This window comes from Kitasatospora sp. NPDC051164, assembly GCF_044455625.1.
Taxonomy (GTDB): domain Bacteria; phylum Actinomycetota; class Actinomycetes; order Streptomycetales; family Streptomycetaceae; genus Kitasatospora.
The window spans coordinates 1-110,021 of sequence record NZ_JBITFB010000002.1 but is presented as its reverse complement, the minus strand read 5'-3'; the positions used below and the strand labels follow the sequence as shown (position 1 = coordinate 110,021).

The 110,021-nt window shown below is 73.6% G+C and carries 107 protein-coding genes and 1 riboswitch; of the genes, 48 read left to right on the top strand and 59 right to left on the bottom strand.

Features of this window, described 5'->3' with window-relative positions:
- The first annotated feature begins 56 nt into the window (after nt 1-56).
- Nucleotides 57-659 (top strand): superoxide dismutase, encoded by a 603-nt coding sequence (locus ACIBEC_RS03060; RefSeq protein WP_360491869.1) that lies wholly within the window; start codon nt 57-59, stop codon nt 657-659.
- Between the two features lie 203 nt (nt 660-862).
- Here ACIBEC_RS03060 and ACIBEC_RS03055 read toward each other — a convergent pair whose 3' ends face one another.
- Nucleotides 863-1,459 carry a TetR family transcriptional regulator gene (locus ACIBEC_RS03055; protein ID WP_360491866.1) on the bottom strand — a complete coding sequence of 199 codons (597 nt, stop codon included), beginning with the start codon at nt 1,457-1,459 and terminating at the stop codon, nt 863-865.
- Between the two features lie 122 nt (nt 1,460-1,581).
- On the opposite strand from ACIBEC_RS03055, the gene ACIBEC_RS03050 reads away from it, so the two are divergent.
- Nucleotides 1,582-1,839, top strand: coding sequence for a hypothetical protein (locus ACIBEC_RS03050; protein ID WP_360491863.1), 258 nt, complete (start codon nt 1,582-1,584; stop codon nt 1,837-1,839).
- Nucleotides 1,840-1,853: 14 nt separating this feature from the next.
- Here the strand turns inward: ACIBEC_RS03050 and ACIBEC_RS03045 are convergent, their stop codons facing one another.
- The 4 genes from ACIBEC_RS03045 to ACIBEC_RS03030 form a co-directional block, all read right to left on the bottom strand.
- Nucleotides 1,854-2,705 (bottom strand): biotin-dependent carboxyltransferase family protein, encoded by an 852-nt coding sequence (locus ACIBEC_RS03045; protein ID WP_360491861.1) that lies wholly within the window; start codon nt 2,703-2,705, stop codon nt 1,854-1,856.
- A 94-nt stretch (nt 2,706-2,799) separates the two neighbouring features.
- Nucleotides 2,800-3,423 (bottom strand): allophanate hydrolase subunit 1, encoded by a 624-nt coding sequence (locus ACIBEC_RS03040; protein WP_360492320.1) that lies wholly within the window; start codon nt 3,421-3,423, stop codon nt 2,800-2,802.
- 71 nt (nt 3,424-3,494) lie between these two features.
- Entirely contained in the window at nt 3,495-4,289 is a 795-nt protein-coding gene (locus tag ACIBEC_RS03035; protein ID WP_360491858.1) for a 5-oxoprolinase subunit PxpA, read from the bottom strand.
- Nucleotides 4,286-5,065, bottom strand: a complete 780-nt coding sequence (locus ACIBEC_RS03030) for a GntR family transcriptional regulator (protein WP_360491855.1) — start codon at nt 5,063-5,065, stop codon at nt 4,286-4,288. The genes ACIBEC_RS03035 and ACIBEC_RS03030 overlap by 4 nt, the downstream gene beginning before the upstream one ends.
- 159 nt (nt 5,066-5,224) lie before the next feature.
- Here ACIBEC_RS03030 and ACIBEC_RS03025 point away from each other — a divergent pair, with 159 nt between their 5' ends.
- The 3 genes from ACIBEC_RS03025 to pcp are packed head-to-tail and all read left to right on the top strand — an operon-like array spanning nt 5,225 to nt 7,589.
- Nucleotides 5,225-5,944 carry a DUF969 domain-containing protein gene (locus ACIBEC_RS03025; protein ID WP_360491852.1) on the top strand — a complete coding sequence of 240 codons (720 nt, stop codon included), beginning with the start codon at nt 5,225-5,227 and terminating at the stop codon, nt 5,942-5,944.
- On the top strand, nt 5,941-6,909 hold the full coding sequence (locus ACIBEC_RS03020; RefSeq protein ID WP_360491849.1) for a DUF979 domain-containing protein: 969 nt from the start codon (nt 5,941-5,943) through the stop codon (nt 6,907-6,909). Before ACIBEC_RS03025 ends, ACIBEC_RS03020 begins: the two co-directional genes overlap by 4 nt.
- A gap of 35 nt (nt 6,910-6,944) precedes the next feature.
- Complete coding sequence (pcp, locus tag ACIBEC_RS03015; RefSeq protein WP_360491846.1) at nt 6,945-7,589, top strand: pyroglutamyl-peptidase I; 645 nt, start codon at nt 6,945-6,947, stop codon at nt 7,587-7,589.
- Between the two features lie 75 nt (nt 7,590-7,664).
- Here the strand turns inward: pcp and ACIBEC_RS03010 are convergent, their stop codons facing one another.
- The 4 genes from ACIBEC_RS03010 to ACIBEC_RS02995 all read right to left on the bottom strand — a co-directional run bounded on the left by ACIBEC_RS03010 (nt 7,665) and on the right by ACIBEC_RS02995 (nt 13,445).
- Nucleotides 7,665-8,162 carry a phosphoribosyltransferase gene (locus ACIBEC_RS03010; RefSeq protein WP_188305542.1) on the bottom strand — a complete coding sequence of 166 codons (498 nt, stop codon included), beginning with the start codon at nt 8,160-8,162 and terminating at the stop codon, nt 7,665-7,667.
- A 190-nt stretch (nt 8,163-8,352) separates the two neighbouring features.
- On the bottom strand, nt 8,353-9,339 hold the full coding sequence (gene meaB / locus ACIBEC_RS03005) for a methylmalonyl Co-A mutase-associated GTPase MeaB (RefSeq protein ID WP_360491842.1): 987 nt from the start codon (nt 9,337-9,339) through the stop codon (nt 8,353-8,355).
- Between the two features lie 12 nt (nt 9,340-9,351).
- Entirely contained in the window at nt 9,352-11,553 is a 2,202-nt protein-coding gene (gene scpA / locus ACIBEC_RS03000; protein WP_360491839.1) for a methylmalonyl-CoA mutase, read from the bottom strand.
- Nucleotides 11,550-13,445: a methylmalonyl-CoA mutase subunit beta gene (locus tag ACIBEC_RS02995; protein ID WP_360491836.1), complete on the bottom strand. Its 1,896-nt coding sequence runs from the start codon at nt 13,443-13,445 to the stop codon at nt 11,550-11,552. The genes scpA and ACIBEC_RS02995 overlap by 4 nt, the downstream gene beginning before the upstream one ends.
- Before the next feature lie 420 nt (nt 13,446-13,865).
- On the opposite strand from ACIBEC_RS02995, the gene ACIBEC_RS02990 reads away from it, so the two are divergent.
- The gene (locus tag ACIBEC_RS02990) at nt 13,866-14,966 is read left to right on the top strand and encodes an NlpC/P60 family protein (RefSeq protein WP_360491833.1); all 1,101 of its coding nucleotides are present in this window, start codon (nt 13,866-13,868) and stop codon (nt 14,964-14,966) included.
- Between the two features lie 181 nt (nt 14,967-15,147).
- On the opposite strand, the gene ACIBEC_RS02985 is transcribed toward ACIBEC_RS02990, so the two are convergent.
- From ACIBEC_RS02985 to ACIBEC_RS02975, 3 genes are all read right to left on the bottom strand, one after another.
- Nucleotides 15,148-15,519 (bottom strand): BlaI/MecI/CopY family transcriptional regulator, encoded by a 372-nt coding sequence (locus tag ACIBEC_RS02985; RefSeq protein WP_360491830.1) that lies wholly within the window; start codon nt 15,517-15,519, stop codon nt 15,148-15,150.
- Between the two features lie 271 nt (nt 15,520-15,790).
- Complete coding sequence (locus ACIBEC_RS02980; RefSeq protein WP_360491828.1) at nt 15,791-18,532, bottom strand: FtsX-like permease family protein; 2,742 nt, start codon at nt 18,530-18,532, stop codon at nt 15,791-15,793.
- The gene (locus tag ACIBEC_RS02975; protein WP_396287701.1) at nt 18,529-19,329 is read right to left on the bottom strand and encodes an ABC transporter ATP-binding protein; all 801 of its coding nucleotides are present in this window, start codon (nt 19,327-19,329) and stop codon (nt 18,529-18,531) included. Before ACIBEC_RS02975 ends, ACIBEC_RS02980 begins: the two co-directional genes overlap by 4 nt.
- Nucleotides 19,330-19,854: 525 nt before the next feature.
- Here ACIBEC_RS02975 and ACIBEC_RS02970 point away from each other — a divergent pair.
- Both ACIBEC_RS02970 and ACIBEC_RS02965 read left to right on the top strand, forming a co-directional pair.
- A complete protein-coding gene (locus tag ACIBEC_RS02970; protein WP_360491822.1) occupies nt 19,855-21,033 on the top strand; it encodes an NRAMP family divalent metal transporter in 1,179 nt (392 codons plus the stop codon).
- Between the two features lie 104 nt (nt 21,034-21,137).
- Nucleotides 21,138-21,815, top strand: coding sequence for a YoaK family protein (locus ACIBEC_RS02965; protein WP_360491819.1), 678 nt, complete (start codon nt 21,138-21,140; stop codon nt 21,813-21,815).
- A gap of 13 nt (nt 21,816-21,828) precedes the next feature.
- Here the strand turns inward: ACIBEC_RS02965 and ACIBEC_RS02960 are convergent, their stop codons facing one another.
- The 3 genes from ACIBEC_RS02960 to ACIBEC_RS02950 all read right to left on the bottom strand — a co-directional run bounded on the left by ACIBEC_RS02960 (nt 21,829) and on the right by ACIBEC_RS02950 (nt 24,895).
- Nucleotides 21,829-22,485 carry a hypothetical protein gene (locus ACIBEC_RS02960; protein WP_360491816.1) on the bottom strand — a complete coding sequence of 219 codons (657 nt, stop codon included), beginning with the start codon at nt 22,483-22,485 and terminating at the stop codon, nt 21,829-21,831.
- A 420-nt stretch (nt 22,486-22,905) separates the two neighbouring features.
- Nucleotides 22,906-23,358 (bottom strand): NUDIX domain-containing protein, encoded by a 453-nt coding sequence (locus tag ACIBEC_RS02955; protein ID WP_360491813.1) that lies wholly within the window; start codon nt 23,356-23,358, stop codon nt 22,906-22,908.
- 34 nt (nt 23,359-23,392) lie between these two features.
- On the bottom strand, nt 23,393-24,895 hold the full coding sequence (locus tag ACIBEC_RS02950) for an SDR family NAD(P)-dependent oxidoreductase (RefSeq protein WP_360492317.1): 1,503 nt from the start codon (nt 24,893-24,895) through the stop codon (nt 23,393-23,395).
- A gap of 297 nt (nt 24,896-25,192) precedes the next feature.
- On the opposite strand from ACIBEC_RS02950, the gene ACIBEC_RS02945 reads away from it, so the two are divergent.
- Complete coding sequence (locus tag ACIBEC_RS02945) at nt 25,193-26,632, top strand: GuaB1 family IMP dehydrogenase-related protein (RefSeq protein ID WP_360491810.1); 1,440 nt, start codon at nt 25,193-25,195, stop codon at nt 26,630-26,632.
- Here the strand turns inward: ACIBEC_RS02945 and ACIBEC_RS02940 are convergent.
- The 3 genes from ACIBEC_RS02940 to ACIBEC_RS02930 all read right to left on the bottom strand — a co-directional run bounded on the left by ACIBEC_RS02940 (nt 26,593) and on the right by ACIBEC_RS02930 (nt 29,290).
- Nucleotides 26,593-27,438 (bottom strand): DUF5995 family protein, encoded by an 846-nt coding sequence (locus ACIBEC_RS02940; protein WP_360491807.1) that lies wholly within the window; start codon nt 27,436-27,438, stop codon nt 26,593-26,595. The genes ACIBEC_RS02945 and ACIBEC_RS02940 overlap by 40 nt on opposite strands.
- Before the next feature lie 211 nt (nt 27,439-27,649).
- Nucleotides 27,650-28,054 carry a DUF3224 domain-containing protein gene (locus ACIBEC_RS02935; RefSeq protein WP_360491804.1) on the bottom strand — a complete coding sequence of 135 codons (405 nt, stop codon included), beginning with the start codon at nt 28,052-28,054 and terminating at the stop codon, nt 27,650-27,652.
- Between the two features lie 147 nt (nt 28,055-28,201).
- A complete protein-coding gene (locus tag ACIBEC_RS02930; RefSeq protein WP_360491801.1) occupies nt 28,202-29,290 on the bottom strand; it encodes a PP2C family protein-serine/threonine phosphatase in 1,089 nt (362 codons plus the stop codon).
- A 206-nt stretch (nt 29,291-29,496) separates the two neighbouring features.
- Here ACIBEC_RS02930 and ACIBEC_RS02925 point away from each other — a divergent pair, with 206 nt between their 5' ends.
- The 3 genes from ACIBEC_RS02925 to ACIBEC_RS02915 all read left to right on the top strand — a co-directional run bounded on the left by ACIBEC_RS02925 (nt 29,497) and on the right by ACIBEC_RS02915 (nt 32,470).
- Nucleotides 29,497-30,519: a pseudouridine synthase gene (locus ACIBEC_RS02925; RefSeq protein WP_360491798.1), complete on the top strand. Its 1,023-nt coding sequence runs from the start codon at nt 29,497-29,499 to the stop codon at nt 30,517-30,519.
- Between the two features lie 71 nt (nt 30,520-30,590).
- Nucleotides 30,591-31,376, top strand: a complete 786-nt coding sequence (locus ACIBEC_RS02920; RefSeq protein ID WP_360491795.1) for an SDR family NAD(P)-dependent oxidoreductase — start codon at nt 30,591-30,593, stop codon at nt 31,374-31,376.
- Nucleotides 31,373-32,470, top strand: coding sequence for an S-adenosylmethionine:tRNA ribosyltransferase-isomerase (locus ACIBEC_RS02915; RefSeq protein ID WP_360491792.1), 1,098 nt, complete (start codon nt 31,373-31,375; stop codon nt 32,468-32,470). Before ACIBEC_RS02920 ends, ACIBEC_RS02915 begins: the two co-directional genes overlap by 4 nt.
- Before the next feature lie 96 nt (nt 32,471-32,566).
- On the opposite strand, the gene ACIBEC_RS02910 is transcribed toward ACIBEC_RS02915, so the two are convergent.
- Together ACIBEC_RS02910 and ACIBEC_RS02905 are read right to left on the bottom strand one after the other, a co-directional pair.
- Nucleotides 32,567-36,292, bottom strand: a complete 3,726-nt coding sequence (locus ACIBEC_RS02910; protein ID WP_360491789.1) for a SpoIIE family protein phosphatase — start codon at nt 36,290-36,292, stop codon at nt 32,567-32,569.
- Between the two features lie 302 nt (nt 36,293-36,594).
- Nucleotides 36,595-38,091: an MFS transporter gene (locus ACIBEC_RS02905; RefSeq protein ID WP_360491786.1), complete on the bottom strand. Its 1,497-nt coding sequence runs from the start codon at nt 38,089-38,091 to the stop codon at nt 36,595-36,597.
- Nucleotides 38,092-38,231: 140 nt separating this feature from the next.
- Here ACIBEC_RS02905 and ACIBEC_RS02900 point away from each other — a divergent pair, with 140 nt between their 5' ends.
- Nucleotides 38,232-38,774, top strand: a complete 543-nt coding sequence (locus ACIBEC_RS02900; protein ID WP_360491783.1) for a helix-turn-helix domain-containing protein — start codon at nt 38,232-38,234, stop codon at nt 38,772-38,774.
- A gap of 76 nt (nt 38,775-38,850) precedes the next feature.
- Here the strand turns inward: ACIBEC_RS02900 and ACIBEC_RS02895 are convergent, their stop codons facing one another.
- The 5 genes from ACIBEC_RS02895 to ACIBEC_RS02875 all read right to left on the bottom strand — a co-directional run bounded on the left by ACIBEC_RS02895 (nt 38,851) and on the right by ACIBEC_RS02875 (nt 43,789).
- Nucleotides 38,851-40,032: an alpha/beta hydrolase gene (locus tag ACIBEC_RS02895; protein ID WP_360491780.1), complete on the bottom strand. Its 1,182-nt coding sequence runs from the start codon at nt 40,030-40,032 to the stop codon at nt 38,851-38,853.
- A gap of 85 nt (nt 40,033-40,117) precedes the next feature.
- A complete protein-coding gene (locus ACIBEC_RS02890; protein WP_396287695.1) occupies nt 40,118-40,927 on the bottom strand; it encodes a hypothetical protein in 810 nt (269 codons plus the stop codon).
- A gap of 248 nt (nt 40,928-41,175) precedes the next feature.
- A complete protein-coding gene (locus tag ACIBEC_RS02885) occupies nt 41,176-42,240 on the bottom strand; it encodes a serine hydrolase domain-containing protein (protein WP_360491774.1) in 1,065 nt (354 codons plus the stop codon).
- Between the two features lie 221 nt (nt 42,241-42,461).
- A complete protein-coding gene (locus ACIBEC_RS02880) occupies nt 42,462-42,875 on the bottom strand; it encodes an HIT family protein (protein ID WP_360491771.1) in 414 nt (137 codons plus the stop codon).
- A gap of 218 nt (nt 42,876-43,093) precedes the next feature.
- On the bottom strand, nt 43,094-43,789 hold the full coding sequence (locus tag ACIBEC_RS02875) for an MSMEG_1061 family FMN-dependent PPOX-type flavoprotein (protein ID WP_360491768.1): 696 nt from the start codon (nt 43,787-43,789) through the stop codon (nt 43,094-43,096).
- Between the two features lie 154 nt (nt 43,790-43,943).
- Here ACIBEC_RS02875 and ACIBEC_RS02870 point away from each other — a divergent pair, with 154 nt between their 5' ends.
- Complete coding sequence (locus ACIBEC_RS02870) at nt 43,944-44,261, top strand: antibiotic biosynthesis monooxygenase (RefSeq protein ID WP_360491765.1); 318 nt, start codon at nt 43,944-43,946, stop codon at nt 44,259-44,261.
- Between the two features lie 109 nt (nt 44,262-44,370).
- Here ACIBEC_RS02870 and ACIBEC_RS02865 read toward each other — a convergent pair whose 3' ends face one another.
- Nucleotides 44,371-44,619, bottom strand: coding sequence for an SCO4226 family nickel-binding protein (locus ACIBEC_RS02865; protein WP_360491762.1), 249 nt, complete (start codon nt 44,617-44,619; stop codon nt 44,371-44,373).
- Between the two features lie 214 nt (nt 44,620-44,833).
- A riboswitch (FMN riboswitch) is annotated at nt 44,834-44,961 on the top strand.
- Between the two features lie 218 nt (nt 44,962-45,179).
- Between ACIBEC_RS02865 and ACIBEC_RS02860 the strand changes: the two genes are divergently transcribed.
- The 10 genes from ACIBEC_RS02860 to ACIBEC_RS02815 all read left to right on the top strand — a co-directional run bounded on the left by ACIBEC_RS02860 (nt 45,180) and on the right by ACIBEC_RS02815 (nt 54,040).
- Complete coding sequence (locus tag ACIBEC_RS02860) at nt 45,180-45,917, top strand: riboflavin synthase (RefSeq protein WP_360491759.1); 738 nt, start codon at nt 45,180-45,182, stop codon at nt 45,915-45,917.
- A complete protein-coding gene (locus ACIBEC_RS02855; protein WP_396287693.1) occupies nt 45,914-46,561 on the top strand; it encodes a nicotinamide riboside transporter PnuC in 648 nt (215 codons plus the stop codon). The genes ACIBEC_RS02860 and ACIBEC_RS02855 overlap by 4 nt, the downstream gene beginning before the upstream one ends.
- Nucleotides 46,558-47,838: a bifunctional 3,4-dihydroxy-2-butanone-4-phosphate synthase/GTP cyclohydrolase II gene (locus ACIBEC_RS02850; protein WP_360491756.1), complete on the top strand. Its 1,281-nt coding sequence runs from the start codon at nt 46,558-46,560 to the stop codon at nt 47,836-47,838. The genes ACIBEC_RS02855 and ACIBEC_RS02850 overlap by 4 nt, the downstream gene beginning before the upstream one ends.
- Nucleotides 47,839-47,909: 71 nt before the next feature.
- Entirely contained in the window at nt 47,910-48,383 is a 474-nt protein-coding gene (gene ribH, locus ACIBEC_RS02845) for a 6,7-dimethyl-8-ribityllumazine synthase (RefSeq protein ID WP_360491753.1), read from the top strand.
- A 101-nt stretch (nt 48,384-48,484) separates the two neighbouring features.
- Nucleotides 48,485-48,757 (top strand): phosphoribosyl-ATP diphosphatase, encoded by a 273-nt coding sequence (locus ACIBEC_RS02840; protein WP_097238956.1) that lies wholly within the window; start codon nt 48,485-48,487, stop codon nt 48,755-48,757.
- A gap of 114 nt (nt 48,758-48,871) precedes the next feature.
- Complete coding sequence (gene hisG, locus ACIBEC_RS02835) at nt 48,872-49,720, top strand: ATP phosphoribosyltransferase (RefSeq protein ID WP_360491750.1); 849 nt, start codon at nt 48,872-48,874, stop codon at nt 49,718-49,720.
- Nucleotides 49,721-49,827: 107 nt separating this feature from the next.
- Entirely contained in the window at nt 49,828-50,268 is a 441-nt protein-coding gene (locus ACIBEC_RS02830; protein ID WP_360491747.1) for a PH domain-containing protein, read from the top strand.
- 280 nt (nt 50,269-50,548) lie between these two features.
- Nucleotides 50,549-51,892: a hemolysin family protein gene (locus ACIBEC_RS02825; RefSeq protein ID WP_360491744.1), complete on the top strand. Its 1,344-nt coding sequence runs from the start codon at nt 50,549-50,551 to the stop codon at nt 51,890-51,892.
- The gene (locus ACIBEC_RS02820) at nt 51,889-52,935 is read left to right on the top strand and encodes a hemolysin family protein (protein WP_360491741.1); all 1,047 of its coding nucleotides are present in this window, start codon (nt 51,889-51,891) and stop codon (nt 52,933-52,935) included. The genes ACIBEC_RS02825 and ACIBEC_RS02820 overlap by 4 nt, the downstream gene beginning before the upstream one ends.
- Nucleotides 52,936-53,053: 118 nt before the next feature.
- Nucleotides 53,054-54,040, top strand: coding sequence for an NAD-dependent epimerase/dehydratase family protein (locus tag ACIBEC_RS02815; RefSeq protein WP_360491738.1), 987 nt, complete (start codon nt 53,054-53,056; stop codon nt 54,038-54,040).
- A 63-nt stretch (nt 54,041-54,103) separates the two neighbouring features.
- Here the strand turns inward: ACIBEC_RS02815 and ACIBEC_RS02810 are convergent, their stop codons facing one another.
- Nucleotides 54,104-56,218 carry an AAA family ATPase gene (locus ACIBEC_RS02810; protein ID WP_360492312.1) on the bottom strand — a complete coding sequence of 705 codons (2,115 nt, stop codon included), beginning with the start codon at nt 56,216-56,218 and terminating at the stop codon, nt 54,104-54,106.
- A gap of 404 nt (nt 56,219-56,622) precedes the next feature.
- Nucleotides 56,623-57,270, bottom strand: a complete 648-nt coding sequence (locus ACIBEC_RS02805) for a uridine kinase (RefSeq protein ID WP_396287691.1) — start codon at nt 57,268-57,270, stop codon at nt 56,623-56,625.
- A gap of 210 nt (nt 57,271-57,480) precedes the next feature.
- Here ACIBEC_RS02805 and ACIBEC_RS02800 point away from each other — a divergent pair, with 210 nt between their 5' ends.
- Nucleotides 57,481-58,644 carry an acyl-CoA dehydrogenase family protein gene (locus ACIBEC_RS02800; protein WP_360491735.1) on the top strand — a complete coding sequence of 388 codons (1,164 nt, stop codon included), beginning with the start codon at nt 57,481-57,483 and terminating at the stop codon, nt 58,642-58,644.
- A 167-nt stretch (nt 58,645-58,811) separates the two neighbouring features.
- On the opposite strand, the gene ACIBEC_RS02795 is transcribed toward ACIBEC_RS02800, so the two are convergent.
- A complete protein-coding gene (locus ACIBEC_RS02795) occupies nt 58,812-59,306 on the bottom strand; it encodes a hypothetical protein (RefSeq protein ID WP_360491731.1) in 495 nt (164 codons plus the stop codon).
- A 229-nt stretch (nt 59,307-59,535) separates the two neighbouring features.
- On the opposite strand from ACIBEC_RS02795, the gene ACIBEC_RS02790 reads away from it, so the two are divergent.
- The 5 genes from ACIBEC_RS02790 (at nt 59,536) to fxsA (ending at nt 64,585) form a co-directional block, all read left to right on the top strand.
- A complete protein-coding gene (locus ACIBEC_RS02790; RefSeq protein ID WP_045694655.1) occupies nt 59,536-59,976 on the top strand; it encodes an Lrp/AsnC family transcriptional regulator in 441 nt (146 codons plus the stop codon).
- 31 nt (nt 59,977-60,007) lie between these two features.
- The gene (locus tag ACIBEC_RS02785) at nt 60,008-61,615 is read left to right on the top strand and encodes an amidohydrolase (RefSeq protein ID WP_360491728.1); all 1,608 of its coding nucleotides are present in this window, start codon (nt 60,008-60,010) and stop codon (nt 61,613-61,615) included.
- A gap of 109 nt (nt 61,616-61,724) precedes the next feature.
- The gene (locus tag ACIBEC_RS02780) at nt 61,725-62,183 is read left to right on the top strand and encodes an N-acetyltransferase (protein ID WP_360491726.1); all 459 of its coding nucleotides are present in this window, start codon (nt 61,725-61,727) and stop codon (nt 62,181-62,183) included.
- A gap of 121 nt (nt 62,184-62,304) precedes the next feature.
- Complete coding sequence (lnt, locus tag ACIBEC_RS02775) at nt 62,305-63,951, top strand: apolipoprotein N-acyltransferase (RefSeq protein ID WP_360491723.1); 1,647 nt, start codon at nt 62,305-62,307, stop codon at nt 63,949-63,951.
- Nucleotides 63,952-64,006: 55 nt separating this feature from the next.
- Complete coding sequence (fxsA, locus tag ACIBEC_RS02770; RefSeq protein WP_360491720.1) at nt 64,007-64,585, top strand: FxsA family membrane protein; 579 nt, start codon at nt 64,007-64,009, stop codon at nt 64,583-64,585.
- Between the two features lie 177 nt (nt 64,586-64,762).
- Here fxsA and ACIBEC_RS02765 read toward each other — a convergent pair whose 3' ends face one another.
- From ACIBEC_RS02765 to ACIBEC_RS02755, 3 genes are all read right to left on the bottom strand, one after another.
- Nucleotides 64,763-65,137 (bottom strand): RNA polymerase-binding protein RbpA, encoded by a 375-nt coding sequence (locus ACIBEC_RS02765; protein WP_188300504.1) that lies wholly within the window; start codon nt 65,135-65,137, stop codon nt 64,763-64,765.
- A 294-nt stretch (nt 65,138-65,431) separates the two neighbouring features.
- Nucleotides 65,432-67,048 (bottom strand): hypothetical protein, encoded by a 1,617-nt coding sequence (locus ACIBEC_RS02760; RefSeq protein WP_360491717.1) that lies wholly within the window; start codon nt 67,046-67,048, stop codon nt 65,432-65,434.
- A gap of 131 nt (nt 67,049-67,179) precedes the next feature.
- Nucleotides 67,180-67,374, bottom strand: a complete 195-nt coding sequence (locus tag ACIBEC_RS02755) for a hypothetical protein (RefSeq protein WP_360491714.1) — start codon at nt 67,372-67,374, stop codon at nt 67,180-67,182.
- A gap of 397 nt (nt 67,375-67,771) precedes the next feature.
- On the opposite strand from ACIBEC_RS02755, the gene ACIBEC_RS02750 reads away from it, so the two are divergent.
- Genes ACIBEC_RS02750 through ACIBEC_RS02740 form a run of 3 tightly spaced genes read left to right on the top strand, consistent with a single transcriptional unit; the run spans nt 67,772 to nt 69,862 of the window.
- Nucleotides 67,772-68,188, top strand: a complete 417-nt coding sequence (locus ACIBEC_RS02750) for an ankyrin repeat domain-containing protein (protein ID WP_360491711.1) — start codon at nt 67,772-67,774, stop codon at nt 68,186-68,188.
- A 24-nt stretch (nt 68,189-68,212) separates the two neighbouring features.
- Nucleotides 68,213-68,731, top strand: a complete 519-nt coding sequence (locus ACIBEC_RS02745) for a GNAT family N-acetyltransferase (RefSeq protein ID WP_360491708.1) — start codon at nt 68,213-68,215, stop codon at nt 68,729-68,731.
- A gap of 57 nt (nt 68,732-68,788) precedes the next feature.
- A complete protein-coding gene (locus ACIBEC_RS02740) occupies nt 68,789-69,862 on the top strand; it encodes a serine hydrolase domain-containing protein (RefSeq protein WP_360491705.1) in 1,074 nt (357 codons plus the stop codon).
- 27 nt (nt 69,863-69,889) lie between these two features.
- Here ACIBEC_RS02740 and ACIBEC_RS02735 read toward each other — a convergent pair whose 3' ends face one another.
- The 3 genes from ACIBEC_RS02735 to ACIBEC_RS02725 form a co-directional block, all read right to left on the bottom strand.
- Nucleotides 69,890-70,540 (bottom strand): vitamin K epoxide reductase family protein, encoded by a 651-nt coding sequence (locus tag ACIBEC_RS02735; RefSeq protein WP_360491702.1) that lies wholly within the window; start codon nt 70,538-70,540, stop codon nt 69,890-69,892.
- 121 nt (nt 70,541-70,661) lie between these two features.
- A complete protein-coding gene (locus ACIBEC_RS02730) occupies nt 70,662-71,474 on the bottom strand; it encodes a thioredoxin domain-containing protein (protein WP_360491699.1) in 813 nt (270 codons plus the stop codon).
- Nucleotides 71,475-71,646: 172 nt separating this feature from the next.
- Nucleotides 71,647-72,321 (bottom strand): hypothetical protein, encoded by a 675-nt coding sequence (locus ACIBEC_RS02725; RefSeq protein WP_360491696.1) that lies wholly within the window; start codon nt 72,319-72,321, stop codon nt 71,647-71,649.
- 159 nt (nt 72,322-72,480) lie between these two features.
- Here ACIBEC_RS02725 and ACIBEC_RS02720 point away from each other — a divergent pair, with 159 nt between their 5' ends.
- A complete protein-coding gene (locus tag ACIBEC_RS02720) occupies nt 72,481-73,359 on the top strand; it encodes a CHAD domain-containing protein (RefSeq protein WP_360491693.1) in 879 nt (292 codons plus the stop codon).
- 25 nt (nt 73,360-73,384) lie between these two features.
- Here ACIBEC_RS02720 and ACIBEC_RS02715 read toward each other — a convergent pair whose 3' ends face one another.
- On the bottom strand, nt 73,385-74,173 hold the full coding sequence (locus tag ACIBEC_RS02715; RefSeq protein ID WP_360491690.1) for a uracil-DNA glycosylase: 789 nt from the start codon (nt 74,171-74,173) through the stop codon (nt 73,385-73,387).
- A gap of 228 nt (nt 74,174-74,401) precedes the next feature.
- Here ACIBEC_RS02715 and ACIBEC_RS02710 point away from each other — a divergent pair, with 228 nt between their 5' ends.
- Both ACIBEC_RS02710 and ACIBEC_RS02705 read left to right on the top strand, forming a co-directional pair.
- Nucleotides 74,402-75,394 (top strand): slipin family protein, encoded by a 993-nt coding sequence (locus tag ACIBEC_RS02710; RefSeq protein WP_360491687.1) that lies wholly within the window; start codon nt 74,402-74,404, stop codon nt 75,392-75,394.
- Nucleotides 75,395-75,469: 75 nt separating this feature from the next.
- On the top strand, nt 75,470-75,919 hold the full coding sequence (locus ACIBEC_RS02705; RefSeq protein WP_360491684.1) for a CBS domain-containing protein: 450 nt from the start codon (nt 75,470-75,472) through the stop codon (nt 75,917-75,919).
- 74 nt (nt 75,920-75,993) lie between these two features.
- On the opposite strand, the gene ACIBEC_RS02700 is transcribed toward ACIBEC_RS02705, so the two are convergent.
- The 6 genes from ACIBEC_RS02700 to ACIBEC_RS02675 all read right to left on the bottom strand — a co-directional run bounded on the left by ACIBEC_RS02700 (nt 75,994) and on the right by ACIBEC_RS02675 (nt 83,045).
- Nucleotides 75,994-76,404, bottom strand: a complete 411-nt coding sequence (locus tag ACIBEC_RS02700; protein WP_360491681.1) for a PaaI family thioesterase — start codon at nt 76,402-76,404, stop codon at nt 75,994-75,996.
- Nucleotides 76,405-76,436: 32 nt separating this feature from the next.
- Entirely contained in the window at nt 76,437-76,634 is a 198-nt protein-coding gene (locus tag ACIBEC_RS02695; RefSeq protein ID WP_360491678.1) for a TetR family transcriptional regulator C-terminal domain-containing protein, read from the bottom strand.
- Nucleotides 76,631-79,525, bottom strand: a complete 2,895-nt coding sequence (locus ACIBEC_RS02690; RefSeq protein WP_396287736.1) for an FAD-binding and (Fe-S)-binding domain-containing protein — start codon at nt 79,523-79,525, stop codon at nt 76,631-76,633. The genes ACIBEC_RS02695 and ACIBEC_RS02690 overlap by 4 nt, the downstream gene beginning before the upstream one ends.
- Before the next feature lie 215 nt (nt 79,526-79,740).
- The gene (locus ACIBEC_RS02685; protein WP_360491674.1) at nt 79,741-80,745 is read right to left on the bottom strand and encodes a glycosyltransferase family 2 protein; all 1,005 of its coding nucleotides are present in this window, start codon (nt 80,743-80,745) and stop codon (nt 79,741-79,743) included.
- 228 nt (nt 80,746-80,973) lie between these two features.
- Nucleotides 80,974-81,639, bottom strand: coding sequence for a transglycosylase SLT domain-containing protein (locus ACIBEC_RS02680; protein ID WP_360491671.1), 666 nt, complete (start codon nt 81,637-81,639; stop codon nt 80,974-80,976).
- Nucleotides 81,640-82,178: 539 nt separating this feature from the next.
- Entirely contained in the window at nt 82,179-83,045 is an 867-nt protein-coding gene (locus ACIBEC_RS02675) for an EI24 domain-containing protein (RefSeq protein ID WP_360491668.1), read from the bottom strand.
- Nucleotides 83,046-83,186: 141 nt separating this feature from the next.
- Here ACIBEC_RS02675 and ACIBEC_RS02670 point away from each other — a divergent pair, with 141 nt between their 5' ends.
- On the top strand, nt 83,187-83,975 hold the full coding sequence (locus ACIBEC_RS02670; RefSeq protein WP_360491665.1) for a serine protease: 789 nt from the start codon (nt 83,187-83,189) through the stop codon (nt 83,973-83,975).
- Nucleotides 83,976-84,247: 272 nt separating this feature from the next.
- Here the strand turns inward: ACIBEC_RS02670 and ACIBEC_RS02665 are convergent, their stop codons facing one another.
- Together ACIBEC_RS02665 and ACIBEC_RS02660 are read right to left on the bottom strand one after the other, a co-directional pair.
- Nucleotides 84,248-85,456: a helix-turn-helix transcriptional regulator gene (locus ACIBEC_RS02665; RefSeq protein ID WP_360491662.1), complete on the bottom strand. Its 1,209-nt coding sequence runs from the start codon at nt 85,454-85,456 to the stop codon at nt 84,248-84,250.
- 212 nt (nt 85,457-85,668) lie between these two features.
- On the bottom strand, nt 85,669-87,108 hold the full coding sequence (locus ACIBEC_RS02660; RefSeq protein WP_360491659.1) for an amino acid permease: 1,440 nt from the start codon (nt 87,106-87,108) through the stop codon (nt 85,669-85,671).
- A gap of 457 nt (nt 87,109-87,565) precedes the next feature.
- Between ACIBEC_RS02660 and ACIBEC_RS02655 the strand changes: the two genes are divergently transcribed.
- Both ACIBEC_RS02655 and ACIBEC_RS02650 read left to right on the top strand, forming a co-directional pair.
- Nucleotides 87,566-88,612, top strand: a complete 1,047-nt coding sequence (locus tag ACIBEC_RS02655; protein ID WP_360491656.1) for a Ku protein — start codon at nt 87,566-87,568, stop codon at nt 88,610-88,612.
- 48 nt (nt 88,613-88,660) lie between these two features.
- Nucleotides 88,661-88,942 (top strand): hypothetical protein, encoded by a 282-nt coding sequence (locus ACIBEC_RS02650; RefSeq protein ID WP_360491653.1) that lies wholly within the window; start codon nt 88,661-88,663, stop codon nt 88,940-88,942.
- Nucleotides 88,943-88,984: 42 nt separating this feature from the next.
- On the opposite strand, the gene ACIBEC_RS02645 is transcribed toward ACIBEC_RS02650, so the two are convergent.
- Entirely contained in the window at nt 88,985-90,373 is a 1,389-nt protein-coding gene (locus ACIBEC_RS02645) for an NADP-dependent succinic semialdehyde dehydrogenase (RefSeq protein WP_360491650.1), read from the bottom strand.
- Nucleotides 90,374-90,507: 134 nt separating this feature from the next.
- Complete coding sequence (locus ACIBEC_RS02640) at nt 90,508-90,789, bottom strand: DUF6158 family protein (RefSeq protein ID WP_360491647.1); 282 nt, start codon at nt 90,787-90,789, stop codon at nt 90,508-90,510.
- A gap of 195 nt (nt 90,790-90,984) precedes the next feature.
- Here ACIBEC_RS02640 and ACIBEC_RS02635 point away from each other — a divergent pair, with 195 nt between their 5' ends.
- The gene (locus ACIBEC_RS02635; RefSeq protein WP_360491644.1) at nt 90,985-91,983 is read left to right on the top strand and encodes an adenosine deaminase; all 999 of its coding nucleotides are present in this window, start codon (nt 90,985-90,987) and stop codon (nt 91,981-91,983) included.
- A 127-nt stretch (nt 91,984-92,110) separates the two neighbouring features.
- On the opposite strand, the gene ACIBEC_RS02630 is transcribed toward ACIBEC_RS02635, so the two are convergent.
- From ACIBEC_RS02630 to ACIBEC_RS02610, 5 genes are all read right to left on the bottom strand, one after another.
- Nucleotides 92,111-92,698 carry a dihydrofolate reductase family protein gene (locus ACIBEC_RS02630; protein WP_360491641.1) on the bottom strand — a complete coding sequence of 196 codons (588 nt, stop codon included), beginning with the start codon at nt 92,696-92,698 and terminating at the stop codon, nt 92,111-92,113.
- A 72-nt stretch (nt 92,699-92,770) separates the two neighbouring features.
- Nucleotides 92,771-93,397 carry a vitamin K epoxide reductase family protein gene (locus ACIBEC_RS02625; RefSeq protein WP_360491638.1) on the bottom strand — a complete coding sequence of 209 codons (627 nt, stop codon included), beginning with the start codon at nt 93,395-93,397 and terminating at the stop codon, nt 92,771-92,773.
- Nucleotides 93,394-94,188 carry a thioredoxin domain-containing protein gene (locus ACIBEC_RS02620; RefSeq protein ID WP_360491635.1) on the bottom strand — a complete coding sequence of 265 codons (795 nt, stop codon included), beginning with the start codon at nt 94,186-94,188 and terminating at the stop codon, nt 93,394-93,396. The genes ACIBEC_RS02625 and ACIBEC_RS02620 overlap by 4 nt, the downstream gene beginning before the upstream one ends.
- A 148-nt stretch (nt 94,189-94,336) precedes the next feature.
- Nucleotides 94,337-95,014 carry a hypothetical protein gene (locus ACIBEC_RS02615; protein WP_396287682.1) on the bottom strand — a complete coding sequence of 226 codons (678 nt, stop codon included), beginning with the start codon at nt 95,012-95,014 and terminating at the stop codon, nt 94,337-94,339.
- 80 nt (nt 95,015-95,094) lie between these two features.
- A complete protein-coding gene (locus ACIBEC_RS02610; protein ID WP_360491629.1) occupies nt 95,095-95,556 on the bottom strand; it encodes an SRPBCC family protein in 462 nt (153 codons plus the stop codon).
- 132 nt (nt 95,557-95,688) lie between these two features.
- On the opposite strand from ACIBEC_RS02610, the gene ACIBEC_RS02605 reads away from it, so the two are divergent.
- A complete protein-coding gene (locus tag ACIBEC_RS02605) occupies nt 95,689-96,558 on the top strand; it encodes a DNA-formamidopyrimidine glycosylase family protein (RefSeq protein WP_360491626.1) in 870 nt (289 codons plus the stop codon).
- Nucleotides 96,559-96,614: 56 nt separating this feature from the next.
- On the opposite strand, the gene ACIBEC_RS02600 is transcribed toward ACIBEC_RS02605, so the two are convergent.
- Both ACIBEC_RS02600 and ACIBEC_RS02595 read right to left on the bottom strand, forming a co-directional pair.
- Entirely contained in the window at nt 96,615-97,472 is an 858-nt protein-coding gene (locus ACIBEC_RS02600; protein ID WP_360491623.1) for an SAM-dependent methyltransferase, read from the bottom strand.
- A gap of 223 nt (nt 97,473-97,695) precedes the next feature.
- Nucleotides 97,696-97,986 (bottom strand): hypothetical protein, encoded by a 291-nt coding sequence (locus tag ACIBEC_RS02595; protein ID WP_360491620.1) that lies wholly within the window; start codon nt 97,984-97,986, stop codon nt 97,696-97,698.
- On the opposite strand from ACIBEC_RS02595, the gene ACIBEC_RS02590 reads away from it, so the two are divergent.
- From ACIBEC_RS02590 to ACIBEC_RS02570, 5 genes are all read left to right on the top strand, one after another.
- Complete coding sequence (locus tag ACIBEC_RS02590; RefSeq protein WP_360491617.1) at nt 97,964-98,587, top strand: polysaccharide deacetylase family protein; 624 nt, start codon at nt 97,964-97,966, stop codon at nt 98,585-98,587. The genes ACIBEC_RS02595 and ACIBEC_RS02590 overlap by 23 nt on opposite strands.
- A 177-nt stretch (nt 98,588-98,764) precedes the next feature.
- Complete coding sequence (locus tag ACIBEC_RS02585; protein WP_360491614.1) at nt 98,765-99,091, top strand: hypothetical protein; 327 nt, start codon at nt 98,765-98,767, stop codon at nt 99,089-99,091.
- Nucleotides 99,092-99,237: 146 nt separating this feature from the next.
- Nucleotides 99,238-100,317, top strand: a complete 1,080-nt coding sequence (locus ACIBEC_RS02580; RefSeq protein ID WP_360491611.1) for a class I SAM-dependent methyltransferase — start codon at nt 99,238-99,240, stop codon at nt 100,315-100,317.
- Between the two features lie 176 nt (nt 100,318-100,493).
- The gene (locus ACIBEC_RS02575; RefSeq protein WP_360491608.1) at nt 100,494-101,366 is read left to right on the top strand and encodes a sulfurtransferase; all 873 of its coding nucleotides are present in this window, start codon (nt 100,494-100,496) and stop codon (nt 101,364-101,366) included.
- A gap of 186 nt (nt 101,367-101,552) precedes the next feature.
- Nucleotides 101,553-103,079, top strand: a complete 1,527-nt coding sequence (locus ACIBEC_RS02570) for a M1 family metallopeptidase (protein ID WP_360491605.1) — start codon at nt 101,553-101,555, stop codon at nt 103,077-103,079.
- Nucleotides 103,080-103,181: 102 nt separating this feature from the next.
- On the opposite strand, the gene ACIBEC_RS02565 is transcribed toward ACIBEC_RS02570, so the two are convergent.
- From ACIBEC_RS02565 to ACIBEC_RS02545, 5 genes are all read right to left on the bottom strand, one after another.
- Entirely contained in the window at nt 103,182-104,024 is an 843-nt protein-coding gene (locus ACIBEC_RS02565; RefSeq protein WP_360491602.1) for an AAC(3) family N-acetyltransferase, read from the bottom strand.
- A gap of 141 nt (nt 104,025-104,165) precedes the next feature.
- Nucleotides 104,166-104,696, bottom strand: a complete 531-nt coding sequence (locus tag ACIBEC_RS02560; RefSeq protein ID WP_360491599.1) for a hypothetical protein — start codon at nt 104,694-104,696, stop codon at nt 104,166-104,168.
- A gap of 23 nt (nt 104,697-104,719) precedes the next feature.
- Complete coding sequence (locus ACIBEC_RS02555; RefSeq protein WP_360491596.1) at nt 104,720-105,832, bottom strand: alkene reductase; 1,113 nt, start codon at nt 105,830-105,832, stop codon at nt 104,720-104,722.
- Nucleotides 105,833-105,866: 34 nt separating this feature from the next.
- Nucleotides 105,867-106,529, bottom strand: coding sequence for a hypothetical protein (locus tag ACIBEC_RS02550; RefSeq protein ID WP_360491593.1), 663 nt, complete (start codon nt 106,527-106,529; stop codon nt 105,867-105,869).
- Entirely contained in the window at nt 106,469-107,272 is an 804-nt protein-coding gene (locus ACIBEC_RS02545; RefSeq protein WP_360491591.1) for a hypothetical protein, read from the bottom strand. Before ACIBEC_RS02545 ends, ACIBEC_RS02550 begins: the two co-directional genes overlap by 61 nt.
- A gap of 216 nt (nt 107,273-107,488) precedes the next feature.
- Here ACIBEC_RS02545 and ACIBEC_RS02540 point away from each other — a divergent pair, with 216 nt between their 5' ends.
- Together ACIBEC_RS02540 and ACIBEC_RS02535 are read left to right on the top strand one after the other, a co-directional pair.
- Nucleotides 107,489-108,817, top strand: coding sequence for an MFS transporter (locus ACIBEC_RS02540; protein ID WP_360491588.1), 1,329 nt, complete (start codon nt 107,489-107,491; stop codon nt 108,815-108,817).
- A gap of 229 nt (nt 108,818-109,046) precedes the next feature.
- Complete coding sequence (locus ACIBEC_RS02535) at nt 109,047-109,565, top strand: hypothetical protein (RefSeq protein ID WP_360491585.1); 519 nt, start codon at nt 109,047-109,049, stop codon at nt 109,563-109,565.
- 51 nt (nt 109,566-109,616) lie between these two features.
- Here ACIBEC_RS02535 and ACIBEC_RS02530 read toward each other — a convergent pair.
- The coding region (locus ACIBEC_RS02530; RefSeq protein ID WP_360491582.1) for an amidohydrolase family protein at nt 109,617-110,021 on the bottom strand (405 nt) is incomplete at its 5' end.

Genomic DNA, 110,021 nt, shown 5'->3' with positions numbered 1-110,021 from the left:
CAATAGTGTTGTCCCGGCACGATCATCACCATCCGTCGAAAGGGCTGTGTCCCACCATGGGCGCCTACACGCTTCCCGACCTGCCGTACGACTACTCCGCGCTCGAGCGGGCCATGTCGGCCGAGATCCTGGAGCTGCACCACTCCAAGCACCACGCCGCCTACGTCAAGGGCGCGAACGACACCCTGGACCAGCTCGCCGAGGCCCGCGACAAGGAGCAGTTCGGCGGCCTCGTCGGCCTGCAGAAGACCTTCGCGTTCCACCTGTCCGGCCACGTCCTGCACTCGCTGTTCTGGCAGAACCTCTCCCCGGAGGGCGGCGACCGCCCCGAGGGCGAGCTGGCCGACGCTATCACCGAGCACTTCGGCAGCTTCGACGCCTTCAAGAAGCAGCTCACCACCGCCACCACCGGCGTCCAGGGTTCCGGCTGGGGCATCCTCTCCTGGGAGCCGCTCGGGCAGCGCCTGATCGTCGAGCAGGTCTACGACCACCACGGCAACGTGGGCCAGAACGCCACCCCGCTGCTCGCCTTCGACGCCTGGGAGCACGCCTACTACCTGCAGTACCGCAACGTCCGCCCGGACTACGTCACCCGCCTGTGGGACGTCGTCAACTGGCAGGACGTCTCGGCCCGCTTCGCGGCCGTCCAGAGCGCCTGACGCCCGTCAAGCGAACGGCCCCGGACCGGTCGACCGGTCCGGGGCCGTTCGCCCTGCGTTCCCACCGTGCTTGCCCGTCACGGCCGTTGACATCCTCTGCATCCTCTGCACCCTCTGCACCGGGCACACCTGCCACCCGCCGGGCCGCCCAGGCCGCCCGCCGCCGCTGAACCCGGGTGCGTCGGCGGGCCGTTCGCGGCTGCTCAGCCGCTCGCGGGCCTCGTCAGGCGACGGACGAAGGTGACCACGGCCTCCCGGTCCGTCGCGTGGTCCGCCTGGCCGGAGAGCAGTAGGCGGACCATCTGCGGCAGCGTGAACCAGGAGTTCACCAGCCCGATCACCGCGAACATCAGCCGTGCCGGATCCACCTCACCGGCCACCTCGCCGCTGCGCTGGGCGGCGGCGACGGCCGCGATCTTCTCGCCGTAGTGCGCGGTGCGTTCCGGGCCGGCCGCCAACCCCTCGGCCTCCGTGCCGCGTTGCAGGCCCTCCCAGGCCAGCAGGCGGGAAAAGTGCGGGTTGGCCGAGTGGTAGTCGAAGACCCGCCCGGCGTAGTCGCCGAGGTCCAGGCGCGCCGTCGGCGCGAGCGGCACCGCCTTGGCCAGCTTGCCGAGTTCGGATGTCAGCACGGCGGAGAACAGCTGCTCCTTGTTGCCGAAGTACTGGTAGATCCGCTCCTTGTTCACCCCCGCCCGGGTCGCCACCCGGGCGATCCGGGCCCCGTCCGGGCCGAACTCGGCGAACTCCTCGACCGCGGCGTCGAGGAGGAGCTGCTGCGTGCGTGCGGTGTCCCAGGCCATGACCCCACGATATCCCAAATGTCCAACCCTTTGGTTGGACATCCGCGCCGGCCCGTGCCAAACTCCAACCGAAGGGTTGGAGATTTGGCCTCCAGCCGCTCACCAAGGGGAGGACCCGCGCCATGACCACCGACACCATCACCCCGGCCGCACCCGCGACGACCCCCGCCGCCCCGTCGGTCCACCGTCGCGCCCTGCTCACCTGGCTCGCCGTCTACCCGACCATCACCACCGCCTTCCTCCTCCTCAGCCCCTACCTCGGCAACCTGCCCCTGCCCCTGCGCACCCTGGTCATGACCGCCCTCGTCGTCCCCGTCGTCGTCTACGCCCTGATGCCGCTGCTCCTCAAGGCGGAGTCCAGGCTCGCCCGCCGGAAGTAGCGGACTCAGCGCCGTCACATCGGGGTGAAGCGGACCGGGGTGCCCGGGGCGGCCTGGGCGACGGCGGGGAGGGCGGTGGCGGGGACGACGCCGATGACGGGGTAGCCGCCGGTGGTGGGGTGGTCGGCGAGGAAGACCACCGGGCGGCCGTCGGGCGGGACCTGGACCGCGCCCAGGACCATGCCCTCGCTGGGGAGTTCGCCCACGCGGGCGCGCTCCAGGGGCGGGCCGTCCAGGCGCAGGCCGATCCGGTTGCTGGTGGGGGAGACGCGGTAGCCGGAGCCGGTGAGGACGGCGAGCGAGCGGGTGGTGAACCAGTCGTCGCGCGGGCCGAACAGCACCGGTAGGAGCAGCGGGTCCGGCGGCGCGGGCGTCGGCACCACGTCCGCTCCGGCGGGCGGGCCGACCGGATCGCCGAGCGGCAGCGCGTCCCCGGGGGCCACGGGAGCGGGGCCCAGCCCCGAGAGCAGATCGGTCGAGCGGCTGCCGAGGACCGGCGCGGTGGCGATCCCACCCGCGAAGGCGACGTAGCTGCGCACACCCCGCGTCGCGGGGCCCACCTCCAACAGCGCCCAGGCGGGCAGCCGCACCGGGGCGGCCCAGGCGGCGGGCCGCCCGTCGACCCGTACGGCGCACGGCGCGCCGGCCACGGCCACCGTCACGGCGCGGTCCACGCGCACCGCGCAGCCCAGCACGGTGGTCTCCAGGGTGGCCGCCGTCGCGGGGTTGCCGACCAGGTGGTTGGCGAGTCGGTGGGCGGGCTGGTCGAGCGCGCCGGAGCGCGGCACGCCCAGGTGCGCGTGCCCGGGCCGGCCGAGGTCCTGGACGGTCGTCAGCAGGCCGGAACTGGTGATGGTGACGGTCATGCTCCCTCGATCACGCTTCCTCGGTCGGGCTTCCTCGTCCGGGCTTCCTCGTTCGGGTTTCCTTGGTCGGGCTTCCTCGTCCGGGCTTTCGTGGTCAGGCTTCCTCGATCACGAACCGGACCCGGGTCCCAGGGCTGAACAGGGCCGCGGGTTCCCGGGACGGGTCCCACAGCACGGCGTCGGTGCGCCCGATCAGCTGCCACCCGCCCGGGGACGAGCGCGGGTAGGCGCCGGTGTACGGGCCGGCGAGGGCGATCGCCCCGGCCGGGACGGCGGGGCGGGGGACGGCCCGTCGGGGCACCCGGTAGCGCTCGGGCAGGCCGGTCAGATAGCCGAAGCCGGGGGCGAAGCCGCTGAAGGCGACGCGGAACTCGGTCGCCGAGTGGATGTGCGCGACCTCGTCCTCGGCGACACCCCACAGTGCGGCGACCTCCGCGACGTCGGCACCGTCGTAGCGCACCGGGATGGTCACGGTCTGGTCGGCGCTCGCCCGCAGCGGTGGCACGCGCCAGCCGGCCAGTTCGGCGGCCAGGGCGTCGGGATCGGCCACGCCGTCGAGCAGCACGCTCCGTTCGGCGGGTACCACCTCGGTGACGGCCGGGAGTTCGGACGCCGCGCGTCGGCGCCGGAGTTCGGCGTGGAAGGCGGTCGTCTCGTCGGCGCCGTCCAACTCGACCAGGAGCGCGTTCAGACCGACCCGCAGGACGCGCATCTTCATCCCGTCGGTCCTGTTCGCCCCGGCCTGCGCGCCCTGCACGATCTGCGCGGTCTGCGCCGTCGGTTCGGCGCTCACGCGAACGCCTCGACGCGGACTCCGGCTGTCCACAGGGCCGTTCGCACCCGTCGGGCCAGATCCGCGGCCCCAGGGGTGTCGCCGTGCACGCACAGGGAACGGGCCCGGAGCCGGATCCGGTCGCCGGTGCGCGCGGTGACCTCGCCGTCCCGGGCGATGGCGACCGAGCGGTGGACGACCGCGTCCGGGTCCTCGACGACGGCGTCGGGTTCGCGGCGTGGGACGAGCGTGCCGTGCGGGGTGTACGCGCGGTCGGCGAAGGCCTCGGCGACCACCGGCAGCCCGGCCCGCCCGGCCGCCTCGTGCAGCCGTGAACCGGGAAGCCCGAGTACGGGCAGGGCCCGCTCCTGTGCCCCCGTGGCCAGGCGGACGCCGCGGACCACCGCCTCCGCCTGCTCCTCGTCGTGCACCGCCCGGTTGTACAGCGCGCCGTGCGGTTTGACGTACGCCACGTGTGCTCCGGCTGCCCGCGCGAACACCTGCAACGCCCCTATCTGGTAGGCGACTTCGTTCGCCAGCTCGTCCGGAGGGACGTCCATTGCCCGCCGCCCGAACCCGGCGAGGTCCCGGTAGGAGACCTGCGCGCCGATCCGCACGCCCCGCTCCGCGGCCAGCTCGCACACCCGTCGCATGGTGGTCGGGTCCCCGGCGTGAAAGCCGCAGGCGACGTTGGCGCTGGTGACCACAGACAGCAGGGCGTCGTCGTCGGTGAGCGTCCAGCGGCCGAATCCCTCGCCGAGGTCGGCGTTGAGGTCGACGACCGGAACGGGAGCGCCCCCGGGCGGGGTCATCTCGCGCTGCCCGTCACCGGGCCGTCCGGCATGGCACCGCCCGCCATGGGGCCGCCCGCCATGGGGCCGTCCGTCATCGGGCCGTCCGTCATCGGGCCGTCCGTCATCGCACGGACGATCACCGCGCGCGCGTCGTCCAGGTACCTGGTCAGCTCCACCACGGCGTCGTCGATCTCGCCCGTCTCCAGCAGTCCGGTGAGCGTCTGGTTGCGGCGCAGGAACGGTGCGTGGAGCCCGCGCGCCGAGGGGACGGCGGCGAAAGCCAGGCGCAGTTCGGCCATCAGGCGGGCCATGCACTCGTCGATCCGCCGGCTGCCGGCGATCCCTGCGACGGCCTGGTGGAAGTGCAGGTCGGCAGTGCCGACGGTGACCCAGTCGCCGACCGCCTCGGCGGCCTCCGCGCAGCTCAGGGCGGTGCGCACCGCGGCCAGGCGCTCGGGTGCGGCGCTGTGCAGGGCACGTACGCCGGCGGTCTCCAGGGCGAGGCGCAGCGTGTAGATGTCGGCGACGTCGTCCGGTTCGAGGATCCGGACGAACACGCCCCGGTTCAGCTCGTGCACGACCAGCCGCTGGTCGGCCAGCAGCCGGAACGCCTCACGGAGTGTGTTGCGCGAGACGGTGAGCGCTTCTCCGAGCGCCTCCTCCGACAGCCGGGTGCCGGGGGCTAGCAGGCCCTCGGTGATGTGGTCGCGCAGCACCTCGGCCACGCGTTGGGCGGCGCTGGCGCGGTCGAGCCGGCCCCGGTCGGCCGCGAGCGCGTCGAAAACTCCGGTCACGTTCCACCTCCTGAACTCTTGTCGGATTGTTCCACAATCCCCTAGCCTCGCGGCAACCCCCGTACGGTCGCGGCCCACCCAGGCCGCGACCTCCTCCGCCCGTGGCGCCCCAGACGGTCACCCGTACGGCGGAGGCCCGTCTGAAAGGCGGCCAGGAACATGATCGTTCTTCTCGGCATCCTCGTCGTGGTGGCCGGGTTCGCCACCCGGCGAAATCCGCTCCTCGTCGTCGGCGCCGCCGGCGTCCTCACCGGACTTCTGGGCGGGATGAGCCCGCTGAGGGTCCTGGAGGCCTTCGGCACGGGCTTCGCCTCCAGCCGCTCGGTGACCCTCTTCGCGATCACCCTGCCGGTGATCGGCCTGCTGGAGCGCCACGGCCTGCAGGAGCAGGCCCGCGCCCTGATGAACAAACTCGCCAAGGCCAGCGCCGGACGCGTGCTCGCGGTCTACCTGGTGGTCCGCCAGCTCACCGCCGCCTTCGGCCTCACCGGCCTCGGCGGACCGGCCCAGGCGGTGCGCCCGATGGTCGCGCCGATGGCCGAGGCCGCCGCCGAACGCCACCACGGCACCTTGACCGACAAGGCCCGCGAACGCGTGCGGTCCTTCGCCGCGAGCGCCGACAACGTCGGTCTGTTCTTCGGCGAGGACTGCTTCCTCGCCGTCGGCTCGATCCTCCTGATCACCGGCTTCGTCGACGCGACCTACCACACCGACCTGGAGCCGGTGCAGCTCGCCCTGTGGGCCATCCCCACCGCCGTCTGCGCCACCCTCATCCACGGCGCGCGCCTGTTGCGCCTCGACCGCGCCCTCGCCCGCGCCCTGCCCGCGACAGCTGACCAAGCGACCACTGCCGACCGCATCGAGGAGACGACCAAGTGATCAAGGTCGAGTGGCTGTACTGGCTCGTCGGGGCCGTCTTCCTCGCGATGGCAGCGCAGATGGCCGTGGACCGCGGCAATCCCAAGCGCTACGGCAGCGCCGCCTTCTGGGGCCTGCTCGGTGCGAGCTTCGTCTACGGCACGTGGGTCGCCGACAAGAGCGCGCCCGCCGCGCCGCTGGGCGTCGCCGTCCTGGTGATGATCTGTCTGGCCGGCTTCGGCTTCACCGGCCGCGGCACCTCGACTGCCGCCGCCCCCGAGCGCCGGGCCGCCTCCGCCGCGCGCCTCGGCACCCGGCTGTTCATCCCGGCGTTGGCGCTCCCGCTGGTCGCGCTGACCTGTGGAACGCTCCTCAAGGGTGTGCACCTGGGCGGCGGCCTGCTGCTGCAGACCGGCAGCGAGACGCTCCTCGGGCTCGGCATCGGCTCACTCGTCGCCCTGGGCCTGGCGCTGCTGCTCACCCGCGAGCGCAACCCCGCAGTCGCTCTCCACTCCGGCCGCGGACTGCTGGAGTCCATGGGCTGGGCACTGCTGCTGCCCCAACTCCTCGCCGTACTGGGCTCGATCTTCCAGAGCGCCGGGGTCGGCGCCCAAGTCGGCAAGATCACCACCCACTTCCTGCCGGACGGCAGCAAGTACGCGGCGGTGGCGCTCTACTGCGTGGGCATGGCCCTGTTCACGATCATCATGGGCAACGCCTTCGCCGCCTTCCCGGTGATGACCGCCGCGATCGGCTGGCCGATCCTGATCACCCGACTGCACGGCAGCCCGGGCGTGGTCCTGGCCGTGGGCATGCTGGCCGGCTTCTGCGGCACGCTGGTCACGCCCATGGCGGCCAACTTCAACCTCGTCCCGGCGGCGCTGCTCGAGCTCAAGGACCAGTACGGGCCGATCAAGGCCCAACTCCCCACCGCCGGCGCGCTGCTGGTCTGCAACATCGCCATCATGTCGCTCTTCGCGTTCTGACCCGCGTTCTTCCCTTCCGCCAGAAAGGCCGTCCCATGACCAGGGTCCTGCTCACCGGCTTCGAACCGTTCGACGGCGCCGACGTCAACCCGTCCTGGGAGGTCGCCCGTCTCGTCGCCGACAACCCGCCCGAGGGACTCCTGGTCACCGCCACCCGGCTGAGCTGCGTGTTCGGCCAGGCCGCCGAGGAACTGCGCACCGCGATGGAGCAGTGCGTCCCGGACCTGGTCGTCTGCCTCGGCCAGGCAGCCGGCCGGCCGGATGTCACCGTCGAGCGCGTCGCCATCAACGTCGACGACGCACGCATCCCCGACAACGTGGGCCGGCGGCCGGTCGACCGGCCCGTCGTCCCCGGCGGCCCCGCGGCCTACTTCGCCACCCTGCCCGTCAAGGCCTGCGTGGCCGCCGTCCGGGAAGCCGGCGTGCCCGCCTCCCTGTCGCACACCGCCGGGACGTTCGTCTGCAACCACGTCTTCTACGCCCTGATGCACCTGCTCGCCACCGAGCAGCCCACCGCCCGCGGCGGGTTCGTCCACATACCCGCCCTGCCCGAACAGGTCCTCGACGGCTCCACGCCCTCGCTGCCGGCCGCCTCCGTCGCCCACGGTCTGCGCGCCCTCCTCACCGCCGCTGCGACCCGCACCGCCGACCTCCGCGTCCCGGAGGGGGCAACCCACTGACGCAGAACCGCTCCGTCGCCGCTGAGCCGTGTTCCGGCCTCAGCGGCGACGAAAGGCAGCGCTGTCCTTCTCGGATCAGGCGTCGAGCACCTGGCCGGGACGTTTGACGACCGGATCCTGCGCCGACCACGGGAACTCGATCCAGTCGTCGGTCCGCTTCCACACGTACTCGCACTTCACCAGGGAGTGCGACTTCTCGTAGATGACGGCGGACCGGACCTCGGCGACGTGGCTGAGGCAGAAGTCGTGCACCAGCTTCAGCGTCTTGCCCGTGTCGGCGACGTCGTCGGCGATCAGGACCTTCTTGTCGGTGAAGTCGATCGCCGCGGGGACGGGCGCCAGCATGACGGGCATGTCGAGGGTGGTGCCCACACCCGTGTAGAACTCGACGTTCACCAGGTGGATGTTCTTGCAGTCCAGCGCATACGCCAGACCGCCCGCCACGAACACGCCGCCGCGGGCGATGCTCAGGACGAGGTCGGGTTCGAAGCCGTCGTCGGCGATGGTCTGCGCCAGTTCGCGTACCGCTCGGCCGAAGGTCTGGTAGTCCAGGATCTCTCGCACATCAGTCACGCCGTTCAGTCTCCTCGAGAGGCGGCCGTGTGGCGAACACCGGCACGCGGAGGGCCGGCAGCAGCCCCGGTGCTGCCCGGCGCGTCGCCAGGAGCGCCGTGCCCCACGCGGGGGTGGGGCACGGCGCCGGGCCTCCGCTCGGTGTGCGAGGTGGCGTCGTGCCGGCCGCGCTCGCAGGGCGATGTGACTGTCAGCCGAAGAAGGCGTCCAGGAGCTGTTGGGCGGCGAGGCCGGCGGGGAGGCTGCCGGCTCGTACCTTGGCTTCCAACTCGGGGGCCAGCTGCCGCACTTCGGGGTGTTCGTGCAGCCGGGCGTAGAGCTGGTCGTGGACCATGGCCCAGGTCCATTCCACCTGCTGGTCGCGGCGCTTGGCCGCCAGGGCGCCGGTGGCGTCGAGGACCTTGCGGTGCTGCTGGAGGCGTTCCCACAAGACATCGAGGCCGACGTTCTCGCGACCGCTGCAGGTCAGGACGGGCGGGGTCCACGCGGCGTCCGGCGCCTGCAACAGCCGTAGGGCGCCTGCGAGTTCGCGGGCCGCGGCGCCGGCGTCGCGTTCGTGCGGGCCGTCGGCCTTGTTGATCGCGATGACGTCCGCCAGCTCCAGGACGCCCTTCTTGATGCCCTGCAGCTGGTCTCCCGTCCGTGCCAGGCTGAGGAGCAGGAAGGTGTCGACCATGCCGGCCACGGCCGTCTCGGACTGGCCGACGCCCACCGTCTCGATGAGGACGACGTCGTACCCCGCCGCCTCCATCACCACCATCGACTCGCGGGTCGCCTTGGCGACCCCGCCGAGGGTCCCGGAGGTCGGCGACGGGCGGACGAAGGCGTGCGGGTCGACGGCCAGGCGCTCCATCCGGGTCTTGTCGCCCAGGATGGAGCCGCCGGTCCGACTGGACGTGGGGTCGACGGCGAGGACCGCGACTCGGTGGCCCAGCGCCGTCAGCATGGTGCCGAAGGAGTCGATGAAGGTCGACTTGCCGACGCCGGGCACCCCGGTGATGCCGACCCGGACCGCGCCGCCCGCGTGCGGCAGCAGCCGTTGGAGCAGTTGCTGCGCGAGCGCGCGGTGGTCGGGCCGGGAGGATTCGACGAGGGTGACGGCTCGCGCGATCCAGGCGCGCGAGCCGTCCAGGACGCCGGTCACATAGCTGTCGAGGTCGATCGTCCGCGGAGGCATGCGATCAAAGGCTCACAGCTCGTGGCCGAGTTCGGCGGCCAGGGCCGTCAGCAGGTCGCTTGCGGCGTCCGGGATGACCGTGCCGGGGCCGAACACCGCTGCCGCGCCCGCCTCGTAGAGCGCCTCGAAGTCCTGCGGGGGGATGACCCCGCCGACGACGATGGTGATGTCCTCGCGGCCGGCCGCGGCGAGTTCGGCGCGCAGGGCGGGCACCAGGGTGAGGTGGCCGGCGGCCAGCGAGGAGACGCCGACGATGTGGACGTCCGCTTCGACGGCCTGGCGGGCGACCTCGGCCGGGGTCTGGAACAGCGGGCCGACGTCGACGGTGAAGCCGAGGTCGGCGAAGGCGGTGGCGATGACCTTCTGGCCGCGGTCGTGGCCGTCCTGGCCCATCTTGGCGACCAGGATGCGCGGCCGGCGGCCTTCGGCCTGCTCGAACCGCTCGACCAGGTCGCGGGTGCGCTGGAGGGAGGCCGACGGGCCCGCTTCGTCTCGGTACACACCGGAGATGGTACGGATCTGGCCGGAGTGGCGGCCGTACACCGTCTCGAGGGCGTCGGAGATCTCGCCGACGGTGGCCTTGGCCCGGGCCGCGTTGACGGCCAGGTGCAGCAGGTTGCCGTCCAGCGAGCCGTCGCGCTGCGGTCCGGCCTCGGCGGCCCGGGTGAGCGCGGTCAGCGCGTCGCGGCAAGCGGTCTCGTCGCGCTCCTCGCGCAGCCGACGCAGCTTCTCGATCTGCCGGGCCCGCACCGAGGAGTTGTCGACCTTGAGGACGTCGATCTGCTCGTCGCTCTCCACCCGGTACTTGTTGACGCCGATCACCGGCTGGCGGCCGGAGTCGATGCGCGCCTGGGTCCGGGCCGCGGCTTCCTCGACGCGCATCTTGGGGATGCCGGCATCGATGGCCTTGGCCATGCCGCCGGCCGCCTCGACTTCCTGGATGTGCTGCCAGGCCCGGGTGGCGAGGTCGTTGGTGAGCTTCTCGATGTACGCCGAGCCGCCCCACGGGTCGATGACCCGGCAGGTACCGGATTCCTGCTGCAGCAGCAGCTGGGTGTTGCGGGCGATGCGCGCGGAGAAGTCGGTGGGCAGGGCGAGCGCCTCGTCGAGGGCGTTGGTGTGCAGCGACTGGGTGTGGCCCTGGGTGGCGGCCATCGCCTCGACGCAGGTGCGGGTGACGTTGTTGAACACGTCCTGCGCGGTGAGCGACCAGCCGGAGGTCTGCGAATGGGTACGCAGCGACAGCGACTTGGGGTTCTTCGGGTCGAGCTGCTTGACCAGCTTGGCCCAGAGCAGCCGGGCCGCGCGCAGCTTGGCGACCTCCATGAAGAAGTTCATGCCGATCGCCCAGAAGAACGACAGGCGGGGCGCGAAGGCGTCCACGTCCAGTCCCACCTCCAGGCCCGCGCGCAGGTACTCGACGCCGTCGGCGAGGGTGTAGGCCAGTTCCAGGTCGGCGGTCGCGCCGGCTTCCTGGATGTGGTAGCCGGAGATGGAGATCGAGTTGTACCGGGGCATCTTCTGCGAGGTGTACGCGAAGATGTCCGAGATGATCCGCATCGACGGCTGCGGCGGGTAGATGTAGGTGTTGCGGACCATGAACTCCTTGAGGATGTCGTTCTGGATGGTCCCGGCCAGCTTCTCGGGCGGTACGCCCTGCTCCTCGGCGGCGACGATGTACAGCGCCAGGACGGGCAGCACGGCGCCGTTCATGGTCATCGACACCGACATCTTGTCGAGCGGGATGCCGTCGAACAGCTGGCGCATGTCGTAGATCGAGTCGATGGCGACGCCCGCCATGCCGACGTCGCCGGTCACGCGGGGGTGGTCGCTGTCGTAGCCGCGGTGGGTCGGCAGGTCGAAGGCGACCGAGAGGCCCTTCTGGCCGGCCGCGAGGTTGCGGCGGTAGAAGGCGTTGGACTCCTCGGCGGTGGAGAAGCCCGCGTACTGGCGGACGGTCCACGGCTGGTTGACGTACATGGTCGGGTACGGCCCGCGCAGGTACGGGGCGACGCCCGGGTAGGTCTCCAGGAAGTCCAGCCCGGCGAGGTCCTCGGCGGTGTACAGCGGCTTGACGCCGATGCCCTCGGGGGTGTCCCAGACGAGCTCGTCGACGTTCTTGCCGGTGGACCGGCGCCAGGCGGCCTGCCACTGGGTGTCGGTGACGCCGGAGGCGTCGCCGTCCAGCCCGATTCCGGTGAAGTCGGGGATCATCGGGCCACCTTGCTCTCGTCGGCGTCGCTCGCGCCGGTGATCTGGTCCAGCAGGGAGGTCAGGACGGCCACCGCGTCCCCGCCCGCGTAGATGAACTCGTCCACTCCGTCGGGTACTTCACCGGGCCGCCCGGCGAGCAGGACCTTCGTGGCGCCGGCGGCCTTCAGTGCGCCGGCGACGGCCGCGGCGTGCTCGCCGTACAGGGCGTCGCTGGAGCAGAGGCACGCGACGGTGGCGCCGGAGGCGGTGAACGCCTCGGCGAACGCGGCCGGGTCGACGGACTCGAGGGAGGTCGTCGCGATGCCGCCCGCCTGGAACAGGTTGGCGGCGAAGGTGGTGCGCGCGGTGTGTGCGGCGGCGGTGCCGATCGAGGCGAGGAACAGGGCCGGGCGGGCACCGTGTACGGCGGCGTGGGCGTCCGAGCGGTCGCGCAGCGCCTCGTACGCCTCGGCGCGGCGCACCCGCGGCAGGCCGCCGGAGAGCGCGGCCGGGGCCGGCTCGCGGACCAGCGGCTGCTCGTCCAGGTGCGGGAACTCGCTGACGCCGGTGACCGGTTCGCGCCGCTTGGCGAGCTTGACCGACCGCTCCGCCCAGGTGGCGGCGATCCGCTCCTCGACCAGGCCGGAGCCGAGTGCGGCCTGCTGGCCGCCGGCCCGCTCGATCTCCTGGAACCAGGCCCAGGCGGCCCGGGCCAGCTCCTCGCCGAGCTGCTCGACGTACCAGGAGCCGCCGGCCGGGTCGATCACCCGGGCCAGGTGGGACTCCTCCAGCAGGATCGACTGGGTGTTGCGGGCGATCCGGCGGGCGAAGGCGTCCGGCTGGCCGAGCGCGCTGTCGAAGGGCAGGACGGTGACGGCGTCGGCGCCGCCGACTCCGGCGGCCAGGCAGGCGACGGTGGTGCGCAGCATGTTCACCCACGGGTCGCGGGCGGTCATCATCACTCGGGAGGTGACGGCGTGCTGACGCTGCGCCGAGGCCTCCGGGGACGCCCCGGACACCTCGGCGACGCGGGCCCAAAGGCGGCGCGCGGCACGGAACTTGGCGATCGTCAGGAACTGGTCGGCGTCCGCCGCGTAGCGGAACTCCAGCTGGCCGAGCGCGGCGTCCACCGGCAGCCCGGCCGCGGTCAGGGCGCGCAGGTAGGCGACGCCGGTGGCGAGCGAGCAGCCCAGTTCCTGGGCTGGGGAGGCGCCGGCCTCGTGGTACGGCAGGGCGTCGACGGTCAGCGCCCGGACGTTCGGGTAGTCGGCGGCGCAGCGGGCGGCCAGCACGGTGGCCTCGGCGAGCAGCGCGTCGGTGCGGGTGGTGTCGCCGGTGCGAGCCTGCAGGCCCAGCGGGTCGGCGCCGAGGTTGCCGGAGGCGGCGCCGGGGGAGACCTCGCGCTGCTCGTAGATCTTGAACAACTGCTCGGCGGCGTCGGTGAATTCGGGTCCGGCGTCGAGTGCGACGGCGGCCAGGTCCAGGTACACGCCGGTCAGTGCCTCGGGCAGGGCGTCCAGCGGGAGGGCCTCGCCGCCCAGTTCCAGCCAGAGCGAGCCGACGCCGTTCTCCAGGTCGGCCAGCACGGCCTCGTTGGCGCGCCGACGGTCCGAGTCGGCGTGCCGCTGCCGGACATCCCAGCCGGCGACGGCGGAGCCCTGCGGCCGGCCGCCGCGGACGAACGGCGGGAAGCCCGGGTACCCGGGGTCGACCGCGGTGTCGTCGGAGGTGTACAGCGGGCGTGCGCTGAGCCCGTCCTGGAGCTTGGTGGTGAGTGTCTGCTCGGCGGCGGCGCCGTCCTCGGGCTGGGCACCGGACTTGCGCAGCACGCCCTGCACGAGCTGCTGCCACTGCTCACGGTGCGCAGCCGGGAACTCGGCGGCGAGGGGGAGCCCTTCGGGCGGGACCTTCATGCCCGCAGGTTAGCGCCCGTTCGCAGGGCTGCAGGAGGGGAGGCGTGTGTGACCTTTCCCTCGATTTGGCAGTTCTTGTCACACCGTGGGGCGGGTGGTGCCATGGGCCGCGGCTCGCGGGTCCGGCAGGGGGTGCCGCGGCGAAGGAGGCGGGACGTGACGGCGAAGGCGGCGGCGATTGAACCCGCGCCCGGGTGCCGTCCGTAGTCAACAGCGATGGCACGCACCGTGATCGACGTCCCGTCATGGCACCGAAACGTCATGATCAGGGGGATTGCGGAACTCCGGCCCTCATCTATTAAGTTACTTCGAAGAAGGTGGGTGGGGCAGCATCCCCCCGTTGCGCGTCCTGCCCGCCTTCGCCGTCCCCCCGCCTGTTCGTGCCGTCGCCGGATTCCCCCGAAAGAGAGCCGACCGCCCATGGGAAAGCGCCGCAAGACCAGCCCCCCCAGCCGGGCCCGCATGGCGGTCCTCACCACGGCCATGGCGGCCGGCAGCGCGGTCCTCGCCTCGGGCACCGCCCACGCCGAGCCCGCGCCGACGCTCGCCTCCGTCAAGGAGCAGGTGGACAAGCTCAACGAGGAGGCCGAGCAGTCCGTCGAGCAGTACAACGGCTTCCAGGCCAAGCAGCAGAAGCTCCAGGGCGAGGCCGGCCAGATCCAGGACAAGGTCGTCCGCGGCCAGGACGCCATGAACGAGCTGCGGACCCGGCTCGGCGCGGTCGCCGCCGACCAGTACCGGACCAACGGCATCGACGCGTCGGTCCAGCTGATGCTCGACTCCGACCCGTCCGCCTACCTGGAGCGCGCCGCGGTGCAGAACCAGGTGGCCGACTCCCAGGCGAACCTGCTGAAGCAGGCCCAGGACGAGCAGCGCAAGCTCGACCAGGACCGCGCCGAGGCCACCGCGACCCTCGCCCAGCTCGACTCGGTCGGCAAGCAGCTGGCGGGGCAGAAGAACGACATCCAGACCAAGCTGGCCAAGGCGCAGGAGATGCTGAACAAGCTCAGCGCCGAGGACCGCGCCAGGATCAACGCCCAGCAGTCCGCGGAGAAGGCCAAGGCCGAGGCCAAGCAGGCCGCCGCCGCAGGCGCAGCCGGCGCCGCCGCGGCCGACCGTTCCTCCCGCTCCGCCGACCGCCCCGACCTGAGCGCCCCGCTGCCGGCCGCCAGTGGTCGGGCCGCCGCCGTCCTCGCGTTTGCCCAGGCCCAGCTCGGCAAGCCGTACGGCTGGAGCAAGACCGGCCCGGACAGCTTCGACTGCTCCGGCCTCACCAGCATGGCCTACCGCGCGGCGAGCGTCACGATCCCCCGGATGTCCCAGGACCAGTGGAACTCCGGCCCGCACGTCGACCGCGCCAACCTCCAGCCCGGCGACCTGGTCTTCTTCTACGACGACCTGCACCACGTCGGCCTGTACATCGGCGACGGCAAGATGATCCACGCGCCGCGCACCGGCAAGAACATCGAGGTGCTCCCGATCTCGGCGATGAAGTACATGGGCGCCGTCCGCCCGGCCTGACCGCGTACGCGACGGCCCGCTCCCGCTTCGGCGGTGGCGGGCCTCCGGCGTCTCGGGGCCCCGAGCCCCGGGCCCCGACCCCCGAGCCCCGGGCCCCGGGCCCCGGGCGTCCGGAGTTCCGGGCCTCCGCCGTTTTTCGGGCTCACGCCACGACCCCGGCGGGTGGATCAGCGGGTGAGGGTCACTCCGGGCCGCAGGACTTCACCCGTCCGAGGGCCGCGAGCAGGGCGGAGGCCTCGTCCCCGCTGATCCGGTCGGCGAAGCGGAGCAGCGCGCCGGTGCGGTCGGGGGTGGTCTCCAGCGCCTGGTGCATCAGCCGGGCGGTGTACTCCTCGCGGGTGCAGGTCGGTTCGTACACCCAGGCGCGGCCGATCTTGTCGCGGCGCAGCCAGCCCTTGGTGTGCAGGATGTCGGCGACCGTGGTGACGGTGGTGTACGCGACCGCCCGTTGCCGCTGCAGGTCGTCCACGACCTCGCGCACCGTGGCCGGCCGGTTCCAGGTCCAGAGCCGGTCCATGATCTCGGCCTCCAGGTCTCCGAAACCCCGTAGCACCGCCTTGTCTCCCTCGCCGAGCCCATCGCCGGCGCCCTTCGCCCGCCGGAACGCGGCCCATGGTACGGCGAGCGCCGGACGCCCGCCCCCGGGTGGCGGGGGGCGGGCGCCCGGCGTGTGCCGAGCGGTGCCCGGGTGGTGTCCGAGTGGTGTCAATCCGTGCTCAGCCGGTGCTCGGTCGGTGTTCAGTCGGTGTCCGACCAGCGGTCGGCCAGTGCTCGGGCGGTGCCTGGCCGTGCTCGGATGGCGTCCGAACCCGACCGCCCGGCCCTCAGGACAGCCGCCGCCCGAGCGGGATCCGGGACTTGGTGAACAGCGCCGCGAGCAGCCCCGCGACCACCGGCAGGGCCAGCACGACCAGCAGCAGCTCGCCCCACGGGGCGGTGATCAGCGCCGGCTGGGCCCCGAATCCGCTCGCCCGGGACTTCAGCAGCCCCACCGCCGGCACGAATCCGTTGGCCGCCCCGAGCAGCGCTCCGAGCAGGGCGATCAGCGCGCACTGCAGGCCCGCCATGGTCCGCCGGATCCGCGGCGGCGCGCCGACGGCGGCGAGGGTGGCCTGGTCCTGCCGGGAGTCGGCGGCCGCGAGGCCGGTGGCGATCCCGGCCGCGCCGAGGACGACCAGTCCGGCGAAGCCGGTGAGAGCCAGGGTGAGCGCGTCGCTCTTCGGCTGGTAGCCGCGTTCGACGTCCAGCTGGGCGACGCGGTCGAGTCGGACCGCGGCCGCTTCGGCGCGCTGCTGCGCCTTGCGGTCGGGCGGGGTGGCGGGCAGCCAGACCGAGCCGGTGGGCTGCGCGGAGAGCCCGAGCTTCTGGAGCGCGGAGGGCAGCAGCATGCCCTGGGCGAAGCGGGCGGCGGTCGGGTTGTCGACCACCACCGCGTCGACGGGGATCTCCTGCAGGTCGGGCTTGGGGATCTCGCCCGGCTGCAGTGGCGCGCCGCTGCCGCCGCGCAGCTGGAGCACGGTCTTCCCGTCGGCGCCGACGAAGGCCGGGTCGAAGACGAGGAGCTTTCCGTCGGCCAGCGCCCGGTCGACGGCCGGGTCGTGGATGCCGAAGAGGTTGTGCAGCACCGTGGCGTCCGCGGCGGCCAGGTGCGGGCGGTCGGTGAGGGTGCGCCAGTTCACCTGGCCCTTGAGCTGGACGGTGCTGGAGCAGTTGGGGCAGAACCGGTACACCGCTTCGGCGAGGTCGCCGCGCTGGCCGAGTCCGGTCAGCTGCTTCTCCACCTCGCCGCGCACCTGGTCGAGTCGGGGTCCGTCGCTGTAGCTGACGAGCCGTACGGCGCCGTACGGGGCCTGCGGCCGGTAGTCGCGCCGGTTCTCGGCGTCGGTGCTGGTGCTGTACACGCCGATGGCGACGGCGCCGGCGACGGCGGCCATCACCGCGGCGACGGCCGGGGCGGTGCGCGAGCGGTGCCGGGCGGAGTCGCGCAGGGCGAGCCGGGGGCCGAGCGGTAGTCTCCGGGCGGCCCGGCCGATTGCGGCGACCAGCATCGGGGTGCACAGGAGCAGTCCGATCTCGGCGGTCATCGAGCCGCCGAGCACGGTGAGGGTGCGGGTGTCGAAGCTGCTGACGGCCGGTTGGCCGTGCTGGACCGCGCTCGCGCCGTACATCGTGACCCCGGCGCCGAAGGCGACCAGCAGCAGGCCGGTCACGGTGACCCAGCGGTTGGGCCCACGGACGGTGTCCCGGCCGGTCAGCCCGGCGGTGACGCTGCGGCGGGCGGCCTGCAGGGCGGGCAGCGCCGCCGCCAGCAGGGCGGTGACCAGGCCGATGCCGGCGATCGCGAGCAGGTCCAGCGGGGGCAGCGCGAAGTGGCCGAAGCGCGTGCCACCGACCTGTTCGATCTGCGGTCGGAGCATGGCGACCACGGCGGTGCCGAGTGCGACGCCGGCCAGCGCCCCGGCCGTGCCGAGGACCAGGCCGCCGCCGAGCACGACCGCGCCGACGTGGGTGCGGCTGCCGCCGGCCGCGCCGAGCAGGGCGAGCTGGCGCCGGGAGCGGCGGGCGCCGACCGCGAAGGCGGGCCCGGCGAGCAGGGCGACTTCCAGCAGGGCCATGCCGGTGACGGTGGCGATGACCAGCTTGGTGGTGTTGTCGGCCGCCGGGTCGCGGTAGCGGTACGCGTCGCGGTAGTACGGGACGGCCGCGCGGGGCGGCGGGGCGAGTGCGACGGAGCGCGCGGTGAGCGTGAAGCCGTGGGCGTTGAACTCCTGGACCTTGGCCCAGTCGAGCGCGGCGCCCGCCGGGAGGCGGACCAGCCAGGCGGCGCGCTGGCCCGAGGCCCGCTCGGCGGCGGACTGGCCGGGCGCCGCGGCGGCGGCCAGCGGGTCGAGCAACTCGCCTGGCCGGGCGACGATTTCGACTCGGCCGAGCTCGTCCGGGTGCTCCACCACGCCGGTGACGGTGAAGGTGGTCTGCTCCAGGCCCTGGACGGTGGTGGTGCCGCCGACCTTGAGTCCGGCGTGGTCCAGGAAGGCCCGGGTGGCGGCGATCTCGTGCGGGGCGTTCGGGGCGCGGCCCTCGACCAGGTCGATGCGCCCGCGCCAGATCGGGTCGCCGAGGTTGGCCTCGGTGGTGAGGGTACGGACCAGTCCCTCGGGCGAGTTCGCGCCGGTCTCCGGCCCGGGCCGGGCCGGGGTGAGCGCGCTGCCGGGCGGCAGCAGCGAACCGGCCAGCGTCGTCGGGTCGGTGCTCGCGCCCTTCTGCTGTTCGGCCGTCGGCTGCTGGCCCGGGCGGGAGTCGACGGCGAAGGCGCCGTCCTCGGCGACCGGGGCCTGCTCGACGGTCAGGCCCGGCTTGAGCGCGGTGACCAGGGCGTCGGCTCCGCCGACCACCCGCTCGACCCGTTCGGCCGGGGAGAGTTGTCCGCTGCGGTGGACCACGTCGGCGCCGGTGACGCCGAGGACGGGCAGGGCGACCATGGCGACGATCAGGGCGCTGCGCCCCTTGGCGCGCAGGGCGTCACGGCGGGCGATGCGCAGGGCGACCCGCCAGGCTCCGAGCCTCACTGCGTCACCTCGCCCATGGCGTTGGGCTGGTGGTGCGCCGCAGGGCGGGTGGCGGAGCGGTAGCCGCGGCTCTCCGCGTCGACCGCGCCGTCCCGCAGGTGGACCACCCGGTCCGCCCAGCCGGCATGCGAGGCCTCGTGGGTGACCATCATCGCGGCCGCCCCGGCGTCGCAGCGGGCGCGCAGCACGGCGAGCACGGCGTCGCCGGTGGCGGAGTCGAGCGCCCCGGTCGGCTCGTCGGCGAGCACCAGCCGCCGTTCGCCGATCAGCGCGCGGGCGATCGCCACGCGCTGCTGCTGGCCGCCGGACATGTCGTCGGGGAAGCGGTCGGCGAGTTCGCCGATGCCCAGCTCCTCCAGCGCGGCCAGGGCCTCCCGGCGGGCCCGGCGGCCGGGGACGCCGTCGAGCTCGCGCGGCAGGGCGATGTTCTCGGCGGCGGTGAGCGCCGGGATCAGGTTGTAGTCCTGGAAGACGTACCCGATGGAGCGCCGCCGCAGGTCGGCGAGTTTGCCCCGGCCGAGGCCGCCGAGCGAGACCCCTTCCACCAGGACCTCGCCGTCGCTGGGCCGGTCCAGCCCGCCGGCCAGGGTCAGCAGGGTGGACTTCCCGGAGCCGGACGGCCCCATGACGGCGACGAACTCGCCCGGGTGGACGGCCAGGTCGATGCCGCGCAGGGCCTGCACCTCGGCGGCGCCGCGCCCGTGTACCCGGGTGACATTGGCCAGGCGCAGGACAGGCGCGGATCGGGCCGGATCGGTGTGGGACACACTTCCCCCTCGTGGGCTTCTCAACTGCATATGTCGATGAACTATATATGCCGGAAGAAGATGCTCAAGGCGAATCGGGGCTCGGTCAAACTTCTACAAAGGTGTCGAAGATGAGTCGGAAAGCGGTCCCCGGGCGCCCGGGGCCGGTCTACGCTGAGGGCGGTTCGCAGCCTTGGGCTGCGCGAAAGGCGCCCGTTCGGTGCGCCCCGGCCGGGAGGAGGCGAGAGACATGAACTGCAGTAGTCCGGGCCACAGTCGCCTCTGCCCCCGCATGCTCTCGATCACCTCCGGCGCGCGGTAACAACCTCCCCTGCGCGTCCACCCGGTGCTCCGCCTGGCTCAACCATGCTCGGACGCACGCGATCTGACGTATCGTCATGTCCGTACGGCCGCCGCCGACCGGCGGCGCCGTGCGGTCCGGCGCATGTGGTCCGACGACACGCGATCCGTCGCCGTGCGGTCCGGTGCCGTGCGGTCCGGTGCCGTGCGCCCGCAGGGGTCGCCGCCGCGTGCCCCCTGACGCTCCCTCAAGAAATGGGGCAGGGAGGCCCTGCCATGACCAACCTGATGCTGGACCCGAAGGTCCCCACAACTCGGAGTGCCCGCAACGCCGTTCTGGACGACGCCCACGTCGGCGACATCAAGGGCGCGTTCGGCACCATCCGCCTCGACGACACCACCCCCCGCCCCGGCCTGTCGGCCCGGCTGAAGACACTGCTCGCGATCGTCGGCCCCGGCCTGATCGTGATGGTCGGCGACAACGACGCCGGCGCCTTCTCCACCTACGGCCAGGCGGGGCAGAACTACGGCACCCAACTGCTATGGCTGCTGCTGATGCTGGTCCCGGTGCTGTACGTGAACCAGGAGATGGTCCTGCGGCTCGGCGCCGTCACCGGGGTCGGGCATGCCCGGCTGATCCTGGAGCGGTTCGGCAGGTTCTGGGGCGCGTTCAGCGTGATCGACCTGTTCCTGCTGAACGCGCTGACGCTGGTGACGGAGTTCATCGGCGTGACGCTCGCCGCCGGCTACCTGGGTCTGCCCAAGGCGGCCGCCGTGGTCCTGGCGGCGGCGGTCATCATCGCCTCGGCGTTCACCGGGTCGTTCCGGCGCTTCGAGCGGGTCGCGGTGACCCTGTGCGTCGGCTCGCTGCTGCTGGTGCCGATCTACTTCCTGGCCCACCCGAAGACCTCGCAGATGGCGCACGACTTCGTGACGCCCACCATGCCCGGCGGGTCGGGGCAGCTCGCCGCCGTGATGCTGGTGATCATCTCGATCGTCGGCACCACCGTCGCCCCCTGGCAGCTGTTCTTCCAGCAGTCGTACGTCATCGACAAGCGGATCACCCCGCGCTTCATGACGTACGAGAAGGTCGACCTGTGGATCGGGATCGTCGTGGTCATCGTCGGCGCGGCCGCGCTGATCGGCCTCACGGCGGCGGCCTTCGCCGGCACCGACGGCTTCGGGCAGTTCTCCGACGCGGGAGCGGTGGCCCGGGGCATCGAGGCCAAGGCCGGGCGGGTGTTCGCGATCGCGCTGCTGGACGCCTCGATCATCGGCGCGTTCGCCGTCTCGCTGTCCACGGCGTACGCGATCGGCGACCTCGACTACAACCCTGCCCTGCGCCAGCTCGGCAACCGCCTCGTCGGCATCCTCCACGGCTGCCTCAAGACCCGCACCCTCTACGACGAGGCCACCGCCTGGTCACACCACGCAACCCTCCCTGCGGCAGCTTGACACCGCTATGGCATGGGATGTCTGACAGGGCAGAGGAACGGAGGAAACGGAGGGGGAGAGGGAGTAGAACGGAAGGACCGTCACACGAACCGCCTGGGAGACCGATGCCGACCCCCGACCCCGAGCACGGGCCGCTGGTGCCGATGCTGCTGATGCTGACCGTGGTCACCGGCGTGGTGGACGCGGTCAGCTACCTCGAACTCGGCCACGTCTTCGTCGCCAACATGACCGGCAACGTGGTGTTCCTCGGCTTCGCCCTGGCCGGCGCGGCCAACCTCTCCGCCACCGCTTCGCTCGCCGCGCTCGCCGCCTTCCTGCTCGGCGCCCTGGCCGGTGGTCACCTCGCCCGCCGCCTGCCCGGCCACCGGGGCCACCTGCTGACCGCCGCCGTCGGCGTCCAGTCGGCGTTCGTCGCGGCGAGCACCGTCCTGGCGGCCGTCGTCGGCCACACCACCGAACCGGTCCGCTACACCCTGATCGGGCTGCTCGGCTTCGCCATGGGCGGTCAGAACGCGGTGGTCCGCGCGCTGAAGGTGCCCGACCTCACGACCACCGTGCTCACCATGACCATCACCGCCCTCGCCGCCGACCGAACCGGCCTCCGCCGCCTCGCCTCCGCCGTCTGGATGTTCGCCGGCGCCCTCCTCGGAGCCGTCCTCGTCCTCCACGCCAACGTCCCCACCGCTCTCGCCCTGGCCCTCGCCCTCCTCCTCGCCGTCGCCGCCCGCACGCACCACGCCGCCCGGCGCGTCCCCGCCCCGGCCTGGACCGAGCCCCGCTGAGCCACCACCCGGCTCAGTCCTCGTGGCGGTGTCCCGCACGCCCGCTCCAGCGGGGTTCGAGGCGGGCCCAGCCGTCGGTCCAGGCGGTTTCGGCGCGGCGGTCCAGGGCGTGGAGGCGCAGGCGCAGCGCGAGGACGACGAGGGCGAGCAGGGTGAGGAGGGCGCCGCTGCCGGTGCAGGCGGCGGAGAGAGCGAGGGCAGTGCGGTCGACCGGGGGAGTGGAGGCGCGGCCGGCCCGGTCGACCCAGATCGGGATGCTGCTGCCGGTGACGGTCGAGCGCGGGGCCTGGACGGTGCCGGAGCGCGGCGTGCCGTCTGGGGCGGTCCAGGTCGCCTCGACGTCGATCTGATTGCTGTAGCCCCCGGCGAAGCGGCTGCCGGTGACGGCGGCGCGCTCCGGGGCGGTGCGGACCAGGGCGTCGATCCGGTGCAGCCGTGCGTGCTCGGCGGCGGCCTGGGGTGCGGTGTCCCGGTAGAGGAGCAGTGCGCCGCCCGCGGAGAGGGCGACGGCGAGCACCGTGCCGAGCGCGGCGAGCAGCCAGGCCCGGGCGCGGGAGCGGTCGAGGGGGCGGGCGAGCGGTTCGTGCCGGGCACCGAGAGCCCGCCGCAGCTGACGGCCGGTTCGCCGCGGGAGCGACGCGGGCCTGGCCGGGCGAGGTGTGCTGGACACGTTGATGGCTCCTCAGGGGAGTGGGGGCGTACGGCGGTTCGCCACCAATTTCCACCCGACGGGCCCTCGGGCACAAGAGTCGTGCGCGTTCGTAGGAGTGCCATCGCGGGTGGGTGTCCCGCCCGTGTCGTTCGGCCTCGTGAGGCCCTGTCGCCGGGACGTTCGGCCCTGGGGCCGGGGACGTTCGGCCCTCGGCAGTGGAGGTCCCGACCGGGCAGGCTGGGTGCCGGCGGCGCCCCCCGTGCCTGGGCGCGGCCGTGGCCCGGTCGACCGTGGGGGTGCCGGGCCGAGCTGCGGGGAAGGCAGGCAGTGGTGGCAGGGGGTGGCCGTGGGGGTCACCCCCTGCTTTCCGTCGGCCGACCGGCCCTGCTTTCCGTCGGCCGACCGGCCCGCGACGGCCCTCCGCCCCGTCGCCTGCCCTCAGCGGGCGACGGGGTAGCCGTGCGTCCCGGCCCGCCGTACGTCGTCCAGCCCTGGCAGCCAACTGCCCAGGACCAGCGCGGACGGGTAGAACATCGGCTCCGGCAGCTCGTCGACCGCGAAGCGCTCCCAGCCGGCGCAGGCGTGCGGCTCGGTGACCACCGCCTCCGCCAGGCTGGGCGGCGCGAGGACGGCGGCGGTCAGCCGCGGCCGCCCGAGCTCGTGGTCGAGGTGCACGGCGAGTACCCGCATCCCCTCGGCGGGCAGCACGATGCCGGTCTCCTCGGCGAGTTCGCGGGCCGCGGTCCGCTCGAAGGACTCGCCCGGGTCGACCTTGCCGCCCGGCAGGCTCCAGGTGGGCGGCTCACCGGCGGTGGTGCGCCGGCCGATCAGCACGCGGCCGTCCCCGGTGGGCACGATGATCCCGGCGCCGAGCAGCGGTGCGGTGGTCACGTCGAGGTCTCCTTCGGGTGGTTACCGGGAATGGTTACCAGTTGCCGCGCTCGTAGTCCTTCATGAAGCAGCCGTACAGGTCCTCGCCCTGCTCGCCGCGCACGATCGGGTCGTACACCCGGGCGGCGCCGTCGACCAGGTCGAGCGGGGCGTGGAAGCCCTCGTCGGCGAGGCGCATCTTGTCCGGGTGCGGCCGCTCGTCGGTGATCCAGCCGGTGTCGACGGCGGTCATCAGGATGCCGTCGGACTCGAACATCTCCTGCGCGCTGGTGCGGGTGAGCATGTTGAGCGCGGCCTTGGCCATGTTGGTGTGCGGGTGGCCGGCGCCCTTGTAGCCGCGCTGGAACACGCCCTCCATGGCGGAGACGTTGACCACGTACTTGCGGCGGGACGGGGAGGCGGCCATCGCCGGGCGCAGCCGGCTGATCAGGATGAACGGCGCGGTGGAGTTGCAGAGCTGCACCTCCAGCAGCTCGATCGGGCCGACCTCGCTGACCGTCTGCACCCAGCTGTTGGTGTCCGCGAGGTCGGGCACCAGGCCGCCGGCGTCGATCGCGGTGCCGGCCGCGATCCGGGCGGGGGTGGCGGAGCCGGTGACCAGGGCGAGCGAGGTGACGTCCTCGGCGGCCAGCCGCTGCTTGTCGCCGCCCGCCTGGTGGGGGAGCGCGGGCAGGTCGACGCTGCCGCTGCCGAAGCGGCCGATGGTGGTGGCCTGCGGCAGCTCGCCGGCGGGCAGCGGGGCGGACTCGGCGTTGAGCAGCTCGCGGTAGGACTCCGGCGGGCGGCGCACGGTCTGCGCGGCGTTGTTGATCAGGATGTCCAGCGGGCCGTCGGCGGCGACCTCGTCGGCGAGTGCCATGACCTGGGCCGGGTCGCGCAGGTCGATGCCGATGACCTTGAGGCGGTGGATCCACTGGGCGCTGTCCGGCATCGCCTTGAAGCGGCGGATCGCGTCGTTGGGGAAGCGGGTGGTGATGGTGGTGTGGGCGCCGTCGCGCAGCAGCATCAGCGCGATGTACATCCCGATCTTGGCCCGGCCGCCGGTGAGCAGCGCGCGCTTGCCGGTGAGGTCGGCGCGGGCGTCCCGGTGGGCGCGGTTCTTGACGGCGCAGTCCTGGCAGAGGTTGTGGTAGAACGCGTCGACCTCGACGTAGCGCTGCTTGCACGTGTAGCAGGAGCGCGGGCGCTCCAGGATGCCGGCGATCTCGGTGGTGGTGACGGTGGTCAGGCCGAAGGCGCCGGCCGTCTCGTCGTCGATCCGGGTGGGCGCGCCGGTGGCGGTGCGGGCGGTGACCTCGCGGTCGTTGGCGGTCTTGCGGGCCCGGGTCTCCTGGCGGCGACGCTGCTTGAGGGTCCGGAATATGCCGCCGACGGCCTGGCGGACGGTGATCGCGTCCGGGTGGTCGACATGCAGTTCGTCGAGCTCGGCGATCACCTCCAGACAGAGCTTCAGCCGCTCCGGGTCGAGGCCGGGACCGTAGTCGATCTCCTCCTCGGTGTCCTCGTCCTGACCCTGCCGGATGTCCGTCTGCCCGATGCCCACGCCTGCTGCCGTTTCCCGTTCGCCTCGCCGTTTACCGCGTGAATGCTACGGGAGCGGTCCACGCCGAGGCGAAAAGCGGACGTGGGAGGGGGTCTTTGGATGATCGTCCATGTCTACGCGCGGAGCATTGATCACTGTTTGTGCACAGCCCCAGCAATGCTCCTCGAACTGGCTTTTGCCTCCGCCCTCACGGAGAATCGAATGCTGGGTGCAGGGCGCCCGAGTGCGCCCCGACGGCATCGCCGCAACCGCACCCGAGGTGTAATTTCTCCCAGCCAGAGAGCCCCCTTCATGCGCTTCCTGAACGACCTCAAGCCCTCGTACGACCTCACGTACGACGACGTCTTCATGGTCCCCAGCCGTTCCGCCGTGGGCTCCCGGCAGGGTGTGGACCTCTCCTCGAACGACGGCACCGGCACCACCATCCCGCTGGTCGTGGCCAACATGACCGCGATCGCCGGCCGCCGGATGGCCGAGACCGTCGCCCGCCGCGGCGGCCTGGTCGCCATCCCGCAGGACATCCCCACCGAGGTCATCGCCGACGTCATCTCCTGGGTCAAGCAGCGCCACCTGGTGTTCGACACCCCGATCACCCTCGCCCCGGGCGCCACCGTCGCCGAGGCGCTCTCGCTGCTGCACAAGCGCGCGCACGGCGCCCTCGTGGTCGTCGAGGACGGCAAGCCGGTCGGCGTGGTCGCCGACTCCGACTGCCAGGGCGTCGACCGCTTCACCAGCCTCGCCGACATCATGTCCCGCGACCTGCTGCTGCTGGACGAGCACATCGAGCCGCGCGCCGCCTTCGAGAAGCTCACCGAGGGGCACCGCAAGCTCGCCCCGGTGGTCGACGGCGAGGGCCGTCTGGTCGGCATCCTCACCCGCAAGGGTGCGCTGCGCGCCACCCTCTACACCCCGGCCGTGGACGCGGCCGGCAAGCTGCGGATCGCCGCCACGGTCGGCATCAACGGCGACGTAGCGGGCAAGGCCAAGGCCCTCATCGAGGCCGGCGCCGACGTGCTGGTGGTGGACACCGCGCACGGCCACCAGGAATCCATGATCAGCGCGCTGCGCGCGGTGCGCGGCCTGGACCCGCAGATCCCGATCGTGGCCGGCAACGTGGTCTCCGCCGCCGGTGTCCGCGACCTCGTCGAGGCGGGCGCCGACATCCTCAAGGTCGGTGTCGGCCCGGGCGCCATGTGCACCACCCGGATGATGACCGGCGTCGGCCGCCCGCAGTTCTCCGCCGTCCTCGAGTGCGCCGCCGAGGCGCGCCGACTCGGCAAGCACGTGTGGGCCGACGGCGGCGTGCGGCACCCGCGCGACGTCGCGATGGCGCTGGCCGCCGGCGCCTCCAACGTGATGATCGGCTCCTGGTTCGCCGGTACCTACGAGTCCCCGGGCGACCTGCAGACCACCGCCGACGGCCGCCAGTACAAGGAGAGCTTCGGCATGGCCTCGGCCCGGGCGGTGAGCAACCGCACCGCCCAGGACTCCTCGTACGACCGGGCCCGCAAGGCCCTGTTCGAGGAGGGCATCTCGCACTCCCGGATGTTCCTCGACCCGACCCGGCCGGGCGTCGAGGACCTGATCGACTCGATCATCGCCGGCGTGCGCAGCTCCTGCACCTACGCGGGCGCCAACAGCCTGGAGGAGTTCCAGGAGAAGGCGATCGTGGGCATCCAGAGCGCGGCCGGCTACGCCGAGGGCAAGCCGCTGCACTCCAGCTGGGCCTGATCGCCCGCATCCCCGGCGCCGGCCGGCCGGTTCCTCGCTTCGGGGAGCCGGCCGGTCGGCGCCGTGTCGGTCGGGGCGATGTCGGTCGGTGCCGTGTCGGTCGGGGTGTGTCCGTCTCCCCGCCCGAGCGGGAGTAGCAGGGCGTGGCCGAGCAGCCCGACCGAGCCGTCCAGCGCGGCGGCGAAAGCCCGGGCCGCGCCCGGCAGGTGCCGCAGCTCCCAGAGCGCCGCGACGGCGGTCCACGCCCCCTCGCGGGCCGAGGCGACCGACCACGCGCCGAGCCGGTGGGTGAGCGGCTCGGCGTGATCCAGCAGGTCGGGCCCGGGCATCAGCCGCTCCCGGACGGCCGCCTCCACCTCGGCCAGCACCCCGTTGATCCGGTGGTAGTCCTTCTCGACGGCGGCCGGTTCGCAGCCCCGGCGGCGGCAGGTGTCCACGACGGCCAGCGGCAGGTCGTGCTGGATGTGGGCGTTCATCCCGGCCAACGCGAACTGCAGCGGGTGCACGCCCGGGTGGGCGCGCAGCGCGAACAGGGCCCGCCAGCAGGCGGGCGGCTCCTGCCCGGCCGCGTCGGCGGCCACGGCCCGCAGGTACCGCCCGGCGAACACCACGTCCAGCTCGGCCATCGCCGCGGGGTCGGCGAAGTACCCGTCGGCGAGCCGCTCGCGGACCGCCTCCGTGACGTCGAGGTAGAGCCGGTTGAAGACCGCCACCCCGTCGGCTTGGGGCAGCCCCGCCCCGATCTCCCGCAGCCGGCCGACCACCTCCTCGACCGTGGCCGCCTCCGTGACCGTTGCTGCTTCCACGACTGCTGCCGTGACCACTGTCGTGACCGCTGCCGTCGTACGATCCACCGCCGTGCCGGGCATGTGCCACCCTCCGATGTCGATCGTGCACTGATCGCATCATCGTGACAGTGCCGCCGAGCCTTCGGCGGGTGCGGCGCGCGGCGGCGGCGCGGCGGTGCGGGACGTCAGTACGGCTCGTCAGCCCGGGACGTCAGCCCGGCTCATATGCTCAGCCCAGCTCGTACTCCAGGACGAAGGAGTGGGCGCCGGACTCGTCGACGGTCAGGTGGAACTCCCCGGTGATCCCGGCCAGCTCGCCCGCCCCCGTGCCCGGCACCACGCGGATCGTCGTCCCGGTGGCGTCCCAGGCCGTGTGCTGGAGCACGAACGAGCCCTTGTGCCCGTCCAGTTCACCCGTCACGTGCTCCACCGCGACGTACGACGCCGGGCCGCCGGACGGGCCCCCGACGGAGAGCATCCGCACCTCGCTCGTCCCGCTCAGCGCGCCCGTGAAGGTCTTGGCGATCCGGATCCGCCCGAAGGACGCGCCCTCCCGCTCCTCCGTCTCCACCGGCTCGAACGCCGTCAGCTCGAACGATCCCTCGGCCCTGAACCCCTCAGCCTTGAACCCCACGGCAGCGTCCCCTCGTCGATCGTCGGTCGTGGTCCGGCGGCAGGGCAGCGAGCAGGCTCCCCGCCGACCGCGCACCGAGCCTTGCACCCACCACTGACAATCGTTGCCTGCTCCCCTGAGCCCCGCCGTCCCCGCCCCGCCGACCTGTCACGGCTCCCAGCGCACCGCCAGCACCGCCGCGTCGTCGGCCGGCCCGGAGTCCCCGACCCAGCCGCCGACGTCCGCCAGCAGCGCGTCCAGCAGGTCCGCCGGGTTGCCGCCGTGCAGGCCGGGCAGTCGCTGCGCCAGCGGGTAGAACTGCCCGCCGGCGTCCCGGGCCTCCGACACGCCGTCGGTGTGCAGGACCAGCAGGTCGCCCGGCTCCGGGTCGAACCGCCGCGCCGGGTACTCGTCGCCGGTCAGCCCGAGCAGCCCCAGCGGCGGCGCCGGGAACGGGGGCTCCAGCTCGCTCACCCGGCCCGCCCGGCGCAGCAGCGGGGCCGGGTGGCCACAGTTCACGACCTGCACCGGCCCCCGGTCCGGCGCCACGTCGAGCAGCAGCGCGGTGGCGAACCGGTCCTCGTCCGGGCGGGCCGTGAGCGCCGCGTCCAGCCGTTCCGCGAGCCGCCCGGGGTCGGGCTCGGTCCGCGCCGCCTCCCGGAACACCCCGAGGACGTCCGCCGCCGTCTCCACCGCCGGGAGCCCGTGCCCCTGGACGTCGCCGAGCAGGATCCGCACCCCGAACCGGGTCTCCACCACGGCGTACAGGTCCCCGCCGATCCGCGCCTCGGCCGCCGCCGCGACGTAGCGCACCGCCACCCGCAGCGGCCCGATCCGCTCGGCCGGCGGCCGCAGCAGGGCCCGCTGCGCCGCCTCGGCCACCGTCCGGACCTGGAACAGCTCCCGTTCGCGGGCCGCCACCAGGACGACGCTGGCGGCGCTGGCCAGCGTCGAGGCCAGTACCGTGACCGGCACGCTGATCCGGACGGAGAGCGGCAGCTGCGTGTTGGCCGACTCCAGCAGCCCGACCGCGAGCAGCGCCGCCGTGCCGACCAGCAGCGGCACCCGGGCCCGCCGGGTGGTCGCCCCGGCGAGGACGGGGGCCACCGCGAGCAGCGGCGCCAGGGTGGTCCCCGGGCCGAGGGCCAGGGCGGCCACCACGGCGGCGACCAGCAGCAGGAGCGAGCCGTACAGCAGCATCCGGGTCCGTCGGGGCAGGTGCAGCGGCGGCACCCCGTCCGGGCCGTCGGCGGTCACGCGTCCTCCAGGGGTCCGTCCAGTGGTCCGTCGGAAGGCCCGACAGGGGTCCGGTAGCTGATCGACAGAGCGTCGGTGGCCGCCGGCCGAGCGAGGGCCACCGGTCCACTCTCCCCGCCCCACCCCGGCCCGGCACCTCGGCCGCGGGCCGCGGCAGCACCTCGGCCGCGGGCACGGGCGGGGCGCGCACTACGCTGGGCCGGGAGATGAGACGCAAGAGCCGCCGCCCGACCTCCCCCCTCCCGCAACGCCACGGCGTGGACCCGGTGCACCTCCGGCTGCCGCTCGAAGGCCCCTGGCCCACCCTGCGGGACCACCTGGTCGACCGGCTGCCCACCGTCCCGGCCGAGCGGATCGAGGCGGCGCTGCGCGACGGCGAGATCGTCGGCGCGCTCGGTCCGGTCGCCCCGGACGAACCGTTCCGCCCCGGCGCGCACGTCTGGTTCCACCGGGACCTCCCGGAGGAGGCGCGGGTCCCGTTCGAGCTGGTCGTGCTGTACCGCGACGAGCACCTGGTGGTCGTCGACAAGCCGCACTTCCTGGCCACCACCCCGCGCGGCAGGCACGTCACCGAGACCGCGCTCTCCCGGCTGCGGCACACCCTCGACCTGCCCGTGCTCAGCCCCGCGCACCGCCTGGACCGGCTCACCGCCGGCCTCGCCATGTTCGTCGTGCGCCCCGAGGAGCGCGGTGCCTACCAGACGCTGTTCCGCGACCGCCTGGTGCGCAAGGAGTACCGGGCGATCGCTCCGTACGACCCGGAGCTGAGCCTGCCGCGCACCGTGCGCAGCCACATCGTCAAGGAGCGCGGGGTGATCGCCGCGCAGGAGGTCGACGCGCCGCCGAACAGCGAGAGCCGGATCGACCTGCTGGAGCGCCGCGACGGCCTCGCCCGCTACCGGCTGCGCCCGCTCAGCGGACGCACCCACCAGCTGCGGCTGCACATGAGCGGCCTCGGACTGCCGATCCTCGGCGACCCGGTGTACCCGGTGGTGCTGCCCGAACCGGCCCCGGACGACTTCCGCCGTCCGCTGCAGCTGCTCGCCTCGGCGATCGAGTTCACCGACCCGCTGACCGGCCGGGAACGCCGCTTCGAGAGCCGCCGCACCCTGACCGCCTGGACCGACCCGCAGGGCTGGTCCGAGGGCTGGTCCGAGGGCGGGGCGGAAGGCTCGGGCTCGGAGGGCTCGGGCGCGGGCTCGGAGTCCCGGGTCCGTCCGCCGGTCTAGTCCCAAGGTCCGACCCGGTCCCGGTTCCGAGGGCCGATCCGCCGCCAGCCCCGGCGGCGGATCGTTACGGCATGAACGCAGCACAGCGCACCGCCGCACCGCACACCGCCCCCATCGCCCTGGTCACCGGCGCCTCCCGGGGCCTCGGGCTGGCCCTCGCGCACGCCCTCGCCGCCGACGGCTGGCAGCTGGTGATCACCGCCCGGGGCGCGGCCGGACTCGCCGCCGCCGAGGCGGACCTGTCCGCCGTCACCAAGGTCGTCGCGCTGCCCGGCAGCGTCGTCGACGACGACCACCGCGCCCACCTCGCCGAGGCCGCCGAGCGCCTCGGCGGCGCGAGCCTGCTGGTCAACAACGCCGGCACGCTCAACGGCGCCCCCGCCCCCGGGTCCGAGCCGCTGCCCCGGCTGGCCGACTACCCGCTGCCGGACCTGCTGGAGACCTTCGAGGTCAACGCGCTCGCCCCGATCGCCCTCACCCAGCTCGTCCTGCCCCAACTGCGCGGTCACGCCGGCGCCGTCCTCAACATCAGCTCCGACGCCGCCGTGGTGCCCTACCTCGGCTGGGGCGGCTACGGCGCCAGCAAGGCCGCGCTCGACCTGGCCACCGCCGTCCTCGCCCGGGAGGAACCGGAGCTGAGGGTCTGGGCGGTCGACCCGGGCAGCATGCGCACCCGAATGCTCGAGGAGGCCAGCCCCGGCGAGGACATCTCCGGCGAGCCGCTGCCCGAGCAGGTGGCGCCGGTCCTGCTCGGCCTGCTCCGCGACCGCACCCCGTCCGGCCGCTACCGTGCCGAGGACCTCGCCGGCCCGGCCGACGACCTGGCCGCCCCGGCCGGGGACCGGGGCGGGCGATGACCGCATTCACCGGCCTCGGCTTCGGCCTCGGCCTCGACCTCGGCCTCGACCTCGACCTCGCCGTCCCGCCCGAACTCTCCGCCCGTGCACCGGCGGAGGCGCGTGGCACGGCCCGGGACGGCGTCCGGATGCTGGTCGGCCGCCGCGACACCGGCGCCGTCGAGCACCGCCGGTTCGCCGACCTGCCCGAGGTGCTGCGCCCGGGAGACCTCCTGGTGGTCAACAACTCGGCCACCCTCCCGGCCGCGCTGCCCGGCCGGCTGCCCGACGGCACGCCCGTCGCGCTGCACGTCTCCTCCGCCCAGCCGGACCGGTACGGCGCCCACCTGGTCGAGTTGCGTCGTGTCGTGCCCGGGCAAGCGGCGGCGTACTACCCGCCGGCGGAGTCCCCGGCCCGCGCGGGCCTGCGGGTCGCCCTGCCCGCAGGCGGTACGGCGGTGCTGACCCGGGCTTTCACCGCCCGCCTTTGGTACGCCGAACTCGCCCTGCCCTGCAAGCTGTTGCCGTACCTGGCGGTGCACGGCCGGGCGATCCGGTACGGCTACGTGGACCGCGAGTGGCCGATCGAGGCCTACCAGACGGTCTTCGCGACCATCCCCGGCAGCAGCGAAATGCCCAGCGCGGCCCGCCCGTTCAGCGACGAGGTGGTGGCCCGGCTGGCCGGCCGGGGCGTGCTCGTCGCGCCGGTCACCCTGCACACCGGGGTGGCTTCGCCCGAGGCGCACGAGGCCCCGTACGCCGAGCGCTTCCGCGTCCCGGCCGCCACCGCCCGACTGGCCGGTCACGTCCGGGCCGACGGCGGCCGGGTGATCGCCGTCGGCACCACCGTGGTCCGCGCCCTGGAGTCCGCCGCCACACCGGACGGCACCCTCCAGGAAGCCGACGGCTGGACCGAGTTGGTCATCACCCCCGAACGCGGCGTCCGCGCCGTCGACGGCCTCCTCACCGGCTGGCACGAACCCCGCGCCTCCCACCTCCTGATGCTCGCCGCTGTCGCCGGCCGCCCCCTCCTCGCCACCTGCTACCGCGCCGCCGTCCAACACCGCTACCTCTGGCACGAGTTCGGCGACGTCAACCTCCTCCTGCCGGACTGAGCGCGGCCCGGTCCCGGCCGGGCGGGCCGGCCGGGTGTCGGCGAGGTGGCCGCCCGGGCCGACAGCCGGGGCGGCGGCCCGACAGCCGTCCGTTGTTCAGGTGGTGGACGAGGCCCCCGGGGGCAGCTCCAGCTCGAACCAGACCACCTTGCCGTCGGCGGTGCGGCGGCTGCCCCAGCGGTGCGCGAGCTCGTTGACCAGGTGGATGCCCCGGCCGCCCTCGTCCTCGGTGCGGGCGCGGCGGATCCGGGGCGCCTCGGCGTCCTGGTCGGCGACCTCGACGGTGAGCACCCGGTTGCAGAACAGTCGCAGCTGAGTGGGGGATCCGGCGTGCACCAGGGCGTTGGTGATCAGTTCGCTGGTGAGCAGTTCGGCCCAGTCGGCCAGGGCGCCGAGACCCCAGCCCGCCAGCGTCTCGCGGGTGAAGCGGCGCGAGTGCGCGACCATCGCGCGGTCGCCGGTGAGCGGCAGGGTGGCGATCCGGTCCGCGCCGTGCGGGCGGACCTGCGCCATGATGACGGCGATGTCGTCCTCGCTGGTGCGGCCGGTGAGCCGGGTCAGGACGGCGTCGCAGGTCTGCTCCAGCGAGCGGCGCCGGTCGGCGACGGTGCGGCAGAGCAACTGCAGGCCCTCGTCCAGGTCGCGGCCCCGGCGCTCGACCAGGCCGTCCGTGTAGAGCGTCAGGATGCCCTCCTCGGGGAGGGTGAACTCGGCGCTCTCGAACGGGACTCCGCCGACGCCGAGGGGTGTGCCGGTCGGCAGCTCGACCAGGTGGGCCCGTCCCTCGGCGTCGCAGACCACGGGCGGCAGGTGCCCGGCGCTGGCCGCGGTGCAGCGGCGGTCCACCGGGTCGTACACCACGCAGACGCAGGTGGCGAACTGGCCCTCGCCGACGGCCGTGGTGGCCTCGTCCAGCCGGTACAGGACCCGCGCCGGGTCCAGATCCAGGGTGATCAACGTCCGCGCTGCTGTACGGAGTTGGCCCATCGTGGCGGCGGCCCGGATGCCGTGGCCCATGACGTCGCCGACGATCAGGGCGACCCGCCCGGAGGAGAGCGGCACCACGTCGAACCAGTCGCCGCCGACCTCGCTGACCACGCTGCTGGGCAGGTAGCGGTAGGCGATCTCCAGGCCGAGGGTGCGGTGCACCTCCTGCGGCAGCAGACTGCGCTGCAGCATGAGCGCGGTGTCCCGCTCCCGGCGGTAGAGCCGGCCGTTGTCGATCGCGAGCGCGGTGCGGGCGGCCAGTTCCTCGGCCAGCGAGCGGTCAGCCGGGCCGAACGGCACCGGGTTGCGGGTGCGGACGAACTCCGCGCCGCCCAGCACGTGTCCGCGCGCCATCAGCGGCACCATCAGGTACGAGTGCACCCCGGCGTCCAGCCCCGGCTGCACCCGGTCGGGGGAGGCGACGATCCGGCGCAGCTCCTCCTCGGTCACCTCGGACACCAGGATCGAGCGCCGGGTGCGCAGGCTCTGCGCGTACAGCTGGGCGGACTGCGAGGTCTCGCCCACCTGGTCGGCGGCCCCCGTCATGGTGTCGTCCGAGGTCACTTCGCCGACCGCCACCGCCCGCATCAGCACCCGCCCCTCCGCCGGGACGGTCCCCGGCTCCTCGCCGCTGAGCACCGCCTCCCGCAGGTCCACGGTGACGAAGTCGGCGAAGCGCGGGAGCACCACCTCCACCAACTCCTGGGCGGTGCGGTGCAGATCGAGCGTGGTGCCGATCCGGTTGCTGGCCTCGTTCAACAGCGACAGCCGCTGCTGGGCGGCCCAGGCCTCGTCCAACGCCCGCTGCCGGGCGGCCGCCGCGTCGCGTTCGCGGGTGAACAGCAGCGCGTTGTCGATGGAGACGGCCGCCCGCACCGCCAACTCCCCGGCCAGCGCCACGTCGTCGTCCTCGTACGGGCGCTCGACCAGGGTCCGGTAGAAGCCCGCCACGCCGACCGGGGTGCCGCGCGCGATCAGCGGGACCACCATGAACGAGCGCACGTTCTGCTCCCGTATGGCGGCGGTGCGCACCGGGTCGTCGGCGAACCAGGCCATGCCCTGTTCGTCCATCCGCGGCACCAGCACCGGCTTGCGGTGCGCCAGGCTCCACGCGTACGGCGAACCGGGTCGGAAACGGTGCACGTTGCCGGTGCGGGCGATCGGCTTCAGGGTCGAGCCGTGCACCGAATGGAAGGCCATCCGCCGCAGCAGCGCCGAGCCGTCCGCCGGCGCGCGGGCCTCGCGCTCGCCGCGGACCAGCTCCTCCAGCACCTCCACCACCACCGTGTCGGCCAGCCTGGGCGTCGCCACCTCGGCCAACTCCTGCGCGGTCTGGGCGAGATCGAGCGTGGTGCCGATCCGGGTCGAGGCCACGTTGACCAGCGCCAGGCGCTCCTGCGCGGCCTTGGCCTCGCGCAGCGCCTGCTGGCGGGCCAGCACGGTCTGGTGCTGGCGCAGGTACAGCCGGGCGTTGTCGATCGCGACGGCGGCCCGCGAGGCCAGCTCGTCACCGAGCGTGATGTCGGCCTCCGCGAAGGACTCGCGCTCACCGCGCCGCGAGTACACCACCATGCCGAGCGTGGTGCCGCGCGCCACCAGCGGGGTGATCCGCACCGAGCGCGGCCGGTCGCCGAGGTAGGCCTGCCGGCGGCTCTCGTTGATGCCCTCGCTCAGCACCGGCAGCTCCCAGGACGGGGTGACCACCGTGCGCCCGGTGCTCATCGCGCGGGCGTACGGGGAGTCCGGCGGCAGCTCGTACACGGCGTCCACCGGCAGCGCCTCGGACGGGTAGAGCGGGTCGGCAGTCGCCAGCGCCAGGCGACGCACCAACTGGGGCGTGTCCGGGGCGGGCGGCTCGACGTTCCGGCCGGCCACCAGCGCCTCCAGCGCGAACACCCCGCTGATGTCCGCGACCCGGGGCACCATCGCGTCGGCCAGCTCCCGGGCGGTCTGCCGCAGGTCGAGCGTGGTGCCGATGGAGGCGGTCGCGTCGACCAGCAGGGCCAGCCGCTCCTGCGCGCGGGCCGCCCGGGCATCGGCCCGGAACCGCTCGGTGATGTCGATGACGGTCGAACTCACCCCGAGCACCCGACCGCTGCGGTCCTCCAGCCGGAAGTAGGAGGCCGACCAGGCGTGGTCGTGCTGCGGGTCACCCGGGGTCCGGCCGTGCGAGCGGGTGTCCACCACCGGCTCGCCGCTCTCCAGCACCTGGCGCATCACCGCTTCGGCCTCGGCGCCGTTGATCCCGGGCAGTACCTCGGTGAGCCGGTGGCCCAGGTGCTGTCCGGGGGCCAGACCGTTGGCCCGGGCCAGCGCCTCGTTCAACCGGACGAAACGCAGCTCGGTGTCGAAGACCCCCATGCCGACCGGGGACTGGGTGAAGAACCCGTCCAGGACCGCCAGGTCCGCCTGGATCCGGCGCAGCGTCGTCACCTCGGAGGCCACCGCCAGCACCAGCGGTTCACCGCTGGGCCCGCGGATCGGATGGGTGCGGAACTCCAGGTTCACCAGGTGCCCGTCACGGTGGCGCACCGGGAACACGCCGGTCCAGGGCCGGCCCTCGAGGATCCGCTGGAACAACTGGAGCACCTCGGGCCGCTCCACGTCGGAGGTCAGCAGCTTCGCCGCCTTCGCCCCGACCGCGTCCTCCGCACGGTGACCGAGCAGTGCCTCCGCGTCGCTGCTCCAGTGCAGGATCCGCCCGTCCGCCGCGATCAGCGCCGTCGCGATCGGCACCATCAGCAGGGCGTCCTGCTGCGGCTCCTCCTCGCGCTGCGTGTTGTGGTCCACCATGGCCAGAGAACCGTCCCAGAAGCGTCCGGAGATCGTTCCCACCAGCCCTGCCATCTTCGCACGCGGCCCCGGGCGGCCGCTCACCGTGGCAGCAGGCGCTCCTGGGCCGACCACCCGACGAGCAGCGGCTCCCCGCCCAGTACCAAGGCGCGTCACCATGCCCGGGCACCGGGAACGCGGCCGCATACTCCTCGGCGGGTTCAGGCAGCGCCTCCCCGGCCGTCCACCCCCCCCGACGGCCGCCTCCGGGCACAGCACGAACAGCCCCGAGCCGGTCCCGTCCCAGCCGCGCCGCGCGGTGCGGTGCGGTGCGTGGGACGTCGGCCGGGTCGACTTCTTGTGCGTCACCGGGTGGCGGCGGGTTCTCGGGCCGGCTGCGCTGTGTCCGTCTCCGCGTCCGTGCGGGCTTCGGCGGTGCGGGCGGCGAGGGCGAGCAGGGCGCCGAGCAGGCAGAGGGCGGCGGCGACCAGGACGGCCCGGTCGCTCCCCGCGGCGAGGGCGCGGGCCGCCGCCTCGGGGCCGGGCGCGCCCGGGCGGGCGGAGCCGGCGACGGCGACCGTGACCGCCACGCCGAGGGCCGAACCCAGGTAGCGGGAGGTGTTGTTGGCGCCGGAGCCCATCGCCGCCCGGTGTGCCGGGACGCTGCCGACCGCCAGCCGGGCGAGGGCCGCGTTGAGCACCCCGCTGCCGATGCCCGCGACGGCGAGCCCCGGGGCCAGTCGCAGCCAGGACGAGCCGGGCGTGAGCCCGTACAGGCCCAGCTCGCCCGCCCCGCAGACCAGCAGCCCGAGGGCGACCTGCGCGGTGGCCGACAGGTGCGCCGCCAGCCGTCGGGCCTGCAGCGCAGAGACCACCGACAGGCCCGACCACAGCGCCAGCACGCCGCCCGCCGCCGGCCCGGATAGGCCGAGTACGCCCTGGAGCAGTGTGGGCAGGTAGCTCATGAACCCGACCAGCGACAGCCCGGTGAACAGCGCCCCGCCGGTGGCCGCGATGAAGCCGGGGCTGCGGAACAGCGCGAGGTCCAGCATCGGCTCCCGCACCCTCGCCTCGACCACGGCGAACGCCGCCAGCAGCAGCACCCCGCTCACCAGCAGCGCCACCACCGAGGGCCGCCCCCACCCGCTGCGCCCCTCGGCCAGCCCGGCGATCAGGCAGGACGTTCCGGTGGCGAGCGTGAGCACCCCGTACGGGTCGAGTGCGCGCGGCCGCTCGGCCCGTGACTCGGTGAGGACGGCGACGGCGCAGGCGGCCACGACGGCCGAGGCCACCGCGATGCCGCCGCTGACCGCGCGCCACCCGGCCCACTGCTGGACCAGTGCGCCGTACACCGGGCCGATCGCGATCCCGAGGCCGACGGCCGCACCCCAGACGCCCAGTGCGCGGATCCGTTCGGGCCCGGTCGGGTGGGCGTGGCTGATCAGGGCGAGTGCCGGTGCCAGGACGGCCGCCGAGGCGAGGCCGAGGAGTACTCGGGCGGCCAGGTAGACGGCGCCGCCGGGGGCCAGGGCGGACAGCGTCTCGGCAGCCGCGAACAGCAGCACGCCGAAGGTGAAGACCCGTTTGCGCCCGTGGTCGTCGGCGGCGCTTCCGGCGGTGAGCAGCAGCGCCGAGATGCCGACCAGGGTGCCGGTGAGGATCCAGGTGCGGCCGGAGGCGCCCAGGTGGGCGGCTTGGGCGGTGGCGGCGAGCGAGGCGGTGGGGGCGGTGTAGGCCACGGTGGTCAGCGCGGTCGCCGCCGAGGTGGTCGCGAGTGTGGCGCCGGGCCGGACGCGCGGAGGCGGGGTGGCGGGGGAGGAGGTGGGTGGTGCCGGGGAGGAGCCGGGTGCTGCGGGGGGCATGGGTGTTCCCTCCGGACTGGACCCCGGGACCGGCCGTTCCGCCCCGAAGGTCTGGTGAATGAACCTTCGTCTCGGGCGGCACGCTACCACCCTTGGTCTGTTCATTGAACCCACTAGGGCCGTGGACTAGGCTGGCGCCCATGGCCCTGGGAACCGACTACGAACTGCAGGACTGCGCACTGGCCCGCGCCCTGGAGGTGGTCGGCGAGCGCTGGAGCCTGCTGATCGTGCGCGACGCGTTCTACGGGGTGCAGCGCTTCAACGACTTCCTCACCCACCTCGGCATCCCGCGCGCCGTCCTCACCGCGCGCCTCAACGCCCTGGTCGCGGCCGGGGTGCTGAGCAAGGAGCCGTACCAGCAGGCGCCGCTGCGCCACGGCTATCTGCTCACCGAAACCGGCCTCGAACTCTGGGGCCCGCTCTACCAGTTGAGCCGCTGGGGCGGCCGGCACGCCACCGAGGGCGGCCCGCACCACCTCTTCGCGCACGCCGCCTGCGGAACCGACCTCGACCTCGTCGGCGCCTGCCCGACCTGCGGCGGTTCCCCCGTCCCGCCGGCCGAGATCACCATGCGCCCCAACCCCGCCCGCTCGGGCAGTCGCCGCGAGGACCCGGTCTCCCGCGCTTTGGTCGGCCCGCACCCGCTGCTCGAACCGATCGCCTCGGCGGCCGTGCCCGCCTGACCTGTCCGCGCCTCCGCCCGCGTACGCCGACGAGGCCGTCGGCGGGGTGCCGACGGCCTCGCTCACGGGCCGATGGTCAGGAGTGGAACCGCACCTCCGGGTTGGCGGCGGTCGGCCCGTCGAGCAGCGGCTGCTCGATGCCCTTCAGCTGCAGGTCGAAGAAGGCGCCGACGTACTGGCGGGTGAGCTCGACGGCGCGGCGGGGCGCGATGGTGGCCCCGGGCCCCTGCGGCAGGCTGAGCCCGTCGATGAGCACCGGGAAGTCGGTGAAGCTGGGGTGGATGGTGCCGTCCACGGTCAGCCACCGCTTCCAGCCGTCCAGGTTGGACCAGCTCGTGACCCAGCTGCCGTCCTCGTCGCCGTTGCCCAGCGGGTGGCCCATCATCAGGAACGGCTTGCCGCCGAGCCCCGAGGCCGGGACCGGGACGTCCATGGTGCCGTCGAGGTCCACCCCGGCCTGGATCCGGTCGTCGGCGAGCAGTGCTGGGACGGTGGCCGCGCCCCCGGCCGAGTGCCCGGCCATGCCGATCCGGTCGCGGTCGATCATGCGGGCGTAGCGCCAGGCAGGGTGGGGGCGGTCGGTCAGCTGGTCGATGACGAAGGACACGTCCTTCGCCCGGTTCTCGTCGAGGCCCGCCCAGGCCTCGGGGGTCCTGAGCTGCCCGCACATCACGCAGGGCAGTGTCTGCCCGTCCGGGAAGGTGGTCCCGAAGTTCTCGTAGGTGTGATCGACCAGGGCGACCACGTACCCCCGGCTGGTCAGGTCCACGGCGAGGCTGGTCAGTGAGGTCCGCTGCATGGTGAAGCCGGGCGACAGCACCACGAGCGGGTAGTGGCCGCCCTGCGGGCGCGCGCCGGACTCCGCCCAGGTCCGGGTGCCGGTCAACGCCTCGGTCGGGATGGTGGTGCCCGGCAGCTTCGCGTCCAGCAGTGCACGGGCCGCCCCCTCGGTCATGTACGGCGCCGGGCTGCCCGTCCCGGCGTGCGCGGGGTAGTACATCGAGACCATCAGCCGGCGCGGTCCGGCGGACGGCACCCACGGGTCCGGACGGTTCTGGTCCACCAGCTGCAGGACTTCCTGCCCGACCGCGTACCGGCCCGTCGGGCGCGGGAGTTCGATGCGGACGGCGGTCTGGGTGGCGGGTGCGGCGGCCCCGGTGGGCGAGGGCGCGGCGAGGGCCGGCGAGGCGGCGGCGACGGACAACGGCAGCGCGAGCAGCAGGGCGGCGGCGACGGCGGTGGTGCGAAGTCGGCTCATGTCAGCGACGGTAGGCCGCAGGCAGTGAAACTGACGTCCACTCGGGGATGTACTGGTCCCTTCCGGGATGAGCCTGTCGCGACCCCTAGGGGGCGGTGGCCCGGAGCTCCTCCAGGAAGCCGGCCGCCGCACGGGCGTTGGGCACCGGGAGGGCGAGCGGCAGGCCGGCCGAGCGCGTCCGGATCTCCAACTCCCCAAGCGCCGACGCCCGGGCCGACTCCACCTCCGCCCACCGGTAGGCCTCCGTCGCCGCGAGCGGGTGCGGCGGCCGATGGACCAGCCCGCCGGCCGTCACCGTCAGCCGCCCCCGTGCGAACCGGACGCTGCCCTCGGTGCGCAGCGTCTCGTGCAGCGCGGCCCGGAGCCCGGGGGAGAGGCGTTCCTCCAGCTCCCGGAACAGTCGGGCCAGCCCGCGCAGATGCTCCAGCACCACCGGCTCGTCCACGCCGGCCAGCCATATTCGTCCCTGCTCACAGGCCCCGCGCCGACCGCCAGGGGAGTATCCGGGGTAGTACTCGGTGGCCTCCATCGCGCCCCACGGCAGCGGGCGCTCGCCGCCGTCCGCCGCGACCAGCACCAGCCCGCCCTCGTGGATCCGTACCGACCGAAGGCCGGGCACCGGCCGCAGCCACCCGAACCCGCTCGCCGCCACCACCGCGACGGCCCCCACCACGGGCGCGGGCCACCACCCGCCGAGCGCCAGACAGGCGGCCACCGCGACCACGGCCGCGCAGGCGTCCACCCACGCCCGCGCCCGCCGGGGCACCGGCCGGAACCGCCGGTACACGCGCACCACCGGCCCGAGCCGATCAGCCGGCCCGACCCGGCCGCCCTGACCGACCGGCCCGGACGGACGGACCGTCCGCACCCGCGTCGGCGACCACACCACCGCCACGTCGGCCCCCTTTCACTCGGCGGACCCATCGGAACCGCAGCTGCCGGATCCCCAGCATCGACCGTCCGCGGCACCCGGCAACAGTGCCGATCGACACCTTTTGGCCCGAAACGACCTCGCCACCATCATCGCCCCCGGCCCGGAGCCCGCCGCTACCGGGGGTGCCGATGAGCAGGGTCGGGCGCCTCCCGAGCCGACCGTCCGCGCCGGCCCTGCCGCGTCCTGCCCCGCCGAACCCTGCCCCGCCGTCACCCCGCCGTGGCGAAGTCCGTCTGCAGCCTGCGCAGCAGCGCCGTGCCCGCCGGATCGACCGACCGGCGGGTGTTGGACAGCACCACCACCCCCACTTGCTTCTCGGGGTCGAAGGCCACGAACGAACGGAACCCGCCCGTAGCGCCGTTGTGCCAGATCTGCAGGTGGCCGCCCTGCTGGCTGTGCAGCCGGTGGCCGAGCCAGCCCAGGTGCATCCAGGCGAACAGGTTGACCCGGTGCCTGGTCTCCCGGGTGAGCATGATCGCGGGCGACAGCGGCGCGTCCGACGCGCGGTCGGCGGCCAGCTGGGCTCGCAGGAGTATCGCGAGGTCGGCGGCGGTCGACCGGAGCCCGCCCATGCCCGGCACGGCCGCCAAGTCCCAGTACGGCACCGCCCGCCCACCCTGCGTGTGCCCGTGCGCGAGCAGCCCGGGCCGCTCCGCGTTCCCCCGCACGTGCGTGTCCACCAGCCCCAGCGGCTCGCAGACCTCACGCGTCACCAACTCCTCGTACCCCGTACCGGCCCGGTGCGCCAGGGCCAGGCCGAGCAGCCCCGCGCCGAGGTTGGAGTAGCGGAAGCTGCGCCCGGGCGCGGCCCGCAGCCGTGTCCGGGCGAGCCCGTCCAGCACGTACTCGGCGCTGCAACGGGCGTACGGATCAGGGGCGTTGGGCTTGAATAGGGCCTTCGCCAGCAGGCCCCGGGGCAGGCGGGGGAGGCCCGCCGTGTGGGTGGCCAGGTGCCGCAGGGTGATCTGCTGCCCGCCCCTGCCGGGGACGACGACCCGGCCGCCCCGCGCGCCGGTGAGCACCTCGGCGAGCGGCTCGTCGAGCCGTACCGTGCCGTCGAGTGCCAGCCGCGCGAGCACGAGCGAGGTGAACACCTTGGTGACGGAGCCGATTTCGAAGATGGTGTCCGGCCCGGGCACGCCGCCGCCCGGACCCGACCGCCCGGCAGCGCGGATCTCCGTGTCACCGCCGGCCAGCCCGGCGACGACCGCGCCGACGTGCTGGCCCGCGAGCCGGTCGACCGTCTGTTGCACGACGCGCGCGAGTTCGTTCATGGCATGAGCCTAGGCGGGCCGACCTGCCGGATCGTCAGCCCCAAAAACGATTTCGGCCGTCCCCGATGCTTCTCCAGGCGTACACCCGGCTGCTCCCGGCACGGTACGGCCCAGGACGGCGCAGCCCCGGGCGGCGCGGCCCCGCGGTACGACCCAGGACGGCACAGCCCCGGACGGTGCCGGCCCGGACGGTGCCGGCCCCTCGAGGCGCAGCGCGCAGCTCACCGCGTCAGCGCCGCCCGCAGCCGGGCCGCGACCTCCGCCGCCCCCGCCTCGTCCGGGTACTTCCCCCGGGGCCAGAAGAACCCGCGCAGCCCGTCCTTCGGATTGCGCGGCACCACGTGGACGTGCAGGTGGGGCACCGACTGGCTGATCCGGTTGTTCGCCGCCACGAAGCTGCCCGCCGCGCCCAGCCCTTGCTCGACGGCCGCCGCCACCCGCTGCACCCGCAGGAAGAACGGCCCCACCTCGTCCGCGGGCAGGTCCGCGAGCGTCCGGTGGTGGGCGCGCGGGACCACCAGAACGTGGCCGGGGAACAGCGGCCGGCGGTCCAGGAACGCCACCGCCGCTTCGTCGTCCAGCACCCGGTGCGCGGGTTCCGCACCCGCCACCACCGCACAGAAGACGCAGTCCATCCGTCCATTCAAGCCACCGGCGGCCGCCCCGGCACCCCGGCAAACCCCCGGGGGCCCGCCGTCACCCGACCGGCCGCCGACCGGGTGCGGCCGCCCGACCGGGGGGCGCACCGTGCTGCAGGGGGCCGGCCGGGCACCCGGCCCGCCGTGCACCCCGGCCCACCGCGAAACCCGGCCCGCCGTGCACCCCGCCTCACCCGCCCCGCCGGCACGGTGCCTCACTCGTACCGGTACAGCAGCGCGTCCCGCTCGTTCTGCTCGATCATCTCGATGGTCAGCGCCTCGTCCCGCAGGTGCGAGAGCGTGACCTCCGCCGAGCTCGGCTGCGCGTCCTTGGCGAGCCAGTTCTCCGGCTTCCACGCCGAGGCGCGCAGGAGCGACTTCGGGCAGTGCGCGTACACCTCCTCCACCGCGACCACGATCGCGCTGCGCGGCGGTTTGCCGACGGCGGTCAGCTGGCGCAGCAGCTCCGGGTCGGTGGAGACGCAGGCCCGGCCGTTCACCCGCAGCGTGGTGTCCCGGCCGGGGACGACGAAGAGCAGCCCGACCCGGCCGGTCTCCAGGATGTTGTGCAGGGTGTCCAACCGCTTGTTGCCGGTGGCGTCCGGTATGGCCAGGGTGTACTCGTCGAGCACCGAGACCAGCCCGGTCGGTCCGCCGCGCGGGGAGACGTCGCAGTGCCCGGCGGCGTCGGAGCTGGCGACGAAGACCAGCGAGGAGCAGGCGATCAGACGCTGCGCGACCTCGTGCAGGTGGCCGACCTGCTTGCGGCGCGCGTGGTCGCCGGGCTGCTCGTAGATCTCGCGCAGCTGGCCGGGATCGCTGAGGGCGCCCGCGCGGAGGGCCTCGAACAGGTCGCCCGGCCGGTCCGGACGGGTGCTTGACGGAACGACAGCTTCCGGTGTGGTGGTCATACCGCGAATTTAGCCGAGGGCCCCCGGGGCGCCGCCGGCCGAGCTGCGGCCGACCGTGCCGGGGCCTGCGGTCGAACCCCGGCCGACCCCTCACCACCAGCGGTTTTCCGCTGATAATGGGGCCAGGGACTCCAGCCAGCCGGAGGTGGTGGTCGTGATCGTAAGAATCTGGGCCGGGCAGGTGCTGGCCGGTCGTATCGAGGAGTTCTGCGATCACCTGGCCGCCCAGGTGATCCCGCAGCTGGGGCGGACGGACGGCTGCCTCGGCGGTGAGCTGCTGCGCTCGGTGTCGGAGGAGAACGGGCACCGGGTGCTGGTGGTGAGCCGCTGGCGCGACGAGGAGGCCCTGCGCGGGTACGCCGGGCCGATGTGGCGGATCCGGCCGGTCTGGTCGGAGGGCGAGCTGCGCTACCTCGCGCACCCGCCGGAGGTCACCCACTTCCTGCAGATCACCACACCCGCGACACGCTGAACCGCTCCGAACCCGCTGCGCGACACGCTGAACCGCTCCGAACCGCCCGGAACCGCTCGCCACACGCTGAACCGCTCCGGCCGCTCCGAACCACTCCGGGCGGCCGGCCTCACACCATCAACGGCACCGGGTGGATCTCGTCGGCCGGGTGCCCGCTACGGCTGTGGACCCGCTGCACGGCTTCCTTGGTGGGCGCGTCGGAGAGGCAGTACACCGTGCCCGACTCCGGGTCCGCCCACGCCTGCTCGAAGTGGACGCCTTCCTCGCCCTCGACCGCCAGGTCGGCCGCGTGGGCCTGCCTGAGCTGCTCGGCCGTGATCCCGGTCATCCCGTGGTGGACGTCCATGAACTTCGCCATCGCCCTCGCCTCCGTAGCTTCGGTGCGTCACCGGCAGGGCCCCACCTACCAGCCTCACCCCCGCCGACCGCCTCCGCCACCAGACCGGATCCCGGAAGGAGCGCGTAGCACCCTGCCGGGCATTCCCCGCAGGTTCGTGAAACAGACCACAGCGAAAGCCCCTCCCTGCCCTTGCGCCGACCGTGGCAGAATGACCGCATCAGCAGTGACGTTCAGCGCACTCCGGGGTCGGTGAAAATCCGAACCGGCGGTTACAGTCCGCGACCCGTCCGCAGCCAGCGGCCGGTTGACCAGGTGAAATTCCTGGACCGACGGTTAAAGTCCGGATGGGAGGCGTGCGCGGGCGGACGAAGAGCAGTACCCGTGGTCCATCGTTACCGGACCGGACCGCGGTCAGGTGAACGACGGGAGAGCAGTGTCTCCCGGGCCGGGTGAGCGATCTCCCGGCGGCCTCGGCATCCCGGCGACGGGTCGTGCCGTCGACTCGCGCACCGTTGCCCGTCCGTGTCATCTCCCTCTGCCGCCCCGGAGTCCGCGCCCCAAGCGCGAGGAGAACCCGGGTGTTCACCGGCATCATCGAAGAGCTCGGCGAGGTCGTGTCGATCGAGGAGATCGGCGACTCCTCGCGAATCCGCCTGCGCGGCCCGGTGGTCTGTGCGGACGCGGGTCACGGCGACTCCATCGCGGTCAACGGGGTCTGCCTGACGGTCGTCGACTCCCCGGCGGAACTGGCCGCGGGTACCGGTGAGTTCAGCGCCGACGTGATGGCCGAGACGCTGCACCGTTCCAGCCTCGGCGAGCTGAAGCCCGGTTCCCGGGTCAACCTGGAGCGCGCGATGGCGCTGGGCGCCCGGCTCGGCGGCCACCTCGTGCAGGGCCATGTCGACGCCGCCGGGCGGCTGTTGAGCCGTGAGCCCGGCGAGCGCGACGCGAACGGCGAACTGCGCTGGGAGGTGCTGCGGTTCTCGCTGCCCGACACCATCTCCCGCTACCTGGTGGAGAAGGGCTCGATCACGGTCGACGGCGTCAGCCTCACCGTGGTGGAGGCCGCCCGGGACAGCTTCACTGTCAGCCTCATTCCGGCCACCCTCGCGCTGACCACGCTCGGCGCCAAGGCCGTCGGCGAGAGCGTCAACCTGGAGGTGGACGTGCTCGCCAAGTACGTCGAGCGCCTCCTGGAGTCCCGCACCCTGTCCAACCTGCCGGGCCTGTCCGGCCTGCCTGACCTGCCGGGCGCGCAGAACCCGCAGGGCCCGCAGAACCCGTCGATCGACGAAACCCCGGGGGAGTCCAAGTGAGCTGGCTCAGTGGAGAGGCGTTCACCGTCTTCGGTGAACACGTGAAGTGGGCCGACATGTTCGGCAACCTGCTCGGATTCGCCGGCCTCGCGCTCGGCTGGCGCCGCTCGGTCTGGAGCTGGCCGGTCCAGCTGCTGTCCGGCGCGGTGCTGATCACCGCCTACCTCGGGGGCCACGTGCCCGGCCTGATCGGCAAGCAGCTGATCGTGATCGCCACCGCCGCCTGGGGCTGGGCGCAGTGGCGGCGGGGCCGCCGGGACTCCGGCACCATCGCCGTACGGTTCGCCAGTTGGCCCGAGCGGCTGGCGCTGGCGGCCGGCACCGCGGCCGGCACGGTCGCGCTCGCGCTGCTCTTCACCTCCTTCCCCAGCCTGTCCTGGAGCCCCTGGTCGGACGCCTACATCTTCGTCGGCACGCTGGCCGCGATGGTGGCCCAGGCCCGCGGCTGGCTGGAGTTCTGGTTCGCCTGGATCGCCGTGGACATCGTCGGCGTCCCGCTCGCCTTCAACAGCGGCTACACCTTCTCCGGCCTCACCTACTCCGTCTACTTCGTCCTGGTGCTGCTCGGCCTGCGCTCGTGGTGGCTGAGCACCCGTGAGCCGCGTACCAACTCCGCCACCGTCCCGCAGGGAGCCACGGCATGACCGAGAACCAGTCCGACCAGTCCGAGCAGGGCGCCGCCGAGGTCGAGCTCGTCCTCGACCCGGTCGAGCGGGCGATCGCCGACATCGCCCTCGGCCGCGCGGTGGTCGTGGTCGACGACGAGGACCGCGAGAACGAGGGCGACATCGTCTTCGCCGCCTCCGCCGCCACCCCCGAGCTGATGGCCTTCACCATCCGCTACAGCTCCGGTGTGATCTGCGCGCCGATGACCGGCGAGGAGCTGGACCGCCTCAAGCTCCCGCCGATGACCCAGGTCAACGAGGACCGCAAGGGCACCGCCTACACCGTCTCGGTGGACGCCCGCGAGGGGGTCGACACCGGGATCTCCGCCGCCGACCGCGCCCGCACCGTCCGGCTGCTGTCCTCGCCCGGCACCGAGGCCGGCGACCTGACCCGCCCCGGGCACGTCTTCCCGCTGCGCGCGGTTGAGGGCGGCGTGCTGGTCCGCCCCGGCCACACCGAGGCCGCCGTCGACCTGGCCCGGCTCGCCGGGCTGCCGCCGGCCGGCGCGATCGCCGAGGTGGTCAACGACGACGGCACCATGGCCCGGCTGCCCGAGCTGGTCGTCTTCGCCCGCGAGCACGGCCTCGCGATCATCTCCATCGAGGATCTGATCGCCTACCGCCGCCGTACCGAGCTGCACGTCGACCGGGCCGCCGTCACCGCCCTGCCCACCGTGCACGGCGAGTTCACCGCCGTCGGCTACCAGGGCACCCTTGACGGTGTCGAGCACATCGCCCTGGTCGCCGGCGGCCTGGACTCCGAGGGGCAGCTGCCGGACGGCGAGGACGTCCTGGTGCGGGTCCACTCCGAGTGCCTGACCGGTGACGTCCTCGGCTCGCTGCGCTGCGACTGCGGCCCGCAGCTGGAGGCCTCGCTGCGGCGGGTCGCCGAGGCCGGCCGCGGCGTGGTGCTGTACCTGCGCGGGCACGAGGGGCGGGGGATCGGTCTGGCCCACAAGCTGCGCGCGTACGAGCTGCAGGAGCAGGGGCGCGACACCGTCGACGCCAACCTGGACCTCGGCCTGCCCGCCGACGCCCGCGACTACAGCATCGCGGCGCAGATGCTGGTGGACCTCGGCGTCCGCTCGCTCACCCTGCTGACCAACAACCCGCGGAAGCAGACCGCGCTCACCGAGCACGGGCTCAAGGTCAAGGGGCGCGAGGCGGTCGAGATCGCGCCCGGCGAGCACAACCTGCGCTACCTGCGGACCAAGCGCGACCGGATGGGCCACGACCTGCCCGGCCTCGGCTCCTGACCCACCACCGACCACTGCGTCCACCGACCACTGCGTCCACCGACCATTCCGTACGAAGGACAGGTAACAACATGAGCGGCCACGGAGCCCCCGAGCTGACCATCGAAGGCGCGGCCGACCTCAAGGTCGCCGTCATCGCCGCCCAGTGGCACGACAAGGTGATGAACGGCCTGCTGGACGGCGCCCACCGCGCGCTCAAGGAGCTGGGTATCGCCGAGCCGACCGTGCTGCGCGTCCCCGGCACCTTCGAACTGCCGGTCGCCGCCAAGCGCCTCGCCGACGGCGGTTACGACGCCGTGGTGGCCCTCGGCGTGGTGATCCGCGGTGGTACCCCGCACTTCGACTACGTCTGCCAGGCCGCCACCGTCGGCCTTACCCAGGTCAGCGTCGACACCGGCGTCCCGGTCGGCTTCGGCGTACTGACCTGCGACAACGAGGAGCAGGCGATCGACCGGGCCGGACTGCCGGGCTCCGCCGAGGACAAGGGCCACGAGGCCGTCACCGCCGCCGTCGCCACCGCCGCGGTGCTGCGCGCCGCGCTCTGACGGCAGCCCGTACGGTCCCGGACCGCGGACGTCCACCGGACTGTCCACCGTCCGGGACCGTTTACCGTCCGTCCGCCCGCACGCCGTAAGGTGGGCCCATCATGGCTTCGAAGACATTCGAGGAGCTCTTCGCCGAGCTCCAGCAGAAGGCCGCCACCGGCGACCCCTCGTCCTCCCGTACCGCGCAGCTCGTCCAGCAGGGCGTCCATGCGATCGGCAAGAAGGTCGTCGAGGAGGCCGCCGAGGTTTGGATGGCCGCCGAGTTCCAGTCGGACGAGCAGACGGCGGAGGAGATCTCGCAGCTCCTCTACCACCTTCAGGTGATGATGATCGCTCGTGGGCTGACGCTCGACGACGTCTACAAGTACCTCTGATCCGAGTACCCGAGGACCCCGAACACCTCGAGTACCCCGAACACCTTCGAGTACCCCGAGCAGCTCCCGCTCCGTGGAGCACACCCCTCCCCCCAGGTAAGGAAGCGACCTCCCATGCTGCGCATCGCCGTCCCCAACAAGGGTTCTCTCTCGGGTCCCGCGGCGGAGATGCTCCATGAGGCCGGCTACCGGCAGCGGAAGGACCCGAAGGAGCTCGTTCTCGTCGACCCGAACAACGAGGTCGAGTTCTTCTTCCTGCGCCCGCGCGACATCGCCGTCTACGTCGGCTCCGGCCGCCTGGACGTCGGCATCACCGGCCGCGACCTGCTGCTGGACTCGCACTCCAACGCCGAGGAGGTGCTCGCCCTCGGCTTCGCCGGGTCGACCTTCCGCTTCGCGCGCCCCGAGGGCGTGGCGGTCGAGGACGTCAAGGGCCTGGAGGGCCTGCGGATCGCGACCTCCTACACCGGCCTGGTCGAGCAGCACCTGGCGGACCACGGGGTGAAGGCGACGGTCACCAAGCTGGACGGCGCGGTCGAGACCGCGGTGCAGCTGGGCGTCGCCGACGTGATCGCCGACGTGGTGGAGACCGGCACCAGCCTGCGCAACGCGGGCCTGGAGGTGTTCGGCGAGCCGATCCTGGTCTCGGACTCCGTGGTGATCCGCCCCAAGGGCGCGGGCGAGGACCCGCGGGTGGAGCAGTTCCTGCGCCGCCTCCAGGGTGTGCTGGTGGCCCGCCGCTACGTGCTGATGGACTACGACATCCGCGCCGAGAGCGTCAGCGCGGCCGTGGGGCTCACCCCCGGTCTGGAGTCGCCGACCGTTTCGCCGCTGCACACCGAGGGCTGGGTCGCGGTGCGCGCGATGGTGCTCCGCAAGGAGGCCCAGCGGATCATGGACGACCTGTGGGGCATCGGCGCCCGGGCCATCCTGGTCACCAACATCCACGCCTGCCGCCTCTGACCTGCTCGCACGCCCGCGAGTAAAGAACGGTTCAATGGGGCGGGGATGCCGGTCGGTGTCCCCGCCCCATCGTGCTGCCGCCACCAGAACCACCCCGGAGACCCCACGTGTCCACGCCGCCCGTCGAGTTCCCCGTCACCTGGGCGCCGCGCCGCACCCGCGTCGTGCTGCTGCCGGTCTGCGTCGTGCTGGTGGTGCTGTTCGCCGTGCTGGCCGTGCTGCTCCCGGCGAACTGGCAGCTCAACGACCGGATCATGATGACGGCCAGCGGCGTCCTGTTCGCCGCCGTCGGCCTGATGCTGGCCCGCCCCCGGGTGAGCGCCGACGCGGACGGCGTGACGGTGGTCAACTTCGTGCGCAGCCGCCGGCTCGCCTGGGCCGAGATCGTCCGGGTCAACTTCCGCCAGGGCGATCCGTGGGCCACCCTCGACCTCGCCGACGGCACCGCGCTCGCCGTGGTCGGCATCCAGTCCGGCGTCGGCAAGGCGCAGGCGATCGCGGACGCCCGCGCGCTGCGCGACCTCGTCGAGTACCACGCCGAGGCCTGAGCCCGGCACGGGCAGGCCCCCGACCTGCGGTTCCGGGGGCCAGAGGGGCCCGAACACGCTTCCAGCGTCCGTCCGGCTATGGTCTACGCTGGTAAAAGCAGGGCAAAGTTCGCCCTGCCCTGAAGCGAGCGCCCAAGCGGGTGCGCTGAGCGACCCTCCACAGCGCCCGCCGAAACGACCGACCGCACCGACCTGAGGAGTGACACTCCCCCTCGATGGACGATCCGTCCGGTAGTACCTGCGCCGCCTCACTTCCGCCCCGCGGAAGGCAGGCGGCACTGTGATCACCGCCTGGCTGCTGTTGTTCGCAGCCGTTCTCCTGATCCTCGCCAACGGCCTGTTCGTGGCCGCCGAGTTCGCCTTCGTGACCGTCGAGCGCGGGGCGGTGGAACGTTCCGCCAAGTCGGGCGACGCCCAGTCCGGCCGCGTCGCCAGGGCCCTGCGACACCTCTCCTTCGAGCTCTCCGGGGCCCAGCTCGGCATCACCGTCACCTCGCTGGTGGTCGGCATGCTCGCCGAGCCGGCCCTGTCGACGCTGCTCGCGCCCGTCATGTCCGGCCTCGGCGTGCCCGATTCGGCGGCCCGCGGTGTCGCCGTGGTCGTCGGCATGGTGCTGGCCACCGTCGTCCAGATGGTGATCGGCGAGCTGGTCCCGAAGAACTGGGCGATCTCCCGCCCGCTGCAGGTGGCCCGCGCGGTCGTCGCCCCGCACATGGCCTTCTCCTTCGTCTGTCGCCCGCTGATCAGCTTCCTCAACGGCGCCGCCGACCGTACGGTCCGGGCCTTCGGCATCGAGCCGCAGGAGGAGCTGGGCCACGCCCGGACCCCGGCCGAGCTGGTCTCGCTGGCCCGGCACTCGGCCAAGGCCGGCGCGATAGACGAGGAGTCGGCGACCCTGTTCGTCCGCACCCTGGGCCTGGGCGAGCTGACCGCCGAGTCCGTGATGACCCCGCGGGTCGACGTGGCCGCGCTCCAGCGCGACGCCACCGCCTCCGACGTCCTCAACCTGACCCGGGCTACCGGCCTGTCCCGCTTCCCGGTCTACACCGACAGCCTGGACGAGGTCACCGGCATCGTGACGCTCAAGGACGCCCTCGCCGTCCCGGCCGCCCGACGCGGCCTGGTGCGGGTCGTCGAGCTGTCCTCGCCGCCGCTGCTGGTGCCCGAGACCCTGCCCGCCGAGGTGCTGCTGGAGCGGCTGCGCCGGCTCCAGCCGATGGCCATCGTGGTCGACGAGTACGGCGGCACCGCCGGCGTCGTGACCGTCGAGGACATCGTCGAGGAGATCGTCGGCGAGGTGCAGGACGAGCACGACCCCGACGACCACCCCGAACTGTTCCCGCTACCGCCGGTCAACGGCCTGCCGGTCTGGGAGGCCGACGGCCGCGCCCGGATCGACCAGCTGGAGGGCATCGGCCTGAACGCCCCGGACGGCCCGTACGAGACGCTGGCCGGCCTGGTCGCCGACCTGCTCGGCAAGCTCCCCGAAGTGGGCGAGCAGGCCGAGCTGCCCGGCTGGCGGCTCACCGTGACCGGTGTCGACCGCCACCGCACCAGCCGGGTCCGGGTGGCCCGGACCACCGCGCCCGCGTCGTTCGGCGAGGACGGGGAGGACGCCCGATGACCGCGCTCCAACTGGCCGTCGCGCTCCTGCTCCTACTCGGCAACGCCTTCTTCGTCGGCGCCGAGTTCGCCGTCGTGTCGGTGCGCCGCAGCCAGATCGAGCCGCTCGCGCAGGCCGGGCACAAGCGTGCCCGCACCGTGCTGCACGCGCTGTCCAACGTCTCCGCGATGCTGGCCGCCGCCCAGCTCGGCATCACCGTCTGCTCGTTGGGCCTCGGTGCGCTCGCCGAGCCGACCATCGCCTCCCTGCTGGAGGGGCCGTTCCACGCGATCGGCGTCCCGCCCGGCCTGATGCACCCGCTCTCGTACGGGATCTCGCTCGCCGTCGTGGTGTTCCTGCACATGGTGATGGGCGAGATGGTGCCGAAGAACATGGCGATGGCCGGTCCGGAGAAGGCCGCGCTCTGGCTGGGCCCGCCGCTGGACCGGCTGGCCCGCTGGCTCGCCCCGGTGATCAGGCTGCTGAACGCCTTCGCCAACGGCGTGCTGAAGCTGTTCCGGGTCGACTCCAAGGACGAGGTCGAGTCGGTCTTCACCACCGAGCAGCTGATGTACCTGCTGGCCGACTCCCGGGACGCCGGCCTGCTCGACGAGGAGCGCCAGGAGCGCCTGGAGGACGCGCTGGAGCTCGGCCGCCGCCCGGTCACCGAGGTGCTGCTCAAGCCCGAGCAGCTGGTCACCGTGGACACCAAGGCGACCGCCGCCGCGGTCGAGGAGCTCGCCCTGCGCACCGGCTTCTCGCGCTTCCCGGTCACCGACGGCGACCCGGCCGGGCACGGCTACCTCGGCTACCTGCACCTCAAGGACATCCTCGACGTGGAGGACCCCTCGGCGCCGATCCCGGCCCGCCTGTGGCGGCCGATCACGGTGCTGCGCGGCGGCCTCCCGCTGGACGACGCCCTCGGCGCGATGCGCCGCGCGGCCTGCCACCTGGCCGCCGTGCTGGACCAGGACGGGCGCACGCTCGGCGTGGTCATGCTGGAGGACGTCCTGGAGGAGCTGATCGGCGAGATGCACGACCCGGACCACCGCGCCACCGCCTGAGGGCCGGTCGTCGCGCCCCGGCGTTCCCGGTTTCACTGACGGCGTGTCCGCTCCCGGCGATTCTGCCCAGAGCATGCAGCCGTTCCCTGCCGGACATCCTCGGAGGAGAGTGGCCGGCATGAGACTTCTCCTGCTGGGTGGAACCAAGTTCGTCGGGCGGGTCGTCGCCGAGGAGGCGCTGGCGCGGGGATGGGACGTGACGGCGCTCAACCGCGGCACGCAGCCCGCCCCCGAGGGCGTCCGGGTGCTGAAGGGCGACCGCACGGCCGAGGACGGGCTCGCGGCGCTCGGGACGGGGGAGTGGGACGCCGTGGTGGACACCTGGTCCTGGGCCCCGGCCGCGGTGCGCGACAGCGCCCGGGCCCTGAAGGGCCGGGTCGGCCACTACGCGTACGTCTCGAGCCGCTCGGTGTACGACTACCCGCTGGTGGCCGACGCCGCCGAATCGGCGCCGGTGGTGGCCTCCTCGCCGGACCTCACCGGCGAGGTGCCCTACGCCGAGGCCAAGCGCGGCGCCGAGCTGGCTCTGGAGGCGGAGTACGGCGGACAGGCGCTGCTGGCCCGCGCCGGACTGATCCTCGGCCCGCACGAGAACATCGGCCGGCTGCCCTGGTGGCTGAACCGGATCGCCAAGGGCGGGCCGGTGCTCGCCCCCGGGCCGCGCGAGCTGGCCCTGCAGTACATCGACGCCCGCGACCTCGCGGCCTGGACCCTGGACGCGACGGCTGCCCGCCTCGGTGGCCCGTACAACGTGGTCAGCCCGTCCGGGCACGCCACCATGGCGGAGCTGCTGGAGGCCTGCGTACGGGTCACCGGCTCGGACGCCGAACTGCGCTGGACCGACGCCGAGCGGATCCTGGCGGCGGGCGTCGAGCCGTGGACCGAGCTGCCGATCTGGCTGGCGCCGGGCGAGCTGTACGAGTTCCTGCACACCGGCTCGGTCGAGCGCGCGGTCGCCACCGGGCTGCGCTGCCGCCCGGTGGCGGAGACGGTCGAGGACACCTGGGCCTGGCTGCAGGGGATCGGCGGCACCGCCCCGCAGCGCGCCGACCGGGTCGCGGTCGGGCTCGACCCCGAGCGGGAGGCCGCGCTGCTCAAGGGCTGAGCGCGCGTTGCTCAAGGCCTGAGCCGGGCGGCCGGGGACCCGGGGCCGGTCCGGGGGCGGGGCTCAGCCCCGGCCGTCGATCAGCTCCCCGTACGCCTGGACGAGGTCCGGCAGCCGCAGCGTGGCCAGGTCCTCGCGGCCCGGCGGCTCGCGCAGCAGTGACAGCCGCAGGTCCCGGTAGGCGCAGGACTTCTCGTACAGGGTGCGGATGAACCGGCCGTTGCCCAGCTCGTCGATCCAGCCTTCGCGGACGACGTGGGTGCAAATGCTGGCCAGTTCCTCGGCGGCGTCCTCGTCCCAGCCGTCGCCGTCCCGGCCGGCCAGCGCGGCTCCGATCGCGGTCAGCTCGCCGGGGCGGTAGCTCGGGAAGTCGACCCTCGTGGTGAAGCGGGAGTTGAGGCCGGGGTTGGTGGCGAGCAGCCGGTTCATGCCCTCCGGGTAGCCGGCCAGGATCACCACCAGCCGGTCCCGGTTGTCCTCGGCGCGCTTGAGCAGCACCTGGAGTGCCTCGTCGCCGTACGCGTCGCCCTTGGTGTAGCCGGAGTTGGAGAGGCTGTACGCCTCGTCGATGAACAGCACGCCGTCCAGTGCGGAGTCGATCAGCTCGTTCGCCTTGACCGCGGTCTGTCCGAGGAACTCGCCCACCAGATCGGCGCGTTGGGCCTCCACCAGGTGGTCGCCGGAGAGCAGGCCGAGGGCGTGGAAGACCCGGCCGAGGATGCGGGCCACGGTGGTCTTGCCGGTGCCGGAGGGGCCGGAGAAGACGAAGTGGCGCTTGGGCGGCTGGACCGGCAGGCCCTGTTCGGCCCGCAGTCGCGACATCCTCAACTGTGCCGACAGTGCGCGCACTTGGCGCTTGACCGGCTCCATGCCGACCATCAGCGAGAGCTCGGCCAGAGTGGCGTCCAACTCGCGCTCGTCACCGTTCGGCCGGGGCGCGGGCGCGGCGGCCGAACGGGGCTGGGCCTGGCCGCGCACGGGCAGCGGCGGCGGCGCGGCAGGGCCGAGCGGGCCGACGGGGGCGCCCGGGGCGCCTGAACCGGAGCGCTCCCCGGTGGCCAGTGGGGCGCCGTCCGGCAGAGCCCCGTCGGGCAGGGCCCCGTCCGGCAGAGCCCCGTCGGTCAGGACGCCGTCGATCAACGCCCCGTCGGGCAGGACCTCCGCCGCCGGGCCCCCGCCGAGCAGGCCGGAGTCTGTCGAGGGCCCGCCGCTCAGCACGCCGTCGCCGGAGACGGTCGCGCCGTCCAGCCGGGCCCCGTCCCCGTAGTCCTCGTCGTAGCCCGGACCGGCGACGTATCCGATGTCGTCCAGGAGGCCCGCCTCGACGTCCGGCCCGCCCGGTGCGTCGTTCTCGGCCCCGCCCGCGCCCGAACGCCCGCCCGCCGAACGCCCGCCCGCCGACAGCCCGCCTGGCGCCGGCCCGTCCGCCGGTTGTCCGTCCGCCAGCAGTCCGTCCGTGAGCGCGTCCTCGGCCGAGATGGCGGCCAGCCGCGTCGCGGTGTCCATGAACGCCGGGTCCGCCCGGTGCACCGCCCGGTAGAGCGGCAGGGCCGCCGCGCTGCGCCCGGCGCCCTCGTAGGCCCGCGCCAGCCAGTACCGCAGCTCCTTGCGCTGCGGTTGCTCGGAGCGGCAGCGGGCCAGTGAGGCGGCCAGCGGCACCTGGGCCTGCGCGCACATGTCGAGGCGCACCCGTGCCATGCCGGCGAACAGCCCGGCCTCGATGCCGAGCAGCGGGTCGTCCAGCAGCCGGTCGGTGTCCCGGATCAGCTGCTCCCAGTCCTTGAGCAGATAGGAGCGGCAGGCGTACAGGAACCGGGCGGCCGGGTCCTCGCTGGGTGCCGGGCACTGCTCCAACGCCCGGTCCAGCTCGGCCAGATGGCGGCCGTCCAGCCAGTGCGAGGCGTGTGCCAGGGCGAGGTCGCGGGCGTCCTCCAGGACGGGCTGCACCCACCAGCCCAGCCAGTACCAGGAGCTGAGCGGCCGTCGGTGCAGCCGCCGTTGCTCGCCGAACCGCTTCTGGTTGCGGTACATCGCCAGCAGTGCCGCCGAGGTGTCGCTGCGCAGCGCGTGCAGGCCGAGCCAGGCGTCGGCCATGCCAGGGTCCAGTCGGACGGCGGCCCGGAACTCCTCCTCGGCCCGGGCGTAGGCGCCGGCCGTGTAGGCGTCCATGGCGCGCATCCAGGCCCGGTCGGCGAGTCGGTCCGGGCTGCCCGCCGTGTTGTCGGAACTGTCCACCGTCGTCACTCACGCCCCCCGCGGTGTGGCCCGGGGCTCGGCCGGCGAGTCGTCTGTGTCCAGCCTGGCCGGTGGTCGTCGAGCCCCCTGCGGCGCATGTGCGCCTGCCAGGAATCGTACCGGCGCGGGGCTGATCCGGAAGGGTGCCGCACAGGGTCAAATGCGATCGCGCGAGCGGCTGTTGAGCAGCCGGGCACCGCAACGAGCGGCGGGGGAGCGAGATTCGGAAGGGGACCGAACGGCGCCCCCGGCTCACGGGGGAACAAGCCGGGGACGCCGGGTCCGATGCGGCCGGAAGCTTTCGTTCCGGCGGCTGAGGAGAACCTAAGTCCTGGTGATGTCGCAGGTCAAGGCACTGTTGAAGGTTCACCGACGGTGCCCGGCACGATCCGGCCGGTCACACCGTCGACGTGCGTCGCGGCGTACGGACGACTCGGGTCGGCGGCGAAATGCGCCGATTCGGCCCGGGCCCAGCCCGCCCAGAACTCGGCCAGATCCGGACCGTCCCGCTCCTCGCCGCGCCGACGGGCCGCGTCGGCGTCCAGCTCCATCCAGACCACCCGGGCCAGCCACGGCCGCACCGCCCGCCGCCCGGCGCCGACCCCCTCCACCAGCACCACCGGGGCGACCGGCACCTCGGCCGTGCCCGCGAAGCGGCGCAGCGACCAGTCGTACACCCGGTACGCGGCGTCCCGCCCGGCCGACAGCGGCTCCAGCACCTGCTCGCGCAGCCGCCCGGTCCACCCGAAGAGCTCCTCGTGCGTGGCCAGGTCGTCCAGGTGAACCACCGGCGCCCCGCCGAGCGCCGCCGCCAGCCGGCCGGCGAAGGTCGTCTTGCCGGAGCCGGCGTGCCCGTCCACCGCGACCAGCCGCACCGGACCGCAGGACGGCGGCAGCGCGCGCAGTTCGGCCGCGAGGGCGCTCAGCCCGTCGCCGGGAGTGTGCCGTGCGGCGGAGGAGGGCCGAGCGGGGGAGGAGGTACCGGAAGCAGCCACATCGTCAACCCTACGGTGCCGTATCCCACCACTGCGGACAGTTCATCTGTGCAGGTCGTGACGGCAGCGCGGGTTTCGGGCATACTCGCTTCGCCACGACTGTGAACGGCCGTTCACCGCAACCCGGTGCCGGTCGGTCGGTCGTGCCCCATCTGCGCCGCACCCGCCAACACCTCGGCCCGGCGCCCAATCGAGGAGGCGACCGCCGCCATGACCCCCTCCCCTGTGAAAGCCGTGGAGCGCCAGCTGCCCAGTGAGGAGGCCCGCGAGCTGCTGAGCCTCACCCGGGACCTGGTGCAGCGCGAGCTGCAGCCGCGTGCCGCGGAGGACGAGTCCGCCGGCCGCTTCCCGCGGGAGGTCTTCCGCACCCTCGGCGAGGCCGGCCTGCTCTCCCTCCCGTACGACGAGAAGTACGGCGGTGGCGAGCAGCCCTACGAGGTGTACCTGCAGGTGTTGGAGGAGCTGGCGGCCGGCTGGCTGGCCATCGGCCTCGGCGTCAGCGTGCACACCCTGTCCTGCCACGCGCTGGCCACCTTCGGCACCGACGAGCAGCGCGACACGTGGCTGCCCGGCATGCTCTCCGGTGAGCAACTCGGCGCCTACTGCCTCTCCGAGCCGCAGTCCGGCTCGGACGCGGCCGCGCTGCGCACCCGCGCCGACCTCGACGGCGAGGCGTACGTGGTGAACGGCACCAAGGCGTGGATCACCCACGGCGGGCAGGCGGACTTCTACAGCGCCATGGTGCGCACCGGCGGCGCGGGCGCCAAGGGCATCAGCTGCCTGCTGGTCCCCGGCACCCAGCAGGGCCTGTCGGCGGCCCCGCCGGAGCACAAGATGGGCATGCGCTCCTCGCCGACCGCCCAGCTGCACTTCGACGGCGCCCGGGTTCCCCGCGAGCGGCTGGTCGGCGAGGAGGGCCAGGGCTTCCAGATCGCGCTCGCCGCGCTGGACTCCGGCCGCCTCGGCATCGCCGCCTGCGCGATCGGCGTCGCCCAGGCCGCGCTCGACCTCGCGGTCGACTACGCGCGCACCCGGCGCCAGTTCGGCCGCCCGATCGCCGAGTTCCAGGGCCTGTCCTTCATGCTCGCCGACATGGCCACCCAGATCGAGGCCGGCCGCTCGCTCTACCTGTCCGCCGCGCGCCTGAAGGACGCGGGCCGGTCGTTCTCCAAGGAGGCGGCGATGGCCAAGCTGTTCTGCACCGACGCGGCGATGCGGGTGGCCACCGACGCCGTCCAGGTGCTCGGCGGCTACGGCTACACCCAGGACTTCCCGGCCGAGCGCTTCATGCGCGAGGCCAAGGTGCTGCAGATCGTCGAGGGCACCAACCAGATCCAGCGCCTGGTGATCGGCCGCCACCTCGCGAAGGGCTGACGCCCGCCGAAGGCCTGGTGGCCGCCGAAGGCCCGGTGATCGCCGAAAATCGCCGCCGAAGGCCCGAGCCTTCCCCCCCAACGGCCTCCGGCCGTCACTCCAGGGTGCGGAGTGACGGCCGGAGGCGTTCCTGACGGATCGTCAACTCGCGTGCTCGGGGCGGATAGTCAGCGTCGGACGAGCCGGCGGCGCTGCTCCGGGATGGAGCAGAGTGCGGCGACGGTCGGGGTCGAGGGGATGGGGGACACCGCCGGGTCGACCGCCGCGATCCGCACCGGACGGTGCGCCACCGCGTGCGAGAACGGCTGGGTGCGCCAGTCCAGCTCGTTCGGGAGCTTGAACAGCGCGTCGAATCCGGCCGGTTCGGTGTCCTCGGGGGTCTCCACCTCGGCCAGGTCGTCGGTGGGCGCGCCCGAACCGGGGCAGATCGCGGGGGCGAAGGGGTTCCAGGCGGTCGGCAGCAGGGCGTGCTGCGGCAGCCGCTCCTCGTCCGACACCAGGCCGATCGGGCGGCGGCACTCGGGGCAGTTGACCCGGAAGATCTCCCAGGTCTCGGCCTCGCCGGGGTCGGTGCCCGGCGTGTGGTCGACCGCGAGGTCGTCGCGGCCGGTCATATCGTCGGTCTCGTCGGCGCCCAGCACGCGCTGGTCAGTAGCAGGCATGAGGATCCCCCTAGGATCGGGCCCGGCGTGGTCATCCAGGGCCACAACCAGCACTTCCCTGCGATCCGGACTCATAATCCTGCGGTGGTGTGCACCGTGATGCACCGGGTGTGTCCTTGGCCACACCGGCTGCCACATGCGCCCGGCACGTGCCCGCGTGGCACCTGCAATCCCTCTCCGTGCCACCTCGTGCGCCCCCCGTGCTCCCGACCGGGTAGGTTTGCGGACTGTGGAGGATCTCGACCAACGCATCGTCCAGCTGCTCCTCGAGGACGGCCGGATGAGCTACACGGACCTGGGCAAGGCCACCGGCCTGTCCACCTCGGCGGTGCACCAGCGCGTGCGCCGCCTCGAACAGCGCGGGGTGATCCGCGGCTACACCGCGATCATCGACCCCGACGCCGTCGACCTGGCGCTGACCGCGTTCATCTCGGTCAAGCCGTTCGACCCCAGCGCGCCGGACGACACCCCCGAACGCCTGGCCGGCCTGCCCGAGATCGAGGCCTGCCACAGCGTCGCCGGCGACGAGAACTACATCCTCAAGGTCCGTGTCGGCGCCCCCGGCGACCTCGAGGACCTGCTCGCCCGCATCCGCAGCGCCGCCGGCGTGTCCACCCGCACCACCGTCGTGCTCTCCACCCCGTACGAGGCGCGACCCCCGAAGCTCTGAGCCCGAACAGCCGAGGTGCAGACTTAGCGGCATGACCGAACGCACCCCACGGACCGTCCTGCTGCGCGGCGGCGCCGTCTACAGCCCCGCCGACCCCTTCGCCACCGCGATGCTCGTGGAGGGCGAGCACATCGCCTGGGTCGGCAGCGACGGCGCCGCCGAGGCGTACGCCGCGACCGTCGACGAGATCGTGGAGCTGGACGGCGCCCTGGTCACCCCCGCCTTCGTGGACGCCCACGTGCACGCCACCGCCACCGGTCTGGCGCTCACCGGCCTCGACCTCACCGGCAGCCCCTCGCTGGCCGCCGCCCTGGAAGCCGTCACCGCCTTCGTCGACGCCCGGTCCGAGTCCGGCGGGGTGCTGATCGGCCACGGCTGGGACGAGACCGGCTGGCCCGAGGGCCGCCCGCCCACGCTCGCCGAACTCGACGCGGCCGCCCGGGGCGCCGCGCTCTACCTCTCCCGCACCGACGTGCACTCCGCGCTCGCCACCACCGCGCTGCGCACCCTCACCGAGGGCCTGGCCGGGCGGCCCGGGCACGACCCCGAGGGCCCGCTCACCAAGGACGCCCACCACGCCGTCCGGCAGACCGCGCTCGCCCGCCTCACCCCCGAGCAGCGCCGCCGCGCCCAGCGCGCCACCCTGGCCCGCGCCGCCGAACTCGGCATCGGCGCCCTGCACGAGTGCGCCGGCCCGGAGATCTCCTCGGAGCAGGACCTGGCCGCCCTGCTGGCCCTGGCCGCCGACGGCGAGGGGCCCGAAGTCTTCGGCTACTGGGGCGAGTCGGGCGGGGTCGAGACGGCCCGCCGGCTCGGCGCGGTGGGCGCCGGCGGCGACCTCTTCGTGGACGGCGCGATCGGCTCGCGCACCGCCTGCCTGCACACCCCGTACGCGGACGCCGAGCACACCGGCACCGCCTATCTGACCGCCGGGCAGGTCGCGGACCACGTCACCGCCTGCACCGAGGCCGGGCTGCAGGCCGGCTTCCACGCCATCGGCGACGCGGCCGTGGCCGCCGTCATCGAGGGTGTCCGGGCGGCCGGCGAACGGGTCGGCGCCGGCCGGGTCAAGGCCCTGCGCCACCGCGTCGAGCACGCCGAGGCGCTGGATGACAAGTCCATCGCCGCCTTCGCCGAACTCGGCCTCACCGCCTCCGTCCAGCCCGCCTTCGACGCCGCCTGGGGCGGCCCGGAGGGTATGTACGTCCAGCGCCTGGGCGTCGAGCGGGCCGCCGCCCTCAACCCGTTCGCGGCCCTGCTGCGGGCCGGCGTCCCGCTGGCCTTCGGCTCGGACGCCCCGGTCACCCCGCTCGACCCCTGGGGCACCGTCCGCGCGGCGGCCTTCCACCGGACCCTGGACCACCGGATCTCGGTGCGCGCCGCCTTCACCGCCCACACCCGCGGCGGCTGGCGCGCGATCGGCCGCGACCAGGACGGAGTGCTGGTGCCCGGCGCGGTCGCCAGCTACGCGGTCTGGGCCGCCGGCGACCTGGTCGTCCAGGCCCCCGACTCCCGGGTGGCCGGCTGGTCCACCGACCCGCGCTCCGGCACCCCCGGCCTGCCCGACCTCACCCCGGGCCACCCGCTGCCGACCTGCCTGCGCACGGTGGTCCGCGGCCGCACGGTCCACCAGCGCTGACGGGTCCATCCGTGCTGACAGTCCACCGGCGTCGGCGGTCCCCGGCGCTGACGGGCCACCAGCGATAACGAGGTGAAGCGGCGGCGCACCGCCCCGTAGGTTGATCGCCATGACGACCCACCCGCTGGTACCCGCCGACTTCGCCGTCCCGCGCGAGCTGCTCGCCCCGGAGTTCCGCCTGGAACCCCTGGGCGAGCAGCACAACGCCTCCGACCACGCCGCCTGGACCGGCAGCATCGACCACATCCGGGCCACCCCCGGCTTCGTCGGCCGGGACTGGCCGCCCACCGACGGGATGCCGCCGGAGCGCAACCTCGCCGACCTGCGCCGCCACGCCGCCGACTTCGCCGCGCGCACCGGCTTCACCTACACCGTCCTGGAGCCGGACCGGGACGAGGTGATCGGCTGCGTCTACATCCACCCGGACCGCGAGGACCCGGCCGCGGTCACCGTCAGCTCCTGGGTCCGCGCCGACCGGGCCCATCTGGACGCCCCCCTGTACCGAGCCGTCTCCGCCTGGCTCGCCGGGCACTGGCCGTTGGGCCCGGTCCGCTACTCCGAGCGCTGACCACGCGAGGGGCCGCGGGTACGGCCGGGCCCTACCACCCTCACCGCACGTCCCACCGTCGTTCCGGGGTACCTTCTTCGCACAGCGTCCGAACAGCAAGCCCCAGGAAGATGGTGCGCCGGTGGCCATTCTCGTCACCCAGGAGCGGTCCGGGACCGCACCCGAGTCCCAGGAGCCGGCGCCCCGACCGGGCCGCGGCGCCCGTGCCGTCGCCAAGGTGCGGGCCGGGCTGCCCCGGACCGGCCTGGCGGCGCTGGCCGGCCTGCTGCTCGCCCTCGCCTTCCCGCCGTACGACCTCTGGCCGCTGTCCCTGATCGGCGTCGCCGCGCTCTCGCTGCTCACCCGGGGCCGCACCTTCCGCCAGGGCCTGTGGACGGGCTTCGCCTTCGGCCTGCCGTTCTTCCTGATGCTGCTCAGCTGGCTGCGGGTGGTCGGCTGGGACGCCACGGTCGGGCTGTCCGTCGTCGAGGCGCTGTTCCTGGCCCTGCTCGGCGGCGCACTGGCCGTCACCTCCCGGCTGCCCGGCTGGCCGCTGTGGGCGGCCTGCCTCTGGATCACCCAGGAATGGGCCCGTGACCGGTTGCCGCTCGGCGGCTTCCCCTGGGGCCGGCTCGCCTTCGCCAACACCGCCACCCCGTACACCCCGCTGGCCGCGCTCGGCGGCGCGCCGCTGGTGACCTTCGCGGTCGCCCTCTCCGGCGCCCTGCTCGCCTGGGCCGTCCTGCGCCTGCGCGGGCCGGCCAAGGCCCCGAAGGCGGCCGCGCTGGCGGCGCTCGGCGCGGTCGCCGCGCTGCTCTGCGGCTACCTCGTCCCGGTGCCCAGCGCCGCGGCCGACACCGTGAAGGTCGCCATCGTCCAGGGCAACGTGCCCAACCCGGGCATGGACTTCCTCGGCCGCCCGATGATGGTCCTCAACAACCACGCCTCGGCCACCGAGCGCCTCGCCGCCGACATCGCGGCCGGCAAGGTCGAGCGCCCCGACGTCGTGATCTGGCCGGAGAACTCCTCCGACCTCGACCCGTTCAGCGACCCACTGGCCCGGGAGCGCATCGACGAGGCCGTCAAGGCGGTCGGCGTGCCCACCCTGGTCGGCACCCTGGTGGACGGCCCGGACGCGCAGCACGTCCAGAACGAGGGCATCGTCTGGGACCCGCAGACCGGTCCCGGCGCCTCCTACACCAAGCAGCACCCCGTCCCGTTCGGCGAGTACGTCCCCTTCCGCGCCCAGCTGATGAAGGTGATCACCCGCCTCCAGCGGGTCGCCCGGGACTTCTACCCCGGCGACCACAACGGCGTGATGCAGCTCGGCCCGGCCCGGATCGGCGACGTCATCTGCTTCGAGGTGGCCTACGACGAGATCGTCCGCGACACCGTGGACAGCGGTGCCCGCGTCCTGGTCGTCCAGACCAACAACGCGACCTACGCCAGGACCGGGCAGCCCGAGCAGCAGCTCGCGATGAGCCGGCTGCGGGCCGTCGAACACGGCCGGGCGGTGCTGATCGCCGCCACCAGCGGCATCAGCGCGGTGATCTCCCCGGACGGCACCGTCCAGCAGCGCACCGAGGAGCTGACCCCCGCCGAGCTGTCGGCGACCGTCCCGCTGCGCGACGGCACCACGGTGGCCGACCGGGTCGGCGTCGCCCCGGAGTGGACGCTGGCGATCGGCGGCCTGCTGGCCTGCGCCGCCGGAGTGCTGGTCGGACGCCGCAGGAAGGCCGCCGCCGGAACACCGGCCGAGCAGGATTCGTTGGACCAGGTGGTGCCGTAGCCGGCCCGGACCTCCCGTGCGGCGCGCAGAGCACCGCCTGGAGTGGATTCGTACCGTGACCCAGCAAGCTGCCCCCACCCGTCCGGCCCCGCGCGGAAGGCTCCGCCGGGTGCTGCCGTTGCTGATCACCGCCTGGCTGGTGCTGGAGATCTGGCTGCTGGTCCAGGTCGGCTCGTGGCTGGGCGGGCTCACCGTCCTGCTGCTGCTCATCGCGGGCGCCCTGATCGGCGGCTCGCTGATCAAGAGGGCCGGGCTGAAGGCGCTGTCGGCGGCGATCGAGCAGAGCAAGGACCCGCAGTCCGAGCAGCCGCAGACCGGCACCAGCATGACGGTGCTGGCGGGCGTCCTGCTGATCGTCCCCGGCTTCCTGTCGGACCTGGTGGCCCTGACCCTGCTGTTCCCGCCCACCCGGGCGCTGTGGCGGGCAGCCGGGCGCCGGCTCACCGACAAGGCGCTGCACAGCACCGGCGTCGTCGGCGCCGGCCCGCTCGCGGACGCCGTGCGGCTGCAGGAGCAGCTGCGCATCCACCGCCCGGACGGCAAGGTGATCCAGGGCGAGGTCGTCGAGCCGGAGGCCGGCCCGCGCGGCCCGCAGGGCCCGGACACCACCTACCGTCCGCCGATCACCGGCTGACGCGGGCCGTCGGTCCCTCGGACGGGGACGGCCCGGGGCCACCCGGCCGCGGGCCACTTGGCCCTGAGCCTCAGCCGAGCCACCCGAGCCGTCAGCCACCCGAGCGTGGACAACGCGAAAGGGACCCTGGAAACCAGGGTCCCTTTTCGCGTCCTCCCGCGCGGGGCGGGAGCGATGTCAGGCGCTCTTACGGGTGTCCCGCGGGTGTACCGCGAGGTTCATCCCTCCGGAGCGGAGCACGGCCAGCCGCTCGGCCAGCACCTCCTCCAGCTCCTCGCGCGTCCGGCGCTCCATCAGCATGTCCCAATGGGTGCGCGTCGGCTTGGTCTTCTTCTCCTCCGGCTCGTCACCGTCGAGAAGTGCTGCTTCCTGGCCACAGAAGCGACATTCCCAGGTCGAGGGGATCTCCGCCTCGACCGAGAAAGGAACCTCGAATCGGTGTCCGTTCTGACATGCGTACTCGACGGTCTGGCGGGGAGCCAGATCGATACCACGGTCGGTCTCGTAGCTAGTGGCCCCGAGTCGCGTGCCGCGGAGAGCTCGCTCGCTCATGAATCGTGCCTCCCGGGCTTATGGCCCACAGGACTAGTGGTCGCTGTTCTTCGTCGTTCGGTCAACGCTCGGCTTCCGACGAAGATTCCCGTCCCGGGACATGCGTCGTCTGTTGTGCCGCCCCTGTTTGTACCCACCTGCGCCCGATTTGTCACATCTGGCCGGTGATATCACCCCAGGTGTCACCTATTTCACATCTGGTGATCGTGCGGACTTTCTGTGACGAGCCTACCGGGACGGGTTTCGACAGCCTCCGCCGCCCCCGGCCCCGACCCGATCCGGAGCCGTGGCGGGTCAGGAGATCGGGCGCGAGCGGATCATCGGTTCGCCCTTGGCCAGGTCGACCGGACGGGACTGCGGGGCCGGATCGGCGGGGGCGACCAGCGGCGGGCGCTCCGGGCGGGGCGGCACGCCGGCGGCCGCCTCGGTGCGGGTGTCGCGATGCGGCAGCAGGGCGATGACCGCGTCCCGCAGCTGGGCCGGGGCCTCGTCGTCCAGCGGGTCGACGGTGGCGGGCACCTGCAGCCGGACCGGGGTGCCGTTGCCGATCCGAGCGTAGCCGCGGCCGACCGGGGCCTGTGCGGCGGGCACGATGTCCAGCGGTGCGCCGAGCGCGGCGCGGCTGTCGTCCGGGCCGGCCGGGCCGAGCACCACGCGGGCCCGGGTGGTGGCGCGGACGGTCGGGGTGATCCGGTCCCGGGCCTCCATGTCGTCGGCGATCACCACGGTGACCCGGGCGGCCCGGCCGTGCCGCAGCGGGAGCTCCAGCAGGTCCTGGGGGTCGGGGCGGCCCTCGGCCTGGGCGAGCTCGCTCAGCTCGGTCGGGTGGTCCAGCAGCAGCCAGAGCGGCCGGGTGGCGTCCTCGGGCGGGGCGGAGCCGGCGTGCCGGGCGGCGTTGAGCGCGGTGAGCCGGCGGTCGGTCTCGTGGGCGGCCCACTCCAGGGCGGCCAGCGCGCCGTGCAGGCTGGTCTCCACGGTGTGCACGCCGGGCCGGTTCACCAGGCAGGCGTGCTCCCCGGTGCCCGCGCCGTCGACCACCACCAGGTCGGCGTACGGGAGGGCCTGCAGCGCGATCGAGCGGAGCAGGCTGGAGGTGCCGTAGCCGGTGACGCCGAGCGCCAGCAGGTGCGGCTCGGAGGAGCGCGGGCCGGTGCGCCAGACCACCGGCGGCTGCGGGACGGTCGTGCCGCCCTGGGTGACCGGGATGGTCCGGGCGGAGCCGTCCTCGTCGGTGAAGCCCAGCACGATCTCGCCGGGGGCGGCCACGAAGCGCTGGGCGACGACGTCGGTGGGCAGCGGGGCGAGCGCGGCGATCCGCAGCCGGTTGGACTCCTCGTCCCAGTCGAAGCGGTACTCGCGGGCCCGGCCCGCCTTGCCCTGGACGACCTGCTCGATCCGGGCCCGGGCGGCCGGCTCGGTGTCGGTGAAGTAGGCCGGGTAGTCGAGCTCCAGCCCGGAGAGCCGGCCCTCGCCGTCGAACTCCCAGGAGCCGAAGGCGTTCTTGTAGCTGCCCTCGAAGTGGTACAGCGGGTTGGCGTCCTCAGGGCCGCACAGGTACGGGGTGAGCGCGGCGTAGAGGGCGCCGAGCTTGACGTCGGCGACGTCCGGCGCGGGCGGGGCGGACGGCCCCTTGGGGCCCCGGCCGGCCCAGGCGGCGCTGGCCATCAGGGCGATCAGGGCGAACAGCAGGCCGTGCGGCAGCAGGTAGATGCCGACCAGCATCGCGGCGGTCAGGAAGACCGTCGGACCGCGGCGCTCCTTGGGGGTGGCGTGCCAGCGGCCCTTGGCCCAGGCGACGTGGTGGCGCATGCCGCGCCCGATGACGGAGAGCGGGGCGAACATGTCGGAGGCGTGGTCCCCGGCGGTCCGGGCGATCTCGCGGCCCTTGCTGAGGTGGCGGTGGAGCGGCATTCCTTGACTCCCCGGGCGAGTGGGACGGTTGGGACGGGTGGGGTGCGACGGGCGGGGTGCGGAAGTGGGGTACGACGGGGCCCGGGGGCGGTGGGATCCGCGCCCGGGCCGGTACGGGGGAGTGGCAGCGGCTAGAACCTGATGCCGCTGAGCAGGCTCGCGAGGCTGGCGCCGCCCGCGGTGATGCTGGGGGCGATCGACGAGCCGGCGACGTAGAAGCCGAGCAGGGCGCAGACGATGGCGTGGGAGACCTTCAGTCCGTCCCGGCGGAAGAAGAGAAAGGCGATGGTGCCAAACAGGACGATGCCGGAAATCGAGAGGATCACGATCCGCTCCTCGGGAGGGGGGACAAGCGGGGGGTGTTACGGAAAGTGCATTAATCGTGACAAAAAGTAATAGATGATGGAACGGGGCAAATGGGTGGTTTTGCCGTTCAATACCGTTCCGGACGCCGGACGGCGGTATGCGAACCGGCGGGGGTGGGGGCCGGCCGCCGTGGGATTCGGTGCGTCAAGGCATTCCCGGGGGGTGGGCGGGAAGCTTCCGGGGGGTCCGGGAAGTTCGCTCGAATGGCTGCGCGACCCGCGTGGCCGCGTGTCGTCGCGGGCCCCGACCGTCATCCGGATCACGGACACCGGCTGGCCCGCTCCGGCAGCGGCCGCTACCGTGCCCTGGGCGCAGCCCCGAGACCGCCCGACGACCCGACCGGAAAGGCCGCCCGCCATGACCGACGCCGCCAGCCAGCAGCCCGCCGACGCCCCCGACGCCGAGGTGATCGCGCTGGCCGGGAAGATCTTCGACGCCGCCCGGGCCGGGGCGACCGACACCCTGGCCGCCTACCTGGACGCCGGCGCCCCGGCCGACCTCACCAACGACCGCGGCGACACCCTCGTCATGCTCGCCGCGTACCACGGCCACGCCGCCACCGTCGAGACGCTGCTCCGGCACGGCGCCGACCCGAACCTCGCCAACGACCGCGGCCAGACCCCGCTGGCCGGCGCCGTCTTCAAGGGCGCCGAGGACGTGCTCGCCGCCCTGCTGGCCGGCGGCGCCGACCCGCAGGCCGGCACCCCGAGCGCCCTCGACACCGCCCGGATGTTCGGCAAGGAGGACCTGGTCGCCCGGTTCGAGGCTCGCTGAGCGGAGATCGTAGGCTTTTCAACCATGGACACCACCGCCACCCAGGACACCGGCACCGTCGACTTCCGCATCACCGGCTTCGCCCACGCCGACGCCCAGGCACTGTCGGCGGAGGTGCAGCAGGAGTACGTCCGCCGCTACGGCGACCCCGACTTCACCGAGATGCACGCCGAGGACTTCGACGCGCCGGCCGGGCTGTTCCTGATCGCCTACCTGGACGGCCGCCCGGTCGCCTGCGGCGGCTGGCGGGCCAAGGAGGCCGGCGGCCCGGACGCGCTGCGCGAGGGCGACGCCGAGCTGAAGCGGATGTTCGTCGTCCCGGACGCCCGCGGCCGCGGCCTGGCCAGGGCGCTGCTGCGCCGCCTGGAGCAGACCGCGGTCGAGGCCGGCCGTACCCGGTTCATCCTGGAGACCGGCACCCAGCAGCCCGAGGCCATCGCGCTCTACAAGTCCGAGGGCTACACGGCGGTCCGCAAGTTCGGCTACTACAAGGACCACCCGCTGGCCGTCTGCCTCGGCAAGGAGCTCGCGGCGGCGGTCTGAGCGGCCGCCCGGCCGGGTAGGCTCCGGTCGCCCTGACGACCGGCCCTGGGGGATGGGATGAGCCACCGAGCACCCGGAGCCGACCGGCTCTCCGCCCTGGCCGCGCCCGGCGGGGAACTGGACCGGCTGGTCCGCGAGGGCGTGCGCACCGTCGGGGCGGGCGCCGTCTGGGCCGTCGGCGACGCCGGGGGCACGCTCGGCGGCGGCAGCCACGGCGTGCTCGGGCAGGGCCCGTACGCGCGGCTCGCGCCCGGGCCGGACACGCTGTACGACCTCGCCAGCCTCACCAAGATCGTCGCGCTGTGGCCCTGCGCCGGGACGCTCTGGCCGGCCGGCCGGCTGCCGCTGGACGAGCCGCTCGGCCGCTGGTGGCCGCCGGCCGCCGGACGGCCCGCCGGCGCGGTGACCGCCCGGCACCTCCTCGCCCACACGGCCGGGCTGCTCCCGTACACCCGCTTCGAGCAGCTCTACGGGCGCGACCCCGCGGCGATCCGGGCCGGGGTGACCGCCGCACCGGCGCACCGGACGCCCGGCACCGCCGTCGAGTACACCGACCGCGCCGCCGTCCTGCTCACCTACCTGGTCGAGGACCTCGGCGGCGCCCCGCTGGACCGACTCGCCGCGCGCTGGGCCTGGCACCCGCTCGGCATGGCCGACACCCGGTACGGGCCGCTCGGCCCCGCGCTCGCCGACCGCACGGCCCCCACCGAGTACGACGAGCGGGCCGGCGCACCCCTGCGCGGCGTCGTCCACGACCCCTCGGCCCGGCTGCTCGGCGGCGTCTCCGGCAATGCCGGCGCCTTCTCCACCGTCCGCGACCTCGCCCGCTTCCTCACCGCCGTGCTCGCCCCGCCGCCCGGACTCGCCTGGGGCGGGGCGTGGATCGAGGAGTCGCTGCGCGAGCAGACCGGCGGACTGCGGCCCGCCCGCGGCCTGTCCTGGCTGTACGCCCCCGGCACCGAGCCGGCCGAGGGCACCTTCGTCCACTACGGCTTCACCGGCACCGGCTTCTGGGTCTCCCGGCGGCTCGGCCGCTGGGCGCTGCTGCTCACCAACAAGGTGCACTACGACCGGGTCACCCAGCCGCTGACCGACCTGCGCAACGCCTACCGCCGGCTGGTGTTCGGATGAGGACGGCCCGCGCGGGGTGACGGACGGTCAGAGGAGCGTGCTCCAGTAGGACCAGAACCGGTTCAGCACCAACAGCGCGATCACCGCCGCCCACAGCACCGGCAGCGCCCAGTGGTAGCGGGCCGCCTCCCGCACGACCACCCGAAGGCGGGGGGCCACCGGGATCACCCCGCTGCGCAGGTTGTGCAGCGTCGTGTACCAGAACAGCGCCACCACCGTCGCCCACACCACCATGCAGTACGGGCACAGCGCGCCGATCTCGTACAGCGCCTGGTCCACCAGCCAGTGCACGAACACCACACCCAGCGCGGTGCCCGCGTGCAGGCCCAGCCAGAACCAGCGTCGGTACGCGGCACCGGAGAGCAGCCCCGCCCCGATCGCCGCCAGGGCACCGAAGGCCGCCAGGCCCAGCAGCGGGTTCGGGAAGCCGAAGACCTCCGCCTGCTCGGTGCGCATCACCGAGCCGCAGCTGATCACCGGATTGATGTTGCAGCTGGGGATGTAGGAGGGGTTCTCCAGGATGCGGAGCTTGTCGAAGGTCAGGACGGCCGAGGCGGCCAGACCGATCAGGCCGCCGAGGAACAGCAGGACCGCGTAGGCCCGGCTCGCCCCGACCGGGGCCCGTCCTGCGGCGTCGGGAGCGGGACTGGAGAGGTGCACGGTGGCAGTGGCGGACATGGCAGCACACTCCGGAGGCTGACTGGGAGGGGCCGGCCCGGCCGGGAGTTCGGCCGGGCCGGTGGTGCCGTGCTGAAGGGCGTTGCTACCGGCCGGACTACGGGCCGGACTACGGGCTGGGCTACAGGCCGGCGGCCTGCTTGACCTGGGCGGTGAACTGCTCCGGCGAGACCACGGCCTTGCCGCTGAACAGCGTGACCGGCTTGCCGTCCACCTGCACCGTCGGAGTGCCGGTCACCCCGCTGTCGTTGAACGCGTCGGCGACCTTCGCCGCCCACGGCGCGTAGGTCTTGTCGGTGACCGCCTTCACGAAGGCGTCCGTCTTCAGCCCGGGCACCTGGCCGGCCAGGTCCAGGATGTGGTTGACGTCGCCGAAGCCGTCCTCGCGCTCGTCCGGCTGGTTGGCGTACAGCACGTCGTGGAACTGCTTGAACTTGTCCACGCCCTCGTTCAGCGCGGCGCCCGCGGCGGCCAGCGCGGTGCGCGAACCCTTGCCCCCGAGGTTCTTGTCCAGGAAGGCCGCCAGGTGGAACTCCACCTTGATCTGGCCGTCCTCGGTGAGCTTCTTGACGGTCTCGCCGTTCGCTGCCTCGAAGTGCTTGCAGATCGGGCAGCGGAAGTCCTCGTAGACCTCCATGGTGTGCGGGGCGTCGGCCTTGCCGTAGGTGATCACCGTGCCGTCCGGGCCGCCGGCGTTGGCCGGGACGACCAGCGCGGCCGAGGTGGCGGCCGCGGAGCCCTTGTCGTCCTTGTTCGAGGCCGAGTCGATCGCGACGGCGACACCGCCCGCGAGGGCGAGCACGACGACCGCGGAGACGGTCACGACGATCCGCTGACGGCGCTTGGCGGCCTGCTGCTCGCGGCGCTGCGCCTCCTGGATCCGCTCACGGACACTGATACGCTGGGCCTGCTGCTTGCCGGGGGCCTGAACCATGGGAATTCAACTCCTGTACGCGGCGCGCGGGTGCGCGCGGGGAACCGCACCGGGTGCGGCGTGGTCGGGGGAACGCGGGAGTCGTGCGCACTGCCTGCGGGCGTACGGGGGCCGTGGTCCGGCCGGGTACGGAAGAAACGATCGGCGTCCGGGGGACCCGGTACGGAAGCGATCAGCAGGCAGGCGCGAAAGCCGGCGGGCCACGCCGGGGAGCCGGGCTCAGCACCACGTCCTCGCGGCGTGGCCGCGCGCGGTCCGACACCGGCAGCGGGACCCGCAGCACCGGGCGCGCCGGGGCCGGGACCAGCAGGACGAGCAGGGCGCGCAACGGCCGGGCCAGCGACTCGCGCAGCGCGCGCAGCGCCCGGGCCAGGCCCGACAGGGCCGAGTCGCCCAGCCGCAGCCAGACGGCGGCGGCCAGCGCGATCACCAGGTGCACCAGCAGGAGCAGCAGTTGGGTCACGGCGGGCGCCAACTGCCCGGCGTGGCCCAACGGCCCCGCGAGCAGCGACCCGTCCATCGAACCGCCGCCGCAGACCAGCAGGTTCACCCCGCGCGCGGGGACCTGCCCGGACAGCACCGGCCCACAGCCGGTCTGGCCCAGGTTGAACGTGGTGTTGAGCAGCAGCTCGACCGGGACCATCACGGCGGAGATGTGCAGCAGCCGCCGCTCCCCGCCGGCCAGCGCGGCCGCGACCAGGAAGACGGCGACACCCGCCGAGGCCACCAGCGACAGCGGCAGCGGGCGGCCGGTGATGACCACCTGGCCCAACGCGGCCATCGGCACGGCGAGCGCGGTGAACACCGCGGCCCGCAGGGCCCTGGTCGCATGGGTGGAGGTCGTCACGCTCCGGAGTATGCCATGACGCTCACACCCGGCACGAGGGCGCATGGGCCCTTGCCCTTACTCCTGACGCGCCCTCAACGGGACGTGGGGTCGACACCGGCCGCGGCCGGACTAGCCTGGGAAGAGTTCCCGGCGGCCCCGACGAGGGGATGGACGCGCATGGCGAAACCCGAGACCACGGTGGGGCAGGTGCTGCTGGCCCGCGTCGAGGCCCAGGCGGCCGTGCTGGCCGGCCTGGACGACGCCGTCCGGGCCGACGAACCGGACGCCGTGCACAGGATGCGGGTCGCCTGCCGACGGCTGCGCAGCGCCCTGCGGACCTTCCGACGGCTCTTCACCCCCGGCGCGACGGACGAGCTGGTCGCGGAGCTGCGCTGGCTGGGCGCCGCCCTCGGCGGCGCGCGCGACCTCGAGGTGCTCACCGAACGGCTGGCCGCCCAGGCCCGCGAGCTGCCCGCCGAGTGCGGGCCGGAACGGGTCGCCGCCGCGCTCGAGCGGTGGGGCGAGACCGAGTACCGCCGGGTCCGGCCCGAGGTGGCCGCCGCCCTCGACAGCCCGCGCCGGCGGGCCCTCGGGGACGCCCTCACCGCCTTCCTCGCCGACCCGCCGCTGCGCGGCCGGGCCGCCCGTCCCGCCCTTCCCGAGCTGTCCCGGATCGCCGCCCGCGAACAGGAACGCACTGCCGGACGCGTCCGGGCGGCCCTCGCCGCCGACTCCGAGGACCGCGACCACGCCCTCCACGACGCCCGCAAGGCCGCCAAGCGCGCCCGCTACGCCGGTGAGACCGCCACCCCGGCGGCCGGCGCGCGGGCCGAGCGCTACGTGCGGCGGATGAAGGCCGTCCAGGACGTCCTCGGCGAACACCAGGACGCCGTGGTCGCCGCCGCCACCCTCGCCGCCCAGCCGGTCGCCGCCTCCGAGCGCTTCGGCTACGGCGCCCTGTACGGCCGCCAGCTCGCCGTGGAGGCGGCGGCGCGTGAGCGTCTGCCGGGGGTGTGGAAGCGGGCGGGCAAACGCAAGCTGACCCGGTTCGGGTAGCCGTTCGGCCCGGGGGCGGCCCGCGCTACGCGGGGCTGAGCCCCGCCGAGCGGGCCGCCTCGCGCAGCAGGTCGCGCAGCATCGTGGTGGTCAGGCGGCCGGTGTTCGTGTTGCGCGGGCTCACGTGGTAGCAGCCGTAGAGCCGCAGCGGCGGGCCGCCGTCACGGGCGGCAAGGTCGACCCGGGCGGCGTGGCCGAAGGCGGGCCTGGGCCGGGGGACCTGCCAGCCGGCGTCCGCGATCACCGGGAGCAGGGCCTGCCAGGCGAAGCCGCCGAGGGCGACCACGGTCCGTACGGTCGGGCGCAGCAGCTGCAGTTCGCGGGTGATCCAGGGGCGGCAGGTGTCGCGTTCGGCGGTGCTCGGCTTGTTGTCGGGCGGGGCGCAGCGGACCGGGTCGGTGATCCGCACGCCGTACAGCTCCAGGCCGTCGCCGTAGCGGACGGAGTGCGGGCGGTTGGCGAGCCCGAGGTCGTGGAGCGCCGCGTAGAGCAGGTCGCCGGAGGGGTCGCCGGTGAAGATCCGGCCGGTGCGGTTGGCGCCGTGGGCGGCGGGGGCGAGGCCGACCAGGACGAGCGGGGCGTCGGGCGGGCCGAAGCCGGGGATCGGCCGGGCCCAGTAGTCCCAGTCCTGGTAGGCGCGGCGCTTGGTGCGGGCGGTCTCCTCGCGCCATGCGACCAGGCGGGGGCAGGCCCGGCAGCCGGTGACCACGCGGTCCAGGGCGGCCAGTCCGGTGACCCGGGCGGCGGCCTCGGCGGGGTGGCAGGGGTCGCCGGGATCGTCGGCGGGGGACTGCGGCGTGGCCGTGGGCGGCATGGCCCCGATCCTAGGGGGTCGGCCACGTCGGGCTCGGGGGTTCCTGACGGTTCCTGCCTGCTCTGAGGGGTTCACCCCGCTATGTCCTTCTTCCTTCTGGTATATCCGGTTCGATCCGGCCGCGGCCGGGCAGACGTAGCGTGGAGGCAGTTGCTCCGGTGGCCCCCGGCCCGGCCGGGCCGGCGGTGGCCGGACACGCCGGTGTGCGCAGGCCGCGAGGAGGCCGCGATGATCGTCGATGCGGTGCTGGGGGTCCTCGGGGGGCTGGCCGGGCTGGGGGCGCTCTGGGCGGCCATGAGCCTCAGGGTGGTCCAGCAGTTCCAGAAGGGCGTGGTGTTCCGATTCGGGAAGGTGCGCAACGAGGTGCGCCAGCCCGGGCTGGTGGCCCTGATGCCGGTCGCGGACCGGCTGCGCAGGGTGAACGTGCAGATCGTGACGATGCCGATCCCGGCGCAGGAGGGCATCACCCGGGACAACGTGACCGTGCGGGTCGACGCGGTGGTCTACTTCCGCGTGGTGGACCCGGTCAAGGCGACGGTCAACGTGCAGGACTACAACTTCGCGATCTCCCAGGTCGCGCAGACCTCGCTGCGCTCGATCATCGGCAAGAGCGAGCTGGACGACCTGCTGGCCAACCGGGAACCGATCAACCAGGGGCTGGAGTTGATGATCGACAGCCCGGCGCTGGGCTGGGGCATCGAGATCGACCGGGTGGAGATCAAGGACGTCGCGCTGCCGGAGTCGATGAAGCGCTCGATCGCCCGGCAGGCCGAGGCCGAGCGGGAACGCCGCGCGCGGATCATCACGGCGGACGGCGAGTACCAGGCCTCCGAGCGGCTGTCGGCGGCGGCGGCGGTGATGAGCGCGACCCCGGCCGCCCTCCAACTGCGGCTGCTGCAGACCGTGGTGGAGGTGGCGGCGGAGAAGAACTCGACGCTGGTGCTGCCCTTCCCGGTGGAACTGCTGCGCTTCCTGGACAGCTCGACCGAGGTCCAGCAGCGGAACCTGCTGACGGCCGCCGCGGTCGCCGCCGGGGCGAAGGCCGCGGAGGAGGCCGTGAAGAGCGGGGAGGTCCCCGAGGTCGAACTCGACAAGGAGCCGCCCCCGCACGAACTCCCGCGGCTCGATGATCTGTTGGAGCGCTCGCCGGTGGAGGCCGCGGAATCGCCGGACGGCAGTGCCGGGCGCGGCGCCGGAGCCGAGCCGGAACCGCAGCCCTGAGCGGCGCCCGGTGGCGTCGGCCACACACCCGGACCACGATGGACAGGGGCAGGAAGCCAGGTCAGGAGGCGGACCATGACCAAAGCCAGCGACATCATGCACCCGGGCGCGGAGTGCATCCGCGAGCACGAGACGCTCGCCGCCGCCGCCCGGATCATGCGGGAACGTGACGTGGGCGCCCTGCCCATCTGTGGGCCCGGCGACAAGCTGCTGGGCATCGTGACCGACCGCGACATCGTGCTGCGTTGCGTCGCCGAGGGCCGTGACCCGGCGGCGGTGACGGCGGGCGAGCTGGCGCAGGGGCGGCCGATGACGGTCGAGGCCGACGAGGACTGCGAACAGGTGCTGCGGGTGATGGAGCAGTACCAGGTGCGCCGGCTGCCGGTGATCAACCACCCGGAGCACAAGCTGGTCGGCATGATCAGCGAGGCGGACATCGCGCGCGGTATGCCGCAGTCCCGGGTGGCCGAGTTCGTGTCGGCGGTCTGCGCGGAGGAGGCACCCTCGCCGACCGCCCTGAGCTGACACCGCCGAACGCAACCGCCGTACGCACCCGGGCTGTGGCCCCGCCCTCGCCGGGCGGGGCCGCAGCCGTGGCGTCAGCCCAGGGCGTAGACGGTGGTGGCGTGGGCGGCGGGCTCCTCGGCTCCCTCGGGGGTGAGGGTGATGTCGAGGAAGGCGATCCGGCGGCCGAGCTTGGTGATCCGGGCGCGCACCAGGACGTCCTGCCCGACGACCGCCCGCTGGAAGGTGGTGGACTGCTGGACGGTGGTCATCGGGCCGAAGCCGCCGCGCGCGGCCGAGATCGCGACCACGCAGGCGGTGTCGGCGGCGGCCATCAGCGCCTGGCCGCACAGCCCGCCGCCCTCGCGGACGAGCTGGTCGGACCAGGGCAGCCGCAGCACGGCGTGCCGCTCGCCGGTCTCGACGGCGGACAGGCCGAGAGCCTGCACCCAGGGGGCGAAGTGGTCGGCGAGGAGCTTGTCCGCCTCGGCGGTGGTGAGGGTCATCGCGCCATTGTGACGGGGGCGTTGGCGCGGTGTCAGGAGGTCGGCGCGGCCAGGGTGTCGAGGTGGCGGTGGAGCACCGCGCACAGGTCCTCCGGACCTACCAGGTCGGGGTGCCGGACGGCCTGCAGGGTGAGGCCGTCCAGCAGGGCGGAGAGGCGGCGGGTCTCGATGTCGAGGTCTTGGGCGTGCCGGTGATGTCGGGGCCTTCCTCGCCGGGCACGCGTAGTCACTCGGGGTGACGCAGCTCCCTGGCGATCAGCTCCGCCAGGTGCAACGCCTGCCTGCCGTCGGCGAGTTGGGCGATCTGGGTGCGGCAGCTGAAGCCGTCCGCCAGCACCACCGTCTCCGGCCCGGCTGCCCGGACCTCGGGCAGCAGCACCCGCTCGGCGATCGCCTCGGACACCTCGAAGTGCCCGCTTTCGAAGCCGAAGTTACCCGCCAGCCCGCAGCAGCCGGAATCCAACACCCGGTTGTGCAGGCCCAGTCGGGCCTCGACCCGGCGGTCCGCGGCGCTGCCGAGTACCGCGTGCTGGTGGCAGTGGGTCTGGGTGACGGCGTCCAGCGGGATCTGCGGGAGCGGGGCGTCCGGGGCGTACTCGTCGATGAACTCGGCGAAGGTGCGGGTGCGTTCGGCGAGCGGGCGGCCGTCCGGGCCGAGCAGCCGGGGCAGGTCCTCGCGCAGGGTGGCCGTGCAGCTGGGGTCCAGGCCGACCACAGGGGTGTCGGCCTGGAGCCCGTCCGCCGCCAGCACCCGCAGGCTGCGCCGCAACACCCGGCGGGCGGTGCCGAGTTGGCCGGTGGAGTGCCAGGTGAGGCCGCAGCAGACCGGGCCCGAGGGCAGCCGGACGTCGAAGCCCAGGTGCTCCAGCACCTCGACGGCCGAGCGCAGGACGTTCGGCTGCAGGTGGTCGGAGAAGGTGTCCGGCCACAGCAGCACCGGCCGTGCGCCCGCCGGTGCCGGGTGCGTGGCGCGGTGCCGCCGGTACCAGGCGGTGAAGGTCTGCGGCGGGAACACCGGCAGCACCCGGCGCGGGTCGATCCCGCCGAGCCGCTTGAGCGTCCCGCCGAGCGGTGAGCGGGCCAGTGTGTTGGCGGCCCCGGGCGCGAGCGCGACGGCCCGCAGCCAGAGCGGCAGCCAGCCCATCGAGTAGTGCGAGCGCGGGCGTGGGCGGTGCCGGTAGTGCTGGTACAGGAACTCCGTCTTGTAGGTCGCCATGTCGACGTGCACCGGGCAGTCGCTCGCGCAGCCCTTGCAGCTCAGGCAGAGGTCCAGCGCCTCCCGGACCTCCTCGGACCGCCAGCCGTCGGGGATCGCGTCCCCCCGCAGCATCTCGGCGAGCAGCCGCGCCCGGCCCCGGGTGGAGTGCCGTTCCTCGCCGGTGGCCATGTAGCTCGGGCACATCACCCCGGTGGTCGGGTCCACGCACTTGGCGACGCCCACGCAGCGGTGCACCGCCTTGGCCAGGCTCCCGCCGTCCTGCTCGTACGGCAGGGCGAGCGGCAGCGGACGGCGCGGGGCGGTGACGAAGCGCAGGTCGGCGTCGAGCGGGCGCGGGTCGACCAGAGCGCCCGGGTTGAGCAGGTTCTCCGGGTCCCAGATCCGTTTGAACTCGCCGAACAGGTCGATGACTTCGGGCGGGTACATGCGTGGCAGCAGTTCGGCGCGGGCCTGCCCGTCGCCGTGCTCGCCGGAGAGCGAACCGCCGTACGAGACCGCCAGATCGGCCGCATGCTCCAGGAACTCCCGGAAGACCAGTACCCCTTGGGGCTGGTCCAGCGGGAAGTCGATCCGCAGGTGCACGCAGCCGTCGCCGAAGTGCCCGTACGGGACGCCGCGCAGGCCGTGCCGACGCAGCAGGGCGCGCAGGTCCCGCAGGTAGTCACCGAGCCGCTCGGGCGGGACGGCGGAGTCCTCCCAGCCGGGCCAGGCCTCGCCGCCCCCGGGCAGCCGGGTGACGATCCCGGCACCGGCCTCCCGGACGGCCCACAGCTGGCGCTGCTCGGCGGCGTCGGTGACCAGGGCGACGGTGGCCGAACGCTCGCGGCGCACCGCGTCGGCGAGCCGGCGCGCGGCCTGGTAGGCCTCCAGCGGGGTGGCGCCGCCCGTCTCCAGGAACAGCCAGCACTCCCCGGCGGGCAGCCGGTCCAGCGCGGGTGGGCGGGGGCCGGCGGCCAGCAGCGCGGCGATCAGGTCGGCCGCCATGCCCTCGGCGGTCAGCGGCCCGAACGGCAGCAGCGCGGGGACGGCGTCGGCGGCAGCGCCCTCGTCCGGGTAGCCCGCCACCACCAGGGCGCGGGCGGGCGGGTCCTCGACGAGGCGGACGGTGGCGCCGAGCAGCAGCGCGCAGGTGCCCTCGGTGCCGGTGAGCGCCCGGGCGAGGTCGTGGCCGTGCTCGGGCAGCAGCGCGTCCAGCGGGTAGCCGGAGGTGCGGCGCGGCAGCCGCGGCATCCCCTGGCGGATGGTGGCGAGGTTATGGTCGGTGAACTCCTGGAGCTGCGTGTGGAGTTCGCCGACCCGGCCGGGCAGGGCGCGCAGCGCCGCGCGCTCCGGCGAGCCGAGCCGGCCGCCGACGGTCAGCTCGGTGCCGTCGGCGAGCAGCAGCTCCAGCCGCTCGACGTTGTCGGCGGTGCGCCCCCAGGCGAGCGAGTGCGAGCCGCAGGAGTCGTTGCCGATCATGCCGCCGATGGTGCAGCGGCTGTGCGTGGACGGGTCCGGGCCGAAGCGCAGCCCGTACGGTTTGGCGGCGCGCTGGAGGTCGTCCAGGACGGTGCCGGGCCGCACGCGCGCGGTGCGGGCCTGCGGGTCGATCTCCAGGACCTCGCCGAGGTGGCGGCGGAAGTCCAGCACCACCGCGCCCGGGCCGATCGCCTGCCCGCCGATGCTGGTCCCGGCGCCGCGCGGCACCACCGGCACGCGGTACTCGCGGCACAGCGCCAGCGTCGTGCGCACGTCGTCCGGGTCGGCGGGCTTGACCACGCCGAGCGGCAGATGCCGGTAGTTGGAGGCGTCGTGGCTGTAGACGGTCCGTTCGGCGGCGCCGAAGCGGACCTCCCCGCGCAGGACGGCGGCCAGCTCACGGGCCAGCTCGGCCCCGGGGACGGCGGACGGACGGCTCACCAGGGACCTCCCGGGCGGTGCGGCGGACACGGCTCCGCCGATGATCGCAGCCGGGGCGCCGCCCGGGTACCGGGCGCGACGGGGGTACCACCGACGGGGTGTCGGGTGACCCTCCCGCGGCCATGATCACCGACTCCGCGGCCGACCCCCCGGCCGACCCCCCGGCCGACTCCGCGGCCGACTCCGCGGCCGACTCTGTGCCCGACCCCGCAGCCGGCTCACTTCCGCCCGGTGAGGGTTCCGCGCGCGATGTGGGAGAGCTTGGCGACTTCGAACGCCGGGTAGGCGCCGCCGGCCAGCAGCGAGAACTTGATCCCCTCGCGGCCGCCCGGCCGGCGGTGGCCCGGCGGCTGGAAGCGGCGGTGGTGCTCGGCGGCCCGGTGGAAGAACTGCGGCCGCTCGGCCCGGGAGACGCAGCCGGCGAGGTCGAAGACGAACAGGTAGTGCCGGATCATCCGGACGAACATCGCGTCGCGCACCGCGTACAGGTGCGGCAGGTCCTCCAGCAGGGCGAAGCTGCGCTCGTACTGCTCGAACAGGTCGAAGACGCTGCTGCCGGGCCCGCCGGCCGGGTGGACGGTCTCCCGGCGGCGCAGCTGGACGCACTCGCGCGGCAGCACGGCGGCCTTCTGCGCGCCGAGCAGGGCCGCGTGCACCACCGGGACCTCCTCGTAGCGGCCGGTCGGGAAGGCGAGCCCCAGCCCCTCCCAGTGGCCGCGGCGGATCAGCCGGTCCCAGCTCAGCGGCGGCGCGCCGAACAGCGCGGGCCGGTCGAACGGCGCGAACACCTCGGGGCCGGCCTCGGCGAGCAGCGCCTCGGCCCCGCCCGGCCAGTCCCGGTCCTGGTGGCGGCGGGAGTGGCCGAACAGCAGGACGTCCACCGGACCGGTCTGCTTGAGCCGGTCAGCGAGCGTCTGGAGCGCGTCGCGGGGCAGCAGGTGGTCGGCGTCGAGGAACAGCAGGTACTCGCCGCTCGCCCGCGCCGCCCCCGCGTTCCGGCCCACCCCGACCCCGACCGCCGCGTTCAGGTGCAGCGCCGACACCCGCGGATGCCGCGCCGCGTACGCGTCGGCGAGCTCGCCGGCGGTCTCGGGCGAGCGGTCGGCGACCACGATCACCTCGACGTCGGCCAGGGACTGCGCGAGCAGCGAGTCCAGGCAATCGGCGAGCTGTTTGTGCTGGTCGTAGGCGGAGAGTACGACGCTGATCAGCGGTGAGGGCATGACGCCGGAGCGTAAGAGGGCGCGCGAACCGTGGCAAAGCCCTGACGGTGCGTAATTACGAGCAATTGGCGGCAAATCGTACGACCGTACGCCATATCTTCACGTCGCCTTCCGGACGCGTCCACGTCAGGCGACAGATGCCGCAAGGCCCGCGACGCGGAGTGCGTCGCGGGCCGGGAGGACCGGGTGGGGAGTGCCGAGCCGGGAAAGCCGAGCCGGAGGGTCGGCTTAGTACCAGTGGTGCGCCTGCCAGAACGACCAGGCGCCGCAGGGGCTGCCGTAGCGGGTGTTCATGTAGTCCAGGCCCCACTTGATCTGGGTGGCCGGGTTGGTGCGCCAGTCGGCGCCCGCGGAGGCCATCTTGGAGCCCGGCAGGGCCTGGACCAGGCCGTAGGCGCCGGAGGAGGCGTTGACGGCCAGCGGGTTCCAGCTGCTCTCGCGGAACACGATGTTGCTGAAGCACTGCAGCTGGCCGGCCGGGACGATCTGCGCGGCGATCTGCTGCGGGGTGCCGGAGTAGGCGGCGGCGAGGTTCGGACGCTCCTGGGAGCGGGAGGCGGCGGCCTCGGCGTCGGCCCTGGCCTTGGCGTCCGCCTGGGCCTTCGCCTCGACCTCGGCCTGCGCCTGGGCCTGGGCCTGTGCCTGGGACTGCGCCTGCGCGGCGGCGTCCGCGTCGGCCTTGGCCTGGGCGGCCTGCTGGGCAGCGGCAGCGGTGTCAGCCTGGGCCTGGTCGGTGACCGGCTTGCCGTCCACCGAGACGGCGGCCGCGGGTGCGGCGGCCTCGACGGTGTTCCCGGCCTGCGGGATGGCGAGGGCGGCGGTGGCGGCGCTCGCGACCACGAGGGTGGCGATGCCGGTGATCAGGGAGTTGCGGCGGGCATGGCTGAGCTGCATGAAGCGGGCGTTCCTTCTCCGTCGGGGCCCGCGCCGGTTTGCCGGGCACGGGGCATCGCACGGGCTCCGGGTGAGCGGGGCCCGCGCGGCCGTCCGGGACGGCCGTGGCGCCCCGGGTGAAGCGGCGGGGCGGGCGGGCTGCGCGGCGGACCGGGGGTCGGCCGCGCTGCCTGGCGACTGGCCATTCTTGGCAGGGCTCGAGACGGGTGGCAAAGGCGCGCGCTACTACGTCACGTAGTAACCCCACGGCGGTCATGGGAAAGCGCGACGGCAGATTTGAGGTGATTTGTCCTGATTGCGAACCCGAGGGTCAAGCAGCGCACGCATCGGAGGAACGCAAGGGTGGCAGTCGCGGTGGCCTGCGTTCTTCAGGCGGGGTGCCGCCGGGCCAACCCCGGACCGGGTGCGGCACTGGCGCCCGGCCGGAGCCGGCCCGTCACCCGTCCACTAGCGAGGGTCGTAGACGCCGATCCCCCTGTGGGCGGCCTCACACGCCGGGCGGGCCGACTTCGGCGCAGAGTGACCGGACGGTCACGACCTCAGGGGGTCGCGTACGGGTTTCCCGGAGCGGGCTGTCCGGTGGGGGCGGGGAAGGTGGGGGTGGGGGCGGGGAAGGTGGGGGTGGGCCCCTCCTCCGCCGCTTCCTCCTCCGCCGCTTCCTCCTCCTCAGTGCTCGGGACGAGGTCGCGGGCCAGCAAGGTGGCGCCGGCGACGGCACCCGGCATGGCGAGCACCGTCACCAGTGGCACCAGGAAGGCCAGCACCAGCGGTGTGCCGAAGCCCAGCGCCAGACCGGGCCGGGCGCGCAGCAGCCGGATCCGCTCGGGCTGCGGCACTCGGCGCCGCTGCAGGGCGACGGCCGTCAGCTCGACGGTCAGGAAGAAGCCGGACACCAGGAAGCCGAGCGCCGGGACCACCGTCTGGCCGACCACCGGGATGAACCCGCAGGCGAACAGCACCACGCCGAACGCGGCCACGCGCACCAGCACGTAGGCGCTGTCCCGCACCGCGATCAGCAGCTCGCGCCAGAGCGGGGTGTCCGGCGGGGTGGGTGCGCCGCCCTCGGTCTCGTCGACCTTGGCGCAGAGCGCCTCGTAGAAGGGCTGCCCGACCAGCAGGGTGACAGCGGTGAAGGTGAGGAGGGAGAACAGCAGGCCGCCGCCGAAGACGATCGCCGCGAGCGCGTCGCGCAGCAGGCCCTGCCAGGGTGAGCCCCAGTGGTCGGCGAACGGGGTGGCCCAGTCGGCGAGGTCCTTGGACCAGGCTCCGAGGAAGACGAGCGCGACGACGTAGCCGACCAGGGTGAGCAGGGCCGGCAGCATCCCGAAGCCCCACCAGCGGCCGTGTCGGCCCACCCACTTCTGGCCCATGACCAGGTGCTTCATCCCCGCCGCAAGATCCCGCATGGGCGATCACCCTAGGGCCTCCGCAGCCGGAACCCCGCATTGCCGTGTTCCTGCCAGTTTCGACCGGCAAGGCCGCGCCCCTCCTGCCATGCCGTCCGCCGGGCCACTCTCGGTCTTCCCCCACCTGCAAGGAGGAGACTGATGAAGCGTCAATTCGGCAGAGTGTTCAGCCTGTTGGCCGGTCTGGTGCTCGGTGCCGGCGTGCTGGTGCTGCCCGCCGCCGCCTCGCCCGCGCCGTCGCCGACCGTGGTCGGCGGCACACGGGCGGCGCAGGGCGAGTTCCCGTTCATGGTGCGGCTCTCGATGGGCTGCGGCGGCGCGCTCTACACCTCGCAGATCGTGCTGACCGCCGCCCACTGCGTCGACGGCACCGGTGCCGACAGCAGCATCACCGCCACCGTCGGCGCGGTCGACCTGCGCAGCGGCAGCGCGATCAAGGTCCGCTCGTCGTACGTCTACCAGTCGCCCGCCTTCACCGGTGCCGAGAACGGCGACGACTGGGCACTGATCAAGCTGGCCTCGCCGGTGAACGGCAGCCTGGTCAGCACCCTGCCGATCGCCACGTCCAGCGCCTACGACAACGGCACCTTCACCATCATGGGCTGGGGTGCGGCGAGCGAGGGCGGCGCCCAGCAGCGGTACCTGCTCAAGGCCACCGTGCCGTTCGTCGACGACGCGACCTGTGCCGGCGCCTACCCGGGCCTGAACACCGCCGGCTCGCTCTGCGCCGGCTACGTCGCCCAGGGCGGTGTCGACACCTGCCAGGGTGACTCCGGCGGCCCGATGGTCCGCAAGGACACGGCGGGTCGCTGGGTCCAGGTCGGCATCGTCAGCTGGGGCAACGGTTGCGCCCGCGCGGGCTACCCGGGCATCTACACCCAGGTGAGCACCTACGCGGCCGACATCGCCGCCGCGGCGGCCGGTCTCTGAGTCGGTCTCCGTGCCGGTCTCCACGCCGGTCTCCGAGTCGACCTCCGAGCCGACCCGGCAGGGTCGGTCGGCCGGGTCGAACCGGTGAAGCGGGGCCGACCACCACTCCCGCAGGTGGTGGCCGGCCCCGCCGTCCTCCGGCGGGCCGGGCCTCGCCGACCGGCCCGTTCCACCGGGCGTTCGCCCGGTCCGCGCGGCGCCGGACGGCCTGAACCGGACCGCCTGAACCGAACCGCCGCCATGCCCGGGCAGGTACCGCCCTGCCCGGGCATTCACCTGCGCAGCCACTCCTCGGCCCGCCGCTGCTCGCGGGCGACACGGCCGGTGGTGCGGCCGGTCGGGCTCCGGGGCAGGCGGGCGAGCAGGGCCGCGGCGGCCTCGCGGTGGCCGACGAGGGCGTGGGCGCCGGCGAGGCGGGCGGTGACCAGCGCGTGGTCACGCGGGTGGGCGGCCGGGTCTAGGACTCGCAGCACGGCCTCCAGCCGGGCTGCCGCGGTGCGGGCGTGGGTGGTGCGGGCGCGGGCGGTGTGGCCGGTGTGGGCGGCGAGGTCCCGCTGGCAGGTGCCGTGGGCGACGGCCAGGACCAGCTCGGCGCGCGCCGCCCAGGGCGCCGGCTCGCCGGAGCGCAGCGCGGCCGCGGTCAGCCGCCGGGCGTCCGCCAGCGCCCGGTGCACGTACGGCGTCTCGCCGGCCAGCGCGTGGGCGTGGGCCCGGGCGACGGCGGTCCAGGCCCGCAGCCCCGGCAGGGGCGGGGCGGCGGCGCGGGCGGCCTCGGCCAGGGCGAGGGCGGTGGCCGGGTCGCCGCGCCACCAGTGCAGGGTGCTCTGCCGGGTGAGCAGCGCGGCCGTGGTGGCCTGGTCGCCGGTGGCGCGCGCCCACTCCAGGCCGGTGGCGTACCAGCCGAGCGCGCGGGCGCGGCGGTCGCCCTCGAAGTGGGCCCAGCCGGCGAGTTCGGCGTACTGGGCGGCGAGCGAGCGGACCGCGGCGAGGCTCTCGGGCGGGGCGGTGTGCTGCCAGCCGGCCAGCGTGCGGGCGTGGTGCTCCAGGACGGCGGCCAGTTCCTCGCCGCCGATCCGGTCGGCGGCGGTGCGGTAGACGGCGAGCAGGTGGGCGAGCACCTCGACGGTGGCGGCGTCCGGTGGGGCGGTGTCGGCGGCGAGCGGTGTCCGGATGGCGACGGCGAGTTCGCCGAGGCGTTCGCGTTCCTGCCGGACCGTCTGCCAGAGTTCCGCCAACTCGCCGCAGGCGATGAGGAGTTCGTCGGCCCGGGCCGGCATGCCCGGCGGCGGCCAGCGCCGGGCGTTCTCCACTCGGCTGATCAGCGAGTTGTGGTAGCCGAGCAGCCGGCCGAGCTCGGACTGGCTGAGGCCGCGGGCCTCGCGCCAGTGGCGCAGCCGACGGCCGAAGCGCTGGCGCGCGGACTCTGGTTCCGAGCGGGGTGGGGACGGCGAGGGTGGCGTGGGGGTGGGCAGGGGCGGCACGGGGTCTCCCGGAGAGGGTGGGGGAGCGCTCGTGGGGGAGCGCCATGCCCAGGTATCCCCCTTGACGTGCCTTGGTCAAACGATGTCGCGTCAGTGTCCTGCCGGTGTCGTGTCGCCATCGTGCCGACAGGGCGGGGGCCCGGGAAACGCGCCGGGCCCGGGAGCCTCCGTAGCGGCTCCCGGGCCCGGCGTTCCCGCGCGGTGCGGACGGGTCAGGACTCCGCCGCCACCGCGGCCCGCCGCCGGCGGCCCACCACGGCCGAGGCCGCGAGCACGATCGCCGCGGCGACCAGCGACAGGTACATCTGCTTGCGCCCGTCGGCGTCGGTGAACATGTACGCCATGACGAACCCGATCATGCCCATCGCGGTCCAGGTCAGGTACGGGTACAGCCACATCCGGACGGTCAGCCGCTCGGGCATCTCCCGCTCGATGATCTTGCGCATCCGCAGCTGGGTGGCACAGATCACCAGCCAGACGAAGAGCGCGACCGCACCGGAGGAGTTGAGCAGGAAGGCGAACACCGTGTCCGGCGAGGTGTAGTTGAAGAAGACCGCGACGAAACCGAAGACCACCGAGGAGAGGATGGCCACCCGCGGCACGCCGCGGTCGGTCACCTTCGCGAAGGCCTTCGGGGCGTCGCCGCGCTGGCCGAGCGAGAAGGCCATCCGGGAGGCGGTGTACATCCCGGAGTTGAGGCAGGACAGCACCGCGGTCAGCACGATCACGTCCATCACCTGGCCGGCGCCCGGGATGCCGATGTGGTCCAGCACCGCCACGTACGGGCTGGCCTTGACCTCGGCCGAGTCCCAGGGCAGCAGGGTGACCACGAGCAGGATCGAGCCCAGGTAGAAGATGCCGATGCGCCAGATCACGCTGTTGGTGGCCTTGGTGACCGCCTTCTGCGGGTCCTCCGACTCGCCGGCGGCCAGGGTGACGATCTCGCTGCCCATGAAGGCGAAGACGACGGTCAGCATGCCGGTGAACACCGCGCCCACCCCGTGCGGCAGGAAGCCGCCGTGGCCGGTCAGGTTGCTGGTGCCGACCGCGTGGGTGCCGGGCAGCAGGCCGAAGGCGGCGAGGAGGCCGATCACCAGGAAGGCCGCGATCGCGACCACCTTGATCCCGGCGAACCAGAACTCGAACTCGCCGTACGAGGCCACCGAGAAGAGGTTGGTGGCGGTCAGCACCGCCATCACGATCAGCGCCCAGCCCCACTGAGGCACGCCGGGCACCCACTGGTTGAGGATCTTCGCGCCGGCCGTCGCCTCGACCGCCAGCACCACGACCCAGAAGAACCAGTACAGCCAGCCGATGGAGAACCCGGCCCAGCGGCCCAGCGCGCGGTCCGCGTACGCCGAGAAGGAGCCGCTCTGCGGATCGGCCGCGGCCATCTCGCCGAGCATCCGCATCACCAGCACGACCAACGCGCCGGCCAGTGCGTAGGAGAGCAGGATGCCGGGGCCGGTGGACGCGATGCCCGCGCCGGAGCCGACGAAGAGGCCGGCGCCGATCACGCCGCCGATGGCGATCATCGACAGGTGGCGGTTCTTGAGCCCGGCCTTCAGGTTGCCGTCTCCGCCGTGCCCTTGCGGCCCCGCCTGGTGGGGGACCTGGGCGGCTGCCGCCGACTTGGTGGTGTTCGCACTCATCTAGGGGTGCCCTGTGCCTTTCCAGCGCGGCGACCCCGGGCTCGTCGCCACAGGGTGGGGGGACAGACCCGCGCATTGCGGTGCAACCTAACTTCTACGCCCGAGTATCGGAACAAGGCATTGATAACTGTTCGCTTACCGAACACAAAAGGCCAGGTCAGAGCGGGTGCAACAGGGGTCCGGAAAGCTCAGATCTGACGCAGCGTCAGGTAGGTGGAGACCGGGCGAGCTCAGATCCCCCTCAGCGGAGCGTGGTCGCCTCCGTGCGGGCGGTCATCCGCATCGACCTCCCTCGGGCCGTGGGCGGCGCGGTGTGGCCGATCGGGGCAAACCCGGGCAGAGTGGGATTCTCGGGGCATTCGTCGGAGCACTCCCGAGCGTGCTCGGCGCCCTCGGTTCCCGGTGATCGCCGGTTCCCGGCGGCCGTCGGCTCCCGGCGCCGGACAGGAGCGACCCCATGCAGACCACCTGGAAGGGGACGATCAGCTTCGGGCTGGTCAGCATCCCCGTCCACCTCTACTCCGCGACGCAGGAGCACGACGTCCCGCTGCACCAGGTGCACGCCAAGGACGGCGGCCGGGTGCGGATGAAGCGGTACTGCGAGCAGGAGGAGAAGGAGGTCCCGTACGCGGAGATCGCCAAGGGCTACGAGTCCCCCGACGGGCGGACCGTCACGCTCAGCGACGAGGACCTCGCCGACCTGCCGCTGCCCAGCAAGAAGGTCATCGACGTGCTGGCCTTCGTCGACGAGGGCGAGATCGACCCGCTGATGTTCTCCAAGGCCTACTACGTGGGTGTCGCCGACAAGGCCGCCGCCAAACCGTACGCGCTGCTGCGCGACGCGCTCACCGAGTCCGGGCAGATCGCCGTCACCAAGATCGCGCTGCGCACCCGGGAGTCGCCCGCGGTGCTGCGGGTGCACGACAACACGCTGGTGCTGCAGACCTGCATCTGGCCCGACGAGGTCCGCCCGGCGGCCGGGATCGCGCCCGAGGAGAACGTCACCGTCCGGCCACAGGAGCTCAAGATGGCGCGGTCGCTGATGGACACCCTCTCCGAGGACTTCGACCTGGCCCAGCTGCACGACGACTACCAGCAGGCGCTGCAGCAGGTGATCACCGCGCGGCTGGAGGGCGTCGAGATCCCGCACGAGGAGGAGCCCGGCGAGGCGCCGGACAACGTGATCGACCTGATGGAGGCGCTGCGCAGCAGCCTCAAGCGGGCCAAGGGCGGCCACGGACCGGCGGCGGAAGCGGAAGCGGAAGCGGAAGCGGAACCGGAAGCGGAGGCGGAGCCGGCGTCGGCGGAGGAGCAGAAGCCCGCTCCGCGCAAGCGCGCCGCCGCGAAGAAGAGCGCCCCCGCCGCCCAGCGGACCACCGAACAGACTGCCAAGCGGACCGCCGAGAAGAGCACCACGGCGAAGAAGAGCACCACGGCGAAGAAGACGCCCGCGGCGAAGAAGACCACGAGCCGGAAGTCCACGGCTCCCCGCAGGGCCTCCTGACCCCCGGGCCAGGCCTTTCCCTCCCGTCCAGCATTGGAGGCGATCCATATGGACCTGCTGACCTACAAGGAAGTCGAAGCCGGCCCCGAGGCCCAGAGAAACCAGGGCTTCGGGCACCGGGCCTGGAACTGGCTGCTCACCCTCAGCCCCACCGTGGTGACGTTCATGATCGCGCTCTCGGTCGGGCTCGGCATGGTCGCCACCCAGGTGAGCCTGACGCCGATGCTGGTGCTGATGGCGATCTTCTGGGGCTGTACCGTCGTCGCCATGGTCGGCGTGATCGCCCGATGGATGACACCCGGCCGGGGCAGGCACCGGATCGCGGCCTGACCCGGCCGGTGAGCGCCGGGGTGAACGGGGCTCCGGGAGGGATCAGCCGATCCACACCGTGGTGACGTTGCAGAACTCCCGGATCCCGTGCCCGGACAGCTCCCGCCCGAAGCCGGAGCGCTTGACGCCGCCGAACGGCAGTGCCGGGTGGGAGGCGGTCATCCCGTTGAAGAACACCCCGCCGGCCTGGATGTCGCGCACGAAGCGCTCCTGCTCGTCCTCGTCCCGGGTCCAGACGTTGGAGCTGAGGCCGAACGGGGTGTCGTTGGCGAGCGCGACCGCCTCGTCCAGGTCGGCGACCCGGTAGACGGTGGCCACCGGCCCGAAGGTCTCCTCCTGGTGGATCCGCATGGCCGGGGTGATGCCGGTCAGCACCGTCGGCTCGTAGAAGTACCCGGTGTCCCAGCCCTCCGGGCGCCCGCCGCCGCACTCGACCCGGGCACCGTGCGTCCGGGCGTCCTCGACCAGCTCCTCCAGGTCGTCCCGGCCCTGCCTGCTGGCCAGCGGGCCGACGTCGGTGGCCTCGTCCATCGGGTCGCCGACGCGCAGTGACCGCATCGCCTCGGCGAAGCCGGCGGTGAAGCGGTCGTAGACGTCGGTGTGCACGATGAAGCGCTTGGCGGCGATGCAGGACTGGCCGTTGTTCTGCGCCCGCGCGCGGACGGCGGTCTGCACCGCCGCGTCCAGGTCGGCGCTCGGCAGGACGACGAACGGGTCGCTGCCGCCCAGCTCCAGCACGGCCTTCTTCACCACGTCGGCCGCGGTCGCGGCGACCGCCCGCCCGGCCGGCTCGCTGCCGGTGAGGGTCACCGCGGCCACCCGGGGATCCCGGATCACGCCCTCGACCGCGCCCGAGCCGATCAGCAGCGTCTGGAAGCAGCCCTCCGGGAAGCCGGCCCGCTGGAACAGCTCCTCGAGCGCCACCGCCGTGCGCGGCACATTGGACGCGTGCTTGAGCAGGCCGACGTTGCCCGCCATCAGGGCCGGCGCGGCGAACCGGATCACCTGCCAGAACGGGAAGTTCCACGGCATCACGGCCAGCACCGGCCCGATCGGGCGGTAGCGGACGTACGCGCGGGCGGCGCCGGAGTCGGTGACGTCGGCCGGGGCCGGGTGCTCGTCGGCGAGCAGCGCCTCGGCGTTGTCCGCGTACCAGCGCATCGCCTTCGCGCACTTGGCGGCCTCGGCGCGGGCGGCGGCGAGCGGCTTGCCCATCTCCTCGGTCATGGTCCGGGCGACCGTCTCCCGGTCCTGGTCCAGCAGGTCGGCGGCGCGGCGCATCAGCTCGGCCCGGGCGGCGAACGGGGAATTGCGGTAGCCGTGGAAGGCGGCCTCGGCATGGGCCAGCCGCCGCTCGAGTCCGGCCGCGTCGAGCGGTTCGAAGGTCTCCAGGGTCTCGCCGGTCGCGGGGTTGACGCTGGCGATGGGCATACGGGGCTCCCGAGGGGGTCTGGGTCCGGTGCGTCTGCCCTCACACCCTCCCCGACGGCCGGGCTCCGGGCACGCCACGGCGCGCCCGGCGTGTCCCGCCGGGCGCGCGGACCGGCCCCGTCACTCCGGCCCCGTCACTCCGGCAGCGACTCCACCCGGGCCGCCGCCTCCCGGGCCCGGGCGCCGGCCCTGGTCCGCCCGGCGGTCACCTGCCGGCTGGGGAACCGGTGCAGGTATTCGGCCTCCAGCTGCCCGGTGCGCAGGGTGTGCCGCTTCAGCGCCTCCTCCGAGCCGTACAGGAAGGTCTCGTGGCGCGTGCGGTGCAGCTGTTCCAGCTCGTGCAGGAGCGTGTCATTGCCCAGAGCGTGCGGGGAGATGCCCTCGGGCCGGATGTGCGTGGCGTCGGCGTGCCGCATCTCGGTACCTCCTCGGCGGAAGCCCCCTCCTACGGGGTGCCCGGTGGCCGTCGCCGGTACACCCGTGCGCTCCGGGGCGTGCCCGGGGCGCACCCGGGGGCGGATCGCGGCGGAGTATTAGCGTTGATCGTCCGGATCGTAGGATGAATCTTTCCGTACCTTCGGGTTTCCCGCTACCGCTCGGACAGATCGCTGATGCCGCTTCCCAAGGCCGAACTCCACCTGCACATCGAAGGCACCCTGGAGCCCGAACTCGCCTTCGAGCTCGCGGCCCGCAACGGGGTCGAGCTGCCGTACGCCGACACCGAGGAGCTGCGCACCGCGTACTCCTTCAGCGACCTGCAGTCCTTCCTGGACCTGTACTACGCGCTGATGGCCGTGCTGCGCACCGAGGACGACTTCGCCGAGCTCGCCGACGCCTACCTGGCACGGGCCGCCGAGCAGGGCGTCCGGCACGCGGAGATCTTCTTCGACCCGCAGGCGCACACCGCGCGCGGGGTGCCGCTGGGTGTGGTGGTGGACGGTCTGACCCGGGCGCTGTCGCGCAGCGAGGAGCGGTACGGGATCAGCACCCGGCTGATCATGTGCTTCCTGCGGGACGAGCCCGCCGAGTCCGCGCTGGAGACCTTCGAGGCCGCCCGTCCGTACTTCGACCGGATCGCGGGCATCGGCCTGGACTCGGCCGAGGTCGGCAACCCGCCGGCGAAGTTCCGCGAGGTGTACCGCCGGGCCGCCGAGGCCGGACTGCGGCGTGTCGCCCACGCGGGCGAGGAGGGCCCGGCCTCGTACATCACCGAGGCGCTGGACGTCCTCGGCGTCGAACGGATCGACCACGGGCTGCGCTGCCTGGAGGACGGCGAACTGGTCGCCCGTCTGGTCCGCGAGCAGATCCCGCTGACCCTCTGCCCGCTGTCCAACGTCCGCCTGCGCTGCATCGACACGATCATCGACCACCCGCTGCTCGAGATGCTGGAGGCCGGCCTGCTGGTCACCGTCAACTCCGACGACCCGGCGTACTTCGGCGGCTACGTCGAGGACAACTTCCGCGCCGTCCGCGAGGCCCTCGGCCTGGACCAGGAGACCCTGCGCCGGCTGGCCGCCAACTCCTTCCGTGCCTCCTTCATTGACGAGGGGCGGCGGGCTGAACTCCTGGCGGAGGTCGAGGCGTTCACCTTCGGCCCGGCGGCGGGCTGACGCGGGCGGATCGCCCGACACTCCCACCGGGCCGGTCTGGCCGGCCCGTCCGGGTGACCGCCCCGCCGCCGGAGCCCCCGGCCCAGCTGGGCCTGCGGCTACTCCGGCACGGCCGCCTTCACCGACCTCACGGGGCTGCCGAGGCAGCCCCGCGGTCCCGGACGTAGTGGAGCAGGGTGACGCCGTTGGTGAACCGGTGGGTCCCGGTCAGGGTGAGCGGGGTGGGGCGGTCGGTCGGGCGGAAGAACAGGGTGCCGCGGCCGAGCACGACCGGGTGGACGTAGAGGCGGAACTCGTCGATCAGGTCCTGGTCGAGGAAGGACGAGGCCAGGTTCGCGCCGCTGAGCGAGAGGTCACCGCCCGGGCCTTCGGTGAGGGCGGCGACCGACTCCGGGGTGACCTCGCGGACCACCGTGGTGTTCCAGTCGGCGTGGTCGAGGGTGCGGGAGAAGACGACCTTCGGCATCGCGCGCCAGATGCCCGCGAACTCGATCATCGGTCCGTCGGCGGCCGGGTCCCGATCGGCGGTCGGCCAGTACGAGGCCATCAGCTCGTGCGTCACCCGGCCGGAGACGAAACCACCCATCCGGGCGAGTTCCCGGTTGAAGTGGGTGTGCACCTCGTCGTCGACCAGGTGCCAGGAGAGGTCGTGGTCCGGGCCCTCGAAGTAGCCGTCCACCGAGAGGGAGACGAAGAGGACGATCCTGCGTCGCATGAAGCCCCCACGAGGAGGAGTGGTCCGGTGGCCCTCCCGCTCCGGACGGGAGCGGGAGGGCGGCGGAGCGGATCAGATCAGGGTGCTCCAGTAGTACCAGAACCGGTTGAGGATCAGCAGCGCGATCACCGCGTACCACAGTGCCGGAACGACCCAGTGGTAGCGGGCCGCCTCCCGGACGACCACGCGCAGGCGCGGGCCCACGGGGATCACGCCGCTGCGCAGGTTGTGCAGCGTGGTGTACCAGAACAGCGGGACCACCGCGGCCCACACCACCATGCAGTACGGGCAGAGCGCGCCGATCCGGTAGAGCGCCTGGTACATCAGCCAGGTCACGAAGCCGACCCCGAAGACCGTCCCGGCCTGCAGGCCGAGCCAGAACCAGCGCCGGTACGTCGCACCCGCGAGCAGCCCGGCACCCACCGCGATGACGACCCCGAAGGCCACCAGCCCGATCAGCGAGTTGGGGAAGCCGAAGGCCTCGGCCTGCGCGCTGCGCATGATCGAGCCGCAGCTGATGATCGGATTGATGTTGCAGTTGGGGACGTACGACGGGTCCTTCAGCAGCCGGATCTTGTCCAGGGTGAGGACCGCCGAGGCGAACAGGCCGACCGCGCCGCCGATCAGCAGCAGCCAGGCGAACGGGCGGCTCGCGCCGTGGGCCGTTCCGACGGCAGCGGCCGGGGAGGGGGCCGTCACCCGGTCACCTGCTTGACCAGCGCGGTGAACTGCTCGGGCGAGGCCGCCTTGCCGTCGGTGAGGACGTCCAGCTTCCGGCCGTCCAGCTTGACCGTCGGGGTGCCGGTGACGTCGCTCTTGTCGAACTCCTCGTTGACCTTGGCCGCCCACGGCGCGTAGGTGCCCTCCTGGACGGCCTTGACGAAGGCGTCCGTCTTCAGACCGGGCACCTGGCCGGCCAGGTCCAGGACGTGGTTGACGTCGCCGAAGGCGTCGCTGCGCTCGTCCGGCTGGTTGGCGTAGAGCACGTCGTGGAACTGCTTGAACTTGTCCACGCCCTCGTTCAGGGCGGCGCCGGCGGCGGCCAGCGCGGTGCGCGAGCCCTTCCCGCCGAGGTTCTTGTCCAGGAACGTCGCCAGGTGGTACTCGATCTTGTACGTGCCCGCGTCGGCGAGCTGCTGGATGGTCGTGCCGGTGGTGGTCTCCAACTGCTCGCAGAACGGGCAGCGGAAGTCCTCGTAGATCGACAGTGTGTGCGGGGCGTCGGCCTTGCCGTACGAGATCACCGTGCCGCCGTCGCCGGTCGCGTTCGCCGGGACGACCAGCGGGCCGCTCGCGGCGGCGTCCGAACCGGAGCCGGAGGAGCCGCCGACGGCGAAGGCCACGCCCGCCGCGAGGGCCAGCACCGCGGCGGAGGCGACGCCGACCACCACCCGGCGGCGGATCCGGTCGGAGCGCTCGGCCTGGGCGCGGGCGCTGCGCATGCGGTCGGTGGCGGAGGTCTTCTGGTCGGTCTTGCGGGTGTTGCTCATGGGGTGTCGTCCTGTGCTCTCGGGCGTGCGGGGGTGCGGGCGCGGCCGGTCGGGGCCTGCGCGGGGAGAGACGGCCGGGTGAGCGAGCGGGCTCGGGGCGAGCGGGGAAGCCCGGGGCGGGCAAGGAAGCTCGGGTCGAGCGAGGGGCTCAGACGGCCAGGGCGAACACCGGCGGACCGCGCCGGACGGCCGGACGGACGACGACGTCCTCGGCGGGGACCAGCACGCGGCTGGCCGGGGGGAACGGCATCCGCGCCACCGGACGGGCCGGGACGGGCGCGGTGAGCAGCAGCAGCCGGCGGGCGGCGGCCGGGAGGTGGCGGTGCAGGAACTCGCCCAGCATCCGGACCGCCCGGGCGAGGCCGGACAACGCGGCGTCCGCGCGGCGCAGCCAGTACGCGCCGACCAGCGCGATCACCGCGTGCAACAGCAGGAGCAGCAGCACGCCGGTGTGCTGGGAGACGCCGTGGCCGAGCAGGAAACCGCCCAGCGAACCGCCGCCGCACAGCAGCGGCTGCAGGCCGTGCCCGGCGCCGGGCGGCATGGAGGGACATGCGGTCTGGGCGACGTCGAACAGCGCGCCGGCGCCCAGCTGCAGGGGCAGGAACACCGCGGCGATCGTCGGGTAACCGCGCTCGCGGCCCGCCAGGGCGAAGGCCACCGCGAAGACGGCGACCGAGGCGAGGAGCATCGGACCGACCGGCAGCGCGCGGCCGGTGACCAGCACCTGACCGAGCCCGGCGAGCAGCACGACCAGCGCGGCGAAGACCGCCGCGCGAAGCGTCCTGGTGACCGGGCCGATGTCCATGGCATCCGAGTCTGCCACAGGTTGAAAGTGGAACGGTCTGCTGGGCGGTGCTCTGTGAAGAGCCTCACCACCCGTGCTGAGCTGGGCTTATGTGTCTCTTACGGCTCCTGCGGCGGCTCGTCGGCGGCGCTCACCCGGGCCTCGACCAGCTCCCGGAAATGCTGCAGGTCCTCGCGGACCGTCCGCTCGATCGCCCCGGCCTGGGCGAAGCCGCGCGGCCCGCCGAACGCCTCGTGCACCGCCTCCGGGTCGTACTCCACCCGGATCTGCAGCCGGGTGTGCCGGGCGTCGAGCGGCAGCAGGGCGAACGCGCCGCGGAGCCGGAGGGAGTCCAGCGTCCGCCAGGCCATTACCCGGCCCCGGCCGCGGTCGGTGATCTCGGTGTCGACCGAGCGCTCGGCGCCGCCGACCGCCACCCCGAGGTGCGCCAGGTTCTGCCCGTGCGGATGGGCACTGCGGACGCCGTCGACGAACCGCGGGTAGTCGTGCACCCGATGGAGCTGCTCCCAGGCGGCGAGGACGGGGGCGGCGATGTCGATCTGTTCCTCAAGGGTGCTCATGGCGGCGCGGCACCTCCCTCCGTTCCAGCCTGCGCTTCGGGGTGGGGGTGGGCAAAGGCGGCGGAGTCGGAGGGGCGGTTGCGGCAGCGGGCAGGGCGCGCGTCGGGCGGTGGGCTGGGGGAGACTGGGCGCATGCCGGAGCTGCCCGAGGTCGAGGCGCTGAGCGCCTTCCTGTCCGAGCGGCTGACCGGGCGCGTGATCGCCCGGGTGCAGCCGGTGGCGATCAGCGCGCTGAAGACGTACGACCCGCCGGTGACGGCGCTGGAGGGGCGGACGGTCGGCGCGGTGGCCCGGCGCGGCAAGTTCCTGGACATCGAGGCCGGCGGGCTGCACCTGGTGGTCCACCTGGCCCGGGCGGGCTGGCTGCGGTGGAAGGACAGCCTGCCCGCCGAGCCGCCGCGGCCCGGCCCGAAGAACCCGCTGGCGCTGCGGCTGCGCCTGGAGGGCGAGGCCGGTGACGGTTTCGACCTCACCGAGGCCGGGACGAAGAAGGGCCTCGCGGTCTACGTGGTGAAGGACCCGGCCGAGGTGCCGGGCGTGGCCAGGCTCGGCCCGGACCCGCTGGATCCGGGTTTCACCCTGGACGCCTTCGCCGCGCTGCTGCGGGACGACCGGCACCGGATCAAGGGTGTGCTGCGGGACCAGAGCGTGCTGGCGGGGGTGGGCAACGCCTACTCGGACGAGGTGCTGCACGCGGCCCGGATGTCGCCGTACAAGATCGCGGCCAGTCTGAGCGAGGAGGAGACGGCGCGGCTGTACGAGGCGCTCGGCAGCACGCTGCGCGAGGCGGTGGAGCGCTCGCGCGGGCTGACGGCGGGGGACCTGAAGGCGGAGAAGAAGCTCGGGTTGCGGGTGCACGGCCGGACCGGCCAGCCGTGCCCGGTCTGCGGGGACACCGTGCGGGAGGTGTCCTTCGCGGACTCCTCGCTGCAGTACTGCCCGACCTGCCAGACCGGGGGCAAGCCGCTGGCCGACCGGCGGATGTCGCGGCTGCTGAAGTGAACCCGGTGCCGGGCGGGTCGGTGTGCGGCCGTCCTGCCCGGCACCGGTTCGGCGGCTCAGCGCTTGATGGCGACGCCGCCCCAGTAGTACGCGGCCTTCGGGTCGGCCGGGGGCTCGCCGTCCGGGCGCCAGGCCAGGACCGGGGCGACGCCCGGCTCGACCAGCTCCCAGCCGTCGAAGAAGCGGACCACGTCGTCGTAGGAGCGCGGTACCAGGGTCATCCCGCCGGCCCGGGCGGCCTCGGCGACCTTGCCGACGGCCTCCGGGTCGAAGTCCGGGGTGGGGGTGGTGAGGGCGATGCAGCTGCCGGCGGGCAGGGCGTCGCGCAGCGCGGCGACCCGGCCCCACGGGTCGTCCTCGTCGGCGATCAGCATCAGTACGGCGATCATCAGCAGGCCGACCGGCTCGGTGAGGTCGAGGGTGGAGGTGAGCGCCGGGTCGGCGAACAGTTCCTCGGGCTTGCGCAGGTCGGCGTGGATGTAGGTGGTGCGGCTGGCCGGGCTGGAGACCATCAGCGCGCGGGCGTGGGCGAGCACGATCGGGTCGTTGTCGACGTAGACCACCCGGGTGCCGGGGCTGACGGCCTCGGCGATCTCGTGGGTGTTGGGCGAGGTGGGGATGCCGGTGCCGAGGTCGAGGAACTGACGGATGCCGTGTTCCCGGGCCAGGTGGCGGACGGCCCGGCCCTGGAAGGCGCGGTTGGCCTTGGCCATCTCCTTGACGCTCGGCACGGCCTGCTCGATGGCCTGCCCCATGGCGCGGTCCGGTGGGAAGTTGGTCTTGCCGCCCAGCCAGTAGTCGTACACGCGCGCGGAGTGCGGGGTGGTGGTGTCGACGCCGAAACGTTCCCACTGGCTCGGCTCGACAGCGTCGTCCTGCGGGCCCTGCTGGGGGAAGTCCTGACTTGTCGTCATGGCCACGTCCTCTGATGGCAGATCATCACACTGGGGAAGGCACAGCGTAGCGGCCCGGGCGGGAGGCCGAGCGTCCGGTCGGGGAAGACCGCGGCGGAAGAACCCGGGAAGCGGGGTGTGTGCGACCGCCCTTGGGCCGTCGGAGTGGTGATCGGGGCTGTAGGGGCTACCCCTGGGAGGGGCGATGACGGCCGGGGGAAGCATTCAGAATGCTGTCAGATCGTCAGATTACTTCGCGAAGATTGCTGCTGGTCGCGGCCGGGATGTCCCTGCTGGGGGCGGCCGCCGGTTGCCGGAGTCCCTGGAACGGCGAGGAGAGCGGCGCCGAAGTGGGGGTCGCCGAGATCGCCCTTCCGGTGGCGCCGACCAGGCCCGAGGGAGCGCCGGGCGCCGCACCGGCCGCGCCGTCGGCGGTGCCCTCGTCGACCGCCTCGCCCTCGATGACCCGGCCGTCGCCGTCGGCCTCCCCGTCGGCCGCTGCGCCGAGCGTGGTGCCCGTACACAAGACGCTCACGGACGCGGAGAGCAAGCCGGTGTACGAGCTGGACGCGGCGCGGCGGGTGGTGGCGCTCACCATCGACGACGGGCCGGACCCCCGGCACACGCCCACCGTGCTGGCGCTGCTCCAGCAGCACGGGATCCGGGCGACCTTCTTCCTGATCGGCGAGAACGCGGTCGAGCACCCGGAGCTGGTGCGGGAGATCGCGGACCGAGGCCACCACATCGCCAACCACACCTGGACCCACCCGGACCTGCGGCACCTGTCCGAGACCAAGGTGAAGGACGAGTTGGAGCGCACCACGGACCTGCTGCACAGGACCACCGGCCGGCTGCCCACCTGGTTCCGCGCGCCGGGCGGGGACTGGTCCCCGGTCTCGCTCAAGGTGGCCGCCGACCTCGGGATGCGCAACATGGGCTGGTCGGTGGACCCGAGGGACTGGGCCCGGCCGGGCACCTCGGTGATCACCGACCGGATCCTCAAGGACGTCCGGCCCGGGGCGATCGTGCTCAACCACGACGGCGGAGGGGACCGCTCGCAGACGGTGGCGGCGCTGAAGACGTACCTGCCGGTGCTCATCGACTCGGGGTACTCCTTCACGGCTCCGCCGAACTGAGTGACACGGATCGATGGGGAGTGACATGCGGGATGGACGGCAAGGTGGCGGCTTTTCAGTTCAAACCACTCGAAAGGGTGGATTGGAAGAACCGTTTCTGCGGTTTTCTGGCTTCTAGGGTGGTCTCGCACCAATTCATCAGGTACCGCCCGGGTACCACCTGAAAGGCCCTCACCCATGCGTCTCCGCAACACCGTTCTCGCCGTCGCCAGCGCCGTCGCCCTCGTTCTCGCCGTTCCGATGTCCGCCAACGCCGCCACCGGCGACTTCCTCTACAAGGTCGGCCCCGGGGTCCCGGCCGGGATCGCCGACCCGGAGAGCGGCAAGTGCATCGACCTGTTCGGCGCGACGGAGAAGGCCCCGGCCTTCGCGCCGGAGAACTTCACCACCTCCACGGCCACGGTGTTCCTCGACTTCGGCTGCAACGGCGACACCTTCTACGTCATGAACCCCGGCAAGAAGCTGGGCGACCGGCTGAAGCTGCGTTCCGTCATCTTCTCCTGAGGCCGACGGACGGGCTGGACCTCCCGGGCGGGCGGTCCGGCGATCGGTAGGGACCGATCGCCGGGCCGCCCGTCTGTTGGGGCTCGTGGGGTGGCGGCGTAGCGTGACAGGGAGGGGTCGCCGTCCCGGCCGCGGAGGAGGAAGTCATGTCCGTACGGGAACCGGACGCGGTGAAGCAGGAGGCCTTCGCCGGACGGATGGTGCAGGTGCTGAACGACGCCTGCCTGGGATTCCTGACCAGCCTCGGCCACCAGACCGGGCTCTTCGACCTGATGGCCGGACTCGCGCCCTCGACCAGCGAGGAGATCGCGAGCACCGCCGGACTGAACGAGCGCTACGTGCGCGAGTGGCTGGGCGGCATGGTGGTCGGCGGCATCGTCGAGTACGACCCGGAACGGCGCACCTACGCGCTCCCGCCCGAGCACGCGGCGTCCCTGACCCGGGCGGCCGGGCCGGACAACCTCGGCGCCATGATGCAGTTCCTGTCGATGATCGGCGAGGTCGAGCAGGACCTGCTCGGCCACTTCCGCACCGGCGGCGGGATGCCGTACTCCGCCTACCCGCGCTTCCAGCGGCTGCAGGCCGAGGAGACCGCCCGGGTGTACGACCTGGCGCTGGTGGACGCGATCGTGCCGCTGGTGGACGGGCTGACCGAGCGGCTGCGGGCCGGGATCGACGTGGTGGACATCGGCACCGGGCAGGGCCACGCCATCACGGTGCTCGCCAAGGCGTTCCCCGCGAGCCGGTTCACGGGGATCGACATCTCCGCCGAGGGGATCGCCGCCGCCCGCGAATCGGCGGCCGAACTCGGTCTCCACAACGCCTGGTTCGAGGTCACCGACTCCGCCGAGCTGACCGGCGGGTACGACCTGGTCACCGCCTTCGACGTGATCCACGACCTGGCCCGCCCGACCCGGACGCTCGCCGCCATCGCGGGCGCGCTGCGGCCCGACGGGGTCTTCCTGATGGGCGACATCGCGGCCAGCAGCAAGCTGGAGGAGAACGTCGAGCACCCGCTGGCGCCCGCGCTCTACACCTTCTCGACCTTCTACTGCATGACGGTCTCGCTCGGCGAGGGCGGCGAGGGCCTCGGGACGGTCTGGGGCGAGCAGACCGCGCGGCGGATGCTGGCGGATGCCGGGTTCCGGTCGGTCGAGGCGAAGCGGGTCGAGGGGGACATCCTGAACCTGTACTACGCGGCGCGGCCGGACGGGGCGGCTGCCTGAGGGGACGGCCCCGGCCGGGGTGGCGAACGGCGGACGGGCGCGGTTTTCGGCCGGGGTGGCCCGGGCGCGGCGGCAGACGTACGTTCGAAGTGTCCGGCCCGTTCGCGGCGCGCCGGCGCGTGCGCGCCCGGCGGCCCGGTCCGTGCAGCCCTGGGCGGAGTGAAGGAGGGCACGGGATGACCGGCAACGGCTACGCACACCCCGAGGCGCTGGTCGGCACCGACTGGCTGGCCCACCACCTGGACGACGGGACGATCCGGGTCGTCGAGGTGGACGAGGACACCACCGCCTACGACCGGGACCACATTCCCGGCGCGGTCGGCTGGAACTGGACCACCGACCTGCACAGCCGGGTCGGCCGCGACTACGCCGACCGCGACGGCGTCCAGCACCTGCTGCGGGCGGCCGGGGTCGAGGACGACACCACCGTGGTGCTGTACGGCGGCAACAACAACTGGTTCGCCGCGTACGCCTACTGGCTCTTGCGGCTGCGCGGCTTCGGGCCGGTGCGGCTGTTGGACGGCGGGCGCAAGAAGTGGGAGCTGGAGGGCCGCGAGCTCACCGGCGAGGTGATGGACTACCAGCACACCGGCTACCGGCTGACCGGGCCCGAGCGGCCGGAGCTGCGGGCGCTGCGGGACGAGGTGCTGGCCAAGGCCGAGGTGTTCGCCAAGCCAGGGGCGGACGCGGTCCTGGTGGACGTCCGCTCGCCGGCCGAGTTCCGGGGCGAGCTGATCGCGCCGCCGCACCTGCCGCAGGAGCAGGCACAGGTGCCCGGGCACATCCCGGGCGCGGTCAACATCCCCTGGTCGCAGGCGGCCAACGATGACGGTTCGTTCCGGTCGGCGGAGGAGCTGCGGGCACTGTACGCGGGCAAGGGCGTGGAGACGGAGCGCGAGGTGATCGCCTACTGTCGGATCGGCGAGCGGTCGGCGCACACCTGGTTCGCGCTCACCGAGCTGCTCGGCTACCCGCACGTGAAGAACTACGACGGCTCGTGGACGGAGTACGGCTCGCTGGTGCGGGCTCCGGTGACGCTCGGGGCCTGAGTGGTGAGAGTGGCCTGAGCGGCAGGAGTGACAAGTGGGGTGAGGTGACGGCGTCGCGGCATTGCTGCGACGGTGTCATTTCGGCGCGTTTCTTTTCATGAACATCTCACAATGGGGGAGTGGAGCGGGGACCACCGGGACAAGGATCGATCCAACCCATCGTTCCGGTGATCCCTGGAGGACCACGTGCGCAAGAGGCTGATCGTCTCTGCTGCCAGTGCCCTGAGCCTGTTCCTGGCCGTCCCCGCCTCGGCATCCGACTTCCAACCCGGCGCGGCCGGGACGGGCGACTCCTACTACCCGACCTACGGCAACGGCGGATACAACGTCTCGCACTACGACATCCGGCTGAAGTACCAGCCCGCCACCGACGAACTCGAAGGCACCACCACCATCCTGGCCACCGCCACCCAGGACCTCTCCCGGTTCAACCTCGACTTCGCGCTGAACGTCTCGGAGGTCCGGGTCAACGGGCGGCCCGCGACCTTCACCACCAGCGGAGAGCAGGAGCTGGAGGTCACCCCCGCCCGGCCGCTCGCCAAGGGCAGCCAGGCCACCGTGGTGGTCCGCTACAAGGGCGTGCCCTCCACTGTGAAGAAGTACGGCTTCACCGCCTGGCTGCGCACGCCGGACGGCGCGGTGGCGGCCGGCGAGCCCGAGTCGGCCTGGTGGTGGTTCCCGAGCAACGACCACCCGAGCGACAAGGCCACCTTCGACGTCTCGGTGCTGGTGCCGGACGGCAACCAGGTGATCAGCAACGGCCTCCTGACCGGCACCTCCTCCCAGGCCGGGTGGACCCGCTACAGCTGGCGCGAGACCAAGCCCCAGGCGACATATCTGGCCACGCTCGCGGTCGGCAAGTTCGACGTCACGACGGACACCACGCCGAGCGGGCTGCCGGTCTACAACGCGTACAGCAAGGACCTCGGCGACAACGCGGACGCGGCCAAGGCGAGCGTCGAGCGCACCGGCGAACTCGTCGACTGGCTGAGCGGCTACTTCGGCGACTACCCGTTCAGCTCGGTCGGCGGCTACGTCCCCAACGTCCCGACCGGCTTCGCGCTGGAGACCCAGACCCGGGTCTTCTACAGCCCCCGGATGTTCGCGAAGGGCTCCAACACCTCGGTGGTCGTCCACGAGCTGGCCCACCAGTGGTACGGCGACAGCGTCTCGCTCTCGCGCTGGAGCGACATCTGGCTGAACGAGGGCTTCGCCCGGTACTCGCAGTTCCTCTGGTCCGAGCACGAGAACGAGGGCACCGCGCAGGAACTGGCCGACTACGTCTACGCCTCCCACCCGGCCGGCGACCCGTTCTGGACCGTCAAGCCGGGCGACCCGGGTGCCGACGACCAGTTCTCGGGCGCCGTGTACGACCGGGGCGCGGTCGCCATCCAGGCGCTGCGCAACACCGTCGGGGACGAGAAGTTCTTCCAGATCCTCAAGGGCTGGCCCACCGAGCGCCGCTACGGCAACGCCACCATCCCGGAGTTCCAGGCGTACGCGGAGAAGATCTCCGGCAAGAAGCTCGGCGACCTCTTCCAGACCTGGCTCTTCACCGCCGCGAAGCCGGCCGCCGGGCCGGTGCCGGCGGGGGCCGCGGCGGCCGCCTCGCTGGCGCCGGGCGCGGGCCAGGCCGACGAGCAGCTGCCGGCGGAGCCGAAGTCCTGGAAAAAGATCCAGGAGACCAACTCCCTGCACGACGCGCGGCACTGACCCGGGGCACTGACGCCCCGGTCGTGACGCCGGGTCGGGCCAGGTGAGGTGAGGTGACGGGCGGGGCCCGGGTGTCCGCTCGAGCGTGAGCGGGCGGCCGGGCTACGCCGTTGCGGGACCGTCCGCCGCTGCTCCCCGGCCGTCCGCCGCCAGTAGCTCGGTGAGGCGGCGGACGGCGAAGGGTATGAGATCCCGGACCGGAACCAGCCGGCAGGGCGCGGCACCGACCAGCACCTCGCGGATGCCCGCCCGCTCCTCGAACTCCCGGCCCACGAGCGGGAAGTGGGTGTCGTTGTCGTCGCCCACGTCCGGCGCCTCGACCCAGACCCGCTCGCCCTGGATCGCCATCGGGAAGCGGCGGAGCTTGAGCCGCCGGTTGGGCGCGAAAGTCTCGGCGTAGTGCAGGAAGGTGTTGCGGTTGTGCCCCACGCCGACCAGCAGCACATGGCCGCCGAGGTCGTGCAGTGCGCCGAACGGCGACTCCCGGCCGATGGCGAAGCCGAGCGAGCGGCGGGTGGTGACCTCCCGGGCGTGCGCCCCCACGGCGGCGACCGAGGCCTGCGGGTGCGTGCTGCGCAGGCTCTCCGGCAGGGCGCGCAGGGCCTCCGCCACCGCGCCCATGGGGGAGGGGAGATCGGGCCGGAACAGCGGGACGGCGGCCCGGAGTTCGGCGACCTCGGGGGTGGGCGGCCCGGGGTGCCCGGGGGCCGGGTCGCTGACCGTGGCGGTCGTGAAGGTGGGCACCGCGACGGTGCCGGACGGCCCCACCGCCTCGCGCAGGCTGGCCACCACGGCCGCCGCGCCGCCCTCGACCCGGCCGAGGCTGGAGAGCGAGGAGTGCACGATCAGCGCCATGCCCTCGCGGACGCCCACCCGGCGCCAGCCCGCCACGAGGTCGGCGGTGGTGAGTGGCGTGGTGAGCGGGATGGTGCCCGGTGCGGTCATGGTGCCCCCTGGTGATGCCGGTGTCGGTTCCGGAGCTGCGGGATGTGGTGCCGGTGCGGGTGCGGCGGCGATGCGCCGCCGACGGTGTGGTGGTGGTCCGATCGTTCGGGGCCGACCATAGCGGGTGCCACTGACAGCCGGTCAGGAAGGGGCCGGGCCTCGGCTTATCGGGTGTCCGCCTCGGCGAGGGCCCGGGCCTCCTGCTCGGGGGTGAAACCGTGGCCGAGCGGCGGTTCGCCGTAACGGGCGGTGACGTCGTCCTCGCAGGCGACCTGGCCGGCCGTAGGTCTCCTCGGTGAGCTGCTCCGCCTCGCGCAGCGGGGCGCGGAGCGGGGCGGACTCGTCCGAGCCGGGGGCGAGGCCGTCCCGCCGGTAAACCGCGTGGCTGGAGATGTAGAGGTAACGGCCGACCCGGTCGCCGAGGACGGCCATGGCCTGGTCGACCTGGTGCGGGCGGTAGCCGCTGACGTCCACCACGGCGTCCCAGTGGCCCTCCCGCAGGGCGGTGAGATCGCCGGTGTCGCGGTCGCCGATCAGCCGGCGGGCGTCGGGGAAGAGGCCGGGGTTGGTCCGGCCGCGGTTGAACAGGGTGACCTCGGCGCCGGATCGCAGGGCGTCGTCGACGATCGTGCGGTCGACGAAGGAGGTGCCACCGAGGACGAGGATCCGCATGGGGCCCAGGGTAGGACCCGGTGTCAACCGAGCTGACTTGGCGTCGGGTGGCCCGTGAGCTTCGGGTAGTCGGTGAGACCGGTCGCCGTCTGGCCGTAGAGGTGGGTCGGGTCGACGGGGGTGAGCGGGGCGTGGGCGGCGAACCGTTCCGGCAGGTCGGGGTTGGCGATGAAGGCGCGGCCGTAGGAGACCAGGTCGGCCAGCCCGGCGGCCAGGACCGCCTCGCCGCGTTCACGGTCGGTGGCGGCGCGGTTCTCGCCGACATTGGCGATCAGCGGGCCGGACCAGCGGGGGCGCAGGTCGGCCAGGGCCGGGTAGTCGTCGTTGTCGGTGAGGTGGAGGTAGGCCAGGCCGAGGCCGTCGAGTTCGGCGAGCAGCGCCCGGTAGACCGGTGCCGGGTCGGCCTCGTGCATGCCGAACTGCGGGTTGCCGGGGGACAGTCGCAGGCCGAGGCGGTCGGGGCCGATCGCGTCGGCGACGGCGGTGACGAGTTCGATCGGGAAGCGCAGGCGGTCGGCGAGGGTGTGGGGGCCGTACTCGTCGGTGCGCAGGTTGGTGTTGTCGGCCAGGAACTGGTGGATCAGGTAGGAGTTGGCGCCGTGCAGTTCGACGGCGTCGAAGCCGGCGGCGAGTGCGTTGCGGGCGGCGTCGACGTGGTCGGCGATCGCCTGACGGATCTCCTCGCGGGTCATCTCGCGCGGGGTGACGGCTTCGGCCTTGCCGCCGTCCCTGACGTGCACCGGGCCCGGTGCGGGGACGGCGGAGGGGCCGGCCGGCAGGTCGCCGAGCAGCCGGTTTAGGGGGTGTCCCTGGCGGCCGCCGTGCATCAGCTGGGCGACGATCCGCCCGCCGGCCGCGTGCACGGCCTCGGTGACCGCGCGCCAGCCGGCCACGTGCGCGGGCGTCTCCAGGCCCGGGAGGTACCAGCCGGACTGGCCGCGGCTGCTGGGCCAGATGCCCTCGGTGACGATCAGGCCGGCGCTCGCGCGCTGGGCGTAGTACTCGGCGACGACGGGCAGCGGCGTACCGTCCTCGGCGGCCCGGTAGCGCGTCATCGGGGCCATGACGACGCGGTTGGGGAGGTCGAGCGAGCCGAGGCGGTACGGGCCGAGCAGGGATTCCGTGGTGGTGGTCATGCCGGTACGGTAGAACTTGACATCAATGTCAGGTTCAAGCGCCGGTGGCCCCTTCGGCGGTTGCCGGGGTCACGAGGGTTGCGGCTGCGGCGCTCGCCTCGGTGAGGATCAACTCCTCCATGCCGTACAGGAAGTGATCCATCGCGGGGCGCGGTAGCACGGAGGGGTTCGCGGTCATGGCGAGGCTGAGCGCCTCGGGGGACTGCAGGGCGTCCAGGGCGTAGGTCAGGCCGGGGCGCGGCTCGAACTCGACCGGCCAGGTGAGGGTGGTCCGGTCGTCGCCGGGGTCGGCGGTGGCGGGGAGCAGCTCGCGGGTGTCGTTGAAGACGCAGGACCGGTCGGCGAGTTCGACGCCCTCGGCGGTCAGCCGCGCGATCTCGGCGGCCAGCGCGAGCTTGTCGTAGTAGGCGTGCCGGTAGGTGCCGATTGCGGCGGCGTGGGTGCGGCGCACGACCTCGCCGAACTCGGCGGTGGCGTCGGGGAGATGGAACAGTCCGTCGCCGGCGACCACGCTCACCGCGTTGGTCAGCTCGGGTAGGAAGCGGTTGTTGACCACGACGTTCAGCACGGCCTCGGTCGTCCCGGCGAGCCTGGCGGTCATCGCGGCCGCCGCGGCGAGCAGCACGGAGGAGGTGCTCACCCGGTGGGCGGCGGCCACCCGCTCGACCGCCCGGGGCAGGGCGGGCGAGCGGAGCACGGCGTTCGGGAACGGGGCCGGGTCCGGGCAGGCGGGGGCGGCGGGGGCGGGCCTTCGGCGGCCGGTGGGAACAGCCGGGACGGTCCCCGCCGCAGCTTGCGCACGAACTGCTTGCGGGCGCCCGTGTCCCGTCGGATGCCGCGCTTCGAGGTCTGGAACTCGGCTTCCTCCAGCGGCTGTTGGGCGGGTACGCGCGGCTCGGCCGGCTCGTCGGGGGAGTGGTCGAGGCTGAGTGCGGTCAGGTCGGCGACCGGCCGGCTCATTCCGGAGCCGTCGACCGCCGTGTGGGAGAGCACCAGGCTGATGTGCCGGGCCAGCCCGTCCGCCGTCACCACGCCGACCCGGATCGGCCACTGCGCGGCGGTGTCGAAGGGGCGCGCCGCCAGTTCCTCGTGCAGTCGGGCGCCGAGCTTCGCCGGGTCGTCGCCCTCGTCGGCGGGCCACGCCTCGACACCCAACCTTCCCTCCGGGTCGACGACCTGGCGCAGCCTGCCGTCCTCGCCCGGGACCAGCCGGGTGTGCAGCGAGTCGTGCAGGTGCAGCAGCTGCTCCAGTGCGCCGAGCACGACGGGCAGCGGCAGCCCGGGGTCCAGTGGCGCGGCGGTGGTGATGTTGTAGCGCGGGGCGTCGGCCGGGGCCAGCCGGCGTACGGCGTCCCAGATGGCCTGTTGGCCCCAGGTGGCCGGGCCGGACCCGGCCCGGCCGGACGAGAAGACGATCTCCAGCAGTTGACGAGTGCTCACCGTGAGGCTCTCCGTAGTGCGGTGGTCATGACGTCGTGCCGGTGCGTTGGGAGCGGGGGTGCTGCTGGGGAGAGTGTGGCGCACCGCCCGCCGCGCGTCGAGGGTCCGGTGGGTCGGGGGTGGCCGGGTGGGACGGGGGACGGGGGTTCCGTGGTTGTCTTGATATGAAGTATCTTGATATCGAGATTGATGCCGATCGTGCGACGGGGGCCTGCCATGCGGGGGAACGGACTGATAGCGCAGCTGCGGAAGCCCCCGGGCGGGCGGGACGCGCGGATCATGCTGCTGGCGCAGTGCGTCGACCGGACCGGGACCGGCGTCTGGGCGGCGGCCTCGGTGCTCTACTTCACCTACGTGTGCGGGATGGACGCCCGGCGGCTCGGCCTGCTGCTGGGCGTCGGCGCGGTGGCGGGGATCGCAGGATCGCCGCTGGCCGGGCGGGCGGCCGAGCGGGTGCCGGTGCGATGGCTGTTGATCGGGTGCCACCTGCTGCGGCTGGGGACGATGGGCCTGCTGCTGGTCGTCGACGACTTCGCCGCGCTGCTCCCCGTCGTCGCCCTGACCTGCCTCGCCGAGCGGGCCGCCAAAACCCTGGAGATGCTGTTCGCCACCCGGATCGCGGGCGAGCGGCGCGCCACGTACCAGGCCCTGTTCCGCAGCGTGGCCAACGCCGGGTACGCGGTCGGCGCGGGCATCTCGGCGATCGGCCTCGCCGTGGGCACCACCGCCGCCTACCGCACGCTGATCGTGGCCAACGGGCTCTCCTTCGTCCTGGCCGCCGTCCTCGTCTGGCGCACCCGGGAACCGGCCGGGCGCGGCCTGGCCGCGGCGGCCTCCGGGGCGGAGCCCGCCGCCGACCCGACCGCCGCGCCGAGCCCCTGGCGCGACCGCGGCTACCTGCTGTTCGTCCTGCTGGACATGCCGATGAACCTGGACGACTCGATCCTCAACGTCGGCCTGCCGCTCTGGCTCGTCCACCACACCGGCGCGCCGCGCGCCGTCGTCCCGGTCTTCCTGGTCCTCAACACGGTGCTCGTGGTGTTGCTGCAACTGCGCGTCTCGGCACTGGCGGAGGGCCCGCGCGGGGCGGCCGCGGCGGTGGGCTGGTACGGGGCGACGCTGTTCGCCGGCTGTCTGTTGATCGCGTTCGCCACCGGCGCAGGGCCGTGGACGGCCTCGCTCGCGTTGCTGGCCGCGGCGATGCTGGTCACCCTGGCGGAGCTGATGCGGTCGGTGAGCTCCTGGGAGCTGGCGGTCGTCCTGGCACCGCCGGGTGCCCAGGCCTCGTACCTGGGGGTGGCCGGGATGTCCCAGTCGGTACAGAAGTCGGTGGGCCCGCTGCTGCTGACCGGGGTGGTGATGGCGGCCGGACCGGCCGGCTGGCTGGGCCTCGGCGCGGCGAGCGTCGGCCTCGGCGCGCTCCAGCGCCGGGCCAGCCTGCGCCGACTGGCCGCCCTGACCGGCCCGGCGGCGCCCGAGGCTCCGGCGGCGACCAAGGCTTCGGCGGCCGAGCCGTCGAAGCGGGCGGGCGCGGCGGTCGGCTGAGCCGGTGGACGACGCCGGGCCGGTCGGCGGGCGCCCAGGGCGTCGGCGGCGGTGAGTACAGGTCCGCGGGTGCGCGGGACTGATCAATGGGCTGAGCTTTGATCACCGGGGACGTTCGAAAATGCTCAACCGTGGCCCCTGGGGTCGGCGGGGTCCGGTGGCCGGATCGTGCCTGGTTCTCCCGGATTTGAGTGGCTGTGAGCGGTCGCGGCAGGGCGCTTTGGAGGTCTTGCACGGTGCCTACCTCAGCGTCAACGCGCAGCCGGCGCTCGCCCGGCTGCGGCCGGCCGCGGACGCCGAGAGCTGGACCGAGGTCCTGACCCCGGACCACCAGGTGTGGGGCGCCGGCCGGTGCGTCGTCACCAACGAACTCGGGGGCCGCGTCGGCATCCTGGCCGCCACAGCCGTCGAACTGCTGCCCTACGACGACGACGGCCAGCGGCTGCTGCACGCCATGGTCCGCTACCTGGAGGGCGACCGCCCCACCCTGCCACTGGTCAGCGGCGGCCCCCACCTGATCCCGCAGCTGGCCCGGACGGACGAGGGCTGGCGCCTCGCCGTGGCCAACGGCAGCGCGGACCCGGCCCGGGTCCGGGTGCACCTGCCCGGCGACCCCGTCCACACCGAGACCACCCTGCTCCGCCCGCTGGCCGCTCCGGAGGGCGTCGCCGCCACCGCGACCGGCCGCACCGTCGACATCGACGGGGACCTGCCGCACCGCGGTTGGCTGCTCGTCGACTGGCGGTAGCGGCGGAGTACGCGCCGACGGCCTGTCGGACGGATGGCTCGGACGGCCTGATCAGACGGATGTCACCGTGCGAAACCTGTCCCCGCCGAGGACCCAGCGGCCGCGGCGCATCACGGCGACCAGGTCGAGGCTCTCGGAGTCGACCACGACGAGGTCGGCGAGCTTGCCTGCTTCGAGGGTGCCGATGGAGTCGCTCAGGCCGAGCAGCCGGGCCGGGGTGGCGGACAGCGACTCGACGGCCTGACCGAGGGCCAGCTTCCCCAGGGTGAGCGCTCTTCGGAACACCCGGTCGAGGGTGAGGGTGGAGCCCGCGATGGAGCTGCCGTCCGGAAGCATCGCCACGCCGTCCTTGACTTCGACCTGGAGGGGGCCGAGGGGGTAGAGGCCGTCGCCCATGCCGGCGGCGCCCATGGCGTCGGTGATCAGGGCGACGCGGGCGGGGCCGGCGGTGCCGTA

Excerpts from the sequence above, each read along its gene's own strand:
- ACIBEC_RS03060 (WP_360491869.1), top strand. The coding sequence starts at position 57 with ATGGGCGCCTACACGCTTCCCGACCTGCCGTACGACTACTCCGCGCTC.
- ACIBEC_RS03055 (WP_360491866.1), bottom strand. The coding sequence starts at position 1,459 with ATGGCCTGGGACACCGCACGCACGCAGCAGCTCCTCCTCGACGCCGCG.
- ACIBEC_RS03050 (WP_360491863.1), top strand. The coding sequence starts at position 1,582 with ATGACCACCGACACCATCACCCCGGCCGCACCCGCGACGACCCCCGCC.
- ACIBEC_RS03045 (WP_360491861.1), bottom strand. The coding sequence starts at position 2,705 with ATGACCGTCACCATCACCAGTTCCGGCCTGCTGACGACCGTCCAGGAC.
- ACIBEC_RS03040 (WP_360492320.1), bottom strand. The coding sequence starts at position 3,423 with ATGAAGATGCGCGTCCTGCGGGTCGGTCTGAACGCGCTCCTGGTCGAG.
- ACIBEC_RS03035 (WP_360491858.1), bottom strand. The coding sequence starts at position 4,289 with ATGACCCCGCCCGGGGGCGCTCCCGTTCCGGTCGTCGACCTCAACGCC.
- ACIBEC_RS03025 (WP_360491852.1), top strand. The coding sequence starts at position 5,225 with ATGATCGTTCTTCTCGGCATCCTCGTCGTGGTGGCCGGGTTCGCCACC.
- pcp (WP_360491846.1), top strand. The coding sequence starts at position 6,945 with ATGACCAGGGTCCTGCTCACCGGCTTCGAACCGTTCGACGGCGCCGAC.
- meaB (WP_360491842.1), bottom strand. The coding sequence starts at position 9,339 with ATGCCTCCGCGGACGATCGACCTCGACAGCTATGTGACCGGCGTCCTG.
- scpA (WP_360491839.1), bottom strand. The coding sequence starts at position 11,553 with ATGATCCCCGACTTCACCGGAATCGGGCTGGACGGCGACGCCTCCGGC.
- ACIBEC_RS02995 (WP_360491836.1), bottom strand. The coding sequence starts at position 13,445 with ATGAAGGTCCCGCCCGAAGGGCTCCCCCTCGCCGCCGAGTTCCCGGCT.
- ACIBEC_RS02990 (WP_360491833.1), top strand. The coding sequence starts at position 13,866 with ATGGGAAAGCGCCGCAAGACCAGCCCCCCCAGCCGGGCCCGCATGGCG.
- ACIBEC_RS02975 (WP_396287701.1), bottom strand. The coding sequence starts at position 19,329 with ATGCAGTTGAGAAGCCCACGAGGGGGAAGTGTGTCCCACACCGATCCG.
- ACIBEC_RS02970 (WP_360491822.1), top strand. The coding sequence starts at position 19,855 with ATGACCAACCTGATGCTGGACCCGAAGGTCCCCACAACTCGGAGTGCC.
- ACIBEC_RS02965 (WP_360491819.1), top strand. The coding sequence starts at position 21,138 with ATGCCGACCCCCGACCCCGAGCACGGGCCGCTGGTGCCGATGCTGCTG.
- ACIBEC_RS02945 (WP_360491810.1), top strand. The coding sequence starts at position 25,193 with ATGCGCTTCCTGAACGACCTCAAGCCCTCGTACGACCTCACGTACGAC.
- ACIBEC_RS02925 (WP_360491798.1), top strand. The coding sequence starts at position 29,497 with ATGAGACGCAAGAGCCGCCGCCCGACCTCCCCCCTCCCGCAACGCCAC.
- ACIBEC_RS02920 (WP_360491795.1), top strand. The coding sequence starts at position 30,591 with ATGAACGCAGCACAGCGCACCGCCGCACCGCACACCGCCCCCATCGCC.
- ACIBEC_RS02915 (WP_360491792.1), top strand. The coding sequence starts at position 31,373 with ATGACCGCATTCACCGGCCTCGGCTTCGGCCTCGGCCTCGACCTCGGC.
- ACIBEC_RS02905 (WP_360491786.1), bottom strand. The coding sequence starts at position 38,091 with ATGCCCCCCGCAGCACCCGGCTCCTCCCCGGCACCACCCACCTCCTCC.
- ACIBEC_RS02900 (WP_360491783.1), top strand. The coding sequence starts at position 38,232 with ATGGCCCTGGGAACCGACTACGAACTGCAGGACTGCGCACTGGCCCGC.
- ACIBEC_RS02895 (WP_360491780.1), bottom strand. The coding sequence starts at position 40,032 with ATGAGCCGACTTCGCACCACCGCCGTCGCCGCCGCCCTGCTGCTCGCG.
- ACIBEC_RS02885 (WP_360491774.1), bottom strand. The coding sequence starts at position 42,240 with ATGAACGAACTCGCGCGCGTCGTGCAACAGACGGTCGACCGGCTCGCG.
- ACIBEC_RS02880 (WP_360491771.1), bottom strand. The coding sequence starts at position 42,875 with ATGGACTGCGTCTTCTGTGCGGTGGTGGCGGGTGCGGAACCCGCGCAC.
- ACIBEC_RS02875 (WP_360491768.1), bottom strand. The coding sequence starts at position 43,789 with ATGACCACCACACCGGAAGCTGTCGTTCCGTCAAGCACCCGTCCGGAC.
- ACIBEC_RS02865 (WP_360491762.1), bottom strand. The coding sequence starts at position 44,619 with ATGGCGAAGTTCATGGACGTCCACCACGGGATGACCGGGATCACGGCC.
- ACIBEC_RS02850 (WP_360491756.1), top strand. The coding sequence starts at position 46,558 with ATGACCGAGAACCAGTCCGACCAGTCCGAGCAGGGCGCCGCCGAGGTC.
- ribH (WP_360491753.1), top strand. The coding sequence starts at position 47,910 with ATGAGCGGCCACGGAGCCCCCGAGCTGACCATCGAAGGCGCGGCCGAC.
- ACIBEC_RS02840 (WP_097238956.1), top strand. The coding sequence starts at position 48,485 with ATGGCTTCGAAGACATTCGAGGAGCTCTTCGCCGAGCTCCAGCAGAAG.
- hisG (WP_360491750.1), top strand. The coding sequence starts at position 48,872 with ATGCTGCGCATCGCCGTCCCCAACAAGGGTTCTCTCTCGGGTCCCGCG.
- ACIBEC_RS02820 (WP_360491741.1), top strand. The coding sequence starts at position 51,889 with ATGACCGCGCTCCAACTGGCCGTCGCGCTCCTGCTCCTACTCGGCAAC.
- ACIBEC_RS02815 (WP_360491738.1), top strand. The coding sequence starts at position 53,054 with ATGAGACTTCTCCTGCTGGGTGGAACCAAGTTCGTCGGGCGGGTCGTC.
- ACIBEC_RS02810 (WP_360492312.1), bottom strand. The coding sequence starts at position 56,218 with ATGCGCGCCATGGACGCCTACACGGCCGGCGCCTACGCCCGGGCCGAG.
- ACIBEC_RS02800 (WP_360491735.1), top strand. The coding sequence starts at position 57,481 with ATGACCCCCTCCCCTGTGAAAGCCGTGGAGCGCCAGCTGCCCAGTGAG.
- ACIBEC_RS02795 (WP_360491731.1), bottom strand. The coding sequence starts at position 59,306 with ATGCCTGCTACTGACCAGCGCGTGCTGGGCGCCGACGAGACCGACGAT.
- ACIBEC_RS02785 (WP_360491728.1), top strand. The coding sequence starts at position 60,008 with ATGACCGAACGCACCCCACGGACCGTCCTGCTGCGCGGCGGCGCCGTC.
- ACIBEC_RS02780 (WP_360491726.1), top strand. The coding sequence starts at position 61,725 with ATGACGACCCACCCGCTGGTACCCGCCGACTTCGCCGTCCCGCGCGAG.
- ACIBEC_RS02765 (WP_188300504.1), bottom strand. The coding sequence starts at position 65,137 with ATGAGCGAGCGAGCTCTCCGCGGCACGCGACTCGGGGCCACTAGCTAC.
- ACIBEC_RS02760 (WP_360491717.1), bottom strand. The coding sequence starts at position 67,048 with ATGCCGCTCCACCGCCACCTCAGCAAGGGCCGCGAGATCGCCCGGACC.
- ACIBEC_RS02750 (WP_360491711.1), top strand. The coding sequence starts at position 67,772 with ATGACCGACGCCGCCAGCCAGCAGCCCGCCGACGCCCCCGACGCCGAG.
- ACIBEC_RS02745 (WP_360491708.1), top strand. The coding sequence starts at position 68,213 with ATGGACACCACCGCCACCCAGGACACCGGCACCGTCGACTTCCGCATC.
- ACIBEC_RS02740 (WP_360491705.1), top strand. The coding sequence starts at position 68,789 with ATGAGCCACCGAGCACCCGGAGCCGACCGGCTCTCCGCCCTGGCCGCG.
- ACIBEC_RS02735 (WP_360491702.1), bottom strand. The coding sequence starts at position 70,540 with ATGTCCGCCACTGCCACCGTGCACCTCTCCAGTCCCGCTCCCGACGCC.
- ACIBEC_RS02730 (WP_360491699.1), bottom strand. The coding sequence starts at position 71,474 with ATGGTTCAGGCCCCCGGCAAGCAGCAGGCCCAGCGTATCAGTGTCCGT.
- ACIBEC_RS02720 (WP_360491693.1), top strand. The coding sequence starts at position 72,481 with ATGGCGAAACCCGAGACCACGGTGGGGCAGGTGCTGCTGGCCCGCGTC.
- ACIBEC_RS02715 (WP_360491690.1), bottom strand. The coding sequence starts at position 74,173 with ATGCCGCCCACGGCCACGCCGCAGTCCCCCGCCGACGATCCCGGCGAC.
- ACIBEC_RS02710 (WP_360491687.1), top strand. The coding sequence starts at position 74,402 with ATGATCGTCGATGCGGTGCTGGGGGTCCTCGGGGGGCTGGCCGGGCTG.
- ACIBEC_RS02705 (WP_360491684.1), top strand. The coding sequence starts at position 75,470 with ATGACCAAAGCCAGCGACATCATGCACCCGGGCGCGGAGTGCATCCGC.
- ACIBEC_RS02700 (WP_360491681.1), bottom strand. The coding sequence starts at position 76,404 with ATGACCCTCACCACCGCCGAGGCGGACAAGCTCCTCGCCGACCACTTC.
- ACIBEC_RS02685 (WP_360491674.1), bottom strand. The coding sequence starts at position 80,745 with ATGCCCTCACCGCTGATCAGCGTCGTACTCTCCGCCTACGACCAGCAC.
- ACIBEC_RS02680 (WP_360491671.1), bottom strand. The coding sequence starts at position 81,639 with ATGCAGCTCAGCCATGCCCGCCGCAACTCCCTGATCACCGGCATCGCC.
- ACIBEC_RS02675 (WP_360491668.1), bottom strand. The coding sequence starts at position 83,045 with ATGCGGGATCTTGCGGCGGGGATGAAGCACCTGGTCATGGGCCAGAAG.
- ACIBEC_RS02670 (WP_360491665.1), top strand. The coding sequence starts at position 83,187 with ATGAAGCGTCAATTCGGCAGAGTGTTCAGCCTGTTGGCCGGTCTGGTG.
- ACIBEC_RS02660 (WP_360491659.1), bottom strand. The coding sequence starts at position 87,108 with ATGAGTGCGAACACCACCAAGTCGGCGGCAGCCGCCCAGGTCCCCCAC.
- ACIBEC_RS02655 (WP_360491656.1), top strand. The coding sequence starts at position 87,566 with ATGCAGACCACCTGGAAGGGGACGATCAGCTTCGGGCTGGTCAGCATC.
- ACIBEC_RS02650 (WP_360491653.1), top strand. The coding sequence starts at position 88,661 with ATGGACCTGCTGACCTACAAGGAAGTCGAAGCCGGCCCCGAGGCCCAG.
- ACIBEC_RS02645 (WP_360491650.1), bottom strand. The coding sequence starts at position 90,373 with ATGCCCATCGCCAGCGTCAACCCCGCGACCGGCGAGACCCTGGAGACC.
- ACIBEC_RS02640 (WP_360491647.1), bottom strand. The coding sequence starts at position 90,789 with ATGCGGCACGCCGACGCCACGCACATCCGGCCCGAGGGCATCTCCCCG.
- ACIBEC_RS02635 (WP_360491644.1), top strand. The coding sequence starts at position 90,985 with ATGCCGCTTCCCAAGGCCGAACTCCACCTGCACATCGAAGGCACCCTG.
- ACIBEC_RS02630 (WP_360491641.1), bottom strand. The coding sequence starts at position 92,698 with ATGCGACGCAGGATCGTCCTCTTCGTCTCCCTCTCGGTGGACGGCTAC.
- ACIBEC_RS02620 (WP_360491635.1), bottom strand. The coding sequence starts at position 94,188 with ATGAGCAACACCCGCAAGACCGACCAGAAGACCTCCGCCACCGACCGC.
- ACIBEC_RS02610 (WP_360491629.1), bottom strand. The coding sequence starts at position 95,556 with ATGAGCACCCTTGAGGAACAGATCGACATCGCCGCCCCCGTCCTCGCC.
- ACIBEC_RS02605 (WP_360491626.1), top strand. The coding sequence starts at position 95,689 with ATGCCGGAGCTGCCCGAGGTCGAGGCGCTGAGCGCCTTCCTGTCCGAG.
- ACIBEC_RS02600 (WP_360491623.1), bottom strand. The coding sequence starts at position 97,472 with ATGACGACAAGTCAGGACTTCCCCCAGCAGGGCCCGCAGGACGACGCT.
- ACIBEC_RS02585 (WP_360491614.1), top strand. The coding sequence starts at position 98,765 with ATGCGTCTCCGCAACACCGTTCTCGCCGTCGCCAGCGCCGTCGCCCTC.
- ACIBEC_RS02580 (WP_360491611.1), top strand. The coding sequence starts at position 99,238 with ATGTCCGTACGGGAACCGGACGCGGTGAAGCAGGAGGCCTTCGCCGGA.
- ACIBEC_RS02575 (WP_360491608.1), top strand. The coding sequence starts at position 100,494 with ATGACCGGCAACGGCTACGCACACCCCGAGGCGCTGGTCGGCACCGAC.
- ACIBEC_RS02565 (WP_360491602.1), bottom strand. The coding sequence starts at position 104,024 with ATGACCGCACCGGGCACCATCCCGCTCACCACGCCACTCACCACCGCC.
- ACIBEC_RS02560 (WP_360491599.1), bottom strand. The coding sequence starts at position 104,696 with ATGCGGATCCTCGTCCTCGGTGGCACCTCCTTCGTCGACCGCACGATC.
- ACIBEC_RS02555 (WP_360491596.1), bottom strand. The coding sequence starts at position 105,832 with ATGACCACCACCACGGAATCCCTGCTCGGCCCGTACCGCCTCGGCTCG.
- ACIBEC_RS02540 (WP_360491588.1), top strand. The coding sequence starts at position 107,489 with ATGCGGGGGAACGGACTGATAGCGCAGCTGCGGAAGCCCCCGGGCGGG.